This is a genomic window from Methylobacterium sp. ARG-1, assembly GCF_001262595.1.
Taxonomy (GTDB): Bacteria; Pseudomonadota; Alphaproteobacteria; order Rhizobiales; family Beijerinckiaceae; genus Methylobacterium; species Methylobacterium brachiatum.
Genome location: NZ_LHCD01000002.1, coordinates 57,672 through 167,170, shown reverse-complemented (window position 1 = coordinate 167,170; position 109,499 = coordinate 57,672). Strand labels below are relative to the sequence as shown.

Annotated in this window: 113 protein-coding genes, 2 tRNA genes and 1 other RNA gene (2 of these 116 cut by a window edge); 47 read left to right on the top strand and 69 right to left on the bottom strand. The window is 69.4% G+C overall.

Annotated elements, in window-relative coordinates:
• On the top strand, window positions 1-302 hold the end of the coding sequence (locus AKJ13_RS02590) for a LysR family transcriptional regulator (RefSeq protein WP_050731940.1). The gene continues 592 nt to the left of window position 1, outside the view; the window shows 302 of its 894 coding nt (coding positions 593-894); its start codon lies beyond the left edge, outside the window; it ends in the stop codon at window positions 300-302.
• Window positions 303-660: 358 nt separating this feature from the next.
• Here the strand turns inward: AKJ13_RS02590 and AKJ13_RS31250 are convergent, their stop codons facing one another.
• The gene (locus AKJ13_RS31250) at window positions 661-1,011 is read right to left on the bottom strand and encodes a hypothetical protein (RefSeq protein ID WP_144426164.1); all 351 of its coding nucleotides are present in this window, start codon (window positions 1,009-1,011) and stop codon (window positions 661-663) included.
• A 534-nt stretch (window positions 1,012-1,545) separates the two neighbouring features.
• Here AKJ13_RS31250 and AKJ13_RS02580 point away from each other — a divergent pair.
• The gene (locus AKJ13_RS02580; RefSeq protein ID WP_144426163.1) at window positions 1,546-1,809 is read left to right on the top strand and encodes a hypothetical protein; all 264 of its coding nucleotides are present in this window, start codon (window positions 1,546-1,548) and stop codon (window positions 1,807-1,809) included.
• On the opposite strand, the gene AKJ13_RS32530 is transcribed toward AKJ13_RS02580, so the two are convergent.
• The 5 genes from AKJ13_RS32530 to tsaE form a co-directional block, all read right to left on the bottom strand.
• A complete protein-coding gene (locus tag AKJ13_RS32530) occupies window positions 1,768-2,160 on the bottom strand; it encodes a hypothetical protein (RefSeq protein WP_244471490.1) in 393 nt (130 codons plus the stop codon). The genes AKJ13_RS02580 and AKJ13_RS32530 overlap by 42 nt on opposite strands.
• A gap of 318 nt (window positions 2,161-2,478) precedes the next feature.
• Window positions 2,479-2,928 carry a hypothetical protein gene (locus tag AKJ13_RS31245; protein ID WP_144426162.1) on the bottom strand — a complete coding sequence of 150 codons (450 nt, stop codon included), beginning with the start codon at window positions 2,926-2,928 and terminating at the stop codon, window positions 2,479-2,481.
• Between the two features lie 469 nt (window positions 2,929-3,397).
• Window positions 3,398-3,474, bottom strand: a tRNA-Arg gene (locus tag AKJ13_RS02570).
• Window positions 3,475-3,576: 102 nt separating this feature from the next.
• Window positions 3,577-4,317 (bottom strand): nucleotidyltransferase family protein, encoded by a 741-nt coding sequence (locus AKJ13_RS02565; protein ID WP_050731936.1) that lies wholly within the window; start codon window positions 4,315-4,317, stop codon window positions 3,577-3,579.
• 83 nt (window positions 4,318-4,400) lie between these two features.
• A complete protein-coding gene (gene tsaE, locus AKJ13_RS02560; RefSeq protein ID WP_050731935.1) occupies window positions 4,401-5,978 on the bottom strand; it encodes a tRNA (adenosine(37)-N6)-threonylcarbamoyltransferase complex ATPase subunit type 1 TsaE in 1,578 nt (525 codons plus the stop codon).
• A 289-nt stretch (window positions 5,979-6,267) separates the two neighbouring features.
• On the opposite strand from tsaE, the gene cynS reads away from it, so the two are divergent.
• Entirely contained in the window at window positions 6,268-6,756 is a 489-nt protein-coding gene (gene cynS, locus AKJ13_RS02555) for a cyanase (RefSeq protein WP_050731934.1), read from the top strand.
• A 222-nt stretch (window positions 6,757-6,978) separates the two neighbouring features.
• On the opposite strand, the gene AKJ13_RS02550 is transcribed toward cynS, so the two are convergent.
• The 6 genes from AKJ13_RS02550 to AKJ13_RS02525 all read right to left on the bottom strand — a co-directional run bounded on the left by AKJ13_RS02550 (window position 6,979) and on the right by AKJ13_RS02525 (window position 13,982).
• The gene (locus tag AKJ13_RS02550) at window positions 6,979-10,248 is read right to left on the bottom strand and encodes an efflux RND transporter permease subunit (RefSeq protein ID WP_050731933.1); all 3,270 of its coding nucleotides are present in this window, start codon (window positions 10,246-10,248) and stop codon (window positions 6,979-6,981) included.
• A gap of 228 nt (window positions 10,249-10,476) precedes the next feature.
• On the bottom strand, window positions 10,477-10,911 hold the full coding sequence (locus tag AKJ13_RS02545; RefSeq protein WP_007567585.1) for a tellurite resistance TerB family protein: 435 nt from the start codon (window positions 10,909-10,911) through the stop codon (window positions 10,477-10,479).
• A gap of 117 nt (window positions 10,912-11,028) precedes the next feature.
• Complete coding sequence (locus AKJ13_RS02540; RefSeq protein WP_050731932.1) at window positions 11,029-11,343, bottom strand: BrnA antitoxin family protein; 315 nt, start codon at window positions 11,341-11,343, stop codon at window positions 11,029-11,031.
• Window positions 11,336-11,608, bottom strand: coding sequence for a BrnT family toxin (locus AKJ13_RS02535; RefSeq protein WP_050731931.1), 273 nt, complete (start codon window positions 11,606-11,608; stop codon window positions 11,336-11,338). Before AKJ13_RS02535 ends, AKJ13_RS02540 begins: the two co-directional genes overlap by 8 nt.
• An 83-nt stretch (window positions 11,609-11,691) precedes the next feature.
• The gene (locus AKJ13_RS02530; RefSeq protein WP_050731930.1) at window positions 11,692-11,913 is read right to left on the bottom strand and encodes a YbdD/YjiX family protein; all 222 of its coding nucleotides are present in this window, start codon (window positions 11,911-11,913) and stop codon (window positions 11,692-11,694) included.
• Window positions 11,914-11,921: 8 nt separating this feature from the next.
• Window positions 11,922-13,982 carry a carbon starvation CstA family protein gene (locus AKJ13_RS02525; RefSeq protein WP_050731929.1) on the bottom strand — a complete coding sequence of 687 codons (2,061 nt, stop codon included), beginning with the start codon at window positions 13,980-13,982 and terminating at the stop codon, window positions 11,922-11,924.
• A gap of 285 nt (window positions 13,983-14,267) precedes the next feature.
• Between AKJ13_RS02525 and AKJ13_RS02520 the strand changes: the two genes are divergently transcribed.
• Entirely contained in the window at window positions 14,268-15,134 is an 867-nt protein-coding gene (locus AKJ13_RS02520; protein WP_050731928.1) for an NAD(P)-dependent oxidoreductase, read from the top strand.
• 97 nt (window positions 15,135-15,231) lie between these two features.
• Here the strand turns inward: AKJ13_RS02520 and miaA are convergent, their stop codons facing one another.
• Window positions 15,232-16,146, bottom strand: coding sequence for a tRNA (adenosine(37)-N6)-dimethylallyltransferase MiaA (gene miaA / locus AKJ13_RS02515; protein ID WP_050731927.1), 915 nt, complete (start codon window positions 16,144-16,146; stop codon window positions 15,232-15,234).
• A 14-nt stretch (window positions 16,147-16,160) separates the two neighbouring features.
• On the opposite strand from miaA, the gene serB reads away from it, so the two are divergent.
• Window positions 16,161-17,054 (top strand): phosphoserine phosphatase SerB, encoded by an 894-nt coding sequence (gene serB / locus AKJ13_RS02510; protein WP_050731926.1) that lies wholly within the window; start codon window positions 16,161-16,163, stop codon window positions 17,052-17,054.
• A gap of 4 nt (window positions 17,055-17,058) precedes the next feature.
• Here the strand turns inward: serB and AKJ13_RS02505 are convergent, their stop codons facing one another.
• The 7 genes from AKJ13_RS02505 to AKJ13_RS02475 form a co-directional block, all read right to left on the bottom strand.
• Window positions 17,059-17,433 carry a hypothetical protein gene (locus AKJ13_RS02505; RefSeq protein WP_050731925.1) on the bottom strand — a complete coding sequence of 125 codons (375 nt, stop codon included), beginning with the start codon at window positions 17,431-17,433 and terminating at the stop codon, window positions 17,059-17,061.
• Between the two features lie 143 nt (window positions 17,434-17,576).
• Complete coding sequence (locus tag AKJ13_RS02500; protein WP_050731924.1) at window positions 17,577-19,124, bottom strand: Do family serine endopeptidase; 1,548 nt, start codon at window positions 19,122-19,124, stop codon at window positions 17,577-17,579.
• Window positions 19,125-19,231: 107 nt separating this feature from the next.
• Window positions 19,232-20,185: a protease modulator HflC gene (gene hflC, locus AKJ13_RS02495; protein ID WP_007567593.1), complete on the bottom strand. Its 954-nt coding sequence runs from the start codon at window positions 20,183-20,185 to the stop codon at window positions 19,232-19,234.
• Window positions 20,182-21,378: an FtsH protease activity modulator HflK gene (gene hflK, locus AKJ13_RS02490; RefSeq protein WP_050731923.1), complete on the bottom strand. Its 1,197-nt coding sequence runs from the start codon at window positions 21,376-21,378 to the stop codon at window positions 20,182-20,184. The genes hflC and hflK overlap by 4 nt, the downstream gene beginning before the upstream one ends.
• 292 nt (window positions 21,379-21,670) lie before the next feature.
• Window positions 21,671-22,162, bottom strand: a complete 492-nt coding sequence (locus AKJ13_RS02485; protein ID WP_007567595.1) for a dihydrofolate reductase — start codon at window positions 22,160-22,162, stop codon at window positions 21,671-21,673.
• Window positions 22,159-22,953 (bottom strand): thymidylate synthase, encoded by a 795-nt coding sequence (locus AKJ13_RS02480; protein WP_050731922.1) that lies wholly within the window; start codon window positions 22,951-22,953, stop codon window positions 22,159-22,161. The genes AKJ13_RS02485 and AKJ13_RS02480 overlap by 4 nt, the downstream gene beginning before the upstream one ends.
• Before the next feature lie 98 nt (window positions 22,954-23,051).
• A complete protein-coding gene (locus AKJ13_RS02475; protein WP_050731921.1) occupies window positions 23,052-23,909 on the bottom strand; it encodes a CPBP family intramembrane glutamic endopeptidase in 858 nt (285 codons plus the stop codon).
• Between AKJ13_RS02475 and ssrA the strand changes: the two genes are divergently transcribed.
• Window positions 23,901-24,283, top strand: a transfer-messenger RNA (tmRNA) gene (ssrA, locus tag AKJ13_RS29970). The genes AKJ13_RS02475 and ssrA overlap by 9 nt on opposite strands.
• Before the next feature lie 66 nt (window positions 24,284-24,349).
• Window positions 24,350-24,976, top strand: a complete 627-nt coding sequence (locus AKJ13_RS02470; protein ID WP_007567598.1) for a ClpXP protease specificity-enhancing factor SspB — start codon at window positions 24,350-24,352, stop codon at window positions 24,974-24,976.
• Window positions 24,977-25,417: 441 nt separating this feature from the next.
• Here the strand turns inward: AKJ13_RS02470 and AKJ13_RS02465 are convergent, their stop codons facing one another.
• The gene (locus AKJ13_RS02465; protein WP_050731920.1) at window positions 25,418-25,669 is read right to left on the bottom strand and encodes a hypothetical protein; all 252 of its coding nucleotides are present in this window, start codon (window positions 25,667-25,669) and stop codon (window positions 25,418-25,420) included.
• Between the two features lie 57 nt (window positions 25,670-25,726).
• Entirely contained in the window at window positions 25,727-27,136 is a 1,410-nt protein-coding gene (locus AKJ13_RS02460) for a cytochrome P450 (protein WP_050731919.1), read from the bottom strand.
• 121 nt (window positions 27,137-27,257) lie between these two features.
• Here AKJ13_RS02460 and fumC point away from each other — a divergent pair, with 121 nt between their 5' ends.
• The 4 genes from fumC (at window position 27,258) to AKJ13_RS02440 (ending at window position 29,925) form a co-directional block, all read left to right on the top strand.
• Entirely contained in the window at window positions 27,258-28,673 is a 1,416-nt protein-coding gene (gene fumC, locus AKJ13_RS02455; protein ID WP_050731918.1) for a class II fumarate hydratase, read from the top strand.
• Between the two features lie 108 nt (window positions 28,674-28,781).
• Window positions 28,782-28,985, top strand: coding sequence for a DUF4169 family protein (locus AKJ13_RS02450; RefSeq protein ID WP_050731917.1), 204 nt, complete (start codon window positions 28,782-28,784; stop codon window positions 28,983-28,985).
• Window positions 28,986-28,995: 10 nt separating this feature from the next.
• Window positions 28,996-29,226 (top strand): ribbon-helix-helix domain-containing protein, encoded by a 231-nt coding sequence (locus AKJ13_RS02445; RefSeq protein WP_007567606.1) that lies wholly within the window; start codon window positions 28,996-28,998, stop codon window positions 29,224-29,226.
• A gap of 81 nt (window positions 29,227-29,307) precedes the next feature.
• Window positions 29,308-29,925 carry a ParB-like protein gene (locus tag AKJ13_RS02440; protein WP_050731916.1) on the top strand — a complete coding sequence of 206 codons (618 nt, stop codon included), beginning with the start codon at window positions 29,308-29,310 and terminating at the stop codon, window positions 29,923-29,925.
• Between the two features lie 12 nt (window positions 29,926-29,937).
• Here AKJ13_RS02440 and AKJ13_RS02435 read toward each other — a convergent pair whose 3' ends face one another.
• Entirely contained in the window at window positions 29,938-30,321 is a 384-nt protein-coding gene (locus AKJ13_RS02435) for a PRC-barrel domain-containing protein (RefSeq protein WP_050732143.1), read from the bottom strand.
• Window positions 30,322-30,439: 118 nt separating this feature from the next.
• Here AKJ13_RS02435 and mepA point away from each other — a divergent pair, with 118 nt between their 5' ends.
• The 3 genes from mepA to AKJ13_RS32135 all read left to right on the top strand — a co-directional run bounded on the left by mepA (window position 30,440) and on the right by AKJ13_RS32135 (window position 31,980).
• Window positions 30,440-31,375 carry a penicillin-insensitive murein endopeptidase gene (mepA, locus tag AKJ13_RS02430; RefSeq protein ID WP_050731915.1) on the top strand — a complete coding sequence of 312 codons (936 nt, stop codon included), beginning with the start codon at window positions 30,440-30,442 and terminating at the stop codon, window positions 31,373-31,375.
• Between the two features lie 19 nt (window positions 31,376-31,394).
• Window positions 31,395-31,751 (top strand): hypothetical protein, encoded by a 357-nt coding sequence (locus AKJ13_RS02425; protein ID WP_050731914.1) that lies wholly within the window; start codon window positions 31,395-31,397, stop codon window positions 31,749-31,751.
• 64 nt (window positions 31,752-31,815) lie between these two features.
• Window positions 31,816-31,980, top strand: a complete 165-nt coding sequence (locus AKJ13_RS32135) for a hypothetical protein (RefSeq protein ID WP_200905571.1) — start codon at window positions 31,816-31,818, stop codon at window positions 31,978-31,980.
• Between the two features lie 3 nt (window positions 31,981-31,983).
• Here the strand turns inward: AKJ13_RS32135 and msrA are convergent, their stop codons facing one another.
• Complete coding sequence (gene msrA, locus AKJ13_RS02420; RefSeq protein ID WP_050731913.1) at window positions 31,984-32,640, bottom strand: peptide-methionine (S)-S-oxide reductase MsrA; 657 nt, start codon at window positions 32,638-32,640, stop codon at window positions 31,984-31,986.
• Window positions 32,641-32,886: 246 nt separating this feature from the next.
• Here msrA and AKJ13_RS02415 point away from each other — a divergent pair, with 246 nt between their 5' ends.
• Window positions 32,887-33,351: a PAS domain-containing protein gene (locus AKJ13_RS02415; RefSeq protein ID WP_280137096.1), complete on the top strand. Its 465-nt coding sequence runs from the start codon at window positions 32,887-32,889 to the stop codon at window positions 33,349-33,351.
• 10 nt (window positions 33,352-33,361) lie between these two features.
• Here AKJ13_RS02415 and AKJ13_RS02410 read toward each other — a convergent pair whose 3' ends face one another.
• The gene (locus AKJ13_RS02410) at window positions 33,362-33,682 is read right to left on the bottom strand and encodes a hypothetical protein (RefSeq protein WP_007567618.1); all 321 of its coding nucleotides are present in this window, start codon (window positions 33,680-33,682) and stop codon (window positions 33,362-33,364) included.
• A gap of 207 nt (window positions 33,683-33,889) precedes the next feature.
• Here AKJ13_RS02410 and AKJ13_RS02405 point away from each other — a divergent pair, with 207 nt between their 5' ends.
• Window positions 33,890-34,567: an HAD family hydrolase gene (locus AKJ13_RS02405; RefSeq protein WP_050731912.1), complete on the top strand. Its 678-nt coding sequence runs from the start codon at window positions 33,890-33,892 to the stop codon at window positions 34,565-34,567.
• Window positions 34,568-35,161: 594 nt separating this feature from the next.
• Window positions 35,162-35,500 (top strand): hypothetical protein, encoded by a 339-nt coding sequence (locus AKJ13_RS31240; RefSeq protein ID WP_144426161.1) that lies wholly within the window; start codon window positions 35,162-35,164, stop codon window positions 35,498-35,500.
• A gap of 5 nt (window positions 35,501-35,505) precedes the next feature.
• Here the strand turns inward: AKJ13_RS31240 and AKJ13_RS02395 are convergent, their stop codons facing one another.
• The 3 genes from AKJ13_RS02395 to AKJ13_RS02385 all read right to left on the bottom strand — a co-directional run bounded on the left by AKJ13_RS02395 (window position 35,506) and on the right by AKJ13_RS02385 (window position 37,346).
• A complete protein-coding gene (locus tag AKJ13_RS02395; RefSeq protein ID WP_007567625.1) occupies window positions 35,506-36,225 on the bottom strand; it encodes a hypothetical protein in 720 nt (239 codons plus the stop codon).
• 138 nt (window positions 36,226-36,363) lie between these two features.
• Window positions 36,364-36,648 (bottom strand): hypothetical protein, encoded by a 285-nt coding sequence (locus tag AKJ13_RS02390; protein WP_244471489.1) that lies wholly within the window; start codon window positions 36,646-36,648, stop codon window positions 36,364-36,366.
• A 206-nt stretch (window positions 36,649-36,854) separates the two neighbouring features.
• On the bottom strand, window positions 36,855-37,346 hold the full coding sequence (locus AKJ13_RS02385; RefSeq protein WP_050731911.1) for an ATP-binding protein: 492 nt from the start codon (window positions 37,344-37,346) through the stop codon (window positions 36,855-36,857).
• Window positions 37,347-37,772: 426 nt separating this feature from the next.
• On the opposite strand from AKJ13_RS02385, the gene AKJ13_RS02380 reads away from it, so the two are divergent.
• The gene (locus AKJ13_RS02380) at window positions 37,773-38,681 is read left to right on the top strand and encodes a hypothetical protein (RefSeq protein WP_144426160.1); all 909 of its coding nucleotides are present in this window, start codon (window positions 37,773-37,775) and stop codon (window positions 38,679-38,681) included.
• A gap of 24 nt (window positions 38,682-38,705) precedes the next feature.
• On the opposite strand, the gene argH is transcribed toward AKJ13_RS02380, so the two are convergent.
• Window positions 38,706-40,085, bottom strand: coding sequence for an argininosuccinate lyase (gene argH, locus AKJ13_RS02375; protein ID WP_050731909.1), 1,380 nt, complete (start codon window positions 40,083-40,085; stop codon window positions 38,706-38,708).
• A gap of 42 nt (window positions 40,086-40,127) precedes the next feature.
• Here argH and AKJ13_RS02370 point away from each other — a divergent pair, with 42 nt between their 5' ends.
• On the top strand, window positions 40,128-40,769 hold the full coding sequence (locus AKJ13_RS02370) for a TlpA disulfide reductase family protein (RefSeq protein ID WP_050731908.1): 642 nt from the start codon (window positions 40,128-40,130) through the stop codon (window positions 40,767-40,769).
• A gap of 82 nt (window positions 40,770-40,851) precedes the next feature.
• Here AKJ13_RS02370 and AKJ13_RS02365 read toward each other — a convergent pair whose 3' ends face one another.
• A complete protein-coding gene (locus AKJ13_RS02365) occupies window positions 40,852-41,124 on the bottom strand; it encodes a DUF4926 domain-containing protein (protein WP_244471488.1) in 273 nt (90 codons plus the stop codon).
• Window positions 41,125-41,205: 81 nt separating this feature from the next.
• Here AKJ13_RS02365 and nhaA point away from each other — a divergent pair, with 81 nt between their 5' ends.
• Window positions 41,206-42,411, top strand: coding sequence for a Na+/H+ antiporter NhaA (nhaA, locus tag AKJ13_RS02360; protein WP_050731907.1), 1,206 nt, complete (start codon window positions 41,206-41,208; stop codon window positions 42,409-42,411).
• Window positions 42,412-42,460: 49 nt separating this feature from the next.
• Complete coding sequence (locus AKJ13_RS02355; RefSeq protein WP_050731906.1) at window positions 42,461-44,215, top strand: carbamoyltransferase C-terminal domain-containing protein; 1,755 nt, start codon at window positions 42,461-42,463, stop codon at window positions 44,213-44,215.
• A gap of 50 nt (window positions 44,216-44,265) precedes the next feature.
• Here AKJ13_RS02355 and AKJ13_RS02350 read toward each other — a convergent pair whose 3' ends face one another.
• The 4 genes from AKJ13_RS02350 to AKJ13_RS02335 form a co-directional block, all read right to left on the bottom strand.
• Window positions 44,266-44,613, bottom strand: coding sequence for a hypothetical protein (locus tag AKJ13_RS02350; protein ID WP_007567643.1), 348 nt, complete (start codon window positions 44,611-44,613; stop codon window positions 44,266-44,268).
• Between the two features lie 85 nt (window positions 44,614-44,698).
• On the bottom strand, window positions 44,699-45,376 hold the full coding sequence (locus tag AKJ13_RS02345; RefSeq protein ID WP_007567644.1) for a haloacid dehalogenase type II: 678 nt from the start codon (window positions 45,374-45,376) through the stop codon (window positions 44,699-44,701).
• A gap of 79 nt (window positions 45,377-45,455) precedes the next feature.
• Window positions 45,456-46,982, bottom strand: coding sequence for a murein biosynthesis integral membrane protein MurJ (gene murJ / locus AKJ13_RS02340; protein ID WP_050731905.1), 1,527 nt, complete (start codon window positions 46,980-46,982; stop codon window positions 45,456-45,458).
• A gap of 153 nt (window positions 46,983-47,135) precedes the next feature.
• The gene (locus tag AKJ13_RS02335) at window positions 47,136-47,735 is read right to left on the bottom strand and encodes a superoxide dismutase (protein WP_050732139.1); all 600 of its coding nucleotides are present in this window, start codon (window positions 47,733-47,735) and stop codon (window positions 47,136-47,138) included.
• 399 nt (window positions 47,736-48,134) lie between these two features.
• On the opposite strand from AKJ13_RS02335, the gene AKJ13_RS02330 reads away from it, so the two are divergent.
• Window positions 48,135-48,965: a hypothetical protein gene (locus AKJ13_RS02330; protein WP_050731904.1), complete on the top strand. Its 831-nt coding sequence runs from the start codon at window positions 48,135-48,137 to the stop codon at window positions 48,963-48,965.
• Window positions 48,966-48,977: 12 nt separating this feature from the next.
• Here AKJ13_RS02330 and AKJ13_RS02325 read toward each other — a convergent pair whose 3' ends face one another.
• The 4 genes from AKJ13_RS02325 to AKJ13_RS02310 form a co-directional block, all read right to left on the bottom strand.
• Window positions 48,978-50,693: an HWE histidine kinase domain-containing protein gene (locus tag AKJ13_RS02325; protein ID WP_050731903.1), complete on the bottom strand. Its 1,716-nt coding sequence runs from the start codon at window positions 50,691-50,693 to the stop codon at window positions 48,978-48,980.
• A 201-nt stretch (window positions 50,694-50,894) separates the two neighbouring features.
• On the bottom strand, window positions 50,895-51,629 hold the full coding sequence (locus AKJ13_RS02320; protein WP_050731902.1) for a tRNA (guanine(46)-N(7))-methyltransferase TrmB: 735 nt from the start codon (window positions 51,627-51,629) through the stop codon (window positions 50,895-50,897).
• Between the two features lie 195 nt (window positions 51,630-51,824).
• On the bottom strand, window positions 51,825-53,003 hold the full coding sequence (gene metK, locus AKJ13_RS02315) for a methionine adenosyltransferase (RefSeq protein ID WP_007567650.1): 1,179 nt from the start codon (window positions 53,001-53,003) through the stop codon (window positions 51,825-51,827).
• A gap of 169 nt (window positions 53,004-53,172) precedes the next feature.
• Window positions 53,173-53,583, bottom strand: a complete 411-nt coding sequence (locus tag AKJ13_RS02310) for a helix-turn-helix transcriptional regulator (RefSeq protein ID WP_007567652.1) — start codon at window positions 53,581-53,583, stop codon at window positions 53,173-53,175.
• A gap of 558 nt (window positions 53,584-54,141) precedes the next feature.
• Between AKJ13_RS02310 and AKJ13_RS02305 the strand changes: the two genes are divergently transcribed.
• The 3 genes from AKJ13_RS02305 (at window position 54,142) to AKJ13_RS02295 (ending at window position 57,336) form a co-directional block, all read left to right on the top strand.
• Window positions 54,142-54,990 (top strand): thermonuclease family protein, encoded by an 849-nt coding sequence (locus tag AKJ13_RS02305; RefSeq protein ID WP_050731901.1) that lies wholly within the window; start codon window positions 54,142-54,144, stop codon window positions 54,988-54,990.
• Between the two features lie 5 nt (window positions 54,991-54,995).
• Window positions 54,996-56,483 (top strand): M48 family metalloprotease, encoded by a 1,488-nt coding sequence (locus tag AKJ13_RS02300; RefSeq protein WP_050731900.1) that lies wholly within the window; start codon window positions 54,996-54,998, stop codon window positions 56,481-56,483.
• Window positions 56,484-56,655: 172 nt separating this feature from the next.
• Window positions 56,656-57,336, top strand: coding sequence for a glutathione S-transferase family protein (locus AKJ13_RS02295; protein WP_050731899.1), 681 nt, complete (start codon window positions 56,656-56,658; stop codon window positions 57,334-57,336).
• 11 nt (window positions 57,337-57,347) lie between these two features.
• Here the strand turns inward: AKJ13_RS02295 and AKJ13_RS32130 are convergent, their stop codons facing one another.
• The 4 genes from AKJ13_RS32130 to AKJ13_RS02280 form a co-directional block, all read right to left on the bottom strand.
• Window positions 57,348-57,503, bottom strand: coding sequence for a hypothetical protein (locus tag AKJ13_RS32130; protein WP_007567661.1), 156 nt, complete (start codon window positions 57,501-57,503; stop codon window positions 57,348-57,350).
• A 377-nt stretch (window positions 57,504-57,880) separates the two neighbouring features.
• On the bottom strand, window positions 57,881-60,133 hold the full coding sequence (locus AKJ13_RS02290) for a xanthine dehydrogenase family protein molybdopterin-binding subunit (protein WP_050731898.1): 2,253 nt from the start codon (window positions 60,131-60,133) through the stop codon (window positions 57,881-57,883).
• An 8-nt stretch (window positions 60,134-60,141) separates the two neighbouring features.
• Window positions 60,142-61,149 (bottom strand): xanthine dehydrogenase family protein subunit M, encoded by a 1,008-nt coding sequence (locus AKJ13_RS02285; RefSeq protein ID WP_050731897.1) that lies wholly within the window; start codon window positions 61,147-61,149, stop codon window positions 60,142-60,144.
• The gene (locus AKJ13_RS02280; RefSeq protein ID WP_050731896.1) at window positions 61,146-61,670 is read right to left on the bottom strand and encodes a (2Fe-2S)-binding protein; all 525 of its coding nucleotides are present in this window, start codon (window positions 61,668-61,670) and stop codon (window positions 61,146-61,148) included. The genes AKJ13_RS02285 and AKJ13_RS02280 overlap by 4 nt, the downstream gene beginning before the upstream one ends.
• A 231-nt stretch (window positions 61,671-61,901) precedes the next feature.
• Here AKJ13_RS02280 and AKJ13_RS02275 point away from each other — a divergent pair, with 231 nt between their 5' ends.
• On the top strand, window positions 61,902-63,287 hold the full coding sequence (locus tag AKJ13_RS02275) for a M20/M25/M40 family metallo-hydrolase (RefSeq protein WP_050731895.1): 1,386 nt from the start codon (window positions 61,902-61,904) through the stop codon (window positions 63,285-63,287).
• On the opposite strand, the gene AKJ13_RS02270 is transcribed toward AKJ13_RS02275, so the two are convergent.
• Entirely contained in the window at window positions 63,278-63,988 is a 711-nt protein-coding gene (locus AKJ13_RS02270) for a ParA family protein (RefSeq protein WP_050731894.1), read from the bottom strand. The genes AKJ13_RS02275 and AKJ13_RS02270 overlap by 10 nt on opposite strands.
• A 615-nt stretch (window positions 63,989-64,603) precedes the next feature.
• On the opposite strand from AKJ13_RS02270, the gene AKJ13_RS02265 reads away from it, so the two are divergent.
• From AKJ13_RS02265 to AKJ13_RS02250, 4 genes are all read left to right on the top strand, one after another.
• A complete protein-coding gene (locus AKJ13_RS02265) occupies window positions 64,604-65,797 on the top strand; it encodes an L-dopachrome tautomerase-related protein (protein WP_050732138.1) in 1,194 nt (397 codons plus the stop codon).
• 80 nt (window positions 65,798-65,877) lie between these two features.
• Window positions 65,878-66,318, top strand: a complete 441-nt coding sequence (locus tag AKJ13_RS02260; RefSeq protein WP_064774598.1) for an MEKHLA domain-containing protein — start codon at window positions 65,878-65,880, stop codon at window positions 66,316-66,318.
• Between the two features lie 341 nt (window positions 66,319-66,659).
• Window positions 66,660-67,523: a flagellar motor stator protein MotA gene (motA, locus tag AKJ13_RS02255; RefSeq protein ID WP_007567682.1), complete on the top strand. Its 864-nt coding sequence runs from the start codon at window positions 66,660-66,662 to the stop codon at window positions 67,521-67,523.
• A 22-nt stretch (window positions 67,524-67,545) separates the two neighbouring features.
• Complete coding sequence (locus AKJ13_RS02250) at window positions 67,546-68,406, top strand: flagellar motor protein MotB (protein ID WP_050731892.1); 861 nt, start codon at window positions 67,546-67,548, stop codon at window positions 68,404-68,406.
• A gap of 308 nt (window positions 68,407-68,714) precedes the next feature.
• Here AKJ13_RS02250 and AKJ13_RS02245 read toward each other — a convergent pair whose 3' ends face one another.
• The 8 genes from AKJ13_RS02245 to AKJ13_RS02210 form a co-directional block, all read right to left on the bottom strand.
• A complete protein-coding gene (locus tag AKJ13_RS02245; RefSeq protein WP_050731891.1) occupies window positions 68,715-69,695 on the bottom strand; it encodes an oligopeptide/dipeptide ABC transporter ATP-binding protein in 981 nt (326 codons plus the stop codon).
• On the bottom strand, window positions 69,692-70,672 hold the full coding sequence (locus AKJ13_RS02240; RefSeq protein ID WP_050731890.1) for an ABC transporter ATP-binding protein: 981 nt from the start codon (window positions 70,670-70,672) through the stop codon (window positions 69,692-69,694). Before AKJ13_RS02240 ends, AKJ13_RS02245 begins: the two co-directional genes overlap by 4 nt.
• Window positions 70,673-70,868: 196 nt before the next feature.
• Window positions 70,869-71,840, bottom strand: coding sequence for an ABC transporter permease (locus tag AKJ13_RS02235; RefSeq protein ID WP_050731889.1), 972 nt, complete (start codon window positions 71,838-71,840; stop codon window positions 70,869-70,871).
• 10 nt (window positions 71,841-71,850) lie between these two features.
• The gene (locus tag AKJ13_RS02230) at window positions 71,851-72,828 is read right to left on the bottom strand and encodes an ABC transporter permease (RefSeq protein ID WP_050731888.1); all 978 of its coding nucleotides are present in this window, start codon (window positions 72,826-72,828) and stop codon (window positions 71,851-71,853) included.
• Between the two features lie 9 nt (window positions 72,829-72,837).
• Window positions 72,838-74,454 carry an ABC transporter substrate-binding protein gene (locus AKJ13_RS02225; protein ID WP_050732137.1) on the bottom strand — a complete coding sequence of 539 codons (1,617 nt, stop codon included), beginning with the start codon at window positions 74,452-74,454 and terminating at the stop codon, window positions 72,838-72,840.
• Between the two features lie 394 nt (window positions 74,455-74,848).
• Entirely contained in the window at window positions 74,849-78,016 is a 3,168-nt protein-coding gene (locus AKJ13_RS02220; protein ID WP_050731887.1) for a multidrug efflux RND transporter permease subunit, read from the bottom strand.
• An 18-nt stretch (window positions 78,017-78,034) separates the two neighbouring features.
• Window positions 78,035-79,315, bottom strand: coding sequence for an efflux RND transporter periplasmic adaptor subunit (locus AKJ13_RS02215; protein WP_050731886.1), 1,281 nt, complete (start codon window positions 79,313-79,315; stop codon window positions 78,035-78,037).
• 235 nt (window positions 79,316-79,550) lie between these two features.
• Window positions 79,551-80,018 carry a hypothetical protein gene (locus tag AKJ13_RS02210; protein ID WP_050731885.1) on the bottom strand — a complete coding sequence of 156 codons (468 nt, stop codon included), beginning with the start codon at window positions 80,016-80,018 and terminating at the stop codon, window positions 79,551-79,553.
• Between the two features lie 181 nt (window positions 80,019-80,199).
• On the opposite strand from AKJ13_RS02210, the gene AKJ13_RS02205 reads away from it, so the two are divergent.
• The 10 genes from AKJ13_RS02205 to AKJ13_RS32520 all read left to right on the top strand — a co-directional run bounded on the left by AKJ13_RS02205 (window position 80,200) and on the right by AKJ13_RS32520 (window position 88,881).
• Window positions 80,200-80,760 (top strand): L,D-transpeptidase, encoded by a 561-nt coding sequence (locus AKJ13_RS02205; RefSeq protein WP_050732136.1) that lies wholly within the window; start codon window positions 80,200-80,202, stop codon window positions 80,758-80,760.
• Window positions 80,761-81,811: 1,051 nt separating this feature from the next.
• Window positions 81,812-82,858, top strand: a complete 1,047-nt coding sequence (locus AKJ13_RS02200) for a substrate-binding domain-containing protein (protein ID WP_050731884.1) — start codon at window positions 81,812-81,814, stop codon at window positions 82,856-82,858.
• Entirely contained in the window at window positions 82,858-83,868 is a 1,011-nt protein-coding gene (locus AKJ13_RS02195) for an ABC transporter substrate-binding protein (protein WP_200905579.1), read from the top strand. The genes AKJ13_RS02200 and AKJ13_RS02195 overlap by 1 nt, the downstream gene beginning before the upstream one ends.
• 139 nt (window positions 83,869-84,007) lie before the next feature.
• On the top strand, window positions 84,008-84,808 hold the full coding sequence (locus AKJ13_RS02190; protein ID WP_050731882.1) for an ABC transporter permease subunit: 801 nt from the start codon (window positions 84,008-84,010) through the stop codon (window positions 84,806-84,808).
• Between the two features lies 1 nt (window position 84,809).
• Entirely contained in the window at window positions 84,810-85,604 is a 795-nt protein-coding gene (locus AKJ13_RS02185; RefSeq protein ID WP_050731881.1) for an ABC transporter permease subunit, read from the top strand.
• Window positions 85,601-86,677, top strand: a complete 1,077-nt coding sequence (locus AKJ13_RS02180) for an ABC transporter ATP-binding protein (protein WP_050731880.1) — start codon at window positions 85,601-85,603, stop codon at window positions 86,675-86,677. The genes AKJ13_RS02185 and AKJ13_RS02180 overlap by 4 nt, the downstream gene beginning before the upstream one ends.
• A 2-nt stretch (window positions 86,678-86,679) precedes the next feature.
• Window positions 86,680-87,531, top strand: coding sequence for a phosphodiesterase (locus AKJ13_RS02175; RefSeq protein ID WP_050731879.1), 852 nt, complete (start codon window positions 86,680-86,682; stop codon window positions 87,529-87,531).
• A gap of 451 nt (window positions 87,532-87,982) precedes the next feature.
• A complete protein-coding gene (locus AKJ13_RS02170) occupies window positions 87,983-88,228 on the top strand; it encodes a hypothetical protein (protein WP_007567703.1) in 246 nt (81 codons plus the stop codon).
• 38 nt (window positions 88,229-88,266) lie between these two features.
• Window positions 88,267-88,428 (top strand): hypothetical protein, encoded by a 162-nt coding sequence (locus AKJ13_RS32525; RefSeq protein ID WP_244471487.1) that lies wholly within the window; start codon window positions 88,267-88,269, stop codon window positions 88,426-88,428.
• A gap of 99 nt (window positions 88,429-88,527) precedes the next feature.
• Window positions 88,528-88,881 carry a hypothetical protein gene (locus tag AKJ13_RS32520; protein WP_244471486.1) on the top strand — a complete coding sequence of 118 codons (354 nt, stop codon included), beginning with the start codon at window positions 88,528-88,530 and terminating at the stop codon, window positions 88,879-88,881.
• Between the two features lie 46 nt (window positions 88,882-88,927).
• Here the strand turns inward: AKJ13_RS32520 and AKJ13_RS02160 are convergent, their stop codons facing one another.
• The 3 genes from AKJ13_RS02160 to AKJ13_RS02150 all read right to left on the bottom strand — a co-directional run bounded on the left by AKJ13_RS02160 (window position 88,928) and on the right by AKJ13_RS02150 (window position 91,026).
• The gene (locus tag AKJ13_RS02160; protein WP_050731878.1) at window positions 88,928-89,500 is read right to left on the bottom strand and encodes a GNAT family N-acetyltransferase; all 573 of its coding nucleotides are present in this window, start codon (window positions 89,498-89,500) and stop codon (window positions 88,928-88,930) included.
• Window positions 89,501-89,667: 167 nt separating this feature from the next.
• Window positions 89,668-90,711: a MaoC family dehydratase gene (locus AKJ13_RS02155; protein WP_050732135.1), complete on the bottom strand. Its 1,044-nt coding sequence runs from the start codon at window positions 90,709-90,711 to the stop codon at window positions 89,668-89,670.
• A gap of 12 nt (window positions 90,712-90,723) precedes the next feature.
• Complete coding sequence (locus AKJ13_RS02150) at window positions 90,724-91,026, bottom strand: YggT family protein (RefSeq protein WP_007567711.1); 303 nt, start codon at window positions 91,024-91,026, stop codon at window positions 90,724-90,726.
• 123 nt (window positions 91,027-91,149) lie between these two features.
• On the opposite strand from AKJ13_RS02150, the gene AKJ13_RS02145 reads away from it, so the two are divergent.
• Window positions 91,150-91,225 (top strand) — tRNA-Ala (locus AKJ13_RS02145).
• Between the two features lie 294 nt (window positions 91,226-91,519).
• On the opposite strand, the gene AKJ13_RS02140 is transcribed toward AKJ13_RS02145, so the two are convergent.
• From AKJ13_RS02140 to AKJ13_RS02110, 7 genes are all read right to left on the bottom strand, one after another.
• Window positions 91,520-92,149, bottom strand: coding sequence for an FRG domain-containing protein (locus AKJ13_RS02140; protein WP_003604313.1), 630 nt, complete (start codon window positions 92,147-92,149; stop codon window positions 91,520-91,522).
• A 172-nt stretch (window positions 92,150-92,321) separates the two neighbouring features.
• On the bottom strand, window positions 92,322-93,509 hold the full coding sequence (locus AKJ13_RS02135) for a carbohydrate kinase family protein (protein ID WP_012455858.1): 1,188 nt from the start codon (window positions 93,507-93,509) through the stop codon (window positions 92,322-92,324).
• Window positions 93,506-93,826, bottom strand: a complete 321-nt coding sequence (locus AKJ13_RS02130) for a hypothetical protein (RefSeq protein ID WP_017484369.1) — start codon at window positions 93,824-93,826, stop codon at window positions 93,506-93,508. Before AKJ13_RS02130 ends, AKJ13_RS02135 begins: the two co-directional genes overlap by 4 nt.
• Window positions 93,827-93,862: 36 nt before the next feature.
• Complete coding sequence (locus AKJ13_RS02125; protein WP_003604316.1) at window positions 93,863-94,507, bottom strand: 7-cyano-7-deazaguanine synthase; 645 nt, start codon at window positions 94,505-94,507, stop codon at window positions 93,863-93,865.
• Window positions 94,504-95,688, bottom strand: a complete 1,185-nt coding sequence (locus AKJ13_RS02120; protein WP_003604317.1) for a PfkB family carbohydrate kinase — start codon at window positions 95,686-95,688, stop codon at window positions 94,504-94,506. Before AKJ13_RS02120 ends, AKJ13_RS02125 begins: the two co-directional genes overlap by 4 nt.
• Complete coding sequence (locus tag AKJ13_RS02115) at window positions 95,685-96,086, bottom strand: hypothetical protein (protein WP_003604318.1); 402 nt, start codon at window positions 96,084-96,086, stop codon at window positions 95,685-95,687. The genes AKJ13_RS02120 and AKJ13_RS02115 overlap by 4 nt, the downstream gene beginning before the upstream one ends.
• Window positions 96,087-96,147: 61 nt before the next feature.
• Window positions 96,148-96,813, bottom strand: coding sequence for a hypothetical protein (locus AKJ13_RS02110; RefSeq protein ID WP_012455859.1), 666 nt, complete (start codon window positions 96,811-96,813; stop codon window positions 96,148-96,150).
• A gap of 114 nt (window positions 96,814-96,927) precedes the next feature.
• Here AKJ13_RS02110 and AKJ13_RS02105 point away from each other — a divergent pair, with 114 nt between their 5' ends.
• Complete coding sequence (locus AKJ13_RS02105; protein ID WP_003604320.1) at window positions 96,928-97,260, top strand: helix-turn-helix transcriptional regulator; 333 nt, start codon at window positions 96,928-96,930, stop codon at window positions 97,258-97,260.
• A gap of 377 nt (window positions 97,261-97,637) precedes the next feature.
• The gene (locus tag AKJ13_RS02100; RefSeq protein WP_003596782.1) at window positions 97,638-98,372 is read left to right on the top strand and encodes a type II toxin-antitoxin system PemK/MazF family toxin; all 735 of its coding nucleotides are present in this window, start codon (window positions 97,638-97,640) and stop codon (window positions 98,370-98,372) included.
• A 300-nt stretch (window positions 98,373-98,672) separates the two neighbouring features.
• Here the strand turns inward: AKJ13_RS02100 and AKJ13_RS02095 are convergent, their stop codons facing one another.
• Window positions 98,673-99,419, bottom strand: coding sequence for a hypothetical protein (locus AKJ13_RS02095; protein ID WP_003596783.1), 747 nt, complete (start codon window positions 99,417-99,419; stop codon window positions 98,673-98,675).
• A 147-nt stretch (window positions 99,420-99,566) separates the two neighbouring features.
• Window positions 99,567-100,100, bottom strand: coding sequence for a hypothetical protein (locus AKJ13_RS02090; RefSeq protein ID WP_003596784.1), 534 nt, complete (start codon window positions 100,098-100,100; stop codon window positions 99,567-99,569).
• 402 nt (window positions 100,101-100,502) lie between these two features.
• Between AKJ13_RS02090 and AKJ13_RS30135 the strand changes: the two genes are divergently transcribed.
• Entirely contained in the window at window positions 100,503-101,015 is a 513-nt protein-coding gene (locus AKJ13_RS30135; protein ID WP_003596786.1) for a hypothetical protein, read from the top strand.
• 965 nt (window positions 101,016-101,980) lie between these two features.
• On the opposite strand, the gene AKJ13_RS02085 is transcribed toward AKJ13_RS30135, so the two are convergent.
• From AKJ13_RS02085 to AKJ13_RS02065, 5 genes are read right to left on the bottom strand one after another with little or no spacing between them, the layout of a single operon-like run.
• The gene (locus AKJ13_RS02085) at window positions 101,981-103,261 is read right to left on the bottom strand and encodes an MFS transporter (protein WP_003596788.1); all 1,281 of its coding nucleotides are present in this window, start codon (window positions 103,259-103,261) and stop codon (window positions 101,981-101,983) included.
• The gene (gene arsB / locus AKJ13_RS02080; protein ID WP_003596790.1) at window positions 103,251-104,318 is read right to left on the bottom strand and encodes an ACR3 family arsenite efflux transporter; all 1,068 of its coding nucleotides are present in this window, start codon (window positions 104,316-104,318) and stop codon (window positions 103,251-103,253) included. The genes AKJ13_RS02085 and arsB overlap by 11 nt, the downstream gene beginning before the upstream one ends.
• A gap of 7 nt (window positions 104,319-104,325) precedes the next feature.
• The gene (gene arsC / locus AKJ13_RS02075) at window positions 104,326-104,751 is read right to left on the bottom strand and encodes an arsenate reductase (glutaredoxin) (RefSeq protein WP_003596791.1); all 426 of its coding nucleotides are present in this window, start codon (window positions 104,749-104,751) and stop codon (window positions 104,326-104,328) included.
• Complete coding sequence (locus tag AKJ13_RS02070; RefSeq protein WP_003596792.1) at window positions 104,751-105,278, bottom strand: arsenate reductase ArsC; 528 nt, start codon at window positions 105,276-105,278, stop codon at window positions 104,751-104,753. The genes arsC and AKJ13_RS02070 overlap by 1 nt, the downstream gene beginning before the upstream one ends.
• On the bottom strand, window positions 105,271-105,630 hold the full coding sequence (locus AKJ13_RS02065) for a metalloregulator ArsR/SmtB family transcription factor (protein WP_003596793.1): 360 nt from the start codon (window positions 105,628-105,630) through the stop codon (window positions 105,271-105,273). The genes AKJ13_RS02070 and AKJ13_RS02065 overlap by 8 nt, the downstream gene beginning before the upstream one ends.
• Before the next feature lie 50 nt (window positions 105,631-105,680).
• On the opposite strand from AKJ13_RS02065, the gene arsH reads away from it, so the two are divergent.
• From arsH to AKJ13_RS02050, 3 genes are all read left to right on the top strand, one after another.
• Complete coding sequence (arsH, locus tag AKJ13_RS02060; protein ID WP_017484361.1) at window positions 105,681-106,427, top strand: arsenical resistance protein ArsH; 747 nt, start codon at window positions 105,681-105,683, stop codon at window positions 106,425-106,427.
• A 262-nt stretch (window positions 106,428-106,689) separates the two neighbouring features.
• Window positions 106,690-108,030: an anti-phage deoxyguanosine triphosphatase gene (locus AKJ13_RS02055; RefSeq protein ID WP_003596795.1), complete on the top strand. Its 1,341-nt coding sequence runs from the start codon at window positions 106,690-106,692 to the stop codon at window positions 108,028-108,030.
• 305 nt (window positions 108,031-108,335) lie between these two features.
• Window positions 108,336-108,773 carry an EamA family transporter gene (locus AKJ13_RS02050; protein ID WP_003596796.1) on the top strand — a complete coding sequence of 146 codons (438 nt, stop codon included), beginning with the start codon at window positions 108,336-108,338 and terminating at the stop codon, window positions 108,771-108,773.
• Between the two features lie 167 nt (window positions 108,774-108,940).
• Here the strand turns inward: AKJ13_RS02050 and AKJ13_RS02045 are convergent, their stop codons facing one another.
• On the bottom strand, window positions 108,941-109,499 hold the 3' end of the coding sequence (locus AKJ13_RS02045; protein WP_050731877.1) for a recombinase family protein. It continues 2,030 nt past the right edge of the window; only the last 559 of its 2,589 coding nucleotides appear in the window; the start codon falls outside the window, past its right edge — the gene reads right to left on this strand; the stop codon is at window positions 108,941-108,943.

The window sequence follows — 109,499 nt, the reverse complement described above, 5'->3', positions numbered from 1 at the left end:
TGACACGCGGGGGATACCATCCGTGGGAGTTCGAGAAGAGCGGACGCGAGATCAATGTCCGGGTCGAGGGGCAACTGGCCGTTAACAGCCTGGAGATGGGATGCAACGCCGCATTGGAAGGGTTAGGCCTCGCTTATCTGCCGGACGACCTTGTGCAAGACCACATCGCAAAAAAGCGCCTGGTGCGCGTTCTCGAAGATTGGTGCGAACCATTCCCCGGCTATCACCTGTACTATCCAAGCAGTCGGCAGCACGCACCCGCCTTCGCGGTTGTACTAGAAGCACTGCGCTACCGAGACTAATTGGTGCCAGGGCACTGTTATCGCGAGGTTAACCGGCGATGGGATCGGATAAGTTAGAAGGTTGGGACGTGGTCCCCTGCTTAAGGTCAGCACCGAATTTGTCTGCGGTCATGGCGGGGGCCGATAAAAGTCGAGAATGCGCACCTTCTCGTCCCAATGGCGGGTTATGAAGGCGCGTATTTGGCCCTCCCATTGGTCGGCCACTCCTGCATGATACGCCGCCTTGTGGTCGCTCTCGGCTTCCCCCGCGGCCGTGCGGTGCGCCGCCATCCGCCGTTTCACGAATGCGAGTGAAAAGCCATACGGCAGGAGTCGGCCATCATCTAGGTACTTCTTTCCGTTCGCCCAGAACCCCTCATTAGAATGGAATATCGTCATCCTGCGGCCCCTCTGGTGGAACATAAGGAACGGCAATAGAAAAAGTGCAGTTACGCGCCTTCACGATATAGGGGCTGTTTTCCGGTATCAGGTCCGTTTTCTCGACAATCCAGAAGGCATGACGGGAATTTATGTCATAGGCCAGCACATTCCCGATTTTTGCTTGGTCTGCCGCCTGTTTGAACCATGCGGCCCGAACCTCGTCGGCCGCTTGCCTAGATGCGCTTATGGCTTGCCCGAAATGGCGCTGCCCGGTCCGGTACTGATAGAAGTTGACCCATTGGCCGTGCCATTCGTCGGCGTCGGTATGAAGGTCCGGCTGCGCGGTCATTCTGGCCGCTCCTGTTCGTCCGATGCGGATTCTAACGCGCAAAGCCGTCGTTCGTGAATCCCCTCCTCGACGATAGGCCGCCGGAGGCCCGCGCCCCACAGCGCTGTAGGGCCGTAGGCGGCCGGCCAGGATTGGGCGCTGCGCGAACCGAGCCCCAAAGCGTCAGTGTGGCTCCTGGGGGGCGGCGCTTCATTCATTTCGCGCGCGATTTGGACTTGCCTCTTTTCGGCGAGGGACCACTATTGAGAGCAGCATGGGGCCTTGTGATGAGAGTGCTTCCAAAGGCGGCGTGAGAGCGCATGTGAAGGCTTATTAGCTTCGTAATCTGAAAGGATTGCATTTGACTAGCTTCGGGTGAACGCCCGCAGCGAACTCTCCTTTGCGGTCTTCGCACATCGTAAATCGGAGGTGCAACGTATTGCTCTGAGCAAGGTCTCAGCTTCGATGGACTAATAGGAATATATTCTTGCAATAATCGGTCTTGTGGCGTACGATGCACTTCTTCCCGCCCAGCAACGAAGAAGGAGGACGGCCATGACAATGGACGACGAACACCGCTTTTCTGAGCGGATCACAAAGGAAGCGACATCGGTCTCAATGGCCGATTTCCACCTGGACGCTTATCGTCCCTATCTCGATGGCATCGACCTCGACGAAGCCCAGGAAGCCGAGCTGTTACGCACGCTCTGGGATATCATGCGCTGCTTCGTCGAACTCGACATACCTCCAGAAAGCTGGGGGCAGATTGTCGCCAATCTAACCGAAGGCATCGAAGATGATTCGGCTCCGGTAGAATAACGAACCCACACAGGAGACCACGTTCAACGCAAGGGAGACCGGCATATGACAACACGAACAACAAGAAGGGCAACGAGCCAGCAGACTCTTGCCGTTATTTACTGCCGGATTTCTAGCAAGAAGCAGGACCGTGAGGGCGATGGGCTTGCTTCTCAAGAGACACGCCTTCGCGAATATGCCGCGCGCTGCGGCTACCAGATTGTAAAAGTGTTCCGCGATAAGCTGACGGGCAGCGAGAGCCAGCGCCCCGGCCTTCGCGATATGATCGCCTTCGTAGCTGGCGATAAGAAAAACAGCTACCGCATCCTCTTCGATCACCTCGACCGCTTCACGCGCGATTTCTATCTCCATGCGGACCTGCGCCGCGCAGTCGCCAAGACCGGCGCGCTGCTGGAGACGCCTGCGGGCGTTCTTGATGGCCGGTCGTCGTCACGGCTCATGGAGAATGTGACGGTCGCGTTTGCGGACTATCACCGGGTCAATAGCGCCGAGCAGACGCTCAACCGCATGAAGTCGCGGCTCCAGAATGGCTTTGCCGTGTTCTGCGCGCCGAGCGGCTATCGCTTTGGGCGCGTCTCCGGCTTGAACGGCAAGGTGCTGGTGCGCCAGGAGCCAGCAGCGTCCATCGTCGTCGAAGCGCTTGAAGGCTACGCCTCAGGCCGGTTTGAATCACAGGCCGATGTCGTTCGCTTCCTGGAGGAGCATCCCTCCTACCCCAAGCCTAAGACCGGCAAGCTTCCGCACCAGCGCGTGGGCGACATGCTCCGCAACCCGATTTACGCGGGCTACGTCGAAGCGCCCAAGTGGGACATTCCGCGCCGCAAGGGTCACCACGAAGCGCTCATCAGCCTGGAGACGCATCAACGCATCCAGGACCGGCTCAACGGCCTGCGCTCGACCTACCGGACCGACCTCAGCGTCGATTTCCCGCTGCGTGGTTTCGTGGTCTGCGATGACTGCGACGGCACCCTCACCTCCTGTTGGTCCACGAGCGGCAGCAGCCAGCGCAAGCGCCATCCTTACTACCAATGCTTCCACAAAGGCTGCGCGAGCTACGGCAGGACGATCCGGCGCGATCTGATCGAGGGAGAGTTCGAGGCGATCCTGAAAAGCGCTCAACCCCGCCCACAGCTCTTCCAGGCCGCCACGGCGATGATGAAGGAGCTATGGGCGCGCAAGCAGAAGAACGTGGCAGCCGAAACGAAGGCGCTTCAGGCAGGCCTTGCCCAGATCGACAAGCAAGTCGATCAACTCGTGGACCGCATCGTCGAAACGAGCGTCCCGGCGGTGGTCCGCGCGCTCGAAGAAAAGCTGCAACGCCTGGAGAACGAGAAGCTGCTCCTGCGCGAAAAGATTGCCTCCGGCGTCGTTCCGCAGGGTAGCTTCGATCTGCGACTTAGAACCGCCTTGGCGTTCGTCGCAAGTCCTTGGAATCTTTGGAGTACAGGCCGGATCGAGGACCGCCGCGCGGTGCTCAAACTCACCTTCGCCGACCGGCTTCGTTACAAGCGCGGCGAAGGATTTAGAACCGCAAATTTGACCTTGCCGTTCAAGGTCTTAGCGGATGTTTTTAGCGGTGAAATGGGAATGGCGCGCCCGAAAGGATTCGAACCTCTGACCCCCAGATTCGTAGTCTGGTGCTCTATCCAGCTGAGCTACGGGCGCCTGTCACGGCGGCGGGGGCTTGGCCCGCCGGTGTGAAGGGGCTTCTAGAGGGTCGGATCGGGCTTGGCAAGACCGATTGTGCCGCGCCCGAAACGACCGGCTTTACGGGGCCCGGGCGCTCGCCTGCACGCGCTCCTCGGCAGCGCGGATCGCGTCCGGGGTGCCGACATGGAGCCACTGGCCGTCGAGGCGCATGCCGGACAGGCGTCCGGCCGCGATCGCCCGGTCGAACAGCAGGTTGAGCGAGAAGGCGCCCTCCGGCGTGTCGGCGAACAGGCCGGGCTGCAGGATCGCCACGCCCGCATAGATGAACGGGGCGACCTCGCGCTCGCCGCGGCGCTCCAGGCGGCCGTCCGCGTCCATCACGAAATCCCCCGCGCCGTCGTAGCCGAGGCTGGTGGCGGTGGGCGCCACCAGCAGCAGGGCGTCCATGCGCTCCGGGTCCCAGGCGTCGATCAGCCGGCGGAGATTGGGGGCCGGGCCCTCGAGCCAGAACGAATCCGAGTTCAGCACTACGAAGGGCGCGTCGCCGAGCAGCGGCAGCGCCTTGCGGATGCCGCCGCCGGTCTCGAGCAGCGCGGCGCGCTCGTCCGAGACCTGGATGGCGGGCCCGCCCGTCCGGCGGGCGAGATGCCCCTCGATCAGGTCGGGCAGGTAGTGGACGTTGACGATCGCGGTCTCGATCCCGGCCTCGGCGGCCCGGTCGAGGGCGTGGTCGAGGAGCGCCTTGCCGGCCACCTCCACCAGGGGTTTCGGCACCGTGGCGGTCACCGGCCGCATGCGCTTGCCCAGGCCCGCGGCCAGCACGAACGCACGGGTGACGGCGGGGGCGGGCTCGCTCATGCGGGGATCCGGATCAGGCGTTGCACGTCATGGTTTCAAAAGGTCTTGGACCTTTTGCGGGTGCAGGGCGGAGCCCTGCGGGCTCAGGCCTCCTCCGCAGGGGCGACCAGGCCCGGCAGATGCGCCGCGTGCCAGGCCCGCAGCTCGGCCAGCGCCGGATGGGCGAGGTTGCGGGCGAGATAGCCCTCGATCCGCGGCAGGTGGGCGAGATAGCCGGGCTTGCCGTCGCGCCGGTCGAGCCGGGCGAAGATCCCTAAGATCTTGGTGGCCCGCTGGGCGGCCAGCAGGGCGTAGGCGGTGGCGAAGGCGCCGACATCGAAGGCCGGGTCCCGGCTCCGGCGCTCGCGGGCGTAGAGGCCGAGCAGCCGCAGCTCGAACTCGGCGCTGGTATCGACCCGGGCATCCTGCAGCAGCGAGGCGACGTCGTAGGCCGGGTGGCCCATCACGGCGTCCTGGAAATCGATCAGCCCGACCCGCTCCAGCCCGTCGCGCTCGGGCAGCCAGATCAGGTTCGGCGAGTGGTAGTCGCGCAGGGTCCAGGTGGCACGGTCGGGGATCGCGTTCTGCAGGGCCGCGCGCCACAGGGCCACGAACTCGGCCCGGGTGTCCGCCGACAGGGTGACGTTCCGGATCGCCGGCGCGTACCATTCGGGCATCAGCTCCGCCTCGAACAGCAGAGCCGCCTCGTCGTAGGTCGGCAGGACGTGCTCGATGCCGTCCGCCACCGGCAGCACCGCCGGCAGAGGCGTGGCGTGGAGCTTGGCGAGGAGGCGCACCGCCTCGGTGTAGCGCTCGGGCCGGGGCGCGCCGCCCTCGACCACGGGCTCGCTGCCCAGATCCTCGAGGATCAGCAGGCCCTCGGGCAGATCCTCGCCGTAGATCCTGGGGGCCGAGAAGCTCAGCGCCCGCAGGCCGCGGTCGAGGGCCACGAAGGCGTGGACGCTCTCGGCCAGGTGCACGATGGCGCTGTAGGGTTTTCCGTCGCGGACCGCCGGGCCGTCGGGCCGGGGCGGGGCGATCATCAGCACGGCGCTGGTGCCGTCGGGCTTGGTCAGGCGCTCGTAGGCGCGGGACGAGGCGTCGCCCTGCATCAGGATGCGCTCGGCGATGTCCCAGCCGCTGCGCTCGAGCAGGCGGCGCACCGCCCGGGCCCGGTCGAGCCGGGCGCGCATGCCGCCGGTGCCGTCGATCCGGGCGAGGCGCGCCTCGGCGCCGAACTCCGCCCGCAGGGACAGGTCGATCGTGAGCACCGGGCCGTCGCGGGGCGGCATCCGGTCCGGCCACTCGACCAGGGTGATGGCGTCCTCGGCCATCTCCTCGAAGCCGAGCTCCACCAATTCGTCGGGGTCGCGCAGGCGGTAGAGGTCGGCGTGGACGATCGCCCGGCCGTCGCGGGCCGTATAGGGCTGGATCAGCGTGAAGGTCGGGCTCGGCACCTCAAGGCGCGGATCACCGGCGAGCTCGCGGATCACCGCCCGCGCCAGGGTGGTCTTGCCGCCGCCGAGGCCGCCCGAGAGCGCCACGACGTCGCCCGGGAGCAGGAATTCGGACAGGAACAGGCCGAGATCCTCCGTGGCCGTCTCCTCCGGCAGCACGAATTCCCAGGGTACCGGCGGCGCGGATGCGCCCGCCGTCTGTTCGTCCCGATCGTCCCCGTCCAAAGCCCGCCTCCGAGACCCGAGGGCGCATGGTCTTAAAATGGGCCGCGGATGCAAGCGTTTCCGGCCCCGGCGGCGCGCTTCCCGCCCCTCCGGTGCATCGAAACCACGCTTCGAAGCGTCAACCGCCGGTTGGCCGCGCTTGGTCACCCTTGGCCATCCCCGCGGAGAATTGGCTGGCGTATCCCTTGCTTCGGCGCGGATCCCGCGCGTTTCGGCCCAGCCGAGGCCGCAGGCCGCGTACCGCCCGCGGCCCTACCCCAACCCGCCTGATCCCCACACGGAGCCCCGCATGAAGCGCGCCGACCTGACCGAAAAGCTGCTCGACATCAAACGCGAGAAGGGCTGGAGCTGGGCCCATATCCACGAGGCGATCGGCGGCCTCTCGCCGTTCCTCATCACCGCGGCCTGCATGGGCCAGATGAAGCTGCCCAAGGCGCAGGCGCGGCGGGCGGCGGAGCTGTTCGGCCTGACGGCCGCCGAGGAGCGGATGCTCAACGAGGCGCCCTATCGCGGCTCGATCCCGGCGATGCCGCCCACCGACCCGCTGATCTACCGGTTCTACGAGCTGGTGATGGTCTACGGCACGACCTTCAAGGAGCTGATCCAGGAGGAATTCGGCGACGGCATCATGTCGGCGATCGACTTCAACATGGAGATGGCCCGGGAGGCCAACAACAAGGGCGACCGGGTGAAGCTGACCATGTCGGGCAAGTTCCTGCCGTACAAGTATTACGGCAACGACGACGACACGCCGGAATACGGCTTCAAGGAGGGGTAGGGGCGACGCCCCGGCGCGTCCCCGTCACCCCGATCGCGGCGACGGGGACGCACCAGCCGACACGACGGACAGTCCGAACGATCTCCCCTCATCCCGAGGCGACGAAGCCCAGCTGAGGCCTCCAGGGAACGCGCGGCCGGCTCGAGGCCTCCTTTGAGGCGCGCTCCGCTCACACATCAGGATGAGGCACATCAGGATGAGGGCGCGGGTGGGACATCGCCCTCACGCCGCCGCGTGGCCCTCAACCTCCAGATAATCCTGCACGGGCTGCGCGGGCCCGCTGCGCAGCAGGACGTAGAGGAACGGCACCAGCAGCAGGGTCGCCGGAGTGGCGAAGGCGATGCCGCCCATCACGGCGCGGGCCAGCGCGGCGTTCTGCTCGCCGCCTTCGCCGGTGCCGAGCGCCATCGGGATCAGGCCGAAGAACATCGCCGAGGCGGTCATCAGCACCGGCCGCAGGCGGGTCTCGCCGGCGGTGATCGCCGCCTCCAGGGCGCTGCAGCCGGTGGCCTCCCGGTGCTCCTTGGCGAAGGTGACGAGCAGGATCGAGTTCGCCGAAGCAATGCCCACCGACATGATCGCCCCGAAGATCGACGGGATCGAGAAGGCCGTGCCGGTGATGAACAGGGCGAAGGTGATGCCGCAGAACGCCATCGGCAGGGCGGCGATCACCACGAACGGGTCGCCCCAGCTCTGGTAGTTCACCGCCATCAGCAGGTAGACGGCGATCAGCGCGATGCCGAGCCCGATCTCCAGGCGGAAGAACGCGCTGCGCATATTCTCGATCTGGCCACGCACCGTGATCTTGTCGGGCGCCTGCAGGTTCTTCTGCTCGTCCTGCACGATCGCGTCGATGTCGCGGGCGACCGAGCCGAGGTCCCGGTCCTGGACCGAGGCGAAGATGTCGAAGGTCGGCTGGATGTTGACGTGGTTGATCACCGTCTGGGTCGGTACCCGGCGCAGCTCGGCCAGGCTCGACAGCAGGGTCAGCACGCCGGGGCCGGTACCGGCGGTGGCGGCCGCGCGCACGAACATCGGCGTGTTGCGCAGGTCGGTGAGCGAGGCGTTGCGGTATTCCGGCGTCTGCACCCAGAGCTGGTAGGGGATGCCGGTCTTGGGGTCGGGCCAGAAGTTCGGCGTCACCTGGTAGCTGCCCGACAGCGAGATGTTCATGTTCTGCGCCACCTGCTGCTCGGTGAGCCCGAGCTCGGAGGCCAGGCGCCGGTCGACGTCGACGTAGAATTGCGGCTCGTTGACGATCTGCTGCAGGTGGACGTCGACCAAGCCCTTGGTGTGCTTGAGCCGCTGGACGATGCGCTGGGCGACCTCCAGGTCCTTCTCCTTGTGCCGGCCGGAGACCTGCACGTCGATCGGCGTGATGACGCCGAAATTCAGGATCTGGGTGATCATGTCGGCGGGCTGGAAATAGGCGATCAGGTCGGGGAAGCGCTTCATCAGCACCGCGCGCAGGCGCTTCTTGTAGAGCGCCACCGAGCCATGGCCCTCCTTGAGGCTGATCAGCATCTGGCCGTCGTTGTAGGAGACGAACGAGCCGTCCGAGAAGGCGAAGTTGTAGTTGGTCGAGGGCAGGCCGATATTGTCGAGGATCTGCTCGATCTCGCCCGGCGGGATCACCTCCCGGACCGTATCCTCGACCTCGGCGAAGACCTGCTGGGTGGTCTCGATGCGCATGCCCGTGCGGGTGCGCAGGTGCAGGGTCATCTGGCTCGCCTCGATCTCGGGGAAGTAATCCTCCCCGACGAAGACGAACAGCACGCCGGTCATCCCGAACACGCAGCCGACCACCGCCAGGGTGGCGATCCGGCGGGCCAGCACCGCGTGGAGCAGCCCGACATAGCCCCGGTGGAACCGGGTGAAGCCGCGCTCGAACGCCCCGTGGGCGCGCCCGGCGAGGCGGAACGCCGGGGCGGAGATGAGGCCGAAGGCCCGGGCGATGCGGCCCTGGCGGGGCGGGGCGCGCTCGTCCCGGTCTTTGGCGTGCTTCTGGGCGTATTCCGGCGCTACGATCACGTCGATCATGAGCGGCACCAGGGTGCGCGACAGCAGGTAGGAGGTCAGCATCGCGAACACGACCGCGAGCGCCTGCGGGGTGAACAGGTATTTCGGCGTGTCGGTGAGCGCGAACACCGCCGTGAAGGCCGCGCAGATCGACAGGGTCGAGATCAAAGCCGGCTTGGCGATGCCGGCGGCGCCATGGACCACGCTCTCGCGGAACTCCTCGCCCTCCTCGAACAGCCGGTAGGTGTTCTCGATCGCCACCGTGGCGTCGTCCACCAGGATGCCGACCGCGAGCGCCAGGCCGCCCAGGGTCATGACGTTGATGGTCTCACCCAGCGCGGCCAGCACGGCCAGGGAGGTCATCACGCAGAGCGGGATCGAGATCAGCACGATCAGGGTCGAGCGCCACGACCCCAGGAACAGCAGGATCGCCAGTCCCGTGAGCGCCGCCGCGATGGCGGCCTCGTGCAGCACGCCCTCGATGGCGTTCGAGACGAAGACCGACTGGTCGAACAGCGGCTTGATCGTCAGCCCCTCGGGGGCGGCGGCCCGGATCGTCGGCATCGCCGCTTTGACGTTGTTGACGACGTTGAGGGTCGAGGCGGTGCCGTTCTTGATCACCTGCATCAGCACGGCCTGGCCGCCATCGGCCCGGACCACGTTGATCTGCGGCGGCCCGCCGTCGCGGACATAGGCGACGTCGCGCATCAGCACCGGCTGGCCGGCCACGACCTTGATCGGCGCGAGGTTGAGGGTCTCGATCGAGGGCGGCGTGGCGTTGAGCTGGATCGGGTATTGCTGCTCGCCGATCTTGGCGAGGCCCGACGGCACCGTGAGGTTCTGGGCCGTCATGGCGTTGGTGACGTCGAGCGGCGTCAGGCCGAGCGCCTGGAGGGCGTTGAGGTCGAGATCGACCATGATCTGGCGCGGCGCCCCGCCGAAGGGCGACGGCAGGGTCGAGCCCGGCACCTGCGCGAGCGTCTGGCGGATCCGGTATTGTGCGTAGTCGTAGACCTGGTTCAGCCCATCCTTGGCCGAGGTCAGGGCCAGCTGGATCACCGGGACCGAGGAGGCCGAGTAGCGCACGATGATCGGCGGCTGGGTGCCGGCCGGCATCGCGGCCCGGATCGAGTTGGTCGAGGACACCACCTGGGCGATGGCCAGATCGATGCTGACCGCGGGATCGAAATAGACGCGCTGGACCGCCGTGCCCTGGAGCGTGGTCGACTCCATGCGGCGGATGTTGTTGACGTTGTTCGAGATGCCGTACTCGGCATAGGTCGTGATGCGCTGTTCCATCTCCGGCGTGGACAGGCCGGTATAGGTCCAGACCACGACGACGACCGGGATGTCGACGACCGGCAGCACGTCCTTGGGCATGACCACGATCGCGCCGACACCGCCGAGCATCATCAGCACGGCGAGCACGTAGGTCGTGATCCGGAACTTGAGAGCGTAGAGGACGAGGCCCATGCGGTCTCCGCCGGCCGGCGCCAGGCCAGCCCCTTCGCGTCGCGTGCCGGCGCACCGGACGCCAAGCCTGTTTCGCTATCATGTTCGATAGAGCAAGGGACGGGCCGCGACGCCGCAGGGCGGGCGCTATGGGCGGCGATGGCTATGCGGCTCGACAGGTAGGCGGCCAAACAGGCGGGTCCTTCCCTCCCCCTTTGCGGGGGAGGGAAGGCGCACGTCACGCCCGCCTCAGCGTAGCAGCGCCGACTTGTCGACCTGCAGCGCCGCGCCGATCTCATCGAGCGCCTTGTGCTCGACCTCGCTGATGCCGCCGAAATCGGCCACGTCAGCGCCGATCAGGAAGACGTCCTGGCGCTGGTCGATCGGCCGCTCGACGATGGCGCCCACCAGGCGCAGGTTCTCCAGGCGGCCGGCCCGGGTCTTGGCCCGGGCGATGGCCTCGTAGAGCTCCTGCTCGACCCGCAGCGTGTCGTAGGACTTCTCGAGGATCGGGTTGGCGCGGATGCCGCTGATCGCCGATTCGATCTCCTCCTCGGCGACGTCGCCGTCGGCCACGATGACGTTGGCCGCGGCCGAGACCGCGGCCTGGAGGAAGACGGCATCGCCCGCATACGACATGATCGTGCGGCCGAACCGAAGGATGGCGTCCTGGAAAATGCTCATGCCGACCTCCCGTGCGGTCGGAGATGGCGGATATTGTGGCGGCCGAGTCAAGATCCGGCCGCGCTTGTGCCGGGGACTGACATTCTGTGCGCAATTTATGGTTTCGCGGGCCGGTCTCTACACGGGCCCGAGGTCGCGGGCCGCCGCTCGCAGCGCGTCGTTCATCCGGGTCTGCCAGCCGGGCCCGGTCGCCTTGAACGCCTTTACGACCTCCGAATCGAGACGCAGGCTCACGAGCTGCTTGGTCGGCGCCTTCTGGGGGCCGCGGGACCGGCGCAGGGTCGCCGCCAAGTCCGGAAATGCTTCGGCGAAGGGACGCGCCTGGCGCGCCTGGGCATCGCTGATCTCGGGATTGTCCGGATCGTCCGCGATCCCGGCCTGCATGCGTGCCTCGTCGGCGTCGGTGATGGGCGGGAGACCGAGCTTAGGCATCCTCGTAGATCCTCCGTTCCCTGCGGCTCGCCGGACGCAGGCTGACGAGGGACAGGGCCTCGGTACCAAGCGGCGCAATCACGGTCGCGACGAGACATCCGTCCAGGAGGCCGATCGCCACAAAGAACGGGCGGCCATCCGGCCCCGGATGGAACGGCACGACCACCGAATCCTCGAATGGGAACCGGTCCCGCGCGTCTGCGAAGTCCATGCCGTGCTTGGCGCGGTCGCTCGCCCGCCGCGGCACATCCCAGACCACGCGCATGGCCCTATCTACGATCCGAGCCCGAGCCGGTCAATCAGATCGTAGATACACTTTGCACGACGAGGTCGGGATTGGGTTCCCCGTCAGCAGCAGCGAAAGCCCGAGGTGTTCCCCACGCCGAAGCGGGCGTTCTCGCGGTTGCGGAAGAACTCCAGCTCCGACATCGGCGCCTGATCGGGATGGGTGCGGCGGATATGGGCGGCATAGGCCGCGTAATCCCCCTGCCCCACCATCAGCCGGGCGCCGTCGCAGACGCATTTGGACAGCGTCTGGAGGCGGCGGCGCAGGCTCTGTTGTGGCTCCATGGCGCGCCCTACTCCGCCGCGGCCAGGCGCGGCTCGGTCTCGAGCGCGGTCCAGCGGTCGGCCCGCCACGCCTTCAGGCAGGCGGCGATGCCAAAGCCCGCGATGGCGACCACGAGCCCGATGAACAGGGCCGCCAGCACCGCGTCGATCCGGTCGTTGAGGATGATCTGGTCCATCTGGGCAGCGTTCTTGGCCGGGGCCAGGAGCTTGCCCTCGGCCGCGGCCGTCGCGTAGCGCTCGGCATGGGCCAGGAACCCGATCTTCGGGTCGGCGGAGAACAGCTTCTGCCAGCCGGCCGTGAGGGTGCACAGGCACAGCCACGCGGTCGGGATGATGGTCACGAACGCGTAGCGCTCGCGCTTCATCTTGAAGATCACCACCGTGCAGAGCGTCAGCGCCACCGCGGCCAGCATCTGGTTGGAGATGCCGAACAGCGGCCACAGGGTGTTGATGCCGCCGAGCGGGTCGGTCACGCCCTGGTACAGGAAGTAGCCCCAGGCGCCGACCGCGATGGCGGTGGCCGCGATGCTCGGCCCCCAGGAGGTGGTGTTCTTGAACGAGGGCACCGCCAGAGCGACGAGATCCTGGACCATGAACCGGCAGGCGCGCGTGCCTGCATCCACGGCCGTGAGGATGAACAGGGCCTCGAACAGGATGGCGAAGTGGTACCAGAACGCCATCATCGCCTTGCCGCCGATGGCCGAGGAGATGATGTGGGCCATGCCCACCGCCAGGGTCGGGGCGCCGCCGGCGCGCGAGATGATCGTGTGCTCGCCAACATCCGCGGCGGTCTGAGTAATCACCTCGGGGGTGGTGGCGAAGCCGAGCTTGGTCACGGCGGCGGCGGCGGTCTCGGGGGTGGTGCCGAGCAGCGCCGCGGGCGAGTTCATGGTGAAGTAGACGCCCGGGTCGATCACGCAGGCCGAGACCAGCGCCATGATCGCCACGAACGATTCCATCAGCATGCCGCCGTAGCCGATGAAGCGGGCATCCGCCTCGTTGGCGATGAGCTTCGGCGTGGTGCCGGACGAGATCAGGGCGTGGAAGCCCGAGACCGCGCCGCACGCGATGGTGATGAACAGGAACGGGAACAGGCCGCCCGCCCAGACCGGGCCGGTGCCGTCGACGAACTTCGTCATCGCGGGCATCTGCAGGTGCGGGGCGACGACGGCGATGCCGAGGGCCAGCCCGACGATGGTGCCGATCTTGAGGAAGGTCGAAAGGTAGTCCCGCGGCGCCAGCAGCAGCCAGACCGGCAGGATCGAGGCCACGAAGCCGTAGCCGATCAGCATCCAGCACAGCTGCGGGCCCGTGAAGGTGAAGGCCGGGCCCCAGACCGGGCTCGCGGCCACCGAGCCGCCGCCCACGATGGCCAGCATCAGCAGGACGAAGCCGAGGATCGAGACCTCGCCGATCCGGCCGGGGCGGATGTAGCGCGAGTAGACGCCCATCAGCATGGCGATCGGGATCGTCGACATCACCGTGAAGGTGCCCCACGGGCTCTCGGCCAGCGCCTTGACCACGATCAGCGCCAGCACGGCCAGCAGGATCACCATGATCAGGAAGGTGCCGAACAGCGCGATGATGCCCGGCACGGTGCCGAGTTCGGCCCGGATCAGCTCGCCGAGCGACCGGCCGTCCCGGCGCATCGACACGAACAGGACCATGAAGTCCTGGACTGCGCCGGCCAGCACCACGCCGGCCAGGATCCACAGCATGCCGGGCAGGTAGCCCATCTGCGCCGCCAGGACCGGGCCGACCAGCGGGCCCGCGCCCGCGATCGCCGCGAAATGGTGGCCGAACAGGACGCCGCGATTGGTGGGCACGTAGTCGAGCCCGTCATTGTGGCGCACCGCCGGCGTGAGGCGCTTCGCGTCGAGGCGCATCACCTTCTCGGCGATGAACTTGGAATAGTAGCGGTAGGCGATCATGTAGACGCAGACCGCCGCGACCACGATCCAGAGGGCGTTGATCGTCTCGCCGCGCTGGCTGGCCACGATCGCCAGAGCCGCGGCGCCGAGCGCTCCCACGAGGGCCCATGGCCCGTGCCTGCCGATCGCCGTACCCATCTCGCGTTCCCTTCGATCGCCTCGCGCTCGGGGCCGCTCAAGGCCGACGGCTGGGACTCGCGGGTCCCGGGCTACACCGGCGGTTTATCCTATTCGTCCGGCGTTGACGCAAGCGATCCGAGCTGTGATGCAGCTTCGCGGGCGGCATGACGCCCCAATCTGTCACATCGGGTCATCGGCACGGCCCCGACCGCCTTCACGGGCCGGCCTGTGGACCCCGTCGCCGCCTGTCGTGAGCGAAGGAAGGGCGCCGGCGCGGTCCGGCCCTCGGAGGAGCGGACAACCATGGCGAAGGTCGCATTCCTGGGTCTCGGCGTGATGGGCGGCCCGATGGCCGGGCACCTGGCCAAGAAGGGCCACGACGTCACCGTCTACAACCGGACCACGCCCAAGGCCGAGGCCTGGGTGCAGGCCCATGGCGGTGCCTTCGCGGCCACGCCCCGGGAGGCGGTCGCGGGCGCCGAGATCGTGTTCGCCTGCGTCGGCAACGACGACGACCTGCGCAGCGTCGTGCTGGGCGATGACGGCGCGCTCGCCGGCATGGCGGCCGGTTCGGTGTTCGTCGATCACACCACCGCGTCGGCCGAGGTCGCCCGGGAACTCGCCGAGGTGGCCAAGGCCAAGGGGCTCGGCTTCATCGACGCGCCGGTCTCCGGCGGCCAGGCCGGCGCCGAGAACGGCGTGCTCACCGTGATGTGCGGCGGCGAGCCGGAGACCTACGCCAAGGTCGAGGCTGCGATCGGCGCCTTCGCCCGCGCCTGCCGGCTGATGGGCCCGGTGGGCTCCGGCCAGCTGACCAAGATGGTCAACCAGATCTGCATCGCCGGCCTGGTCCAGGGCCTGTCCGAGGGCGTCCACTTTGCCAAGCGCGCCGGCCTCGACGTGGAGGCGGTGCTCGACGTGATCTCCAAGGGCGCCGCCGGCTCCTGGCAGATGGAGAACCGCGGCAAGACCATGAACCAGGGCAAGTTCGATTTCGGCTTCGCGGTCGATTGGATGCGCAAGGATCTCGGCATCCTGCTGGACGAGGCCCGCCGCAACGGCGCCAAGCTCCCGGTCTCGGCGCTGGTCGACCAATTCTACGCCGAGGTGCAGGCCATGGGCGGCAACCGCTGGGACACGTCGAGCCTGGTGGCCCGGCTGGAGCGCTGAGGCTGGCACATCTCCCCTCGCCCCGCTTGCGGGGAGAGGGGAGCCTACGCCTCGCTGAGAAAGCTGCGCGACTGCAGTTTCAGTTGAGACATCGTCCTCACAACCCAGCCGCCTCGTCCGGATCGAGCCAGCGCCAATCCGTGCCCATCTGGTGGCGGAACCATGTGAATTGCCGCTTGGCGTAGGCCCTCGTATCGGCCTGGCCGCGGGCGATCGCCGCCTCGAGATCCAGCGCCCCGTCGAGATGGGCGATCAGGCCCGGCACACCGTGGGCGCGCATCACCGGCAGCATCGGGTCGAGACGCCGCGCGCGCAAGCCAAACACTTCGTCCAGGGCGCCCTCGGCGATCATCGTGTGAAAGCGGGCGTCGATGCGGGCGCGCAGCAGCGCGCGGTCGGGCGCCAGGAACAGTTTCTGGAGGTTCAGGCCAGCAAGCGGCCCGGGCACGGGGTCGCCATAAAAACTCGCGATCGGCCGGCCGGTGGCCAGAAAGATCTCCAGGGCGCGCATCACCCGCATGCGGTCGCTCGGGCGCAGGCGGGCGGCGCCCTCCGGGTCATGCCGGGCGAGGTCGGCGTGCAGCGCCTCGGTCGGGCGACCCTCGGCCGCCTCCCGTACCTGCGCGCGCACCGCGTCGGGGACCGGCGGCAACTCGGAAAACCCCTGTTCCAGGGCCCGGAAATACAGGCCGGTGCCGCCGACGAAGATCGGCAGGCAGCCATCGAGCTCCGCCAGCAGCGCGGTCGCGTCCCGGGAGAACTGCCCCACGGAATAGTTCACCGCCCCGTCAACATGGCCGTAGAGCCGGTGGGGCACCCGCGCCTCATCCTCGAGGTCGGGCCGGGCGGTGAGGCGGCGCAGGTCGCGATAGACCTGCATGGAATCGGTGTTGATCACCACGCCGCGGTGGCGCAGCGCCAGACGGGCGGCCAGCGCCGACTTGCCCGAGGCGGTGGGCCCTGCGATGAGGATCGCCGCCGGGCGCCCCCCGGTCTCCTCCCGGTCTGGCAAGGCGAAACTCCACGATGCTGGTCGCGGTCCTGATAGCAAACCCGGCTCGGCCGTCCATCACCGGTGCGGTGCTGGCCGAGGCGTGCGCCGTGCTCGGGACGGAGCACCCGCCCCGGATCCTGCACGGGGAGGTCGCCGCCGAGATCCTGGTGCCGGGCGATCCCGCTGACGCGGGTGCGATGACGGAGCGGCTGCGGACCGCGCTGTCCGGCGAGCCAATCGACCTCGCCGTGCTGCCGGCCGACGCGCATCGGCGCAAGCGGCTGTTCCTGGCTGACATGGATTCGACCATGATCGAGCAGGAATGCATCGACGAACTCGCCGGGACGCTGGGCCTCAAGGACCATGTCGCGGCGATCACCGAGCGGGCGATGCGCGGCGAGATCGCGTTCGAGCCGGCCCTGCGCGAGCGCGTGGCGCTCCTCAAGGATATTCCCGTGACGGCGGTGGACAGGCTGATCGTCGATCAGCTCAGCCTCACCCCGGGCGGGCCGACGTTGGTGCGGACGATGCGCGCGCACGGCGCCCGGACCTGCCTGGTCTCCGGGGGCTTCACCCTGTTCACCGGCCCGATCGCCGGGATGGTCGGTTTCCACGAGCACCGGTCCAACGTGCTGGGCGTGGCGGACGGCCGTCTTGACGGCACCGTGGAGGATCCGATCGTCGGCAAGGCAGAGAAGCGTGCCACGCTGATCGAGCTCCGCGAAACGCTCGGCCTCGACCCGGCGGACACGCTCGCGGTGGGCGATGGCGCCAACGACCTCGACATGCTGGCTGAGGCCGGCCTCGGCGTGGCGTTCCGGGCCAAGCCCGCAGTGGCAGCCGCGGCGCAGGTCCGCGTCGAGCACGGCGACCTCACCGCGCTCCTCTATCTCCAGGGCTACGCGGCGGCGGAGTTCGTGGGGTGAGCGCTCAGTGCAGAGTCCGGGTCAGAGCCACCACGACGCCCAGCACGGCCAGCGTCTGAAAGCCGATCGCGCCGACGAGCCAGCGCACCGTCTCGACCTTCGCGGCGGCGATGGCGCCCTCGACAGCTTCGACATCGGCTTTGGTCGTAAGCCGCAGCGCCTCGATATCGGCCCGGGTTTGGACCTTCAGCGACTCCACCTCACTGCGAACGAGCTGGATATTCGCCTGCACGTCGTGGATATCGGCCTTCGTGGCGAGATTTCCGTCGAAGACATCGACCAGCGCATCGGCCAAGCCCTCCGCCTGCTCCGGCGACAGCTTCGCCTTATCCCGCAGCGCCCGCGCGAACTTCAGCGTATCGAAGGCGACGGCAGTCATGGGTCCAGGATCGTCCGAGTCGCACCGACTCGCCGCTTTAGTGTGCCGCCCCGCAGCCCTACGTTAATGCGGATGCTCCGAACGTAAGAGGCCGCCGCTCCTGGCGAAGCGGCGGCCCGAAATCGTTCGTCCGATGAAGCCGCTCAGTCCAGCCCAAGCGCCACGAAGCGCACGTCGCCGGTGGCGCTCGCCACCAGCAGCAGGACCGACTTACGCCCGTCCTTCTTGAGCGCCTCGACCCGCTTGGTCACGTCGGCAGGGGTGTTCACCGCCTCCTGGCCGACCTCGACGATCACCTCGCCAGGCTGGATCCGCTTGTCGGCGGCGGTCGAGTTCGGATCTACCCGGGTGACGACCACGCCCTTCACGGTGTCCTTGATCCCAAACTTCTTGCGCAGCTCGTCGGTGATGCCGGAGAGGTTGAGCCCGAGCGCCTGACGGGTCGCGCTCTCGGGCTCGGGCTGGCGCAGGTTAGCGAGCTGCGGCTTGTCGGTATCCTCGAGCCGGCCGAGCGTGACCGGCTTGGTCAGCTCCTCACCCTTGCGGACGACGACCACGTCGACCTTCTGGCCGACCGGGGTCGAGGCGACGATCCGGGGCAGGTCGCCCGAGGCCTTCACGGGGGCGCCGTTGAACTTCACGATGACGTCACCGACATCGATCCCGGCGGTCTTGGCCGGGCCCTTCTCGTCGACGCCGGCCACCAGGGCGCCGCGGGCACCGCCCTTGAGGTTGAGCGCCTCGGCGGTGGCGTCGTCGACGTTCTGGATGCGCACGCCGAGCCAGCCGCGGCGGACCTCGCCGAAGTCGCGCAGCTGGTCGATCACGGGCTTGGCCGTGTCCGAGGGCACCGCGAAGCCGATGCCCACCGAGCCGCCGGTGGGCGACAGGATCGCCGTGTTGATGCCGATCACCTCGCCGTCCATGTTGAACAGCGGGCCGCCGGAATTGCCCTTGTTGATGGCCGCGTCGGTCTGGATGTAGTTGTCGTAGGGTCCGGACTCGATGTTCCGGCCGCGCGCCGAGACGATGCCGGCCGAGACCGAGCCGCCCAGCCCGAACGGGTTGCCGATGGCAATCACCCAGTCTCCCGGGCGCATGGTGTCGGACTTGCCGAACGGCACCGCCTTCAGCGGGCGCTCGGCGGTGGGCTTCACCCGCAGCACGGCCAGGTCGATCTTCGAATCCTTGCCGATGATCTCGGCCTTCAGCTTGGTGCCGTCGTGCAGGATCACCTGGATGTCGTTGGCGTCGCCGATGACGTGGTTGTTGGTCACCACGATCCCGGAGGCGTCGATGATGAAGCCGGAGCCGAGGGAGTTCGACTTGCGCTGCTGGCGGGGCGTGTCGTTGTCGCCGCGCTCGCCACCCTTGCCGCCACCGCCGCCGCGGCGGTTGAAGAACTCCTCGAACAGGTCCTCGAAGGGCGTGCCCGGGGGCAGCTGCGGCATGGTGCGGCTGTTGCGCGCCTCGACCGTGGTGGAGGCGGAGATGTTCACCACCGCGTCGGTGACCTGATCAGCGAGATCCGCGAGGGAGGCTGGGCCCTTGGCGAAGGCCGGAACCGGCAGGGACGCGGTCGCGAACGAGGCGCCGACCAGGATCGCCGCCATGAAGGAGCGGGCGCGGGAACGGGGCTGCGCCTGCGCGCGGCCGAAGGGCGCCCGGCGGGCGCTCGCGACGGGGTGCATGGTCGACCTCTTCAAGAACGCGTTTCCGGTTGCGCGGGCCCCCGACCGGGATCGGCCGCCCGCGGATTGTCTCGCATCGTAATCCGCTGGCGCCGGGGCGCCAGCGGTCAGCGCGTCGCGCCGGTGGAGGCGGTCGGGTCCGTGGGCCCGCGGGGCGTGCGCGGCGCCGAGGCCGTCGCCCGACCCTGCGGGTCGCTGAAGTAGCGGAAGAAGTCCGAGCTGGGGCTGATCACCAGCCGCGTATCGGAACCCTTCAGCCCGGTCTCGTAGGCCTGCATCGAGCGGTAGAAGCTGAAGAAGTCCGGGTCCTTGCTGAACGCCTCGGCGAGGATCCGGTTCTTCTCGGCGTCGCCCTGGCCGCGCAGCTGCTCGGATTTCTGCGTCGCCTCGGCGAGGATCACGGTGACCTCGCGGTCGGCCTTGGCCCGGATCGTGGCGGCGCTCTGGTCGCCGTTGGCGCGGATGTCGGCAGCCTCGCGCTCGCGCTCGGTCTTCATCCGCTTGTAGACGGCGGCGGAGTTCTGCGCCGGGAGATCGACCCGGGTCATGCGCAGGTCGACGATCTCGATGCCGAGCGCCTTGGCCTGACGGTTCACGTCCTCCTGGATCTGGTGCATCAGCTGGCCGCGCTCGGTCTTGACGATGGCGTCGCGGGTCGAGCGGGCGAGCACGTTGCGCAGGCCGGAATTGGTGAAGCTGGCGAGCCGCTGGTTGGCGAGCCCGATATTGCCCACCGCCTGGTAGAAGCGCAGCGGATCGAGGATGCGGTAGCGCGCGAAGGCGTCCACCTCCAGGTTCTGCCGGTCGGCGGTGAGGACCGTCTGCACCGGCAGGTCGAGGTCGAGCACGCGCTTGTCGAAGATCACGACGTTCTCGACGAAGGGCACCTTGAAGTAGAGGCCGGGCTTTTCCTCGCCGGTGGCGTTGAGCACCGCGCGGACGCGGCCGAATTGCAGGACGAGGGCCTGCTGCATCTGGCCGACGGTGAAGATCGAGGCGTAGAGCCCGATCGCGACGATCGCCGCGATGGCGATCAGGCCGGTGCGGAGAGCCTGTTTCATCGGGCGGCTCCCGTGGCGGCCGGGGACTGGGCGCGGGCGCCGAACTCGGTGAGCGGCAGAACCGGCAGGACGCCCGCCGCGGCGGTGCCCGAGCCCGGCTGCGCGCCGTTCTGGTCGATGATCACCTTGTTCACGGAGCCCAGAACCTTCTCCATCGTCTCCAGGAAGAGCCGCTCGCGGCTGATGGCCGGGGCGGCCTTGTAGGAGGCGTAGACCTCGCTGAAGCGCGCGGCCTGACCGGTGGCGTCGGCAGTCGCCTTTGTCCGGTAGGCCTCGGCCTGCTGGAAGATCTGCGACGCCCGGCCCCGAGCCTGCGGTACCTCACGGCTGGCGTAGGTCTTGGCCTCGTTCTGCGCCGTGTCGGCGTCCTGCTGGGCGGCGTTCACGTCGATGAAGGCCGGCCGGACTTCCGGCGGCGGGTTCACCGAGACGAGCTGCACCACCTCGATGCGCACGCCGGCGCCGTACTCGTCCAGAGCCTTCTGGACCATCTCCTTGACCTCCTGGGCGATGCTCGATTGCTCGTTGGTCAGGATCGCCTGGATGTTGCGGCGGCCGATCACCTCGCGCATCGCGCTCTCGGAGATCGCCTTGATGGTGCCCTCGGGGTTCTGGAGGTTGAACACGAAGTCGGAGGCCTTGAGCGGGTTGATCCGCCACTGCACCTCGAAGTCGAGATCGACGATGTTCTCGTCACCGGTGAGGATCAGGCTCTCGTCCGGGACGTCGCGGTTGCGGCCCTGGCCGCCGGGGCCGGCGCGGAAGCCGATCTGGATGGAGTTCTGGGAGCCGACATCCGGCTTGACCACGCCGCCGATCGGATAGGGGAAGTTGTAGCGCAGGCCCTCGCCCTTGGTGCCGACGTAGCGGCCGAAGATCGTCTCGATGCCGACCTGGCGCGGGTAGACGGTGTAGAAGCCGGTGGCGAGCCAGACCGCAACCGCGAGCGCCCCGATCACCGCGGCGCTGCGTCCGCCGCCGATGCCGCTCGGGCTGCCGCCGCCATAGCCACCGCCGGTGTTGCCACCGCCCGGGATCAGACCGCGCAGGCGGTCCTGCCCGCGCCGGAGCAGGTCCTCAAGGTTGGGCGGGGTCTTGCCGCCGCCGCCGCCACCCCATGGGCCGCCGCCGTTGCCGCCGGGCCGACCCCACGGGCCGCCGCCGCCACCGCCGCTCTGATTGCTCCAAAGCATCCTAGCCGTCGTCTCCTGCCTGCCCGCGCCCGGTCCGCACGCTGAGCGTGCTCCCCGGGCTGCGTCTCCCTGCCTGAACGGCCACGCTCACCCGCCTAGTCCCGCCCACCGGCCCGCTCGCGGGGCGGGCGGGTTGGTTTGGCGGCTAAACGCCTGCGCGGGCGTCTCTTCTCGCGAGGCGCGGAGCCCCATGAGAACGCATGCCCGACAGGCACCTGCGGGTGTGCGCCCCATGCTGTCAAGGCTGGCAGGTGGGCACGCACAGGCCGGAAGACAACCGCGGCGGCGCGCCTCAGCGGATGCGCGCCCAATCGACGAACGCGAAGGCGTGCTCGTCGCGCGGACCGGCCGGGTGCGCCTCGCGGAACGTCTCCCGGAACGCGGCGCGATCGAAGGCGGGAAAGCGCACGTCGCCCTCCGGCTCCGCCTCGACCTCGGTGAGGTGGAGCCGGTCGGCATGCGGCAGGGCCAGGGCGTAGATCTCGGCCCCGCCCACCACCATCAGCTCCGGTGCGGCCGCGGCCGCGACGGCAGCGTCCCAGTCGTGGACGATCTCGGCGCCCTCGGCGTGGAAGCCGCGGTCGCGGGTAAGCACCAGGGTGCGGCGGCCCGGAAGCGGGCGTCCGATCGAGGCCCAGGTCCGCCGGCCCATCAGCATCGGCTTGCCCATCGTCAGCGCCTTGAACCGCTTCAGGTCGCTGGACAGGTGCCAGGCGAGCCCGTTGTCGCGGCCGATTACGCCGTTGCGGGCGACAGCCACGACCAGCGCGATGGCGGGGCTCATACCGCCACCGGGGCCGAGATGGCCGGGTGCGGGTCGTAATTCTCGATGACGATGTCCGCATACCGGAAGGCGAAGAGGTCGCGGACCTCCGGGTTGAGCCGCAAGTGCGGCAGCGGGCGCGGCGCCCGGTCCAGCAGGGTCCGGGTCTGTTCCAGGTGGTTCCGGTAGAGATGCGCGTCGCCGAACGTGTGCACGAAGTCGCCGACCCCGAGCCCGGTCACCTGGGCGATCATGTGGGTCAGGAGCGCGTAGCTGGCGATGTTGAACGGCACGCCCAGGAAGGCGTCGGCCGAGCGCTGGTAGAGCTGGCAGGAAAGGCGCCCGTCGCTCACGTAGAACTGGAACAGGCAATGGCAGGGGGCCAGCGCCATCCGGTCAAGATCCGCCGGGTTCCAGGCCGAGACAATCAGGCGACGGGAATCGGGATTGCGCCGGATCTCGCCGAGCAGCCACGCGATCTGATCGACGCTGCCGCCGTCGGGCTTGGCCCATGAGCGCCATTGCTTGCCGTAGACCGGGCCGAGATCGCCGTGCTCGTCCGCCCACTCGTCCCAGATCGTCACGCCGTTGGCCCGCAGGGCGGCGACGTTGGTGTCGCCCGCCAGGAACCAGAGCAGCTCGTGGATGATCGAGCGTAGATGCAGCCGCTTCGTGGTGACCAGGGGGAAGCCCGCGGACAAGTCGAAGCGCATCTGGTGGCCAAATACCGAGAGGGTCCCGGTTCCGGTCCGATCGTCCTTGGCTACGCCCTCGTCGAGGATGCGCCGCAGCAGGCTGTGATAGGCGTCCATCGGATAGTCCTGCGCGTGAGAGGGGCCGCGGGCAAGCGCGCGTCCCGTCTATCCACCAACATCACCGGTAACGAAGACGCCTGAGCGTCGTCCCGCGCTCAGGTCGGCCAGAGCACGTAGGTCACCAGAGCGAGGTTCGACCAGCCATGCAGGGCGATGCCGGGCCAGAGCCGGCCGGTGCGCCAGCGCAGCCAGCCGAGCACCAGCGCCAGGGGCAGCAGCGAGACCGGCCGGGCGAGCCCCCAGGACGAGACATGGGCGGCGGCGAAGATCACGGCCGTGACCAGGATCGCGCCGACGGGCCCGACCGCGTCCCGGGCGCGGGCGAAGGCCTCGCCGCGCAGCAGCAGCTCCTCGGCCACGGGGGCCAGCACCGCGAGATAGAGCAGCCAGGCCACGACCGCGCTCTGGCTCATGAACGGCGACAGCGTCACCTTCCGGCCGAAGCTCGCGCCGAACAACTCGGCCGTGCCGGTGACCCAGGCGATGTGCAGCACCGGCCAGACCAAGAGGAGCGCCAGCAGCGCGACGGGCCGCATCCCGTTCGGGCGCTCGCGATCGAGCGCCAGGCGCCGGCGCCAGCCGGCCCGGTCGCGCCACCACGCCCCGCCGAGCACCAGGGCGGCGAGGTAGACCTGGCGCAGGGCGTCGACCGCGAAGGCGCGGTGGGCGAGGTCCACCGCGCCGAGGAACGGGCGCCGCTCCGGCGGCAGGAACGGGTCGATCCCGGCCCAGAGGTCGAAGCCGACCCGGACGCTGGCGAGCGACAGCAGGCTCGCGGCGCCGAGATAGACCAGCACGAGGGCGACGAGCGCGCCGAGGCGCCAGGTCGCCCTCCAGATCCGGTCGAGCCGGCCCGACTCGTCGGTCGCGGAACCGCGCGACTGCGCATTTCCGGCAACAGCCGCATCAAGAGGTTCGCCCTGAGACAGTGGCGCGACACGATCGGGCTTCAAAACCGGACCGATCCCCTCTATATCTTGGGAGCCGGTCGCGAGGCCGGCTATGGCGATAAACGGTCTTCGAAATAAACCTATCGGACCCGGGGGCGGTACCCGGCGCCTCCACCTGAGCCCAGGACCGATGGCCGCAAGGCCGACGGAGCTGGACTGGTCTCAGGCGGGGGCGAAGCTAGGATCGACGAAGGCGTAAAGGTAGATCTTTCGCTCGGCATGGTTCCGCCGTTATCGGGCCTCTGCAAGAGTTGCCAACGACAACTTTGCTCCGGTGGCGGTGGCCGCGTAAGCGGTCTCCAAGATCGGTCTCAAGTCCTAGCGGTTAGCATCGCGTAGGCGGGGCAGGAAGGCGCCCGGCACCAGAAGCCTTCACTCATTTCCTCGGTCCGGCCATCCGCGGCGGGGCGCCGGGCGCAGACCGGGCTAGAGCGCGACCGCAGATGGCAGACGACCTGATTCGCTACGATCTCCTGGTGCAGGACGCCCTTCGCGGGGTGGTCCGCAAGGTGTTGACCGACGCCGCCCGGGACGGCTTGATGGGGGACCATCACTTCTACGTCTCGTTCCGGACGGAGGCGCCCGGCGTGCGGATGTCGCAGGCCCTGCGCGAGAAATACCCGCAGGACATGACCATCGTCCTGCAGCACCAGTTCTGGGATCTCAGCGTCAACGAGCACACCTTCGAGGTCGGCCTGTCCTTCTCGGGCGTGCCGGAGCGGCTGCTGGTGCCGTTCGACGCCCTGTCGGGCTTCTTCGACCCCTCCGTGCAGTTCGGCCTGAAGTTCGACCTCACCGAGGCCGGCGAGGTGCCCGAGGAGGCCAACGCCGCCCCGGCCAAGACCGGCCCGCGCGGGGCCGGCTCCGAGCCGAGCGAGGTCCGGCCGAAGGGCTCCGGGCTCGCCACGATCGGCTCGGCCGCCCCGAAGGTCCTGCCGGCGCCGGCCGCCCAGGGCGACAAGCCCGGCGCCAAGCCGGACGAGAAGGCCCCCCGCCCCGCCGCCAAGAAGGACGGCGAGGAGGGCAGCGCCGAGGTCGTGAGCCTGGACGCGTTCCGGAAGAAGAGCTGAACGCGCCGGGCCGAAACGTCGGCCCGGGGATTCATCGGTGAACCAGACTGTCGCGCCGCCGTCCTGTCGACGGCGGAGCGCGCGCATCGCGCGAAACGCTTCAACGAAGATGTGAAGCTCGCCGCGACGTTCTTCAACGCCACGGCCATTCTCGCGATCGGAACAGCCTTCAGCATCCCGTGGATGTGTTCACCAACGACGGCTGGGCTTTCCCACACGCGTCCCTCATCCGACATCTGATCGGACAGATCGCGACTCAGTTGTTCCTGGGCGCCGAGGCGCTTTGATCGCCCTCCGAAAGATCACCTCAAAATCGCGGCGCGCCTGCGCCAGTCCGTCGTCGGCGTGGCTTCATGGGGCCAAGCCGGCGTTTCGAGCTAGATGACGGCGCTCACCAGCACCTCTACGATCCCTGTCGCCCATCGCCTTAAAGGGTGGTCGTCACGGGCCGAGCAGTTTGACGAAAGCCGCACCGGCCCCGAAGAACGCGGCGGCCATGCCGGTGAAGCCGATGGAGAGCGGGGCGAGCAGGCGATCCCGACCAATCTTCAGGGCCTCGGCCTGAAGCTTCGACTGCTCCGCGATCAGCTTACGCTGCTCCGCCACGAACGTTTCCGTCTCGGCGTTCGAGCGCAGGACGCGAGCGACCTGCTCGGCGTAGTCCAGCGTGGCGGGCGCAGCGGTATCGGACATCAGGGAGGCTCCGTCCGGTCCACAAGGTGCGAACCGGTGGGGACCGCGTCAACCCGCTCAGCCCCGCAACTCCGCCTCCATGCGCAAGCCGTGCTCCGGTCGGAGCGTCACTCGGTGGAGGGGCGTGACCGGCGGGTGATCCGGCGGCAGGTGGAAGCGCACCGCCCGGATCACGTGGGCCAGCACGATCACCGCCTCCTGGATGGAGAAACTCTGGCCGATGCAGACCCGCGGGCCGGCGCCGAAGGGCAGGTAGGCGAAGCGCGGGATCGCGTCCCGGTTCTCCGGCAGGAAGCGCTCCGGCATGAACGCCTCCGGATCCTGCCACAGCGTCCGATGGCGGTGGAGCACCCAGGGCGCCACCATCACCAGGGAGCCGCGCGGCACCTTGATCCGGCCGAGCCGGTCGTCCCGGGTCGCCTGCCGGCTGAGGAACGGCACCGGCGGGAACAGGCGCATCGCCTCCTCGATCACCGCCCGCGTGTAGGGCAGCTGCTCGACGGCGAAATCGCCCTGCCCCGCCGCGTCGACCTCGGCCTCGACCCGCGCCTGCGCGGCGGGATCCTGCGACAGGCAATAGAGCGCCCAGGTCAGGGAATTGGCCGTGGTCTCGTGCCCGGCCGCGATGAACGTGACGATGTTAGCCTTGACCGCGAGGTCCGAGAGCCCGTTGCCGGTCTCGGGATCCTGGGCGGCGAGCAGCAGGGTCAGCAGGTCGCGGGGCGCCTCGCCGCGCGCCATCGCCGCCTTGCGCCGGGCGATGAGCTCGTCGACCACCTCGGCGAAGAACCGGCCGGCCGGTCGCGCCCGCAGGCGGCCGATGCGCGGCACGAAATCGGGCACCCCGAACACGTCGAGGGGGTCGATCGGCCCCACGGCCTCCAGGAATCGGGTGATGGCGCGCCCCAAAGCGTCCGGATCGCCCGGTAGCCCCTGGGTAAAAATCGTCCGCTCCAGCACGTCGAGGGTGACGCGGGTCATCTCCAGGGCGACGTCGACGGGCTTGCCGCCCCGGCGGGCGAGGCGGCGCCCGAGTTTGGCCCCGGCGGCGTTCATCGCGTCGGAAAAGCCCTGGACCGTGCGGGCGTTGAAGATCGGCGCGAGGGTCCGGCGCTGGAGCCGCCACTCGTCGCCCTCGGCGCTGAGCAGGCCGTTGCCCAGGCCCGGCGCCAGCACGCGCCGCTGCAGGTCGTCCTTCCGGTAGCCCTCGACATTCTCGACCAGGAGATAGCGAATCAGCGCCGGGTCGCTGACCACGGTGATCCGGCCCATGGCGCCCTCGGCGGCCACGACCGGCTCCTTGAAGTGGACGTCCATCCAGGTGGTGATCGGGTTCTTGCGGGCGGCCCGGAGGAAATCGAACAGGCCCAGCGGCTCGTGCAGCGGACGAGGCACGGGCGGGCGGAACCGGGCGGCGGGCGCCCCCTCGGCCAGATCGCGGTCGGTTCGGTCGATCGTCGCGCTCATCGGCTCCTTGTCCGGCGGGAACAGAGCCCCGCTCTTGTCCGGCGCCGGGGAAAACCGGCATCGCGATTCACCCGCGCCTCATTTAAGTAGGCACCGCACTGCACCAAACGTAGAGGCCACGATGTCGCCCACCGAGACCGGAACCGCCACCCGCACCGAGTCCGACACCTTCGGGCCGATCGAGGTCCCGGCCCACCGGTACTGGGGGGCGCAGACCCAGCGCTCGATCCAGAACTTCAAGATCGGCACCGAGCGCATGCCGGCGCCGCTGGTCCATGCGCTGGGCCTGGTGAAGCAGGCCGCCGCCCTGGTGAACAAGGATCTCGGCGCGCTGGAGCCCAAGCTCGCCGACGCCATCGCGGCCGCGGCCGCCGAGGTCGTGGCCGGCAAGCACGACGAGGAATTCCCGCTCGTGGTCTGGCAGACCGGCTCGGGTACGCAGTCGAACATGAACGCCAACGAGGTGATCGCGAGCCTCGCCAACGAGGCCCTGGGCGGCAAGCGCGGCGGCAAGTCGCCGATCCACCCGAACGACCACGTCAACCGCGGCCAGTCCTCGAACGACACCTTCCCGACCGCCATGCACATCGCCGTGGCCCGGGAGATCAGCGGCCGGCTGATGCCGGCGCTGACCCATCTGCACACGGCGCTCGACGCCAAGGCCAAGGCGTTCGAATCGATCGTCAAGATTGGCCGGACCCACCTGCAGGACGCGACCCCGGTCTCCCTCGGCCAGGAATTCTCCGGCTACGCCGCCCAGGTGGCACTCGGCGGCTCGCGCGTCGCCGCGACGCTGCCTGGCGTGCTTGCGCTCGCCCAGGGCGGCACCGCGGTCGGCACCGGCCTCAACGCGCATCCCGACTTCGCGAACCAGTTCGCCGCCAAGGTCGCGGAGCTGACCGGCCTGGAATTCACCAGCGCCGCCAACAAGTTCGAGGCGCTCGCGACCCATGACGCGCTGGTGTTCACGCAGGGTGCGCTGTCGGCGCTCGCCGCCGGCCTGTTCAAGATCGCCCAGGACATCCGCCTGCTCGGCTCCGGCCCGCGCTCGGGCCTCGGCGAGCTGTCGCTGCCCGAGAACGAGCCGGGCTCCTCGATCATGCCCGGCAAGGTCAACCCGACCCAGTGCGAGGCGCTGACCATGGTGTGCTGCCAGGTGGTCGGCAACGCGACCACGGTGAGCTTCGCCGGCTCGCAGGGCAATTTCGAGCTGAACGTGTTCAAGCCGGTGATCGCCAACGCGGTGCTGCAATCGATCCGGCTGCTCGCCGACGCGGCGGTGAGCTTCACCGACAATTGCGTGGTCGGCATCAAGGCCAACGAGGACAAGATCGCCGACCTGATGAGCCGTTCGCTCATGCTGGTGACCGCGCTCGCCCCCTCGATCGGCTACGACAAGGCTGCCGAGATCGCCAAGACCGCGCACAAGAACGGCACGACCCTCAAGGAGGAGGCGCTGCGCCTCGGCTACGTCACCGAGGAGGAGTTCGAGCGCGTGGTCCGACCGGAGACGATGCTGGCTCCCAGCGCCGAGTAGCCTGCCCGAAAGTCCCGGATTCACAAGGTCCGGGACCTTGTGCGGGTCCAGGGTGGAGCCCTGGTATCCCGGGGGCTCCGCCCTCAACCGAGAGCCGGGAGGCGATCCGTGGCCGAGATCATCAACCTGCGACAGGTCCGCAAGGCCAAGGCCCGTGCGGCCGAGGATGCCAAGGCCGAGGAGAACCGGATCGCCTTCGGGCGTCCGAAGAAGGCCAAGACCCTGCAGCAGCGGCGCAAGGCCCTGGAGATCGAGCGCCACGAGGGCCACCGGCTCGAGCGCAGCGAACCGGAGCGCGATCCGTCCCTATGACGCGCGCATCGTGAGCGCGGGACTCAGCAAGCGCTCGGTGGTGATCGCGGGCCATCGCACCAGCGTGTCCCTGGAGGACCCGTTCTGGGCGGCGCTCCGGGAGGTCGCGGAGACGCGCGGCCAGTCGGTCCAGGCGCTGATCGGCGCGATCGATGCCGGCCGGGGCGGCCAGAACCTGTCCTCGGCGATCCGGGTGTTCGTGCTGGACGCGGTACGGGCCGGGCCAATCGGCAAATCGTGAGCACGGTCCGGTCGGGTCGGTCTTCCGATCCAGTGCCGCGTATGGAATCTGCGCGACACAACCACGCAGGACGCTCGAGTCATGACTAACCGCGAACCGCTGCTCAAGCCGATCCCGATCACCGAGCTGCGCCCAACCCAGATGACGGTGGGCTACCGGGAGGTCGCCGAGAAGCGTCGGCGGTGGCGCAGCTACGACGGCGAGAAGAAGAAGGCGTTCCTCGGGGCGCACATGATCCCGACCGTGCTCGGGCCGAAGAAGCGCCATTACGTGGTCGACCACCACCACCTGTCCCGCGCCCTGCAGGAAGAGGGCGTCGAGAGCGTGCTAGTCACGGTGCTGGCCGACCTGCACCACCTGGAGAAGGATGCGTTCTGGACGGTCTGCGACCACAAATCCTGGGTCTATCCCTACGATGCCGAGGGCGTGCGGCAAGACTTCAAGGACATCCCCAAGGCGATCGCCGACCTCGCCGACGATCCATACCGCAGCCTCGCGGGCGAGCTGCGCCGGGCCGGCGGCTTCGCCAAGGACACGACCCCGTTCAGCGAGTTCCTCTGGGCGGACTTTCTACGCCGCAACATCAAGGAGAAGCGCGTCGAGAACGATTTCTCGGAGGCGCTGGAGAAGGCGATGGCGCTCGCCAAGTCCAAGGAGGCCGGCTACCTGCCCGGCTGGTGCGGCCCTTCGGAGGGCTGAACGGCCGCCGGGTCAGATCCCCCAATAGGGCGCGGCGTCGTAATACCGGTGGATCTGCTCCTCCCAGGCGCCGTCCTCGGCCGGGTCGGTGCCCTCGGGGGTGCGGGCGGGGGCGGCGCGCAGTTGCTCCTCGGTGATGTCGAGCACGTAGGCGTCCTGCTCGGGCTCGAAGTGCAGCACCGACCAGGGCAGCGTGTAGAACTCTTCGCCGAGGCCCAGGAAGCCGCCGAAGCTCATCACCGCGTAGGCGACCCGGCCGGAGATCTTGTCGAGCATCAGCCGCTCGATCCGGCCGACCTTGCCGCCGTCCGGCCGGCGCACATCCGTGCCGATGACCCGATCGCTGGCGATCAGGCTGCGCGGCTGCCGCGCCGCGGGTTGAGGATTGGCCGCCATGCTCGCCTCCCGGATCACGCGTCGCCTTTCGATCGCTGCCTGAAAAACGCCCCGGCGATGCCCCACGTTCCGGTCCGGGCCTGTGCCCGCCCTCTCAGCCGGACGAACAGCTCCCCGCATGCCGATCCCGCGTCACACTCCCAAACACGCCGCGTGCCTCGCGCTGGCCGCCCTGATCCTGTCGGCCGCGGCTTCGCAGGCCCAGGACCGAGGCAGCGTCAACCCGAAGCCGCTGCCGCCGCTCGAGCATCCGGACGCGCCCTCGACCCCGGCCAAGGCGCTGTTCGGACGCGTCACCCGGGCCTCCAGCGGGCCGGCTCATATCTACGGATTCTACGCCAAGGGCTGCTTTTCCGGCGGGCAGGCGCTGCCCCTCGACGGGCCGAACTGGCAGGTCATGCGCCCGTCCCGCAACCGGATGTGGGGCACGCCCTACCTGATCGATTTCGTCGAGCGCCTGTCGCAGAAGGCCGCCCGGGTCGGCTGGCCGGGCCTGCTCGTCGGCGACATGGCCCAGCCCCGCGGCGGCCCGATGATCACCGGCCACGCGTCGCACCAGATTGGCATCGACGCCGACATCTGGCTGACCCCGATGCCGGACCACCGCATGAGCCGGGCGGAGCGCGAGGAGACCTCGGCCACCGACATGGTCCGCCCCGACCGCCTCGACATCGACCCGCAGGTCTGGACGCCGACCCATCTGCAATTGATCAAGGTCACCGCCGAGCAGCCGGAGGTGGAGCGCATCTTCGTCAACGCGGCGATCAAGAAGGCCCTGTGCCGGGAGGCCTCGGGCCGAAGCTGGATGTCCAAGGTGCGCCCGATGTACGGGCACAATTACCATTACCATATTCGGCTCGCCTGCCCGGCCGGCCAGGACGATTGCCAGCCCCAGGGCGCACCCGCCGCCGGGGATGGCTGTGACGACCTCAGCTACTGGTTCTCGGACGCGGTGCTGCACCCGAAGCCGCCCAAGGTGCCGCCGAAGCCGAAGCCCGCTATGACCATGTCGGCCCTGCCCGCCGCCTGCCGCGCTGTGCTGAAGGCGCCGTAGCCCGATGGAGTGTCACCGAATGCGGATCCGCAGCCTCCTGCCGATGGCGCTCGTCCTAACCCTCACCGGGGGGCAGGCGTTCGGCGAGACGCCGCCGGAGCCGCCGGCCAACGCCCTCAAGGCGGCCAAGCTCGCCGGGCTGGCCGGCTTCGTGAACACCCATTGCGAGACGCTGCGGACCGACGGCGACCGCTTCAAAAGCGTCGTCCAGGCCATGGGCGTCGATCCCGCGGATCTCGAGCGCGATGCCCTGCTGCTGCACGCCCGGTCCTACCTGGCCGTGTACGAGAAGGACGTGCCGGCGAGCTGCACCCGCGCCGACGCGATGTTCGGCCGGACGGGCACGGTGGTCCCGGGCGTGTTCGTCCCGCGCTGAGGCGTTCCGACACGCGGCGCGCGGATCGTTCGCCGAACCGGGCGCGACGTGCTAACGCCACCGGATGCCCCGCTGGCTTTTCCTCATCCTCGTCACCGCCCTCGCCCTCTCGGTCGTGGGCGGTGTGCTCATCGTCCTGCGCAGCCCGAGGAGCAGCACGCCGCATCCCGACCCGGCCGCGGTTACCGCGCCGGCTGCGCCGGTACCGCGGCCGGGCGGCAATCCGTAAGGGTCAGGCGGCGATCCCGGTCCCGACCGGGCAGCTCACCCCGGTGCCGCCGAGCCCGCAATAGCCTGCCGGGTTCTTGGCGAGGTATTGCTGGTGGTAGGCCTCTGCGAAGTAGAAGGTCTCCAGCGGCACGATCTCGGTGGTAATGTCGGGGAAGTCGCGCGCCTGCAGCGCCCCGGCATAGGCCGCGCGCACGGCCTTGGCGGTGGCCTCCTGCTCCGGGCCGTTGGTGTAGATGCCCGAGCGGTACTGCGTGCCGACATCGTTGCCCTGGCGCATGCCCTGGGTCGGGTTGTGACTCTCGAAGAAGGTCCGCAGCAGCGCGTCGAGCGGCAGCACCGCGGGGTCGAAGGCTACCAGCACGACCTCGTTGTGGCCGGTCTGGCCGGTGCAGACCTCCTCGTAGGTCGGGTTCGGCGTGAAGCCCCCGGCATAGCCGACCGCGGTGACGAACACGCCCTTTGGCAATTGCCAGAACCGGCGCTCGGCGCCCCAGAAGCAGCCAAGCCCGAGCACGATCGTCTCGGTTCCCGGGGGATAGGGCCCCTTGAGAGGGTTGCCGTTGACGAAATGGGTCTCGGCGGTCGGGATCGGGTTCGGGCGGCCCGGCAGGGCGTCGGCGGGGCTCGGCATCTCGGGGCGCTTGCGGAACGGGAACATCGTCTCTAGCCTTCCGGGTCTTCAGGGCGTGATCCGAATATGGGCACGACCGGCCCGGCGAGAAAGCTTTGGGCTTCCGTCCCGACCGTACAGACCGCGCGAAAACCCGCCGCGCCGTTCAAATCGCAGCCGGAGCACTGGACCGCAGCCGCAATTTCCGGCTTGTAAGCGCGCGAAGCCGCGACCCGCAGGTTGAGGCGTGAAGGGCTGAGCCGGATGGATGCGGGCTGGACCGCTACGAGCCACGTGCTGGACAACCTCCGGGCGGAGTCGAACCGGGGCGACCCGTTCGCCGCGGCCGTGCGGGCAACCCGGATGCCGACGATCGTCACCGATCCGCGGCAATACGACAACCCGATCGTCTTCGCGAACGACGCCTTCCTCAACCTCACCGGCTACACCCGGCTGGAGGTGACCGGGCGCAATTGCCGCTTCCTGCAGGGGCCCGGGACCGAGGCGGCCGCGGTGGACCGCCTGCGGGCCGCGATCCGGCAGGGAGTCGACATCAAGATCGACCTGCTCAACTACCGCAAGGACGGTTCGGTCTTCCAGAACGCGCTCTATGTCGGGCCGGTACGGGACGCGACCGGGACGGTCGTCTACTACTTCGCGTCCCAGATCGACGTGAGCGAACACTACGCGCTCACCGCCGAGATCGCGCGGCTGAAGGCCGAGCTCGCCGAGGCCCGCGCCCAGCTCGCGGCGCGGTAGGGCCGCTTCCTCAGGGCTTCGTCAGGAACCCGATCGGCTCCCGGCCCGGCTGGCCGAGCCAGAGCAGGACCGCGCCGAGCCCCAGCCCGATCAGCGAGGCCGGGGCGAGGGTCAACGGCAAGCCCAGCAGGTGCCAGAGCCAGGGCGCCGCCCCTTCGAGGCTGCCCTGCAGGGTGCCGGACTTGTCCTTGGACAGGGTGGCGATCACGTCCGAGAGCGGCGTCACCCGCAGGCCGTTATTGGCGATCGAGCGGGCGCCGTCATAGACCAGCGCGACGAAGCCGCCGGCCATCAGCAGGAAGCCCAGGACGCGGGCCAGGAAGCGGAACATCGCGGGGTCTTCTGAGCCATGCCTGCGCGCCCGGGCGGGCGCCCGCCCCGGGAGTATGGGGCCGGGCCGCCCGGTGCAAGCCGCGGCACGCATGGAGTCGCCCGCGGCACGCACAAGGTGCGCTGCGGCATACGCGCGGTTGCCGCCCCAAGGGGGGCCATGCCACAGGGACGCCCGGCGGCGCAGGGCCGTCAAGGACCATCGACCTTGGACGCGCACGCCCAGAAGCCCGGCCTGGTGATCTTCGATTGCGACGGCGTCCTGGTCGACAGCGAGCCCCTGAGCCTCGCCTGCCTGACGGCCGGCCTCAACCGGATCGGCGTTGCCATCGATTTCGAGACCGTGCGGGGGCGCTTCACTGGCACCTCCATGGTGTCGATCATGGAACACATCGCGCGCGATTACGGCGTCATAGCCCCCCCGGGCTTCGTCGAGGCGGTCAAGGCGGAGACGCTCGCCCTGTTCGATGCCGAGCTGCGGGCGATGCGCGGCGTCGCGGAGGCGGTCGCGGCCCTGGGCCTGCCGTCCTGCGTCGCGTCGAGCAGCGACCCGGTGCGGCTGCGCCATTCCTTGGGCCTGACCGGGCTGCTGCCGCTGTTTGGCGAGAATATCTTCTCCTCGGCGCAGGTCGCCCGGGGCAAGCCCTTCCCCGACCTGTTCCTGTTCGCTGCCGCGCGCATGGGCGCGGCGCCGAATTCCTGCCTGGTGATCGAGGACAGCGTGCCCGGCGTCACCGCGGCGAGGAGCGCCGGCATGCGGGTCGCTGGCTTCACCGGTGGCGGCCATTGGGGTCACGACCCGGCGGGGGCCGACTTGCTGCGGGCCGGCGCCGGCGGGGTTTTCTCGGATTTCGCGGACCTCGCCGCGGTGATCGCCGGGGCCTGAACCATCGCGTCTCCCAGGCGGCCGGGCGGGACCGGTTTCCTGCCAAGCTGACGCCGAAAATCGGAAGCGCGTTCCGTTGACGGGCCGGCGCCCCGGGCCCATCTTTGCCCTCGCCGAACGGGACGGACGTCCTGGCCCGCCCCCTCGGCCGCGGTGATTTGAGAAGCGTAGCTTGCGCCGCGTCATCAAACGCTAAAGCACTGCGACGGCGCACGCGCCGCGCGGTCCTTCAGTCTGGAGGACATTGGATGTCGATCCGAACTGGCTCCTTTCGCCACCTGCTCCATGATGCGCACGGTGCCCCGGCCTCCTGGCGGCGCTGTCGACTCCGAGCGGCTGACACGCCGACGGCCTGCGGTTTCGCGTCGAAACCGGGTCTGCGTGCCAAAGCCTGAGCGGGCCGCGATCCGGCCCGACACGGCAGGTCCGCCGGGCGCACGCGCTGCCTGATCGGCGATAGCGCGTTCGTCACATCAAGGGGCTAGAGACCCGCACGATCGACGTGATCGGCGAGACCTGAGCCGCACCGAACCTTCGCAGCACTTCCCGCATTCCGGCACGGCCCTGGCGCCGGCCAAGGCAGGATTCCGTCCCATGCACAGTCTCGATGTCGGGCTTCCGCCGACAAACCGTCCCGACCCCTTCACCGACGACCTCGCCGCCGAAGACGTCACGCTTTCCAACCGGGCTTCGGCGGATCGGGTTGAACCGCCGCGGGTGATCGAGATCGGCGAGGTCACCGCCGGCATCGCCGTGCCCGAGGGGCGCGGCGTGCGGTTCTTCTCCTCATCGCGGGATTTCGACGGCCTCGACGGCGCCGTGTTCCGCAACGCCGAGCAGGCGGCCCGCGCCGCGCGCGAGCGGGCTGCAGCCCGGGGACGTGCGAACGCCCGCGGCGGCCAGGCAGCGCAGATCCGGCGCCGCCTGGCCTGAGGCGGTTACTTGGCGCACTCGTCCCGGGTGCGCTTCATCGCCTCCGCGAACCCGGCGAGCGCGTATTCGTCGCTCGTCGGGTTGCCGCGCAGCGAGGTGGTCTTGATCACGAGCTTCGGGTTGCGCGCGCTCATCTCGGAGACCACCCGGGCCTCCTCGGCCGGGTTCTGCAGCCAGGCATTGCCGTCCTTCACGACGAGGCCGTAGCGTCCGGTGCCCAGGTTGAGGGTCGGGTCGGTCGGCGCGGCCGCCGAGCCCGGCTTGATCTGGGAGGCCGCGGGCTTCGACGGGAAGCCCAGCATCACCGCGACCTCGTTCTGGACGTTCTCGCCCTTGCGCACGCTCACGAACAGGTAGGCGGTGTCGCGCTTGAGGGTCTTGGGCGAGCGTGCCTGCGGCTGGGCGATGGCGTAGCAGAGCTTGGCGCGGCCATCGCCGTTCACGAACACGTTCCAGTCGCCGAAGATCGCCACCGGGGTGGCCTGCTGCATCCCGGGGGGCGTCGCCGCCTTCCTCTCGGCCCGCGGCGCGCGTTCACGACGCGACCGCCGCCCGCGCTTCGCCGGCTCAGCATCCGAGAAGCCGTCCGGCTCCGCCTGCTGGGCCTGAACCGCCGTCGCCGATAAGGCCGCTGCGCCGACCGTGGCCCCGACGAGGCCCGTGACGAGACCGGAGGCGAGCAGGGCGAGGGCTCCGACCGGGAGCAGGCGGGGGACGCGGACCATCTTCACTTCCTGACGACGGGCGGCCCCATAAGGGGCCGAACCGGGGATCTGGATGAGTGAAGCCCGCGCAAAAAGTCGGCAAGATGGCAGCCAAGCTCGATGGCGGCCAAGATGGGGCGACCCGGCCGGCGCGGCGGTTCAGACCGCCCGCACCTCTGCGGCCAGGGCGGCGATCACCGCCGGCGGGACCGAGACGGGTTCGGGCGTGGCCACGCTGGACGCGACCGCGTTCGGCTGGGCCGGCGGCAGCGGGCGCTTGCGAGGCGGGTCGTTATAGGGGGTGTTGTAGCCCTTGCGGACGGCCGACCAGTAGGTTTCGCGGGTCAGGCCGGAACCGGTCAGGGCAGCATCGATCATGGCGGTCGCCCGTGCCGCGAGTTCGGGCACGTCTTCCGGCTTCAGCCAACTCTCGACAGGCATCATGCGATCTCCGATCCACACAGCCGAGCTTCATAACGGGCCGGACTTAGCCAGACGGTGAACGCGCAGCCCCCCGGATGGTTGCGATGCACAAATTCGTGCCGAGGCTGTGGGTTGGTGTGGGTAGCCGTGCTCATCGGACGAGGTGCGGCCCCTGAACCTGCGGATGGCAGAATCCCCGACATATCGGCCGACGCCGGCAAGGCGCGCTACGGTCGATGAACGATGCCCTGAAATCCCTCCTCCGGGCGCGGCGCCACGAAGTACCGGGTGAAGAGGCCGAACTGCGCATCCGTGACCGTGAAATCGTGCGTTCCGGACGCATTCCGCGCCCGTAGGCGGGCCCTGCACATGTCATCGGCGACATCGAGGTAGTGGAGCCGATGGGCGACGCCCGCTTCCTCGAACAGCGTGCGCATCCAGGCCCGGCTGGCGAGGGTATTGGCGGGGAAATCCAGCACCACCGAGAGCCCGGCGCGGAGCAGGTCCACCACGTGCGGCCCCATCACGCTCCGCAGGCGGGTCGAATGCCGCACGTAGTCGGTCAGGTCGGCCTGTTCGTCGGGATAGAGCCGAGCGAGCCAGCGATCCTCGGCCACCACGATGGTGCCGGGCGTCGCGCCGAGGCTGGCGGTCAGCGTCGATTTTCCGGCGGCTATCTTGCCGCAGACGAGATGCAGCGTCGGTTCCTGGGCAGGCATGGGGTTCGACCTCGGGGACGGCGCATCGGGCGCCGAGACGTTCACGGGCGGGGGGACCCGGCCTGACGGATCAGGCCGGGTCGTGAATTCGGCTGCGGATCGCAGCGCTCGCGCGGTGAATCGACAAGGTCATGGACGATCAATGCCAGGTCTCGAATTTTGTGACCAGGGGGCCGATGGCGGCCTGAGAACGCGCTGCGGCAACCGATCGAGGCCGCCCGGGCTCCGAAGCGAGGGGCGGCGATGACGACATCGGCGGAATGCACAGCCGGTGGAGAAGCTTTGCGAAACATCGGAGGCCAGCGTCCAAGATCGAATCCACAAACTCAAAGTTGAATTTGCCAAGGCCGCAAGCACAACCTATGTATTTCCTGTCGGCATCGTCCGAATCCGTCGGCGAACGACAGTTCCGCGCGGCAGGTGGCCATGGTTGGATCCGTGAACCGGGTGGCGGCACCAGAGGGGCCTCAGCGCCCGGCCGCGCACAAGGTGACGATTCCGGGCGTCGCGGCCGACGCCCGCGAGACAACGGGCGGAAGCGCACAGGAGGGCGGGGCCGACGCACAGCCGGATGAAGAGGCGGTGCTGCCGCCTCCGGAGCGGCTGGGCTACGCCAAACTGTCCCAGCTCAGCAGCGTCCTGACCACCCTGGCCTCGGCCCGGACCAGCCAGCGGGACCGCGCCGCCTTCGCTCTCCAGGAAGCCGAGCGGAAGCTCCGGCGGCTCAAGGCCGAAGCCCTGGCGGCGGGGGCCTCCGGGGACAGGAAGGCGGCGGCCCGGATCGTCCAGGATCTGGCCCAGGTCGCCCATGAGATCGCTGACGCCGCCCGGGACTATGCCGCCGCCGGCGGTGAGCCGGGCCTCATGGAAGCCAGCCTCACCGAGGTCGCGGCGGGGATCGATCCCGGCGCGACACGCGAGCCGGATGCGCCGAGCTCCGAGGGGCCGGAAACCGCTGCCGGCGCCTGCGCGGACGAGCCGGGCATGGCCGAAGCCCCCAGCGATGCGGCGGATGATCCGAGCAAGGCATCCCCCGATCCGACAACCGACGAGCTCGACCCATCCCGCACCCTGCCGGAGGATGAAGCCTATCCCGGCGCGCTGCTGCGGCACGAGCCGGACGATCACGGCGACGATTCGGTCGAGGCCCACGCACACGAACTGCTGGATGAGGCTGTGGTGCTGAAACAGGCGATGGCGCGGGTGCTGCGCAGCCCACCGGCCGACGCGGAGACGACCGTTCCGACGATCCCGCCCAACCCGCCCGTCGAGACCGGCCCGGCCCCCCGGACCGGACTGGCAGCCCTGGTCACCCGGCCCGGCGCGCGGGCCTGAAGGCCGGTCCGGCGGTCGCCGCGCTCAGCCGAGCCGCTCGATCCACCCTTGCGCCTGCGCCCGGACATTGTCCGGCGCGGTGCCGCCATAGCTGGTGCGGCTGGCCACCGAGTTCTCGACCCCGAGCACGGCGTAGACCGCGTCGGTGATGCGCGGCTCGGCCTCCTGCATCTCGGGCAAGGACAACGCCTCCAGCCCGATGCCCTTGGCCGAGGCGGCGCCGACCAGACGGCCGGTGACGTGGTGGGCCTGGCGGAACGGCAGGCCGAGCTCGCGCACCAGCCAGTCGGCGAGGTCGGTGGCGGTGGCGTAGCCGGAGCCGGCGGCCTGGCTGAGCACCTCGGCGTTGGGCTCCAGATCCTTCACCATGCCGGTCATGGCGGCCAGGCACAGGGACAGGGCCTGGAGGGCGTCGAACGTGCCCTCCTTGTCCTCCTGCATGTCCTTGGAATAGGCGAGCGGCAGCCCCTTCATCACCACCAGCAGGCCGGTGAGCGCGCCGATGATCCGGCCGGACTTGGCCCGCACCAGCTCGGCCGCGTCGGGGTTGCGCTTCTGCGGCATGATCGACGAGCCGGTGGTGTAGCCGTCCGATAGCTTGACGAAGTTGAACTGCGCCGAAGTCCAGACCACCAGCTCCTCGGCGAAGCGCGAGAGGTGCACCGCGCAGATCGAGGCGGCGGCGAGCGATTCCAGGGCGAAGTCGCGGTCGGCCACCGAATCCAAGGAGTTCGCGGTCGGCCGGTCGAAGCCGAGCGCTGAGGCGGTGGCGTGGCGGTCGATCGGGAAGGAGGTGCCGGCGAGCGCCGCAGCGCCGAGGGGGCATTCGTTGAGCCGGGCCCGGGCGTCGCGGAACCGGCTGCGGTCCCGGGCCAGCATCTCGACATAGGCTAGGCAATGATGCCCGAAGGTGACCGGCTGGGCCGACTGGAGATGGGTGAAGCCGGGCATCACTGTGCCGGCATGCTTGAGCGCGGTCTCGGCCAGGGCCCGCTGCAGGTCGGCGGCCTGCTGGTCGAGGGAATCGAGGGTGTCGCGCACCCAGAGCTTCATATCGGTGGCGACCTGGTCGTTGCGCGAGCGGGCGGTGTGCAGGCGCCCGGCGGCCGGCCCGACGATTTCTGTGAGCCGGCTCTCCACCGACATGTGGATGTCCTCGAGCTCGCGCTTGAAGATGAAGCGCCCGGCCTCGATCTCGTCGCGCACGGACTTGAGCCCGGCCTCGATCGCGGCCACATCCTCTGCCGGAAGGATGCCGGCCGCGCCGAGCATCGCCACATGCGCCAGCGAGCCGCGGATATCCTGGGGCGCGAGGCGCTTGTCGAATCCGATGGAGGCGTTGATCTCCTCCATGATCTCCGCCGGGCCGCTGGCAAAGCGGCCGCCCCACATCCGGTTGCTCATGTCGATCCTTCCGCGCCCTGAACGTCCCGGCAGGCAAACCTGATGCCCGGCCGCACCACTCTGATGGCCGGCGCGGGCCTCGCCGCGCTCGCCGTCCTCGGGACCGCCCTATACGGGAGCGGTCTCCTGCCCGGCAACACGGGCGGGGCGCTCCAGCCCTGCGCGGGCGCGACGCCCGCCCTCGCCCGGGTCGAGGCCGCCGCCAAGGGTGAGGTCGCGGGCATGCAGGCGCTGAAGCAGGCGCGGCCCGCGCCGGAGATCCGGTTCAAGGGGCCGGACGGCGCCGAGACCGGGCTCTCCGACCTCAAGGGCCGGCTGCTGCTGGTCAACCTCTGGGCGACCTGGTGCGCCCCCTGTAAGGCCGAGATGCCGGCGCTCGACCGCCTCCAGACGGAACTCGGCGGGCCGGATTTCGCCGTGGTCGCGATCAACGTCGACACCCGCAACCTCGACAAGCCGCCGGAATGGCTCAAGCAGGCCGGCATCCACGCCCTGCCGTTCTACGCCGATCCGGGCGGGCGCGTGCTGCCCGCGATCCAGCGCGACACTCAATCCCCCGGGCTGCCGACAACGATGCTGATCGACGCGCAGGGCTGCACGATCGGCGTGATGAAGGGCCCGGCCGCCTGGTCGAGCCCGGACGGGCTGGGGTTGATCCGCGCGGTTTTGGGAAAGGTGTCGTGAGGGGGCGGCGCGTTACGGATCGCGTGGCGCTTTCCGAAGCGGCTTCAGGGTAAAGAAGCGGGCAGGATGCAACCCGGGCCGATCAAGCGCCGGCGCGCTGCACCAGGACCAGGGTCGCGGGCGCGATGGCGGCGAGTGCCTCGACCGGCTGCATGAACTCGACATCGAAGGCGGCGCCCGCGCCCCAAACGGCGACGATCGTCCCGGTACTGGCCGCGGGCACGCGCTCGCCGTCCTCACCGATCACCTCGGCGAGGGTCCGAACGCGGTCGAGTTCCGGGAAGGCGGTCCCAGTCGGGGCCCGATCCGCAGGGGAACGACTGTCGACCACCAGCCAGAGCAGCCGGTCTGACATAGTGTGACGATACGGGACGGCCGCCCCGCGATGCAAGGTGCGGCTTGCCCCCGCCCCCAAACCAAGCCAAGCCTGCCGACGATGAAGCCGCCTCCGATTATCGGCCGCGCCCCGCAGGATCGGGGCCGGCGCCCGCTCTCGGCCATCCGCACGATGCTGGCGAGCGAGGCGGCGGGCGGGTTGATCCTGATGGCCGCGGCGGCGCTGGCTCTCGTGGTCGCCAACGGACCGTTCGCCGAGACCTACGCGCACGGGCTCCACGCCGCGCTCGGGCCGATGAGCCTGCAGCACTGGATCAACGACGGCCTAATGGCCGGGTTCTTCCTGCTGGTCGGGCTGGAGATCAAGCGCGAGGCCCTGGACGGGCGGCTGCGCACCTGGCCGGACCGGGTTCTGCCCGGCTTCGCGGCCTTGGGCGGCATGGCGGTGCCCGCCCTGGTCTACGCGGCGGCCAATCTCGGCGCCGGGACCGTGCGCGGCTGGGCGATCCCGGCGGCCACCGACATCGCCTTCGCGCTCGGCGTCCTGGCGCTGCTCGGCAAGCGGGTGCCGGTCTCGCTGAAGATCTTCCTGAGCGCCGTGGCCATCGTCGACGATCTCGGCGCCGTGGTGGTGATCGCGCTGTTCTACGGCTCCGGCCTCGATGCCGGGATGCTGGGGCTGGCCGGGCTGGTGCTGGCCACCCTCTACGGCCTCAACCGGGCCGGCGTAACCTGGCTGTCGGCCTATCTGCTGCTCGGCCTCGTCCTGTGGGTGCTGGTGCTGCGCTCCGGGATCCACGCCACGGTGGCGGGCGTGCTCCTGGCCTTCACCATCCCGATCCGGGTGAGTCCCGGCCGACCGGAGGCCGCCGATTCGCCGCTCCACCGGCTGGAGCACGGTCTGGCGCCCTGGATCGCCTACCTCGTGGTTCCCGTCTTCGGCTTCGCCAATGCCGGCGTCGACCTGACCGGACTGACGCGCGACGCCTTCCTGGAGCCCGTGACGCTCGGCATCGCCGCGGGGCTGTTCCTGGGCAAGCAGGTCGGGGTGTTCGCCAGCCTGCGGCTCGCCGTCGCGCTCGGGCTGGCGCAGCGCCCGGCCGGGGCCGGGTGGGGGCAGGTCTACGGCGTCGCGGTCCTGTGCGGCATCGGCTTCACCATGAGCCTGTTCATCGGCGGCTTGGCCTTCGCGGACCCGCAGCATGAGACCGCCGTGAAGCTCGGCGTGCTCGCCGGCTCGGCCCTGTCGGGGCTCGCGGGGGCGGCGATTCTCCTGCTGGTGCAGCGCCCCGCGGCTACCCGGTAGGCGCCGCCCCAGGCTCCGTTGCGCGCGAAAATGCGCTACCCGCCTATCCATGCGGTTCTATCTCGGCCTCGCCACCACCTTCCACGATCCGGCGCTCGCCCTCGTCGGGCCCGACGGCACGGTGCTGTTCGCCGAGGCCACGGAGCGGTTCCTCCAGTACAAGCGCGCCCCGAACTGCGAGCCCGACATCCCGGCCCGGGTGATCGCCCTGGTCCAGGAATACGTGCCGGCCGGCTCGGAGATCGTGGTCGCCTCGTCCTGGGGGGCGCAATTCACTGACTTCCTGCGCGGGCAGGCCGGGGCCGGCGCCTTCGACCTGATGGCGCTCGCCGCCCACAGCACGGCGCTCAACCGCTCCTTCGTGCCCGAGCAGGCCGAGCGGGTGTTCATCGCCGACCTACACGGCGCGCAGGAGCGGGTCGGCCACGGCACCCTGCTGGCCCTCAACCAGGGCGCGCGGGCCACCGGGACGCCGCGCGCGACGATCGCCGGGCAGCGGCGCTACCCGCACCATCTCTGCCACGCCGCCTACGGGCTCTGGGGCAGCCCGTTCGACGCGGCCACCGCCCTGGTGGTCGACGGCATGGGCGAGACCGGCGCGGCGGCGATCTACCGGTTGCAGGACGGCCGGATCACGGAGCTGCGCCGCCACCGCGGGCGCGGGTCACTCGGCTTCCTGTACGGGCTGATCACCGATCTCGCCGGCTTCGACCAGGTGAAGGGTGAGGAATGGAAGATCATGGGGCTCGCGCCCTACGGACGCCCCGATCCGGAGCTCGCCGCCCTCCTGGCACGGCTCTGCACCATCGAGGGCGGGCGCCTGCGCTTCGCCGAGGCCGCGACCATCCAGGCCGTCGCCGCGGAGATCCGGGCGCGCCGCCCGGCGGACGCCCTGGAGACCGGCTGGGCCGACCTCGCCCGCTGCGGCCAGGATTTGTTTGGGACTTTGATGGATGTGCTGGTGGCTGAGGCGGCGACCCTCGCCCCCGCCGACAACCTCGTGATCGCCGGCGGTTGCGGGCTCAACTCTTCCTATAACGGCCGGGTGCTCGACCGCTCCGGCTTCACCCGGCTGCACGTCCCCTCGGCCCCGGCCGATGACGGCAACGCGGTGGGCGCCGCCTGGCTCGCCTACGCGGAGGACCATCCGGATTGGGCCGGGCCGCCCCCCGGGGAGTGCCCGCTGACGCCCTATCTCGGCGCCCGGGTCTCCACCACCGCCATGGAGCGGCTGGCCGAGCAGGAACCCCGGGCCAAGCGCGTCGGCCACGACGCCGCGACCAGCGCGGCGGCCCGGATCCTGGCCGACGGCAAGCTGGTCGGCTGGGTGCAGGGCCGGGCCGAGTTCGGGCCCCGGGCGCTCGGCAACCGCTCGATCCTGGCCGATCCGCGGCCGGAGGGTGCCAAGGACGCGCTCAACGCCAAGGTGAAGTACCGCGAGGCGTTCCGGCCCTTCGCGCCCTCGATCCTGGCCGAGGCCGGACCGGACTGGTTCGAGGCTTACGCCGACAGCCCCTACATGGAGCGCACCCTCGTCTGGCGTGAGCACGTCCGCGCCCGGGTGCCGGCGGTGGTCCACCAGGACGGCACCGGACGGCTCCAGAGCGTCACGGCCGCGCGCAACCCGGCCTACGCGGCCCTGATCCGCGCCTTCGCGGACATCACCGGGGTGCCGATCCTGCTCAACACCAGCTTCAACGTGATGGGCAAGCCGATCCTCGACAGTGCGGAGGACGCGATCCTGATGTTCTACACGACCGGCCTCGACGCCCTCGTGGTCGAGGATTGGCTGGTGGTGAAATGACGAACGCCGCGCCCCGGGGGACGCGGCGCCGACGAGATGACCCGAACAGATTACTCGCAGACTTCGACGCGGCGGTAGGTGAACTCGCCGTCGCCGAGCCACTCCTTGCGGCGCTCGTAGTGGCAGATCGGGCCGCGGCGCTCGCGGACCACGACGGTCTCGGGCTCCTCGACCAGGACACGGCGCGGGCGGTATTCCGGCGGCGGGGGCGGCGGCTGGTTGGCGCCGTTCACCAGGGCGCCACCGACCACGCCGCCGACCACGCCGGCCGCGAGGCCGCCGATGATCGCGCCGGTCTGGTCGCGGGCGGTGGCCGGGGCGACGGCCCCGAGCACCAGGGTCGCCGCGAGGGCTGCGGCCCCGGCGCGGATCGTCGTGAAGGAACCGTTCGTGGCCACGCGCAACTTCTCCCGTTCGTGTTGAGGATGATCCAACACCGGGACGATTAAAAATCTCCGAAGCGGCGCACGCCGATGCGCGGGTTCAAAGCAGTCCGTCGAGGGACCCAATCACGCTTGTGGGAGCGAGGTCCGCGTACTCGTCCGGCAGCCCCCGGCGGTTCACCCAGGCGGTCCGGAACCCGAACGCGTGGGCGCCGGCCACGTCCCAGCGGTTGGAGGAGCAGAACAGCACGTCCGCCTCCCCGACCGCGAGCCGGAGCAGCGCGATCCGGTAGGCGTCGGGATGGGTCTTGAACACCTGCGCGTCGTCCACCGAGAGCACGGCGTCGAGATGGTCGGCGAGCCCCGCCGAGGCCACGGCCCGGTCGACCATCGCGGCGTTGCCGTTGGTCAGCACCGCCGTGCGCAGGCCGCGCTTGCGCAGGGACGCCAGCACCTCCGGCACCTCCGGATAGGCATCGAGGTCGCGATAGGCGTCGAGCAGCCGTTCGCGCAGGGCCGGGTCCACGCCCGGATGGACCGCCAGGGCATAATCGAGGGCGCGCACGGTGAGGTCCCAGAAGGCGGCGTAGCGGCCCATCAGCGACAGGGTCCAGCTGTATTCCAGCTGCTTGTTGCGCCAGACCTCGGAGAGGTGGTCGGCATCCGGCCCGACTGCGTCGGCGTAGCGCTGGACCGCGGCATTCACGTCGAACAGCGTGCCGTAGGCGTCGAAGACAACGGCCCTCACGCCCGCGAGCAGATCCTTGGCGTCGGTCATGGCGTTCCTCATTGGCCTTCACGAGCGATCTGGGACTCGAAGGGGCGGCGGCGAGCCCGGCTCGAGGGGACGGTGTTTGTCAGGCCCGGCGCAGGCGCAGGCCGAACAGGTGCAGCAGGCCGGCCAGCAGCCCGCCATAGATCGCGGCCCCGGCGAGGCCCAGCACCGCCAGGATGGCGATCTCGCGCCCGTGCGACAGGGCCGGGACCAGCGCCTCGGCGACCCCCTGGCCGTAGACGGCCACGCCCGCCAGCGCGAGGCAGGCGAGGCCGACGCCGAGGACGGTGAGGCCGAGGGTGCGGCCCGGCGCCGTCCAGCCGCGGCGCTTGGCCAGGACGACGAGGATCAGCAGGTTCACCCACTGGCTGACCGCCGTCGCCAGCGCCAAGCCGGTGACGCCGTAGGGCCCGGTGAGCCAGAGCTTCAGCGCGACGTTGACGCCGATCGCGGTCAGCGAGGCCCAGAGCGGGGTCTTGGTGTCCTGCCGGGCATAGAAGCTCGCCACCGCGCTGCGCACCAGCACCACGGCCGGCAGGGCGAGCCCGTAGGCGGCCAGCACCGAGGCGGCCCGGGACGCGTCCTCGGCGCTGAAGGCGCCGCGCTGGAACAGGGCCGCCATGATCAGGCCCGGGATGGTCAGGAACGCCACCGTGAACGGCGCCGACAGGGCGAGAGAGAACCCCGCCGCCCGGTTCTGTGCCGCATGCGCGCCGGCCACGTCGCCGGAGGCGATCCGCCGGCTCATCTCCGGCAGGAGCACGGTGCCGGCCGCGATGGCGATCACCCCGAAGGGCAGCTGGTAGAGTCGGTCGGCATAGTACAGGGCTGAGACCGCCCCGGTGGGCAGCCAGCTGGCGATGATCGTGTCGGCGAAAGTAGCGATCTGGAACCCGGCCGCCCCGATCACCGCGGGCCCGAGCACCACGAAGAACCGCTTCAGCGCCGGATCCGAGCGCGGCACGGCGAGGTCGGGCATCACCCGGGCCCGGCGGCAGCCCCACCACAGCAGGCCGAATTGCAGCACGCCCGAGACCGCGACGCCCCAGGCGGCCGCGTAGGCGGCGTTGGGGAACAGGAAGCTCAAGCCCAGGGCCGCCAGCATGGCGACGTTGAGCAGCACCGGTGCTCCGGCCGCGACGGCGAAATGCCGGTGGGCGTTCAGGATGCCCGACAGCAGCGTCACCAGGGTCATGAACAGCAGGTACGGGAAGGTGATCCGGGTCAGCGCCACCGCGAGCTGGAAGCGCTCGCCATCCTCGGCGAAGCCCGGCGCCAGGGCATGCACCACCCAGGGCATCGCCGGCAGGGCGAGGTTCAGCAGCACAAGCTGCACGATCAGCATCAGGGTGAAGACGCGATCGGCGAAGTGGTGCGCCTCGCCGGAGCTGCCCGTCTCGGCGAGCCCGGCATAGGCCGGCACGAAGGCGGTGTTGAACGCGCCCTCGCCGAAGATCGCGCGAAAATGGTTCGGCAGCCGGAATGCGACCACGAAGGCGTCGGCCATGGGCCCCGCGCCCATCACGGCGGCCATCACCACGTCCCGGGCGAAGCCGGTGACGCGGGAGACCAGGGTCCAGCCGCCCACCGAGAGGATGGAGCGGATCATGGATCCGCCCGCTGCGGGATCATGGGGTCGGGAAACGAGGAAAGAATGGCGGCCTGCCCTGCTGAGCCCGGGGGCCGCATCAAGAGCGGCTTTTGTCCGGCATCTCAAGGGCGCCGCGGACACGATCGGCCCGCAACGCCCCTTATATCCGGATCAGGCGGTCGCTTCGCCGTACATCTTCTCGACGTGCTCCCAGTTCACCAGGTTCTCGATGAACGCCTTGAGGTAGTCGGGGCGACGGTTGCGGTAATCGATGTAGTAGGAGTGCTCCCACACGTCGACGCCCAGGATCGGCTTGGCGCCGTGGACCAGCGGGTTCTCGCCGTTGGGGGTCTTCAGGATCGCGAGCTTGCCGTCCTTCACGGCGAGCCAGGCCCAGCCCGAGCCGAACTGGCTGACGCCCGCCTGGATGAAGTCCGCCTTGAACTTCTCGGCGCCGCCGAGGTCCTCGTCGATCTTCTTGGCGAGCGCGCCGGGGATGGCGCCGCCGCCATTGGGCTTCATCCACTGCCAGAAATGGATGTGGTTGTAGTGCTGGCCGGCATTGTTGAAGAGCGGCTGATTCGTGTTGTAGGCCGCCTTGACGATCTCCTCGACGCTCTTGCCCTGGAGATCCGTGCCCTCGAGCAGCTTGTTACCGGTATCGACATAGGCCTTGTGGTGCTTGTCGTGGTGAAACTCGAGGGTTTCCTTCGACATGTACGGCCCGAGCGCGTCGTAGGCGTAGGGCAGTTCCGGCAGGGTGAAGGTCATTGGCTCTGTCTCCGCTTTGAGCACGATGCGGACAAGCCGGATCCGGCTTTCCGGGATCATCATGCGATAACAAGGGGCTGGAGCAGACCGTGTTTCACGGGAAACAGCGGCGCGCTTCAACCTTGGGCGGCCTCGTCCCCGGCGGGGGCGTCCGGGTCACGACCCGCTAGGTAAGTCGATGCCCGCGCGACGGCAACGCCGTTCCGGCCAGGCTTGGTGCAAACTTCCGGGGACGGCCCGCGGCCGGGCGAGGAAGCCCCGGGCGCCCGGCCCGACAACCTGCAAGAACCGGTATTCCCGGGTAATCTCACCACCGGGTTTTGCAATATGACGGCAAGGCCTTACTGTGCGGCACGCCTTAAGCGCCGGCGGTTAGCCGGCCCGTGTCTAGAGAGTAACATGATCGCTGCGCTGTTCGCGCTCGCTGCCGCCATGGCCATCGGGGGCTGCGCCGCCGTGATCCAGGGCTTCCCCTATGTGCGTCTGGAGAGCGGCCTCGCGATGGTGATCGCGGGTTCGGTCGCGGCCTCGTCGGGCGCCGTGCTGTTCGGGATCGGCGTCCTCGCCCTCGTGTTCCGCCGGCTGGAGCGGACGATCGGCCAGCGCCCGGCGCTGGCCCCGGCTGAGGCCGGCCCCGCCACCGAGAGCGCACCGCGGCTGCCGCCGGTGCTGCCGGCCGCCCCCGCCTTCATCGTGCCGCCGATCGTCGAGCCGCCCTTCGACCCCGAGCGGCCGCGGATCGAACCCAATCTGCGCCTCCTCGACGACACCCCGGCGGTCCCGGCCGAGCCCCCCAAGGCGGCCGAGCCGCAGAGGCCGACCCCGGTCGAATCGGACTTCCCGATCCAGGCCTTTCCCGCCGCCCCGATCGTGGAGCCGGAGCCGCCCCATCGGCCCGCCCCGGAGGCGGTCCCGACCCCCGCGGCCGAGCGCAGCCCGGAGGACGACCTGTTCGCCGCCCCCGAAGCGCCCCCGCAGCCGGCCCCGCCCTCGGAGCATCCTGCCCTGCGCCCGAGTCTCGACGCGGCGCCGGAACCCGAGCCCGAACCGAAGCCGGACACCCGTACCGTGGTCGGGCGCTACGCCTCCGGCGGCAACACCTACGTGATGTTCGAGGACGGCTCGATCGAGGCGGAGACCCCGCAGGGCCGGTTCACCTTCGCGTCGCTGGACGAGCTGAAGGCGTTCGTCGACGGCGGCGGCGAATCCGGGACGCGCGGCGCCGCCTGACGGGGCGCCGCGTCAGGCCAGCGGATTGAGGCTGTCGTTGCGCGGCGGGATCGGCGCCCGCATGGTCAGCGAGAACCCCTCGGGATCGTAATCGGTCTCGACCTCGGCCTGGACCTGGGTGATGAGCACCCGCTGGAGCAGGCGCGAGCCGAAGCCCTGGCGGCTCGGCGGCCTGACCGGTGGGCCGCCCGATTCGCGCCAGTGGAAGCGCAGGATCCCGGCCGCGCCCCCAGTCTCCAGGGACCAGGTCACCGCGACCCGCCCGGTGCGGTTCGAGAGCGCCCCGTATTTCGCCGCGTTGGTGGTGAGCTCGTGGATCGCCATGCCGATCGGCACCGCGATCTCGGAGGGCAGGTCGATCGGCGGCCCTTCGAGGCTGATCCGCCCTTCGGCGCCGCCCTCGACCGAGACCTCCGCGTAGGGCCTCAGCTCGCTGAGCAGGAGGTTGGCCAGCGAGGCGGTCTGCCAGGTATCCTCGGTGAGCACCGCATGGGTGTGGGCAAGGGATTTGATCCGCCCGACGAAGGCCTCGTAGAAATCCTCGATGCTGGAGGCCGTGCGGGCCGTGGAGCCCACGATCGCCTGCACGGTGGCGAGCGTGTTCTTCACCCGGTGGTGCAGCTCGCGGATCAGCAGGCTCTGCCGCTCCTCGGCGATCCGCCGGTCGGTCACGTCGGCGACCACGCCGATCAGGCGGCGCGGCAGGCGGCTGGGCGCGTCCCGCTCGAACCGGCCGGCCATGTCGATGGTGCGCCAGGCCCCGTCGGATTTCCGCCGGATCCGGCCGCCGATCTGCAGGATCCCGTCCTCGCGCAGCGCCTTCGAGATCGCGTGGCGGACCGCGGCGCGGTCGTCCGGGTGGAGGATGTCGTTGAGGAACTCGTTCTTGCCGATGGTACCGTCCTCGGGGGCATGCCCGAAGATCTCGTACATGTGCTCGTTTTCCCAGATCGCCTGGTCCTCGAGCATGTGCCACTCGAAGATGCCGAGCTTGGCGATGGTGGTCGCCACCCGCAGGCGCTGATCCCGCGACAGAATCTCGTCCCGGGCCTCGACCCGCGTCGTGATGTCCTGGACGACGCCGACCATGCTGGCGGGCTCGCCGTCGCGGCCCGGCACGGCTTGGCCCCGCACCCGCAGGATCACGGTGCGCCCGGCGACGGTCACCGGCGTATCGAAATGGTAGGACTGGCCGGCCCGGCGCGCCTCGGTGACGGTCGCGGCCAGGCGAGCGAGCTCGGGGTCGGACAGGCTGCTCTTGAGCTCGTCCCACGGCACGGAGTGCCCGGGCTGGCGCCCCAGGATCCGGGCGGCCCGGCGCGACAGGGTCAGGAGACCGGTCGCCCGGTCCCAGCGCCACTCGCCGAGGCCGGCGGTCTCCAGGGCCTCGCGGTTGGCCTCGGAATGGGCGGCCGCGTCCGCATCCACGGCCTCGACCACCAGGGTCCGGCCGGAGCGCCGCACCCGCACATCCAGCACGGTTCCGTCCGCCCGGCGCCAGGCCTGGATGCCGTCGCCGAGCCCCTCGGGCCGGTCAGCCAGGAGATCCGCGGTCGCGCGTCCGGCCAGCAGGCCCGGCGCCCAACCGAGCAGGTCGTGCAGGACCTGGTTGGCGGCCACGATCGCCGCCTCGTCCGCCGACAGCACGACGAGGCCGATCGCGGCATCGTCGAAGCCCGCGCGATACGGGTCGTCCGCCGCCGGGTCTTGACCCACGCTCTCGTCCACTCGGAAAAACCCTCGAACGCGCCGCGGCGCGCTCCCGCACGAGATGCCCCCCTGCCGCGGTCCGGACCGCGAAGGCAACTCAGGATGGCGCCCGAGCGTGACTGTTGCAAGGCGTCCCGTTCCGATGCGGCGACCCGTCCGTGCGAAACCGAACGGGATGCGGGTGCGCTCGGACCGCGCCGGTGCCCCGGCGGCGGCCGCTCAGCGCGGCCGGCGCACGAACTCGAGATACGTCGGGCGCCGGCCCGCTGCCAGCGCCTTCGCCTCGTAGCGGGTCCCGGGCCAGCCCGGGAATGGTTGGGTCCAGTCGCCGGCCTGCCGCGCCGTCCAGGTCAGGACCGGGCAGCGGGCGGCCCGGACCAGGGTCCAGCCGGCATAATCGTCGATGTCGCTGGCGAAGCGGAACAGGCCGCCATCCTTGAGGACCCGGCCGATCTCCGCGAGCGCGGCATCCGAGACGAAGCGGCGCTTGCGCTGCCGGCGCTTCGGCCAGGGATCGGGATAGAGCAGGTAGACCCGGTCCAGGCAGGCATCCGGCAGCCGCGCCAGCAGGGCGGTCACGTCCTCGTCGCGGATGCGGATGTTGCGCAGGCCCCGCGCCTCGATCGCGGCCAGCAGCTTGACCACGCCGTTGACGAACGGCTCGGCCCCGATGATCCCGATCCCGGGATGGGCCTCGGCCTGGGCGGCGAGGTGCTCGCCGCCGCCGAACCCGATCTCCAGCCAGACCGCCTCCGGCGCGCCGTCGAGCGCCGGGAACAGCGTGCGCGGATCGAGCGGCCGGTCGTCCGGCGGGAGATCGACGCGGAGCACCGGGAGCAATTCGGTGAGGCGCCGCTCCTGCAGGCCGCGCAGGCGCTTGCCCTTGCGCCGTCCGAAGAAGGCGCGCTCCGGCTCCTCGGCCTCGCGACCGGGTCGTCCGTTCAGGTCAGACATCGGCTACCAACGCGTCGTCCGCGCACGGGCAAGGACGGGTTTCCAGAGGGCTCGCGGCCCCGAAGCAGGGCTCTGCCCCGCTCCCGCAAAAGGTCCAAGACTTTTTGAAACCGGGACTCATAAAAACGCCAGCACGCCGTCCCGAATCGGGGACGACGCGCTGGCGGGTCGTTCAGCGCTGGAGCGCGGGCCGCCTTACGACAGGGCCGACTTCAGCTTCTGGGCGAGGTCGGTCCGCTCCCAGGAGAAGCCGCCATCGGCCTCCGGCGCGCGGCCGAAATGGCCGTAGGCGGCGGTGCGCGCGTAGATCGGCTTGTTCAGGCCGAGCGCCGTGCGGATGCCGCGGGGCGACAGGTCCATCGCGTCCATCAGGACGGCCTCGAGCTTGGCCTCGTCGACCTGGCCGGTGCCGTGCAGATCCACGTAGATCGAGAGCGGCTTCGAGACGCCGATCGCGTAGGCGAGCTGGATCGTGGCGCGATGGGCCAGCCCGGCCGCGACGACGTTCTTGGCGAGATAGCGGGCGGCATAGGCCGCCGAGCGGTCGACCTTCGTCGGATCCTTGCCCGAGAAGGCGCCGCCGCCATGGGGGGCCGCGCCGCCGTAGGTGTCGACGATGATCTTGCGGCCGGTCAGGCCGCAATCGCCGTCGGGGCCGCCGATCACGAACTTGCCGGTCGGGTTGACGTGCCAGACGGTGCCCTCGTTGATCCAGCCCTGCGGCAGGGCGGCCCGGATGTAGGGCTCGACGATGGCGCGCACGTCGGCCGAGTCCAGGGACTCGTCGAGGTGCTGGGTGGAGAGCACGATCTGGGTCGCCTCGACCGGGCGGCCGTTCTCGTAGCGGACCGTGACCTGGCTCTTGGCGTCGGGGCCGAGCTTGCCGGCATCGCCCTCACCCTTCTTGCGGGCGTCGGCGAGGTCCTTGAGGATCTTGTGCGCGTAGAACAGCGGCGCCGGCATCAGCTCCGGGGTCTCGTCGGCGGCGTAGCCGAACATGATGCCCTGGTCGCCCGCGCCCTCGTCCTTGTTGCCGGCGGCGTCCACGCCCTGCGCGATGTCGGCGGACTGGGCGTGCAGGTAGATCGCGACCTCGTTGTTCTTCCAGTGGAAGCCGTCCTGCTCGTAGCCGATCTCCTTCACGGCCTGGCGGGTCAGCTCCTCGAGATCCTTGAAGGTCACGGAATCCGGACCGCGCACCTCGCCCGCGATGACGACGCGGTTCGTGGTGGTGAGGGTCTCGACCCCGAGCCGCGCCTCCGGCATCGCCGCGATATAGGCATCCACCACCGTATCGGAGATCCGGTCGCTGACCTTGTCGGGATGGCCTTCGGACACCGACTCGCTGGTGAACAGGTAGTTGGAACGCGGCATGTGGACGGATCCCGAGCACGGGTACGCCGTCGCGATCGCGGCGTTCGACCCTCTATGGGGTCGGGGTTCTCGCACCGGGCCGGATGACGGTCAACCCGGACCGCCGAACGGATCCGCTATAACGTACGAAACGGGTGAAAAAACGCCCGTCCTCGGCTCAACTCAGCATTCAGCCGTTGAGCTTGTGGTCCAGGGCCCGGATCGCGGCGGCGACGTCCCGTCGGGCTTCCTCGGAGAAATGCTCGGTGATGTGGCGGCCCACGACCTCGGCCAGGCCCTGAAGCCCGTCCTCCGCCGACAGGGGCGTCTGATCCGGCTCGGAGAAGCCCGGCGCGGTGAAGTCGTCGTTCCGCGGCATGCCCTTGAAGAAGTAATCCATCGGCACCCCGGTCATCCGGGAGAAGATGTCGAGATGGACGGCACTGATCCGGTTGGTGCCCTTCTCGTACTTCTGCAGCTGCGCCGCCGACATCCCGAAGCTCTGCGCGACGCGACGCTGCGTCAGCGATGCCTTCCGGCGCTGCTCGGCGATGCGTTGACCGACATACACGTCACGCTGATCGGTTTTCTGACCCGCCATGTAGAACTTGCCCACTCCTGCCGCGATTTTCGGGCGGCGAAGCTTAACCGCATAGCGAGGCCGTGTCACCGGCGGGTGACCATCGCGGTAAATGTTTTGCCGCGGCGCCGATTCCCGTCGACGGACTGCGTTCTGGTGTCCCCGGCAGGGCTCGAACCTGCGACCCCAGGTTTCATACCACTTCGGCTTTCGCCGCCGCCGCCCCTGCGGGCCGCGTTCGTGGCCTGGACTATCCCTTCACCATGGGCCCGGCTTGCGCCCGGCCGTTAGGTGCCGCCCGTCTAGTCTCTACACCTTCCCGCTGGCGCTGACGCGTCGGACGGGCTTGGCTCGGGATCGGCAGGACGCCAGCATGCCGGCGCCGGGAGCTTTCCCCGACTTTGAGCGGATCCGCCGCGCAGTTTCCCGACGCGACGCCCAATTGTGACCGTTTAGGAAACCTGTGCTCTGTCCAGCTGAGCTACGGAGACGACCGGAATCCCCATAGCATCAACCCCCGGACAGGCCAACCGCGCGGTGCGCGCGCGCGATCCGGGGCATGATCGGCCGGGGGGTTCGATGATCCGGACAGGCAACGGGCCGGCGGGCGGGCGACGGGGCCGGGCGGCCCGCGCGATGGCGGTGCAGATCCTCGCGGCCGCTGGCTTTGCCGTGCCGTGTCTCGCCGCGCCGGCGGAGTGTCGGCCGGGACCGGCGCGGACCGAGATCCTCGACGGGATCGGGCCGCGCGGCGAGATCCGTCTCGCCTCGGGCGGCCGTGCCGTGCTCGAGTCCCTGCACTGGCCGGACACCCCGGAGATCGCCGAGGCTGCGCGCGCCTGGCTCGATACGCGGCGCGGCAACAGCCTGGTCGTGGTCCCGCGCGGGCAGCCCGACCGCTGGGGCCGGGAGCGGGCCGACATCCAAGCGGCCGATACCGACATCGACCTCGCGGGCGGCCTGATCGCGGCCGGGCTGGCTTTCGCGGATGCCGGTGAGCGCGATTCGCTCTGCCGCCCGGCCCTGCGCGCGGTGGAAGCGTCCGCCCGCGACAGGCGACTCGGCCTGTGGCGCGATCCGGTCCCTCAGGCTGCCGACGGGCCGGCGCTCCGGGCGCGGGAGGGGCGCTTCGCCGTCGTGGAGGGCCGCATCCGCCATGTCGGCGAGCGCAGCGCGCGCACCTATCTCGACTTCGTGGCCCGCGGCGAGGACGGGCTCACGGTCACGGTATCGAAACGCACTTGGCGAATGATGCTCGCCCGTGGTTTGAGTGCGCCTTCGCTCGAAGGCCGGCGCGTGCGGGTCCGCGGCATCCTGGAAGTCTGGCGCGGCCCGACCCTGGAGGCCAACGCCGACGCGGTCGAGATCCTGGGTGAGCCGGATCGGCGCGAGGCCGAGCCGGCGGGGGAACAAGGGCTGCGGCGCTGATCGCGATGGGCGGGATCACGGAGCGAATGCGAGTGGTGGGGCGGCGCTTGCGCGGCCTGGCTTCGGCCTGTTCCGGGGCGACGCTTCTGGCTGTCGGCCTGGGCGCATGCGTGGTCGACCAGGCGACCGGTCCGGTGACGCCGGCCGTGGTCCAGGTGCCGGCCGACGCGCCGCGCACCACCGGCCGCGAGCGCGCCGCCGATGCCGATCACCTCAAGCTCGTGGCCTCGTTCGGGGGCGAGGCCCGGGCACCCAACGTGATGCGGATGCTCACGGAGGTCACCGACCGGTTGGTGAAGGCCAGCGAGCGGCCGGACCAGGCCTACGCGGTGACGCTGCTCGATTCGCCCGTGGTCAACGCCTTCGCGCTGCCCAACGGGCGGCTCTACGTCACCCGCGGGCTAGTGGCGCTGGCGAGCGACACCTCCGAGGTCGCGGCCGTGCTCGCCCACGAGATGGCGCACGTCACCCTCAACCACGCCACCGCTCGGAGCGAGCTGGAGCTGCGCTCGGCCCTGGTCAGCCGGGTCGTGGCCGACGTGCTGAACGATCCCGATACGGGCGCGCAGCTGCAGCACCAGTCGCGCTTCGCGCTGGCCCGGTTCTCCCGGGAGCAGGAGCTGGAGGCGGACGCCACCGGGGTCCGCACCCTCGCCAAGGCCGGCTACGACCCGTTCGCCGCCGGCCGCTTCCTCACGGCCCTCAACCGCTCGACCAACCTGAAGGCCGGCAGCGGCACCGCGGGCGAGCCCGACATGCTGGCGACCCATCCGGGCACCGCCGAGCGCGTCACCCAGGTCACCCGGGCGGCGCGCCGGATCGGGGCGCCGGGCATCGGGGCCGACGACCGGGCGCATTACCTCGCGGCTGTGGACGGGCTCCCGTATGGTGACAACCCGCGCGACGGCGCGGTGCGCGGCCACCGCTTCGTCCATCCCGGGCTCGGCATCGCCTTCGACGTGCCGGACGGGTTCGTCCTGGAGAACACCCGCTCGGCGGTGCTCGGCACCACCCCGGACGGCAACCGGCGGCTGCTGTTCGACCAGATCGAGGCCAGGGAGGGCCAGCCCCTCGACGTCGCGCTCAGGGGCAGCTGGAACGACGCCCTCGACCCGGCCGGGTTCGAGACCCGCGAGGTCGGCGGCCACCCGGCGGCCTTCGCGCTGTCGCGTGGCAAGGACTGGACCTTCCGGCTCGGGGCGATCCGGATCGGCGACACGGCCTTCCGGATGATCATGGCGGCCAAGGGCGCCACCGACCCCGACCCGGCCTTCCGCCCCTGGGTCGCGAGCCTGCGGGCGATCACGCCCGAGGAGGCGGTGCTGCGGCCGCTGCGGCTGCAGGTGGTGCAGGCCGGATCGACCAGCGCCGAGGAGCTGACCCGCCGCATGGCGGTGCCGGACCGGGCGCTCGACCGGTTTCTCGTCCTCAACGGGCTGGAGCGCGGCGCCGCGCTGGTGCCGGGCCGCAGCTACAAGATCGTGGTGGAATAGCCGCCCCGCTCTGCCGCGTCTTGCGCGCGCCCGCGCCCCGGACGACCGTCCGGTGGCGCTCGACCGTCGTCCCGGGTCAGGTCTCCGAGGCGACGCGCGAAGCGCTTGATGAGCATCACCTTTTTCCGAGAGCCGGTCGCCCCGCGCGGGGCGATGCATCAGGGAGAGCGCCGTGATTCGATTCTTCTACAATCTCAGTCCCAACCCGATGAAGGTCGCCCTCTGCCTGGAGGAGACGGGCCTGCCCTACGAGCCGGTTCCGGTGGATCCGCGCAAGGGCGAGCAATTCGACCCGGCCTACACGGCCCTCAACCCAAACGCGAAAGTGCCGACCATCGTCGACGGCGACGTGACGGTGTTCGATTCGAACGCGATCCTGCTCTACCTCGCCGGCAAGACCGGCCGGTTCCTGCCGGAAGGCGAGCCGGCGCGGGGCGAGATGCTATCCTGGCTGATGTTCGTGGCCACCGGCATCGGGCCGTTCTCCGGCCAATGCGTCCATTTCCGCCACTTCGCCCCCAACGGCGGCGCCTACGCCACCGAGCGGTACGCCTTCGAGGCGCGCCGCCACTGGGACATTCTGAACGCGCGCCTCGCGGACCGCGCCTACGTGTTGGGCGAGACTTACACGATCGTCGACATGGCCGTGTGGGGCTGGGCCCGGATGGTGCCGTTCGTGCTGGGCGAGGACGCCTTCGCGACCCTGCCCCACGTCAAGCGCCACCTCGACGCGATCAACGCCCGCCCGGCCGCGCAGGCCGCCGAGGCGCTGAAGGGCCGCCACACCTTCAAGTCGGAGATGGACGACGAGGCGCGCACCTTCATGTTCCGCGCACCTCAGAGCGCCGCGTAACGCTGCCCGGCTCAGGGCCCGGTGAGCGTCACGGAGAGCATCGGCAGGGTGACGGCGAACCCGTCGCCCGACGCCGGCGGCGTACCGAGCGTGAGGCAGGCGCCCAGGCCGAGACAGAAAGCGAGACCGAGCAGCGAGGTCTCGAAGCCGCGATAGACCGATTCCATGGCAGGTCTCCTTCGCAAGAGACCTGCAGGATGCGCCCCACCGGTAAACGGATCGGTGCGCTGGCGCTCATCCATGGTGAGTAGGCGGCGGCAGGCGCCGAATATCCGTCTCGGTCAAACCAGCCGATGCCACCTTCTCTGTCATCCCGGGGACGCGAAGCGGAAACAGGGATCCGGACATGCGATTGCGGCAGGGATCAGTGCCGTCAGCATTTCCGGATCCCGGGCTTGCCTGCAATGCTCGCGAATGACACCGCGGTTTGCACGGCAGCCAAGCAGCCAGCAGGCCTGCAGCACTCTCGTGCGGCGGGCCTTCCGATGGGACTCGCGGAGGTTAAAAAAGCAGCCAATGTTTCACGGGAAACATCGGCCGCCGGTCACAACAGCTTGTCGATCGTGATCGGCAGGTCGCGGACGCGCTTGCCGGTGGCGTGGAACACCGCATTGGTGATCGCCGCCGCGGTGCCGACGATGCCGATCTCGCCGAGGCCCTTCACGCCCAGCGGATTGGCCTTGTCCTCCTCGTCCACGAAGATCACGTCGATGTCGTAGATGTCGGCATGGACCGGTACATGATACTCGCCGAGATTGTGGTTCATGAACCGGCCGAAGCGGTGGTCGAGCATCGACTCCTCTTCCAGCGCCGAGCCGATCCCCATCACGACGCCGCCGAGGATCTGGCTGCGCGCGGTCTTCGGGTTGAGGATCTTGCCGGCCGCGATCGCCGAGACCACCCGGGTGAGCCGGACCTGGCCCAGCTCCTCGTCGACCTTCACCTCTACGAAGATCGCCCCGTGGGTGTAGGCCTGGTAGGTCTCGTTGAAGTCCTTGTCCGGCCCGGCCTGCTCCACCGCCTCGACCTTGTCGACGCCGGCGGCCCGCATCACCTCGACCATCGAGACGCTGCGGCTGGGATCGCCCGCCACCGAGATACGTCCGTCCGCGAAGACGGCGCGGTCGACATCGACATTGGCGAGCGGCGAGTTCTCCAGGCCACGGGCCAGCTTGAACACCTGCTCGCCGACATTGCGGCAGGCCTTCATCACGGCGGTGCCGGATGAGGCCGCGGTCCAGGACCCGCCGGCGACCGGTGCCTCGGGCAGGCGCGTGTCGCCGAGCTTGGTCGTGACCGATTCCATAGGCAGGCCCAGGGTGTCGGCGGCGATCTGCGTCAGGATCGTGTAGGTGCCGGTGCCGATATCGCCGGTGGAGTTGCCGACCACCAGACGGCCATCCGCGGTGAGCGTCGCGATGGCGCTCGACTGCATCATCATCGATTCCCAGACGCCCGTGGCGACGCCCCAGCCGACGAGTTCCCGACCCTCGCGCATCGAGCGCGGCTCGGGGCTGCGCTTGGACCAGCCGAAGCGCTCGGCGCCTTGGGTGAAGCAGGCCTTCAGCTCCTTGGAGCCGAACGGCTTGCCCTGGGCGGTGGCGTCCGACTCCGCGTAGTTCTTCAGCCGCAGCGCGATCGGGTCCATTCCGGTCGCGTAGGCGAGCTCGTCCATCGCGGTCTCGATGGCGAAGACGCCGGTGACGGCGCCGGGGGCGCGCATGTCGCCCGGGGTGGCGGTGTCGAGCTTGGCGATCCGGTAGGTCAGGGCGACGTTATCGCAGCGGTAGAGCACCCCCGACCAGTTGACGATGACCTCCTGGTAATCCTCGAATTGGGAGGTGCCCTGCACGGCGTCGTGCCGGAGCGCCGTCAGGGTGCCGTCCGCCTCGGCCCCGAGGGAGACCGTCTGCAGAGCCTCGCCGCGGTAGGTGAAGGACCACATCTGGTCGCGGGTTAGGGTCACCCGGACCGAGCGCTTCAGCTCCTGGGCGGCCAGCATCGCCAGGAAGGCCTGGTATTGCGGGCGCAGGCCCGACCCGAAGCCACCGCCGAGATAGGGGTTGAGCACCCGCACCTGATCGGGCTTCAGCCCGAACACGTTGGCGAGATACTGGTGGCTGTTCGAGACGCCCTGGATCTTGTCGTAGACCGTGTAGGTCCCGTCCTCCTCGACCACCACAGTCGTGGCGTGCGGCTCCATCGGGTTGTGGTGCTCGTTGGCCAGCGTGTAGGCGCCCTGCACGCGGATCGGCGCGCTGCCGAAGGCCTGGTCGGCGTCGCCCCACGGCGCCGGCGGCGGCTTGATGCCCTCGCGCTTGTAGGGCGGATCGTAGGCGTCGCCGCGCACGGCGTGGAGGTCGGTCTCGGGCTCCTGCGCCTCGTACCGGACCTGGATCAGCGAGGCGGCGTAGCGCGCGGTCTCGAAATCCTCGGCCACCACCAGGGCGACCGGCTGGCCGCTATAGACGATCAGGTCGTCGTAGAGGGCCCGGAACGGCGAGCCGGGGGGCGCCACCGCGTCCTGGAAGTTCTTGTCGCGCCACGCAGTGCGCGGCCGGTTCTCGTGGGTGATCACCTTGAGGACGCCCGGCACCGCTTCGGCGGCGGCGGAGTCGATCGCCGCGATCCGACCCTTGGCAATGGCGCTCGAGACGACATAGCCGTAGGTGAGATCCGGGGCGGCGAACTCGCCCGCGTATTTGGCCAGGCCGGTGACCTTGGCGGGTCCGTCGATGCGGCTGCGCGGGCTGCCGACGAAGGTGTCGTGGCCGGTGGAGCTGAAGGTCTGGGTCATCGGGATGCCTACTGGATGCGCTTGTCGCTGAGCGACTGGGGCGTGCCGGCAGCGGCCTGTTCGAGGCCGCGCACGATGGCCCGCCGGGCGAGGTCGATCTTGAAGCCGTTGGCCGATTGCGGCTTGGCCTCGGAGACGATGAGGTCGGCCGCCTGCTGGAAGCTCTCGCGGGTCGCGGGCTTGCCTTCCAGCAGCGCCTCGGCCTCACGGTTGCGCCAGGGCTTGTGGGCGACACCGCCAAGCGCCAGCCGGGCGGTCTTGATCGTGTCGCCGTCGAGCTCGACGCCCGCCGCCACCGACACCAGCGCGAAGGCGTAGGACAGCCGGTCACGCAGCTTCAGATAGGTGTAGTGCTGCGGGAACTTGCTCTCCGGCAGGTCCACCGACACGATGATCTCGCCGGGGGCGAGGTTGGTGTCGATCTCAGGGCTATCGCCCGGCAGCCGGTGGAAATCCGAGAACGGGATCGTCCGCTCACCCTGCGGCCCGCTCACCCGGACCGTGGCCTCAAGCGCCGCCAGGGCGATGCACATGTCGGACGGGTGGGTGGCGATGCAGGATTCGCTCGCCCCGAAGATCGCGTGGATGCGGTTGACGCCGCCGATCGCCGAGCAGCCGGTGCCGGGCTCGCGCTTGTTGCAGGGCGTCGCCGTGTCGTAAAAATAGTAGCAGCGGGTCCGCTGCAGAAGGTTGCCGCCCGTGGAGGCAGCGTTGCGCAGCTGCGCCGAGGCCCCGGCCAGGATGGCGTTGCGCAGCAGCGGGTATTGCGTGGCGACCCGGTCGTCGTAGGCGACCTTGGCGTTGGTCGCGAGCGCCCCGAGCCGCAGGCCGCCCTCATGCGCCTCGATGCCATCGAGGGGCAGGCGGGTAATATCGATCAGCCGGCCGGGCTTCTCGACGTCGTACTTCATCAGGTCGATCAGGTTGGTGCCGCCCGCGATGAAGCGTGCGCCCGCCCCGTAGGCCTGGACCGCCTCCGCCACCGTGCCGGCGCGGACATAATCGAAGCGGTTCATCGGGTGGCTCCCTGCATCACGTCCTCAATCGCGTCGACGATGTTGGTGTAGGCACCGCAGCGGCAGAGGTTGCCGCTCATCGCCTCGCGGATCTCCTCGCGGCTATGGGCGTGGCCCTCGTTCATCAAACCGACCGAGGAGCAGAGCTGGCCCGGCGTGCAGTAGCCGCACTGGAAGGCGTCGTGCTCGATGAACGCCTCCTGGATCGGATGGAGCGCGTTACTGCCACCCCGGTCGCCGAGGCCGGCAAGACCCTCGACCGTGGTGATCTCGGCCCCGTCCTTCATGACCGCCAGCGTCAGGCAGGCATTCACCCGGGTGCCGTTCACCAGCACCGTGCAGGCGCCGCACTGGCCGTGGTCGCAGCCCTTCTTCGTGCCGGTGAGGTCGAGCTTTTCGCGCAGGAGATCGAGCAGCGTGGTCCAGGGCGTGACCTTGAGCGCCCGGCGCTGCCCGTTGATCGTCAGGGTGATGTCGAGCGCGGTATCGGCCCGCACCGGCGGACTGTTTTCGAGGAGCATGCTGTCGTCCACGATCTGGGCCGGCCGCGGGGCCGGACGGGGAACGGAAGATCGGTCTGGGGCGGCGAGGAGCCGGCGCCCACGGGGCCAGTCGGTTGATAACCATTCCAAACTACGCCTGTTCCGCAGACGATCGGTCTCAGGGTCGGACATCCGGCCGTTGCCGGGCCCGCCTCGCCTCGGCTAACCCTGTCGTCGCGAAAAAATCCCCGCCGCATCCCGGAGCTCCCGATGGCCGCGCTCGACGCGATCCTCAACGACATCGACACGGACCTTGAGAACGCCCTGGAGCGGCTGTTCGCCTTCCTGCGGATCCCGTCGATCTCGACCGAGCCGGCCCATGCCGGCGATTGCCGCGCCGCCGCCACGTGGCTCGCCCAGGACCTCACGGCGCTCGGCTTCGAGACCTCCGTGGAGGACACCTCGCTGCACCCGGTGGTGCTCGCGACCAAGCCGAAGCCCGGCGCGCCGCATGTCCTGTTCTACGGCCATTACGACGTGCAGCCGGTCGACCCGCTCGACCTGTGGACGACGCCGCCCTTCGAGCCGCGCATCGCGTCGGATGCGGAGGGCCGCAAGACCATCGTCGGGCGCGGGTCTTCCGACGACAAGGGCCAGGTCATGACCTTCGTGGAAGCGTGCCGGGCCCATATCGCCATGAGCGGCGAGCTGCCCTGCGGCGTCACGATCCTGATCGAGGGCGCCGAGGAGAGCGGCTCGCAGGGCCTGCCCGAATGGGTCGCGGCCAACCACGACCGCCTCGGCTGCGACGTGGTGCTCGTGTGCGACACCGGCATGTGGGACCGGACCACGCCGGCCATCACCTCGTCGCTGCGCGGGCTCGCGTATTTCGAGGTGAAGGTCACCTGCGCCGACCGCGACCTGCATTCGGGCTTCTTCGGCGGCGCCGCCCGCAACCCGATCCACGTGCTCGCCAAGATCATCGCCGACCTGCACGATGAGGACGGGCGGGTCACGATCCCGGGCTTCTACGACGGCGTGCACGAGCGCCCGCCCGAGGTGCTGGAGCAGTGGCGCGGCCTAGGGCTGACGCCCGAGACCCTGCTCGGGCCGATCGGCCTGAAGGAGCCGGCCGGCGAGCGCGGGCGGATGCCGATCGAGCTGGTGCAGTCGCGCCCGTCCTGCGACGCCAACGGCATCATCGGCGGCTATACCGGCGAGGGCACCAAGACGGTGATCGCCTCGACCGCCTCGGCCAAGATCTCGTTCCGCCTCGTGGACGACCAGGACCCGAAGGTTCTGGCCGAACGGTTCGAGGCCTTCGTGCGCGAACGGGTGCCGTCGGACTGCACGGTCGATGTCATCACCTACAAGGGCTCGCGGGCGATCAGCCTGCCCTTCGACATGCCGCAGCTCGGGGCCGCCAAGGCGGCGCTCGCCGAGGAATGGGGCGTGCCGGCCGTGACCGTGGGCGCCGGCGGCTCGATTCCGATCGTGGGCGACTTCAAGCGGCTCCTGAACCGCGACACGCTGCTGATCGGATTCGGCCTGGACGACGACCGAATCCACTCGCCCAACGAGAAGTACGACCTGACGAGCTTCCACAAGGGCACGCGCTCCTGGGCGCGGATCCTCGCGGCGCTCGGTCAGGGCTGATCGTCGGGGCGGGACCCCCGCATCTTCGCGTCGATCCAGGCCCACAGGGCCCGGATCTCCTCGGCGGCGGGGCTCGCGGGCGCGTATTCCGTGACGCCGAGTCCGGTCGCCAGGGCGTCCTGATGGTCGACCCGGTGGATGATGCCGGGCTCGGCCAGCACCCCCAGCGCCCGCAATTGCGCGGCATAGGCACTGGTGCGCGGCGAGGGCGGCGGCGGGCACTGGTTCAGCACCAGGGCGAACCGGCCGCGCAGGCCGAGATTCATCAGGGCCTGGAGGGTCGGGCGCGCCGCCACGATGTCGAGGCGCGAGGGCCGCACCGGCATCAGCACGAAATCCGCCCCCTTCAGGGCCGGCGCCAGTCCGGCGGAGCTGCCGGCGGTGTCGAGCACCACGAGGGTCGTGCCCTGCTGGCCGAGGATGTCCAGGATCTCGGGGAGCTGGCCGATCTCCCAGGGCTGGATCCGGTCGACCGCCACTGCGTTGCGCTCGCGCAGCGCCCCCCAGCCGGCCAGGGAGCCTTGCGGGTCGAGGTCGAGCGCGGTCACGCGCTCGCCGGCCTGCGCCGCCGCAACGGCGAGCGAGGCGGCCAGCGTGGTCTTGCCGGTGCCGCCCTTCTGCACCGCCACTGCGAGGATCCGCGGCTGGGTGCTCTGGCGCGGGGGGCGCTCCGATACCTGTTCGGATCCTTGGGGATCCATGCCTCTCCTGCCTGTCGGTCTCGGGCCCGGTCCCCGCGATCGTCGCAGCGCCGGAAGACGGCCGTCCGTACCCGTGCTGCGCGTGCGATCACCGCACCGGCGACCGTAGCCCAGCTACCATGACGATGTGATCATGAACACCGGAGGCTTAAACCCAGCTCATCCGGACACGATGCGAACATCTGACGACGAGCCGGCCTCGTGCCGACCGCGCCTGATCTCCGGCCCCACGCTGAACTACGCGATGACTGGCCGCCCTGCATTCAGATGCGCGGTGCCTGATCCGCATCATGATTGATACTGATCGGGCCATAGCTTAGCCGCAATCGAAATGTCAAGAAATTTATCAATACATAAATACCGTAGTATTTTAGATCATCACTTCATATTCGCTTCCAAAGGTCTTGCCGAAAAGGATCTTGCCATCCGGATACAGGACGACATGTCGTTCTTCGCTGCTGGATACGCCGGATCGCCTGGTCGTGTCGGGATCCCACGATGGCCGGGTCGCGCGGCGATCCGGGGCGGGATCGGATCGCACCCTGCTCGGATCCGGGATCACCCGCCGCCGCCGCGCGTTGGGCCGCCGACCCGCTCGCCTGCTGCAGGAACCGCATGCTCCTCGACCGCCGCCGCCTGATCGGATCGGGCCTCGTCGCCCTCGCGGCCGGATCGGCCCAGGCGGGACCAGCGCCCGCACCGTCCGCCACGCCGCCCGCAGGCCGTGAGCCTCCCACCAGCCGCCCCGCCGGCACGCTGGACCTGGCGATGGCGGCCAACGCTCCGTCGACGCCCACCGGCCTGGCGATCGCCCGGGGCGGCCGGATGTTCGTGATGATGCCGCGCTTCACCGGGTCCGAGCCGGTGACCTTGGGCGAGGTGCTGCCCGACGGTTCCGTGAAGCCCTATCCGGATGCCCGGGCCAATACGCCGGACCCAAAGGATCCGCAGGCGACGCTCTTCCACGTCCCCAACGGCGTGTTCGACCGCAACGACACGTTCTGGATCCTCGATTCCGGCCTGCCGCAGGGCAAGGGCAAGCCGGTGCCGGGGGCCGCCAAGCTCCTGGAGATCGACATCACGCAGGACCGGGTCCGCCGGGTGATCCCGCTCGATGCCGGCGTGGTGGCCGAGTCCTCTCTCAACGACCTGCGGGTCGACGTCCGGGCCGACCGCGCGCTCGCCTACATCACCGACCAGGGCCAGGGCGGCCAGGGGGCGATCCTGGCGGTCGATCTCGCCAGCGGGCGGGTGACCCGGCGCCTCACCGACCACCGCAGCACCGCAACCGAGGAGGGCTTGGTCAAGTTCGTGGAGCTGCGCCCGGTGATGGAGCAGAAGGGCGATGCTCCCGCGAAACACCCGAAGGGCGGGGCCAACGGCATCGCGATCAGCCCGGACGGCAGCCGCCTGTATTACGCGCCGCTGATGAGCCGGCGCCTCTACGCGGTGGAGACCGCCGCGCTCCTCGACCCGAACGTGTCGGACGCGGCTCTGGCCGCCAAGGTCCAGGATCTCGGCGAGAAGGGCATGACCGGCGGCCTGACCACGGATTCGAAGGACCGGGTCTATCTCAGCCTGCAGGAGCACAACGCCGTCGGCCGGCGCCTGCCGGACGGGACCGTGGAGTTGCTCGCCGCCGACGATCGGCTGATCTGGGCCGACACGTTCTGGATCACGCCGGACAGGTGGCTCTACATCTCGAGCGCCCAGGTCAACCGGCGGCCGGAATTCAACCGCGGCCAGGACCTGCAGCAGCCGCCCTACGCGATCCTGCGGATGCGCATCGACGCGGACCCGGTCCTGTAGGGTGGGATTCGGCACCGCGCGGGCGGTACGGCCTCGGCTATGTGCCGCTCTCCTGGTGCAGCCGATTCCGGACCGCCGTGATGGACCTCTCGCACGACCCCGACTTCTTTGCCGTCCTCACCGACAGCTACAGGCGGCGCCTCGGCGCGGCTTTGGTCCCCGACGGGGCGGATGCGGCCTGGCTCTACGAGCAGGCGCCCTTCGTGGTGCTGGCCCATGACGGCGCCGCCGACCCGCGCTTCGTCTACGCCAACCGGGCCGCGCAGGCCTGTTTCGGCTATGCGCGGGACGAGCTGGTCGGCCTGCCCTCGCGGTTCTCGGCCGAGGCGCCCGCGCGCGCCGAGCGGCAGCACCTCCTCGACGCGGTGGCCCGGGACGGGTTCACCCGGGGCTACCGGGGCCTGCGGATCGCCAAGGGCGGCCGACGGTTCTGGATCGAGCAGGCGGTGGTCTGGCAGCTCGACCGCAACGGCGTGACGGTGGGCCAGGCGGCAACGTTCTCGGAGTGGCGCGACGCGTGAGGGATCGGACGCGTCGTCACGCGTCGTATCCGCGGGTGGACGCCCATCGACGCGCGCCTCGCGCTTCAGCGCGAGGGGAAGCGTTGAGGATCGGGGGCCGGCTCCAGGGATGGAGCGACAGGCCCGGCTAGCCTGACGAGTTGTGAAAGCCCGCGTGGTCGCGTTTACGGCACGCCCGCGCCCGCCCGTGAGGTCGAACCCGCACCCCGAACGCCGGAACCAAATATCTGCCAATCCTTTGGCCGCGGCTCGAAACGCACCGTTAACCTTAATCAGTGATTTGCCAGATCATTAGTGGCTTCGCGCGGGCTGAATCGGCCGCCGCGCAAGGATGGCAAATCATGCGGCTGATCGTCGGCACCTTGGTCGTCTTCGCCTGCGTCTTCGGCAGCTACGCCGCAATGGGTGGCCACCTGCTCGTCCTCTGGCAGCCGTTCGAGTTTGTCATCATCCTCGGTGCGGCGATCGGGGCCTTCATCATCGGCAATACCGGTCCGGTGCTCAAGGCCGTGCCCGCTATGCTGGGCACGCTCGTGAAGGGCCCCAAATACACGCAGAACAGCTATGTCGAGCTGCTGGGAATGCAGTATTCGCTGTTCAAGCTTGCCAAGCAGAAGGGTTCGATGGCGCTCGAGCCGCACATTGAAAATCCGAGCGAGTCGACGCTGTTCAACGCCTTCCCGTCCTTTGCAGCGAACCACCACGCGGTCGAGTTCGTCTGCGATTACATGCGGATGGTGACGCTGGGCGCCAACAACGTCTACGAGATCGACGCCCTGATGGACGAGGAACTGGAGACGCACCACCAGGAGCAGGAGCGTGTCGTGTCGGCCATGCAGTCGCTGGCCGACGGAACGCCGGCGCTCGGCATCGTGGCGGCCGTGCTCGGCGTGATCAAGACGATGGGGGCGATCAAGGAGCCGCCGGAGGTGCTGGGCCATCTGATCGGCGGCGCGCTCGTCGGCACCTTCTTCGGCGTCTTCGTCGCCTATGGCTTCTTCGGGCCCATGGCGCAGTCGCTCAAGAGCCTCTTCGAGGCCGAGTCGAAATACTACCTTTCCCTCAAGGCGGGTCTCCTCGCCCATATCGGCGGCCAGCCGCCGGTGATGGCGGTCGAATTTGCCCGCAAGTCTCTGATGAGCGACGTCCGCCCGACCTTCAGCGAGGTGGAAGCGGCAACCGCCGCTCTGCCCGCCCAGAACTGACCCGGTATCCGGCAGGGATTCGATGAGCACGATCATCATCAAGAAGGTCAAGAAGGCCGCTCACGCGCATCACGGCGGGGCCTGGAAGATCGCTTATGCGGACTTCGTGACCGCCATGATGGCGTTCTTCCTGCTGATGTGGCTGATCAGCATGACGACGCAGGAGCAGAAGGTCGGTTTGGCGGAATATTTCGCGCCGGCGGCATCGAGCCCGGCAACCAGTGGCGCGGGCGGAATGCTGTACGGCACCGCCCTGGACACGTCGGGCAACAAGGCGTCCACGCCCCGGGACGCGCAGAGGGGCTCTGACGAGCAGGTGGACAGACCGCGCCAGTCCCGTCCGGGCCGCGCCAACGATCTCGATACCAGCCACCCGGCCGCCAGCGTGCAGGCCGATTACAGTGCCATCGCCAGCCTCCGGCAGGCGCTCGAGACGATGCCCGACATCGCCGAACTGTCGAAGAACATCGTGATCGAGCCGACCAAGGAGGGCGTGAACGTGTCCCTCGTGGATCAGGACGGCCGCGCCATGTTCCGCGAGGGCTCCGTCGAGCCCTACGAGCGCACCCGTCGCGTGCTGGAGGCGCTCGCGCCCGCCATGCGCCGGCTGCCCAATCGCCTGTCGATAACCGGCCACACGTCTGCCGCGCGCCCGGGCTCGGCGCGGGCCGGCGAACCCTGGAACCTCACCGCCGGGCGTGCGCTCGCCGTGCGCGACATCCTGTCGGGTGCCGGGGTTCCCAACGACAACTTCATGTCCGTGGTGGGACGCGCCGACACCGAGCCGGTTTTCCCCGACAATCCCTACATCGCGCCGAATCGACGGGTGACGATCACGCTGCTCCACGCGAACCCGCCGGTGCCGCCGAACCTGTTCCGCTGACGACAAAGCGCCTCGCGGCCTGAGCCCCCCGAAACGCCCTCTGCGTTGCCTCGCGCAGAGGGGCGCCCGGTCATCGGGCGTCTGGGGGGAGGCTCTCGAAGGCCGCTCGAGATCGAGATCAGGGCGCGCGGCTCGACGCGGCATCGATGCTCGCCGCTGCCGCGGCTCTGCCGTTCAGCCGCGCATGGTGACGGCCGTCCCGCCGACCAAAGCACCCGCGCCGGGGAGCACGGTCGGACCCGCCATTCTCCCCGCATTGCCTGTCGGCACGGCATGATGCGTCGCTGTGGGTCCGGCCCACCCAAACATCAGGCCCGGCCCTCCTGCACCGCGTGGCAGGCGACCCCGTCCAGCAGGGCCGGGACCTCGGTGCGGCAGCGGTCGTTCGCCAGGGGGCAGCGCGGGTTGAAGGTGCAGCCGGGGGGCGGGTCGATCGGGTTCGGGATCTCGCCGGAGACCGGCACCCGGGCGCGGCCGACATGGGCGAGGTCGGGCACCGCGTCGAGCAGCATCCGCGTGTAGGGGTGGCGCGGCCGGGCGAACAGGTCGCGGGCGGCGGCCACCTCGACCAGGCGGCCGAGATACATCACCCCCACCCGGGTCGCCATGTGGCGGACCACGGCGAGGTTGTGGGAGATGAACAGGTAGGTCAGGCCCAGCCGGTCCTGCAGGTCGCGCATCAGGTTGAGGATCTGCGCCTGCACCGAGACGTCGAGCGCCGAGGTCGGCTCGTCGCCCACCAGGAACTCCGCCTGGCTGGCCAGCGCCCGGGCGATGGCGACGCGCTGCCGCTGCCCGCCGGAGAATTCGTGCGGGTATTTCCTGGCATCGTCCGCGTGAAGGCCGACGAGGCCGAGCAGCTCGCTGACCCGGGCGCGGATCGCCCCCTCCCCCTGGATCAGGTTGAACGCCCGGATCGGCTCCGCGATGATCTTGCCCACGCGCCAGCGCGGGTTCATCGACGCGTAGGGGTCCTGGAAGATCATCTGGATCCGCGAGCGCAGGCGCCGCCGCGCCGCCGCCTCCCGGGGATCGGTCATCGAGACCCCGGTGATCCGGACCTCGCCGGCCGAGGGCGGCAGCAGGCCGACCACCATCCGGGCGACCGTGGACTTGCCGGAGCCGGATTCGCCGACGATCGCGAAGGTCTCGCCCTTGGCGATGGTGAAGCCGACCCGGTCCACCGCCGTGAGGAACCGGCGGGGCTCGCGCTCGATCACCCGGTTGAGCCAGGGCTTCGAGACATCGAACAGGCGGCGCAGGTCGGTGACCTCGACATAGGCGCTCACGCCGCCTTCTCCGTCACATCGTACAGGTGGCAGGCGACGCGGCTCGCGCCCACGAGGATCGGCTCGGGCCGCTCGACACGGCAGCGGGCAAAGACCTTCGGGCAGCGCGGGTTGAAGGCGCAGCCCTTCGGGATGGCGGTGAGCCGGGGCATCGAGCCGGGGATCTGGCTGAGGCGGTCGGCCTCCTGCGACAGGGTCGGGATCGCCCCCATCAGGCCGACCGCGTAGGGGTGATGCGGCTCCCGCACCACGGCGGCGACCGGGCCGATCTCGGCCACCCGCCCGGCATACATCACGGCGACCCGGTCGGCGGCCTCGGCGATCACGCCCATGTCGTGGGTCACCAGCATCACCGCGGTGCCGTGCTCGCGGCAGAGGCGCTTGAGCAGGGTGATGATCTGGGCTTGGACCGAGACGTCCAGCGCCGTGGTCGGCTCGTCGGCGATGATCAGCTCCGGCTCGGCGGCGAGCGCGAGCGCGATCACCACGCGCTGGCGCATGCCGCCGGAGAATTCATGCGGATAGCCGTCGATCCGCCGCTCGGGGGCCGGGATGCCGACCTCGGCGAGCAGGTCGATCGCCCGGGTGCGGGCCGCCTTGGCCGAGAGCTCGGTATGGGCGCGCAGGGTCTCGACGATTTGGTCGCCGACCCGGAACAGCGGGTCCAGGGAGGTCAGCGGATCCTGGAAGATCATGCCGATCCGCCTGCCCCGCACCCGCCGCATCGCCTCGGGGGGCAGGTTGTCGATGCGCTCGCCGCGCAAGGAGATCTCGCCGCCGCTGATCCGGCCGGGGCGGTCGATCAACCCGATCACCGCCGATCCGGTGACCGACTTGCCGGCCCCGGACTCGCCGACGACGCCCAAAATCTCGCCGCGGCCGATGTCGAACGAGACCCGGTCGATGGCGGTGAGCGGCCCGCGGCGCGTGTCGAACGTGACCGTGAGGTCGCGCACGGAGAGGATGGTTTCGCTCATCGCGCGCGGGCTCCGACAACGACGCGTGCGCCCGCCCGCACCCTCATCCTGAGGTGCGGGCGCAGCGAGCCTCGAAAGAGGCCTCCAGATGACGCGTGATCCCTGGAGGGCTCCTTCGAGGCCTCCGCTTCGCTACGGCACCTCAGGATGAGGGCGCGGGCGGGATGAGCCCGGGAAACGCCGTGGTCCAACAACATCATTGCAGCTTCGGATTGAGGGCGTCGCGCAGCCAATCCCCCAGGAGGTTGATGGCGATGACGAGGCCGGCCAGCGCCAGGCCCGGGAAGGCGACGATCCACCACTCGCCGGAGAACAGGAACCGGTTGCCGGTGCGGATCAGGGTGCCGAGCGACGGCATGGTCTCGGGTAGGCCGGTGCCGAGGAACGACAGGGTCGCCTCGGTGATGATCGCCAGCGCCAGGTTGATCGTGGCGATGACGAAGACCGGGCCGGTGACGTTGGGCAGCACGTGGCGCACCAGGATCACCGGGGGCGTCAGGCCGATCAGCCTGGCGGCCTGGACGTAGTCCTTGCCCTTCTCGACCATCACGGAGGAGCGCACCGTCCGGGCGTATTGGACCCAGAACGACAGGCCGATCGAGATCACGATCAGCCCGATCAGCGGCCCGACATCGAGGGCGCCGCCGAAGCTCGCCCGGGCGACGCCGTCCACCACCAGGGCGATCAGGATCGCCGGGAAGGTGAGCTGCACGTCGGCGACCCGCATGATCAGCGTGTCGAGGGCGCCGCCCGCGTAGCCGGCAACCAATCCCAGGGCGATGCCGATGATGCCCGAGGTGATCACGCCGAGCACCCCGACGATCAGCGACAGGCGCAGGCCGTACAGCACCGCCGAGAGCACATCGCGCCCCTGGTCGTCGGTGCCGAGGTAGAACGGCGCCTGGCCGTCCGCCTGCCAGATCGGCGGCAGGTTGGAGTTGATCAGGTCGAGCTGGGCCGGGTCGTAGGGGTTCTGGGGCGAGATCAGCGGCGCGGCGACCGCGAGCCCGACCATCAGGATGGTGGCCAGAAGCGCCACGATCGCGGTCTTCGACCTCAGAAAACTCGCCAGCAGGTCGGAATCGCGCCAGCGCGCGAGCCGGCCGGGCGTCGCCGCCTGCAGCGGGACCGGCGGGGCGCCGCCGGCGTCGATATCGCGTCCGCTCATCAACCGGCCCTCATGCCGTCGCCGAGGACAGCCGCAGGCGCGGATCGACCACGGTGTAGAGGATGTCGACCACCAGATTGATGGTCACGAAGATCAGCGCGACGAGCAGCAGGTAGGCGGACATGATCGGGATATCGACGTTCTGCACGGCCTGGACGAACAGCAGGCCCATGCCGGGCCACTGGAACACCGTCTCGGTGATGATCGAGAAGGCGATGACCGAGCCGAGCTGGAGCCCGGCGATGGTGATCACCGGCACGAGGGTGTTCTTCAGGGCGTGGCGCAGGTGGACGGCGCGGGTGGAGAGGCCCCGCGCCCGGGCGAAGCGGATGTAGTCGGTGCGCAGCACCTCCAGCATCTCGGCGCGGACCAGCCGCATGATCAGCGTCATCTGGAACAGGCCGAGCGTGATGGAGGGCAGGATCAGCGCCTTGAGGCCGGACCAGGTGAGGAAACCGGTGGTCCACCAGCCGAGCCGCACCGTGTCGCCGCGCCCGTAGGAGGGCAGCCAGCCGAGCGTCACCGAGAACAGGTAGATCAGCAGGATGCCGATCAGGAAGGTCGGCAGGCTGATCCCGATGAGCGAGACAGCCTGGAACAGGCCGGCGAGCCAGGAATCCCGGCGCAGCGCGCAGAAAACCCCCATCAACACGCCGACCACCAGGGCGAAGACCGTGGCGCAGAAGGCGAGCTCCAGGGTCGCCGGCATGCGCTCGGCCAGGAGCTGCGAGACCGGCTGGCGGAACTGGTACGAGATCCCGAGCCGGCCCTGCACCACGTCGCCGGCATAGCGGGCGAACTGAATCAGGACCGGATCGTCGAGGCCGAGGCTCTTGCGGATCTCGGCCCGCTCGGAGGCAGGCGTATCGGGCCCGACGATCTGGTTCACGGGGTCGCCCGCGAACCGGAACATCGAGAACGCGATGAGCCCGACGACCGCGAGCACCGCGGTCGCCTGGATCACCCGGCGTAGCAGGAAGGCGAGCACGCCCGGCCCCTACTGGGGGTCTTTCGAGACCCAGTAGAGCAGCAGCATGTTGTCCGGCCGCTGCACAAGATGGACCTTCTTGGACACGCCCCAAGCGAGCGCCTGCTGGTGCAGCGGGATGTAACCCCAATCGGCCTGGATCGTGTCGAAGCCCTCCTTGATCAGGGCGTCGCGCTTGGTCTTGTCGGTCTCGGCCTCGACCTGGTCGGCGAGGGTGTCGATCTTCGGGTTGCAATAGCCGCCGAGGTTCCAGCCGCCGCGGCCGGACTTGTCGCCGGGTTTCCGGCAGCCGGCGATCTCGAACAGGATGTTGTGGCTGTCCTGCGAGGACGGGGTCCAGCCCACGAGGTAGAACGAGGTGTCGAAGCCCGGCGACAGAACCTTGGCAAAGTACTTGGCCTTGGGCTGGGCGTTGAGGTTCACCTTGACGTTGATGCGGGCGAGCATCGAGACCACGGCCTGGCAGATCGCCTCGTCGTTGACGTAGCGGTCGTTGGGGCAATCCATGGTGAGCGAGAACCCGTCTGGATATCCCGCCTCGACCATCAGCTCCTTGGCCCGCTTCAGGTCGGTGGCCGGGCGCTTGATCTCGTTGGCGCGGTCGAACAGCGTCGGGGCGATCAGCAGGGCCGAGGGCGTGGCCTGGCCGCGCATGACCCGCTTGGCGATCGTGTCCTCGTCGATGGCGCGATAGAACGCTTCGCGCACCTTGGGGTCCTTGAACGGGTTCTTGCCCTTGACGCTCGAATCCTTCAGCTCGTCCCGCCACTGGTCCATGCCGAGGAAGACCGTGCGCAGCTCTGGCCCGGCCATCACGGTGGCGGTACCGCTGCTATTCACCCGCTGCTGATCCTGCAGCGACACAGGATCGACCCAGTCGACCTCGCCCGACAGAAGGGCGGCGACCCGGGTGGCGTCGTTGCCGATGGTGGTGAACACCGCCTCGTCGAGGTTCGACTCGACCTTGCCCCAGTAGCCGTCGAACTTCTTGAAGACCGTCTTCACGCCGGGCTGATGCTCGGTGATCACGAACGGGCCGGTGCCGTTCTCGTGCAGGGTGGCGTAGCTCGGGGCGGCTGCGGTGGGCGGCGTCGGCTGGGTGGCGTTGTTCTTCTCCGACCAGCTCTTCGACATGATGTACCAGCCGGAGAACTGGTACACCGCGATGGGGTTGGGCTTCTTCAGCAGCATGTCGACGGTGTAGTCGTCGACCTTCACGAATTCGGCGTCGCCCGGCACGTTGGTCTGGAAGTTCGAGCCCGGGGCACGGACGCGCTGCGCCGAGAAGATGACGTCGTCGGCCGTGAACGGCGAGCCGTCATGAAACTTCACGCCCTTGCGCAGATGGAAGCGCCAGCGGGTCGGCTCGGGCGTCTCCCAGGATTCGGCGAGCTGGGGGGCGAGCTTGAGGTCCTTGTCGCGGGTGATCAGGGACTCGTAGACGGCGCCGTGCATGCCGATCGTGAAGCTCTCCTTGAGGGAGTAGGGATCGAGCGACTTGATGTCCCCCTGGAAGGCGAAGCGGAACACGTTGGCGGCCTGGGCGGGCAAAGCCGTCAGCGCGAAGGCCGCGACCGCGCCTGCGGCCACGCCACGGGCGAGGATCTTCAGGGTCGAACGGGACAAGCGGATCTCCGGAACCATGGAAGTTGATGGCAGGCGGCCATCACCAGCGCAGGGGTTGAGCCTAGGCCGAGTGAAGCGCGCGGGCAAACCGCACCGGCCACACACCCACAGCAAGGTTCGGACCATCCGTATGCAAAATGCGGGGCCGAGGGGGTGCGGTGTTCACGGATCTCAGGACGAAGCGCGGGTTCCCCTTTCCCCGTGTGCGGGAAGAGAGAGGCGAAGCCGGAGCGGCCGTGAGGGGGCGTGACCGATGAGTCTCCTCCGGGGCAGCCCCCTCACCCTCGGCTGCCGCCTCGCTCCGGCGACGACAAGGTCGCCGGAGCCCTCACCCCGCAAGCGGGGCGAGGGCTCCGACCGCGCAGGCCGGAGACGAACCCAAAGCCGGCAGCCCCTACTCGGCCGCCACGTGATGCGGTCGGTGGGCGGGCGCCGCGTCCGCGCCCTCCCCCCGCTCGCCCTCCGCCACGGCTTTGCGCCGGAACAGGCGCATCACCACCACGAAGAAGACCGGGACGAAGAACACCGCCAGCACGGTCGCGGTGATCATGCCGCCCATCACGCCGGTGCCGATCGCCTGCTGGCTCTTGGAGGCGGCGCCGGTGGCGATGGCCAGCGGCACCACGCCGAAGATGAAGGCGAGCGAAGTCATCACGATCGGTCGGAACCGGAGCGTCGAGGCCTCGACCGCGGCCCGGATCACCGAGGTGCCGGGCCTCCAGAGGTCCTTGGCGAATTCCACGATCAGAATCGCGTTCTTGGCCGACAGGCCGATGATCGTGATCAGCCCGATCTTGAAGTACACGTCGTTGGGCATGCCGCGGAAATGGACAGCGGCCACCGCGCCGATCACGCCGAGCGGGATCACCAGCAGCACCGAGACCGGGATCGCCCAACTCTCGTAGAGCGCGGCCAGGCACAGGAACACGATCAGCACCGAGAGCGCCAGCAGCAGGCTGGCTTGGCTGCCGGCCTGCTTCTCCTGGAACGACTGGCCGGTCCAGGCATAGCCGAAACCCTTGGGCAGCTGCAGCATCAGCCGCTCCATCTCGGCGATCGCGTCGCCCGACGTGTAGCCGGGATTGGGCTCGCCGGTGATGCGGACCGACTGGTAGCCGTTGAAGCCGACGATCTGGCTCGGCCCCATGCCCCATTTCAGCTCGGCGAAGGACGACATCGGCACCATAGTGCCGGTGGCGTTCTTCACCGCGTAGTTGAGGATGTCCGACGCGTTCATGCGCTGGAGTTGCTCGGCCTGGACGTAGACGCGCTGCATCTTGCCCCGGTTGGGGAAGTCGTTGGTGTAGACCGAGCCGAGGTTGAGCTGGATCGTGGCGTTGATGTCCTCGAACTTGACGCCCAGAGCGGCCGCCTTCTCGCGATCGACGATCAGCTCCGCCTGCGGGGTCGGCGGCAGGCCCTCGATCTTGACCTTCTGCAGAATTGGGCTGCCTTGCGCGAGCTTGAGCAGCTGGTCCTGGGCCGAGAGCAGAGCCGCATAGCCGCGGTTCGCCCGGTCCTGGAGGCGGAACGAGAAGCCGGCGGCGTTGCCGAGATTGTCCACCGGCGGCGGTTCCTGGGCGTCCACGGTGGCGTCGCGGTAGCTGGCGAGCGCCGCGTTGGTGCCGGCCACCAGGGCGGCGGCCGAGTTCTTCGCGTCGCGCTCGCTCCAGGGCTTGAGGGTGACGAAGGCCTGGCTGGTGCTCGGGGCCTGGCCGGAGAACGAGAAGCCGTTCAGCATGGTCACGGTGGCGACGCCGGGCTGAGCTAGCAGGTGCTCCTCGACCTTGCGGTTGGCTTCCTGGGTGCGGTTGTAGGAGGCGCCGGGCGGCGTCTGGATGTCGACCGTGAAGAAGCCCTGATCCTCCACCGGCAGGAAGCCCTCCGGCAGGTTGATGAAGGCGTAGGCTGTGCCCGCCACCAGGGCGAGGTAGATCAGCATCACCCGGCCGGATTTACGGATGAGACCCGCGACGCCGCGGCCGTAGCGGGCGGTCTCGCGGTCGACGAAGCGGTTGAACATCCCGAACACGCCGCCCTTGGCGTGGCCGTGCCCCTTCTCCACCGGCTTCAGGAAGGTCGCGCAGAGCGCCGGCGTCAGCGACAGGGCCAGCAGCGCCGAGAACGCGATGGAGGTCACCATGGCGATCGAGAATTGCCGGTAGATGATGCCCACCGAGCCGGGGAAGAACGCCATCGGGATGAACACCGCCATCAGCACCAGGGTGATGCCGATGATCGCCCCGGTGATCTGCTCCATGGCCTTCTTGGTGGCCTCCTTGGGCGGCAGCCCCTCCTCGTTCATGATCCGCTCGACGTTCTCCACCACCACGATGGCGTCGTCGACCAGGATGCCGATGGCCAGCACCATGCCGAACATGGTGAGCACGTTCACCGAGAAGCCGGAGATCCACATCACCGTCACGGTGCCCATCAGGGCGATCGGCACGACGATGGTGGGGATCAGGGTGTAGCGGATGTTCTGCAGGAACAGGAACATCACGAGGAACACCAGCACCACCGCCTCGACCAGGGTGTGCAGCACCTTCTCGATCGAGGCCTCGACGGCCGGGGTGATGTCGTACGGGATGTCCCACTTCAGGTCCGGCGGGAAGAACTGCGACAGCTCCACCATCTTGGCGCGGATCGCCTTGGCGGTCTCGAGCGCGTTGCCGTCGGGGGCCAGCGTCACCGAGATGCCGGCCGCCGGGCCGCCGTTCAGCCGGGTGGAGAACTGGTAGGCGTCGCCGCCGAGCTCGATCCGGGCGACGTCGCGCAGGCGCACGTTCGAGCCGTCCGGGTTGGCCCGCAGCACGATCGCGCCGAAATCCTCGATGGTGCCGAGCTGGCCCTTCACGATGATCGGCACCGTGACCGCCTGCTTGGTAGGGCTCGGTTGGGCGCCGACCGAGCCGGAGGCGACCTGGATGTTCTGGTTGCGGATCGCCCCGGTCACGTCCTCGGCGCTGAGCGACAGGCCGCGCAGCTTGTCCGGATCGACCCAGACCCGGAGCGAGCGCTCGGTGGAGTAGAGCGTCGCGCGCCCGACGCCCGGGATGCGGCGGATCTCGTTGATGACGTTGCGGATCAGGAAGTCGCCCAGGCCCACCTCGTCCATCGACCCGTCCTTGGAGATCAGGGTGATGATGTTGAGGGTCGCGGCCGAGGCCTCCTCGACCAGGATGCCCTGCTGGCGGACTTCCGCGGGCAGGCGGGCCTCCACGCGCTTCAACCGGTTCTGCACCTCGACGGAGGCGAGCGCCGGCTCGGTGCCGGGCAGGAAGGTCGCGGTGATGTTGACCGAGCCGAACGAGTCGGTGGTCGACTCGAAGTTCATGATGTTGGCCGCGCCGTTCAGCTCATCCTCGATGAGCCGGGTCGTGCCGACATAGAGGCTGTCCACCGAGGCGCCGGGATAGGCCGTGGACAGGGCGATCTGCGGCGGGGCGATCACCGGATACTGCGCGATCGGCAGGTTCGGGATCGCCAGGGCGCCGCCCAGGCAGATGAACAGAGCCACCACCCAGGCGAAGACCGGGCGGTCGATGAAGAAGCGTGCCATGCGCGAGGTCCCCCGGACTCAGTGGCGGTTGACCGCGGCGGCGCGCGGGGCGGCCTCCGCCTTGTCGCCGGGGGCGTCGGGAGCCTCGTCGGCGTCGTGCTTCGGACCCGCCTCGCCGTGGAGCGGCGTCTGGTCCACAGGCTTCACCTTCACGCCCGCGGTGATCTTCTGGACGCCGTCGACGATTACCCGCTCGCCGGCCTTGAGGCCGTCGCGGATCAGCCAGTTCTGCCCGACCACCGGCCCGACCTCGACGGGCTGGCGCATCACGGTGTCGTCGGCCCGGACCAGCCAGACCTCGGCGCGGCCGTCCTCGGTGCGCTGGATCGCCTGCTGGGGCACCGCGATCGCGTCGGAATCGATGCCCTGCTTGATCCGGGCGCGGACATACATGCCCGGGAACAGCTCGTCGTGCGGGTTGGGGAACTGCACCCGCAGGGTCACCTGGCCGGTGCTCGGATCGGCGGTGACGTCCGAGAATAGCAGGCGGCCGGCCAGCGGGTAGAGGGAGTTGTCGTCCATGATCAGGTGGACGTTGGCGGTGTTGTCCTCCAGCCGGGCGAGCTCGCCGCTGGCGAGATCCCGGCGCAGGCGGTTCAGCTCGCCCACCGACTGGGTGATGTCGACGTAGATCGGGTCGAGCTGCTGGATCGTGGCGAGCGCGCCCGTGGAGCCCGGCTCGATCAGGGTTCCCTCGGTGAGCAGCGCCCGGCCGATCCGGCCGGTGATCGGCGCGCGCACGTCGGTCCAGCCGAGGTTGAGCTGCGCCCGGTCCCGGGCCGCCTTGGCACCGGCGACTTCGGCCTCCGCCTGCTTCTTGGCCGCGAAGGCGGCGTCGTACTGCGCCTGGCTGGCGGTCGCCCGGGTCAGCAGGGTCTCGAGCCGGTCAGCCTGCTGGCGGGCCAGCACCAGCGCGGCCTCCTGGCGGGCCAGCACGGCCTCCGCGCTCGCCAGCTCGACCTCGAAGGGGGCCGGGTCGATCTTGTAGAGGATGTCGCCTTCCTTGACCTGGCTGCCCTGCTCGAACAGGCGCTTGACCACGAGGCCCGAGACCCGCGACCGGACCTCGGCGATGCGCATCGGCGCCACCCGGCCGGGCAGGTCGCGCAGGTAGGGGATCGCCTGCGGCGTCACCGTGACGAAGCCGACCTCCGGCACCGGCGGCGTCGGCGCGGCCGTCTGCTTCGGGTTGCAGGCCCCCAGCGCGAGGGCCAGCAGGGCGGCCGATCCCAGGACGGTCACGCGCGGCGCGGCGCGCCGGACGGGGGACGGGGAAAGGGCGGACGAAGTGCGGGTCACGGGTTCCGACGCTCCTGGAGATACATGCGTCTGCAAAGGCCGGCGCGGAGCAAGGGCCGCGCGTCGTCGAGGCGGATCGCGCATCCTCCCGAACGGGGTTTCCCGGCTCTCGGAAAGGCGATGCGGCGCGATCGGGACTTCAGGTTACCAGGCCGGATCCGGGATCCGGGACGATGGCCTGCGCCGATACGGCGAAGATCGGTCGCCCGGCCGGTGGACGAACCGGCGGCGCGGATCAGGCCGTCCGGGGCGGCCGGCGCAGGGCCTCGTCCGGTCCGAAGGCCGGCGCGACGGTCGGAGCATAACCATAGGATGCGGCGGAGGCGTGACGCGGCCGCGGGGCCTCGACCGGGCGGCGCGGGAGCCCGAGCTCGCCGCCGATCTCGAGATCGGCCGGGCATAAGTCGGTCCCGTCGAACAGAGCCCGACGGGCCTCGGGGGCGCTCTTGCGCGTCTCGACCTTGCGGGCGCCCGACAGGACGGCGACTTTCTGGCTGACCACCCAGCAGGCCGGACCCGCCACCGGCGCGGCCCGGGCCGGACGGGGCGCAGCCGTCAGCGCAGCCGCCGCGACGACGAGCACCGCCAGCACGGCGAGGCTCCGGACGAGGCGGTCCGGCGAGCCCGCGACGCGGCGGGCCAGAAGGGCGACGGATCGGATCACGCCCCGGAGATAAGCATGGCCGTCCTCCGGCGCAATCACCCACGGCGTCGCGCCTTTTTTCAGTGTTGCCCGGAGCCCACAGGGCCGACCGGATTCGCGCGCGTCACCCCGCCGGCCTCAACCTTGCCGCGAAGTCGGGGCCGGCTCGCCGGAGGATCGCGGCGCACCCGCGACGACCGACGCCCTTGGCAAGAACCGGCACGTGATGAGGATGAAGACCATGTCGAGACGGATCGCGATGCTCGCGCTGGCGGGCGCCCTGCTGGGGAGCGCGCCCGCTTCCGCCGGCCCGCTGGACAGCGGGCCGCTCGCGGATTTCATGAATGTCTTCCGCAGCCAGGCGATCCCGCGCGAGACGATCGGCTGGAACAGCACCGAGAAGCCCGGCACCATCGTGATCTCGACCCGCCAGCGCCGGCTCTACTACATCCTTGGGAACAGCGAGGCGATCCGCTACGGCGTCGGCGTCGGCCGGCAGGGCTTCTCCTGGTCCGGCACCAAGACGGTGACGATGAAGAAGGAATGGCCGGCCTGGCGCCCGCCGCAGCAGATGCTGGCCCGCCGCCCCGACCTGCCCCGCTACATGGCCGGCGGCCAGGACAACCCGCTCGGCGCCCGTGCGCTCTATCTCGGCTCCTCGCTCTACCGGATCCACGGCTCGAACGAGCCCGAGACCATGGGCGCCGCGGTCTCCTCGGGCTGCATCCGGATGACCAACAAGGATGTGGTCGATCTCTACGACCGGGTCCGGGTCGGCACCAAGGTGGTCGTGCGCGACTGAGTTTGCGAGCGCAGGAAGTTTGTCGGCAGGCGCGGGTTGTGTGTCGGCCTGGGCGCGCGAAGTTTGTCGGCGCGCGTCCAGGCCTGCTCGATCACCGAGCCAACCCGAATGCGTGAGGGTGCTTCCTGGCACTCGAGGCATCGAGCCAGCGCTGGGCAAGCGTGACGTTGACGCGATTGTCTACGACTGGGCCGCCGTCGCGGCGTTCGAGGGTTTACGGCATGAGAGCCTGTTTGCCTGGCTTACGTGCTTGAGCGTTGGCTTCCGGAGGAGCTGATATGGACCCGGGCGGGCCCCCGCGGGGGGGACCGAGGCCGTCATAGGGCAGAGTCAGCGGACTTTAAAATCGGCTTCTTCAGGATCTCGGCGCGACGTTGCGTTTCTCGGCGTGCGACTATTCGAGGTTGTGCCTAGGGCGGGGATCCGCAAATCGCCGTCGCCCAGTCAAGCTTCGTAGGTCCCCGATGCCAGCCCCCCTCGGACACCATCCCGGCGCGGTTTGGGTCAAACGCGACGTTCAATGACACACGCCGCGGGACCCGTGGGCGGTGGCCTCTCGACGGCCCTGTCCTAACGCCTCACCTGCGGAACGTGGCCTTCTGAGGCTCTGCCGAACTTGCATACGATGATGAAGGTCGTCTCGCATCCAGCCCATGAGGGCAGAGATCAGGCTCGACCGAGGGCTCGCGGCGCTGGACAGGTCGGGTGCAGCCGAAGCGGAAGTCGCGGCGCCCGCAGCGTTGAGGATGGAAGGGTTCCTGAGGCCCGTCGACAATCCTGTCGGATATGTTCGCGAGCCGTGCGGCCCGCCCGGTGAAACGGTGCGCGGTCCATCGACAATAACCTCCGACACTGCTCGGTTATTGGAGTAACGCCGGAGCTTCCAGTCGCACTTCAAGTTTGCGGCCGTCCGGCGTTCTCAAGTGCCCGTGATCGAAACGCCGGCATCTCATCACGGCCGCTGAAAACGGCTGAAACACCGTCATCCAGTCATCAAGATGGCCGATCCATAAAGCCCCGCCGCAACGTCGCGGGCTGGGATTCGAGGGTGATGGACGGCGGGACCCCAACGGTCAGGGAGGTGGCGGCGAAGGCCGGCTGCTCCATCGCCACGGTCAGCCGCGTCGCGACGGGCAACGGCCCTGTGAGCGGGCCGATGCAGAAGCGCGTGGTGCAGGCGGCGCTGCAACTCGGCTTTCCCCTGTCGCCCGCCCGCGACAACCAGCGCGCCGTCCTCGGCGTTCTTGTGCCGAGCCTCACGAATCCCGTCTTTGCAGGCGTCCTCGCCGGCGTGGAGCAGGCGGCTCAGGCGAACGGCCTGTCGGTGATCCTGGCGCAGACGCATTACGACACCGCCCGGGAGGTCGGCATCGTGGCGGCCCTCATGGCGGAATACCCGGTCGGGCTCGTCATGACGGTCTGTGATCCGGCCACGAGCGAGGCCCTAGCGCAGGTCGCCCGTCAGCGGCTTCCCGCCGCCACCGTCTACAACGAGAACGTCCCGGCCGGGCTCGGCGCCGTCTCCGTCGACAACAGGGCGGCGATGCGGCGCCTCACCGGGGAGCTGATCAGGCTCGGTCACAGGTCGATCCTGTTTCTCGGCGGGCGCTTCGCCTCCTCCGACCGCGCGGCCTGCCGCCACGCAGGCTATCGCGACGCGATGGCGGCCGCGGGACTCCCCGCCCTTCCCGCCCAGGAGGTCGACTTCGTCGACGCGGCCGAGGATGTCGACCTGACGCCGGTCTTCCAGGCGCATGCGCCGAGCGCCATCGTCGTCTCGAACGATCTTCTGGCCGTGACCGTCATCGCGTCGCTCCGGCGGATGGGCCTGCGGGTGCCGGACGATGTCTCGGTGACAGGCTTCGACGGCATCGACATCGCCCGGCACATGTCACCCCGGCTCACCACCATCGTCCAGCCCTCGCGGACCATGGGCGTGCTCGCCGCCTCGATGGTGCTCGGCATCGCCCAAGCCGGGCGCGCGCCCTGCCACCTACGCGCGGATTTCACCTTCATCCCCGGCGAGACCATCGCGCCGTTCCGATCGGATCGACGCTCCTTCTCCCCCATCAACGCAACGGGACCGATCCAGCCATGATGCTCAAAGGCACCCTCGCCAGCCTCGCGATCTTCGCCGGGCTCGCACTGGCCCCCGCCCAAACGGCCAAGGCCGCAGACGTGATCTGCTACAATTGCCCTCCGGAATGGGCCAATTGGGGCCAGATGCTGAAGGACATCAAGACCGATCTCGGCATCGACATCCCGGCCGACAACAAGAATTCCGGCCAGGCGATCGCGCAGATCATCGCCGAGAAGGCGAGCCCCATCGCCGATATCGCTTATCTCGGCGTCAATGCCGGCATCGCCGCCGCCGGCCAGGACCTCGTGCAGCCCTGGAAGCCCGCGCGCTTCGATGCGATTCCCGAGGGGCTGAAGGATCCGCAGGGCCGGTGGTGGACGGTTCACCAGGGTACCCTGGGGCTCTTCGTCAACGTCGATGCGCTGAACGGCGCCCCCGTTCCCGCCTGCTGGGCCGACCTGAAGAAGCCGGCCTATGACGGCCTCGTCGGCTATCTCGATCCGACCTCGGCCGCCGTCGGCTACGTCTCCTCGGTCGCGGTGAATCTCAGCCTCGGCGGCAGCCTCGACGATTTCAGCCCGGCCATCGCGTTCTTCAAGGCGCTGGCCAAGAACAACGCCATCGTCACCAAGCAGACATCCTATGCCCGCGTCGTCTCCGGCGAGATCCCGATCCTGCTCGATTACGATTTCAATGCCTACCGGGCGAAGTACACCGAGAAGGGCCGGTTTGCCTTCGTGCTTCCCTGCGAGGGCAGCGTGAGCTTCCCCTACGTCATGACCCTGGTGAAGAACGCACCGCACACAGAGAAAGCGCAGACGGTGCTCGACTATCTCCTCTCCGAAAAGGGGCAGGCTTTCTGGGCGCGGGCCTATCTGCGACCGGCCCTGCCGATCGCCATGCCGCAGGACATCGCCGACAAGTTCCTGCCCGCGAGCGACTATGCCCGCGCCAAGGCCGTCGATTGGGGCAAGGCTCAAGGCGCGCAGAAGGCCTATTCCGAGCGCTACCTCGCCGAAGTCCGATAACGACGTCCCGAGCCTTTCCATCTTCGCGCGCAAGGCGAACCGATCCAGGGCCGCGGACACCGCGAGGCGTTCCATGTCCCTGGCGCGACCTCCTTCGCGATGACGGCATCGCCCTTCCCACCTTGCCCCGAGAGACCCCGTGCGCACCCGGCGCTTCGACCTGCTCCTGATCCTGCCGCTCGCGATCTTCACGCTCGCGTTCCTCATTCTGCCGCTGGCGCGGCTGGGGGCGACGGCGGCCGGGGGCGAGCGGGGGGCGATGGCCTTCCTCGCCATCCTCACCGAGCCCCGCTATCGCACGAGCCTGATCGCAACGCTCCTGCTCGCGCTGGCGACCACCGCCGCCACGCTGGCTATCGCGACCGTTGCCGCGCAGACTCTCGCGAACCGGCGCTTCCCCGGCCGGGGGCTGCTCCTGTCGCTCCTGACCTTCCCGCTCGCCTTTCCCGGCGTCGTCGTCGGCTTCATGGTGATCCTGCTTGGGGGACGGCTCGGCCTCGTCGGCAGCGTCACGAAGGCGGTGGCCGGCACGAACGTCGTTTTCGCCTATTCCCTGATCGGGCTGTTCCTCGGCTACCTGTACTTCTCGGTGCCGCGGGTCCTGCTGACGATCCTGGCGGCGGCGGAGACGCTCGATCCGGCCCTCGTGGAGGCCGCGCGCTCCCTCGGAGCCGGGCCACTGGCGATCCAGCGGGACGTGGTGCTGCCCGCCCTGTTTCCGGCGCTCTACACAGGCGGCGCCCTCTGCTTCGCCACCGCGATGGGGGCCTTCGGAACCGCCTTCACCCTGGCGACGAACGTCGATGTGGTGCCGATGCTGATCTACACCGAGTTCACCCTGGCCACGAACGCCGCGATGGCGGCGGCGCTGTCCATCGCGCTGGGCGTCGTCACTTGGCTCGCCCTGGTGCTCGCCCGCCTGCGCGCGCCGGGGGCTTGAGATGGGCCGCCGCTGGACGACCTGGACGGGGATCGGGCTCACGGCCCTCCTGATCCTGTTCCTGACTTTGCCGGTGCTCCTGTCGATCGTGGCGGGCCTCAGCGTGAACTATGCACGGGGCCTCTCCGCCGGCCTGACCCTCACCTGGGTCCTTCAAGTCTGGGACCTCTACGCCGACACGATCCTGCGCAGCCTGATCGTCGCGGCGGCGACGCTGGTGCTGACGCTGCTGATCGGGGTTCCGGGGGCCTATGCTCTGGTCCGGCGGGGTGGGCGCGTCGCCCGCCTTGTCGAGGAGCTCGTCACCCTGCCGGTGGCCATTCCCGGCCTCGCCTTGGCGCTGGGGCTGATCATCACCTACGGCGGGTTCGGGACCTTCCGCCAATCGACCCTGTTCATCGCCGTCGGCCACGTCCTGTTCACGCTGCCCTTCATGCTCCGCGCGGTGATAGCCGTGCTGGAGACCATCGACTGGCGGGTGCTGGATGAGGGGGCTGCGAGCCTGGGCGCCCCGATCTGGCGGCGGTTCGTGGACGTGATCCTGCCGAATGTCCGCGAGGGTATCCTCGCCGGATCGCTCACCGTGGTGACGCTCTCCGTCGGCGAGTTCAACCTCACCTGGATGATGCACACCCCGACGACCAAGACCCTGCCGGTCGGTCTCGCGGATGCCTACGCTTCGATGCGCCTGGAGATCGCCTCCGCCTACACCCTCGTCTTCCTCGTGATGATCGTCCCCCCGCTCGTCGGCCTGCAGATGGTCGCGGGCCCCAGACGCGAGCGCCTCGGACCATGACTCTCTCGGCGAACGCCGCCCCCCCGCGCGGCGCGGCGATCACGGCGCGCGGCCTCAGCAAGTCCTTCCACGGCACCACCGTCCTGCACCCGACGGACCTGCACGTCCCGGCCGGCGAGATCCTGGTGCTGCTCGGGCCCTCCGGCTGCGGGAAGACCACGCTCCTCCGCCTGATCGCCGGGCTCGAGCGGCCGAACGGGCCGGACATGATCCGGTTCGACGGGGAAGACGTGACCCAGGTGCCGATCGAACGGCGCAACGTCGGGATGGTGTTCCAGTCCTACGCCCTGTTCCCGAATATGACGGTCGCCGAGAACGTGGCCTACGGGCTGAGGGTGCGCGGGATGCCCGCGGCCGAGCGGAGGGCGGAGGCCGCGCGTCTGCTCGCTTTGGTCGGCCTCGACGAGCACGCTGGCAAGCGGATCACGGCGATCTCCGGCGGGCAGCGCCAGCGTTGCGCGCTCGCCCGCGCGCTGGCGATCAAGCCGCGCGTCCTTCTCCTCGACGAGCCCCTGGCGGCCCTCGACGCCGTGCTGCGGGAGCGGCTGCGGACCGAGATCGGCTTGCTGCTGCGGGAATTCGGCATCACCGCGGTCTACGTCACGCACGATCAGGCCGAGGCCATGGCCATCGGCGACCGGATCGCCGTCATGCAGGCGGGGCGGATTGTGCAGATCGACCGGCCGGAGGTCATCTACCACCGGCCCTCGAGCGACTTCGTGGCCGATTTCGTCGGCACGATGAACCGTCTCGCCGGCCCGGTCCGCGAGGGCCGGCTCATCCTCGACGGGGGTGAGACACGGGCCGACCTGCCGGCTGGTGGGCCGGACCGGCAGGCCACCCTCTGCTTCCGTCCCGAGGCGGCGCGCCTCCGCGACGCGCCGGGCGACGGGGCCATCCTCGCCCGTATCACCGCCACCACCTTCTTCGGCGCGACCCAGCGACTTCTCGTGGAGGTGGCCGGGCAGGTCTTACGCCTCGATTTGCCATCCGGGCTGGCCTTCAGCCCCGGCCAACTCGCCGCCTTCACCATCGAGGGCCGCGCGCTCCTGGAATTTCCGAGGGACGCCTGACCATGCTCATCGCCCAGATCTCCGACCTCCACATCCGGCCGCGCGGGGCGCTCGCCTACGGCGTCTCGGCGACGAACCTGTTCGCCGAGCACGCGATCCACGCGCTGCTGCGCCTTGCGCCCCGGCCGGATTGTGTGCTCGTCAGCGGCGACCTCACCGATTGCGGCCTGGACGAGGAATACACCCTCCTTCAGGAACTGTTCGCCCGGCTTCCGATGCCGGTCTTCGCCGTGCCCGGCAATCACGATCGGCGGGAGCCCTTCCGCCGCGCCTTCGCCGGCGGTGGCTACCTGCCGGCGGCGGGCTACCTCAACTTCACGGTGGACCGGGGGCCCGTCCGGATCGTCGGCCTCGACAGTCTCGTGGCGGGCGAGAGCCATGGGGCGCTCGCCCCCGAGACGCTGGATTTTCTCGCTGCTTCCCTCGCGGCCCGGCCGGAGGCGCCGACTCTGGTGATGCTGCACCACCCGCCCTTCGAGACCGGCATCGGCCACATGGATGCCGTGCGCCTTTTCGACGGCGTCGCCGAACTCGGGGCCATCGTCGCACGGCATCCCCAGGTCGCTCGGATCCTGTGCGGCCACGTCCACCGCTCGATCCAGACCGTGTTCGGCGGTCGCGCCTGCCAGATCGCCCCCTCGGTTGCCCACCAGGTCGCCCTGGACCTGCAGCCCGACGCCCCCTCGTGCTTCGTCCTGGAGCCGCCGGGCTTCCTGCTCCACGCCGTGACGGATGGCGCCGTCGTCACCCATGCCGCGACGACCGATCGCGCTCCGGGGCCGTTCCCCTTCATCTTGCCGGCCGATTACCCTGGCAAGGCTCGGCGAGCCGAGCCGGACGCAGGGGCGATCTGACCCTGATCCTTCGGCCCATCCGCACGGTAGACGGAAGGACTAGGTATTGCGATCAGGTCAACGCTAAGACTTAGAAGCGGAGCAAAAAGGTCAGCGGGAGCTTTGCATCGGCTTGACCGACAAACATCGTACTCATTGGCCGACACACTCGCTGCACACCCGAGATCCGCGGTGAGCGATATCACGGGTTTATAAGGGCGGGCGCCGACAAGCTTCGGTCACCGGCACACTGAGCACGAAGCCCGGCGGCCGGCGCGGATTGCCGGACCGTCGGGCGTGGGGCGTGGGGCGTGGGGCGCGCATCTCGGTTCCGATCGTGCGCGAGCCGGCGGCCGGTCCCGGGCCGATCCATACGAACCTGCGGCCGATCGTACCTGGGGGATGTTCCATCGACGTAGGAACATATATAGAACATCGAGACGGCATCGCGTAGGATGCGACAGGAGCCCCGATGGCCCGCTACCGGTTCCACTGCACCAATGGCCTCGAATGCGTGTTCGACGCGCGCGGCGCGGATATCCGCGCAGCCGGGCGGCTTCCCCTGCGGGCGCGCCGGGTCGCCGTCGATGTGATGCGGGCGCTGTCCGACCGGACGGACTGGTCCGAATGGCAGGTCAGCGTGCATGATCTCACCGGCCGGCGCGTGATGGTGCAGCCGTTCCGGCAGCTGGTCGGCGATCGGCCCCTCGCGGCCTGATCTGGTCCACCGCCGGCGCGTTCGGCTATCATGCCGGCATGATCAGATCCGCCGGTTTCCGTCCGCGCCGATTCGCTGCCTGCCTCGGCCTCTGCCTGCTGCCGGCCGGCCCCGCCGCCGCCCAGGCGTTCCTGCCGCTCGTAGGTTTCGCGCCGCTGCCGTCCTTCGCCCTGGACCCGGTCGAGGATGCCGGCTGCTAGACCGGTTCCTATGCCCGCCTGTCGGCCGGCTACGCCGTCGGCACGTCCCGGCATGTCGGGAGCTATTCCGGCCCGACCCTCGGGTTCGAGGGCGGCCGGATGTGGCAGGAGGGGCCGCTCCTTTACGGGATCAGCGGCGGCCTGGATTATCTCGCCGGCCTCGACGGGACTCTCACCCCGGGCTTCGGGCGCCTAGCCTACAGCCGTGACTTCGCCGGCGCGCTCGAAGTGAAGGTCGGGACGCTGCTGACGCCGGACGTGCTGCTCTACGCCAAGGTGGGAGCGGGCGCCGTGCACGACACCCTGCGAGTCGGGCCGACCCCGTTCAGCCCGCCCCTCACCCGGGAGGATATCGCGATCCTGCCGAACGCCCGCGCCGGCGTCGAATGGGCGGCCACGGACCGCCTCACGGTGGCGGTGGAAGCCGGCGTGGTGCGCAACGGGCTGCGCTGATTTTTTGTTCTTGGGTCGCCCGACCAGAACCATCCTTGCGAGCCCGTCAGCCGGAAATCGGACCCCGCCGAAGCGCCGCAAGATCACGCCAGCCATAGGCGACCTCCACGAGCGTGGCCTGCTCCCGCCGCTCCGCCCGCTCGCCGACCACGACACCGCCGAGGCGCTCGTAGAACCGCCGGGCCGTCGCAGTGTCGCGCAGCACCCAGAGGCTGGCGGCACGATGACCGCTCCGTCGCAGGTGGGCCGCCAGCGCCGCCATCAGGGTGCTCCCGGTCCCGCGCCGCTGCGCGGCGCTCAGGACGTAGATCGCACTGACCTCCGCGTCGAAGCCGTCCGCCACTAGCTCGGCCGAGCGCTGGGCGCCGCAGGACCCGAAGCCGACGAAACCCGCAGGCCCCTCGGCAACCTCGACCGCCGTGCCGGATTCCGGATCGCCGAGGATGCGCGTCCAGACCGCGAGGCGGCGCTCCACCGTCTGGGCCGCGATCATTTCAGAGGGCAGGAGCCCGGCATAGGTTTCCTGCCAGGCGGCGACATGGATCGCCGCGATGGCCGGCGCATCGTCCAGGCCTGCCGGCCGGATCGTCACGGCCTCCATCGATGGGACAGGATGCATCCGGCGCTCCTGTGAGGGTCGGACATCGCGCCCGCTGCCGGGCGAGCGATAGCGTTCCGATACATCGGCGCCGGACGCGGGCCGCGGAGACCAACACATCTGCGCGCGCCCCCTGCGGGGAGGGAAAGCCCGCCCTATCGAGACCGATCCGCCTATCGAGCCCAGCCCTACTTCGGCACGAACGCCCAGTAATCCAGGTCGAGGATCACGGCCGGGTCGTAGCCCTCGCCCGCCCGATCCGGAAAGGCGCCGCAGGGCTGGTTCTTGGTGGCCACCGTGCGCAGGCGCAGGAGGCCGACATCGTCGCGACCGACATCGGCGGCGGCCAGGACCTCGCTCCAGGCATAGACCGTGTCGCCGGCAAAGAGCGGCGCCACGTGACGGCCGGCATTGATGCCCGCCAGCGCGAAGGCGTTGCCCAGGCCGTTGAAGCTGAGCGCCCGGGCCAGCGAGATCACGTGCCCGCCATAGATCAGCCGCCGGCCGAACCGTGTGTCCTTGGCGGCCAGCCCGTCGAAATGGACCTTGGCGGTGTTCTGGAACAGGCGCGTGGCGATCTGGTGCTCAGCCTCCTCGACGGTCATGCCGTCGACATGGTCGATCTTCTCGCCGACCGCGTAGTCGGCGAAGCGGTGCGGGCTGCCGGCGAGCTCCGAATCGTAGGCCGCGGCGGACAGCTTCGGCAGGGCGCCCGCGAGGTCCTGCGGGTCGACCACCTTGGCCAGCGTCGGCACGTGCTCCTCGGCGATGGCCGCCTCGGGGTCGCGCTTGCGCACCAGCACCCAGCGGCAATAGCTCAGCACGGTCTCGCCGGCCTCGTCGGAGCCCACCGAGCGGACATAGACCACGCCGGTCTGCCGGTTCGAGCTCTCCTTGAGGCCGATCACTTCGGAGACGGTCGACAGGGTCTCGCCCGGATAGACCGGCCGCCGGAACCCGCCCTCGGCGTAGCCGAGATTGGCGAGCGCGTTGAGCGAGACGTCCGGCACGGTCTTGCCGAACACCATGTGGAAGGTCAGCAGGTCGTCGAGCGGGCTCTTCGGGTAGCCGAGGGCCCGGGCGAAGGCGTCCGACGATTGCACGGCGAAGCGCGGGCCGTAGAGGCCGGTGTAGAGCGCCGCGTCGCCCACCGTGACGGTGCGGGGGGTGGCGTGGCGGATGGTCTCGCCGAGGCGGAAATCCTCGAAGAACCGGCCTGGATTTGTCTTCACGGTCACTCGATCCTACTGCGCGTAGATATACGCCTGGGGCACGGCATATTCGTGCAGAAGGCGGCTGATGAACAGCAGCAGCAGGATCAGGATGATCGGCGAGATGTCGACGCCGCCGAGATTGGGCAGCAGGTTGCGGATCGGCCGCAGCACCGGCTCGGTGATGCGGTAGAGCACCTCGCCGATCTGGGCGACGATCGGGTTGCGGACATTCACCACGTTGAACGCCACCAGCCAGCTCAGGACCGCGCTGGCGATGAGGACGTAGATGAAGAGCTGGACGACCGTGTCGAAGAGCCAGATCAGGGCGTTCATGCAGGTCCGCGCGCTATCCTCGGGGCGCCCGCGCGGCAGCACCGGGAGCGGTGTGCGGCAGGCGGCGGTGAAACAGGAATTGACAGGCTGAGCCGCCCGCGCCTACAAGGCCGGCGCCTCGACGGGGCTGTAGCTCAGATGGGAGAGCGCCGCAATCGCACTGCGGAGGTCAGGGGTTCGATTCCCCTCAGCTCCACCACCGACTTTCGCTTGAAAATTGGTGTGTGGCATCAAGGACTTGGGGAGTGGCAGCTCCCGGATAAATCCCAATTCCTCCCACGCTTCCGGTTCGCTAAATCCCAGGCGTGGTCCGGTTTTCGACAGGATATCCACACCACCCCCGCGCAGCTACGGGGGCAACCCTTGCTGTGCCTGACCCACGCCGTGCGCGTTGGTAGAGGGCGCGCCGGCCGGTGAATATCGAAGCCTGCACCGGCTTGGCGGGACCGCCGTCGTCCGGACCGGATGATCCAGGGATTCCGAGCGGCGGGGGCTACAAGGCCGCGCCGAGCCCGATTCGGAGGCGGTACTGCCACGTCAGCGAGAGGCAGACGCCTTCGAGGCTGGCCCAGATGTGGGCCGCATCCACGCCGAGCTGGAACAGGTTGCGCTGGAAGACCGCGCGGGTGTCCCGCGGGATCTCGAAGCTGTTCTCCGCCATGCCGGGCGGCGTCCACGCCGAGGCCGGATCGGGGTGGGCCGAGAACAGGCCCTTCTGGCTCGCGATGCGGGGCGCCAGGGCGGAGGGCAGCAGGAAGCCGACCTCGGCGATCTCGAAGGGGCCGGGACCCCGCTCGGGGTCGATCATGGAACTGCCGCCGAGCGGATGCGCGTACACGATGGCGTCCTCGTTCGCGGGCTGGCTGGCAACGGCGAAGAAGCAGGCGATGAGCGGATTGGTCGTCCAGTCGAGCAAGCGGGTCGGGAGACCGTAATGCTGACCCAGCGCCAGCCAGTCCCAATCCGTCGCCCCGGGCATCGCGACGTGCAGCCTGGCCTCGCGCTTGAAATCCTGGAACAGTTGCCGTTCGTGGCGCGGGTCGAACTCGGCGCCCCGGCCGGCGCTGGGCTTGCACTCGAAGGCCTTCGACGCGCAGCCGCGGAACACCCATCGTGAGTTCATGCGTGCCGCCAGGAAGGCGTGGAACGCCTGCCAGCGCTCCTGCGCCGGCCCGCCCTCTCCATCGCCGGACCCCGATGGTCCGGACGGGGACGGCGTGCGATCAGGCGCCCGCAGGCGCGCCGGAGCGGGTGGAAACCGTGGCGGCCTCAACGGGTGCCCTCCCGGCCGCCGATCACCGCAGGCATGCCACACACGTCCGGTAGAGCGCCGTGGCGAGATCGTGCGTCACCTCGCAGCCGCTTCCCGAGAACATCGTCAAATCCCCGCCGGAGGCCGTCTCGGCGAGCAGCACCACCGGCATGCCGTTGGCTTGCGCGTAGCCGACGTGAAGGTTCGTCCCGAGGTCGGCGACGTCGCCCAGGGCTAGGAGGGCTGAATGGGGCACGCGAGGCCGGGGCGGCCAATTCGCTCGCGTGGGTGAGCGGGGGCCGTCGTCCGCAAACGCCGTCTCCGTCCTGAACCCGAGCGCGTCGAGGTAAGCGGCCGCCTCGTCGAAGAGCCATCTTTGGGCCATGGTCCGGCGCGGTCCGGACAGGTAGACCCGGCAACCCGACGCGGGGCGCCCGGGCACCGCCTCCATCCCTTCGAGCTCGTCCGGCGGAGGCAGCGGCAACCGAGCCCCGTCGTTGAACCACGCCACGCAGCGGGACGCGAGGTCGGCCGCCCCCACGGCGTCGAAGCCACGCTCGCCCCAATAATGCGCGAAGGCCGCGCAGAAGACGTCGCCGGCCCCGATCCTGAACCAGCGGCGGGCGGCGTACGCCGGCACCGGGATGCCGGGGGCGTCGCCCCGGTACACCGTGGCACCGCCGAATGCGTGGCGCGACACGACGAGCGTGGCGCCCTCGCGGGCCATGACGCCGGTCGCGGCGTCGCGCGGGTCCGGGAGCGGCCCGAGCCGGACCAAGTCGGCATCCTGCACCACGTAGGCGAGTTGCTCCGTCGCCCGCGAGCCGGAACGCACGAAGGAGGACGCGGGGTCGGCGGAGCGCGGGTCGTAGACCGCCCGGCCGGCCGTGAGCCGGGCCGTGCCCTCCAGCATGCCGAACCCGAGCACGACGTCGCCGGTGACGGCCAGGTCGGCGTAGCGCCGGCCGGCCTCGGGAACCCAGCTCTTGCGAAGGGGATGCCAATACTCGAATTCGAGCCGCTCCCCGATGGCGACGATGTCCGTCTCGACCTCGAAGGCGGCCATGGTCGCCCGGAGGTCGCCGGCCGACTCGGCGTAAGCATACGTGCTCAGGCGGGTGCCCGGGGACAGCGCGCTCACCGCCATGGCGGCGCGCGCGCCCGAACCGAACAGGCCGGCCCAGGCGGGGAACGCGCAGCTCTCGAAATATGTGCCGCCGACGACGTTCACGCCTCGGCCCTCGTGACCGTAACGGTGCAGCGCGTCGCGCCGACATCCTCGATGAGGGCCTCGAACCGCACCCCCTGGTCGAGGCAGCCGAGCAGGCTCACGAGGCCGCGGAACGCGGCGAGGGCGCCGACGGTCGCCCCGTCGGCGGTGCGGCAGACTGCGGTGCTGGCGCCCGCGCCGGCCACGAGGTCCACCTCCAACACGTCTCCGGCCTGCAGGCCGCGCGTGGCGTCGCGGCGGACACCGATCAGGTCGACCGTGAAGGTCAGGTCGCACTCGTCGGACCCTGTCCGGACCTGTCCCATGCCGTACGGCATGCGGCGGCGTTTGGGTGGGAGCCCTCCGCCCATTCGTCAACCCTCCGCCCGCGCCGCGTCCGGTCGGTCCGGGGCCGCGCGGGATGCCTTCACGTCGGACCGCAGGCCGAACGACCGCAAGGTCTCGCGATGCTTCTCGCATCCGCGGCACTGCCCGCAGGCATATTCCATGACGTGACAGGAGAATGTCGCACCGAGCGCCGAGGCGGGAAGGCCGGACGCCGCGAGAAGGGCCGGCCCGCTCAGGTGCCGTGCGGGCGCCACGACGCGCACCCCACCCTCCTGGAGCCGCATCAGTCGGTCGAGCGTCCGCAGGAATGGGGCGCGTCCGTCGGCGTGGACATCGGTCGCCACCGTTCCGATGAGGATCTCCGACAGGCCTTCCGCGACGAAGCGCATGCCTGCGAGGGTGACCAGGATCTGGTTGCGGTAGGGCCACCATTCGGGGGCACGCGCGAGCGCGGCGGGCTCCCCGCCGGCCAGGGGCCCGAGGCCAAGCCCGGACAGGTCGACCTGAAGCGTTTCGAGCCGCAGCCCGAACTCGGCCGCGATGGACGTCGCAGCCGCCCTTTCGCCCGCCGCCGGCCGCTGGCCGTAATCGACGAACAGGCAGGCGTCCGGCCTCTGCCACCAAGCGAGGGCGGTCGAATCGAGGCCGCCGGAAAACAGCAGAACCCTCATCGCAGCGAGGCCCACACGACCCGATAGAGGGCGGAGGCGAAATCGTCGACGACCTCGCAGCCGGTGCCGGCCAGCATGGTCAGGTGATGCTCGTCGAGGCGTTCGGCCAGCACGACCACTGGGATGCCGCGCGCCCGCGCATGTCCAACCTCGAAGATCGAGCCCGGGTCCGCCCCGTCGAGCAGGGCGAGCACGGCTTGGCAGCCGTCGAGCCCCGCGAGGTCGGCGGTGGCGAGGGCGACGGCGCCGCCCCCCGTGCCCACGTCGTGCAACGGCGAGAAGACAGACGCGCCGAGGGCGTGCAGCCGGTCCCGTGCCTCCTCGACGAGCCAGCGTTGGGCGATGTGGAAGAACGGGGCCGCGAGGTAGACGCGGCCGGGCTCCCCGCCCACGGGTGCGAGCGCCTGGTCGGCGAGGTCGGCGGCCGCGGGCAGCGGCAGCGAGCGCGTGTCGACGAAATGGTGGACCGCGCGCGACGCCAGGTCGGCCGCCGCCGCGGCGTCGAGGCCGCGCTCGCCCCAGTGATGCGCGAAGGCGGCGCTGAAGACGTCGCCCGAGCCGATCTTGAACACGCGGGCGGATCGATAAGCGGGCACCGCGACGGGGTCGCGACCAGGCCGGTGGACGGTCGCGCCCGAGCAGCCACGCTTGACCACGACCACGTCGGCCGCGTGCAGGGCGAGAACGGCCTCGCCTGCGGCCGGCCCCTCCTCGCCCGTCGCCCCCTCCGCCTCCCCCTCGTTCAGGACTACGGCCAGGGCCTCGGCCCGGGACCCGTTGGCGCGGAACGGGACAACGTCGTCGCCCTGCGGGTCGTGGACCGCCCGCTCCGCGGACACGACCGCGTCGCCCTCCACGAAGCCGAAACGCAGCACGACCCGCCCGTCGACCGAGAGGGCCGGGTGTCGCGTCGGCACGCCGGGCCGCAGCGTGGCCGGCGACAGGGCATGGAAGTAGCCGAAGCTGATCTCCTCGGCGATGGGCATTACCGTCGCCGTCACCCCGCAGGCGTGCATCGAGCTCTCGACGTCGCGGGCCCAGCCTGCGAAGGCATAGGTGTGAAGGCTGCTGCCCGGCGAGAGCTGCCCGACCGCCGCGGCGGCACGGCCGCCCGAACCGAACAGCCGGCGCCAGCGCGGGATCTCGCAGATCTCCAGGTAGGACCCTCCGGCGACGATCAACCCAGCACCGGTGCGATGGCGACGCGACAGAGGAGGCGGCCGACCTGCGTCACGGTCGCCGCGTAGCGGTGGTGGGTGCGCAGGCAACCGAGAAGTTCGTCGAGGCCTTCGACGTTCGCCAGCGTGCCGACCACCTGCCCGGCGGGGCGGGTACGGCACACGGCGGTCTCGAACGCACCCGCCCTGTGCAGCGCGACGTCCAGGACGTCGCCGATGCGCACGACGGCGACGACGTCGGCCCGGACCCCGGTCAGTTCGACGTCGTAACTGAGGTCGCAGGGCGAGCCCGTCGGCGCATTCCCGCCCTCCGATCCGGCGGTCGAGCTCGGCGCGCCCGGCCCTGCACCGGCCGGCGCGACCAGGCGACGGCCCGAACTTTTCTTGCTGCCCCCCGACATCCCGCTTGCCCGGCCACTGGTGAAGGAGACCTGATTTCTTATCGGCCTCCGCCGTCGCCGGTCAAACCGGTCCCCGGCCGATGTTGCGCATCGCCCGCCACATGACGGCATCGACCAGCGACGGCTTCGCGTCCAGGGCCACGCAGAACTGCAGGAAGCGCCGTTCGAGCGCCTCGTAGTCCCGCGGGAGGCGGATCGGCCGCTCGAACAGGCCGATCAGGAGGCCTGCACGGATGATGTGAATGTCGAGGATGGCGACCTCGTCCGAGCCCAGCCAGTTCCGGGTGACCCACGAGGCGGTCTTCGGACCGACGCCGGGCAGGCGCATCAGGTGGCGTCGGAAGGCCAGGGCGTCGCTCGACGGCGGAGGATCGGTCTCGATGAGCGTCAGCGCGTCGGCGAGCCTGCCCGCCCTCTGCTTCGGGAAGCGGTAGCGCACCGACCTTTCGCCGATGCGGACCGGCCTGCGCAGGAGGGCCTCGATCTCATCGGCCCCGGGACGACGGCCCGGCTCGAAGATCCCATCCGCGGCGAGCGCGCGATGGACCGCGTGGTTGACCTCGGCCGTGATGCCGTAGCCCCCGAGCAGACAGAAGCCGATCTCGTGGGCCAGGCTGACCTCCCGCCCCACGAACCCGTCGACCGGCTCGCTGGCCCGACCGACCATGAAAGCCCAGAACGCGGCACTCGGCACCCATTCCGGGCGCCCCCACCGCACCCCCGGCATCAATTCGGCCTCCGGGTCCGCGGGAATCGTCGCGACCGACCGCGTCCTCCCGGACGTCTGAGCCTGCATCCTGCGCGCCTTGATTATTCGTTATCATTCGATTTTATTGACTTCATGAGCGGAAGCAAGCGGGCGGCTGACGGCGGGGATGCGCATGCGCTGGCGATTGCCCTCGGTCGCGTGCGTCGAGAGCGCGGGCTTACGCAGGCTGCCCTTGCCAAGATCCTCGGCGCGAGCCAGGCGACCATATCGAAGCTATTGGCAGGGCAACATAAGCCTAGACCCGCGCTGCATCTCGCCGCGGTTCGGTTCATCGGTGCGCACCCGTCGGAGGATCCCGCGGCTTTCTCGAACCTGACGCTGCGCGTGGAGGCGGCTGCACGGCAGTCGGTCGCGTTCCGAGCGCTCCTGGAGGCCGCGGTGGCGCTCTTGAATGAAAACGAATAGCCGCGCCGGGCGGTGCGGCAAGGTCGGGAACCGTCGTTCTCGGCGCCGGATGGAACGTGCCCCGGGACCAGGCCGAGGCGGCGCGCCCGGGCGGCGGGACCCGGCGCCTCGATGACGAGCGCGGGTGCCGCCCCCCCCGGGCCTGGTCGCTCAAACGAATGCATCCACGGCGGGTAGGCCCCGGCATGATCGCGGCGCCCGGGCGCCGGCGGCGCTCGGCCCCTTCGGCGTGGGATGACAATGGTCCGGCGTGCGGATACGGCGTCGGCCGAGGTGTTTGCCGACTTCGAACGGATCGGCTCGCCCTCGGCCTGCCCGACGCGACGTCGCCCGGGCTACGCCATCGCCTTCCCATCGGCAGGAGCATTTGTCTCGGGGTGCCCCACGCCTTTCGCATGTTCAAGGCCATGACGGATCTCGGCTTCGCCCAGGGCGAGGCGCTCGCCGTCGGCGGATTGATGGAGATTTCCCGGCATCCCGATACCCGCTTCGACGGCGAGGCTTGCCTCGACCGGCTGTGCGAGGGAGGCTTCGCCGAAGAGGCCGCGGAGGCGGTGGCCAGCGCGTTGCGCCACTGCTTCCTGTCGGAGAAGGCCACCGCGCAGTACGAGCGGACCAAGCTGAAGACGGCGCTGGTTCGCGGCGGCATCGCCGCCGCGAAGGCGGACGCGTTCCTGACGACGCTGGAAGGTTCGGTCGTCACGCGCCGCACGGCCGAGGTCAGGCGGCCGGTTCCGCACGCTCCGAGCCCCGGCCGGGTCGTGATGTGCGATTTCACCTACCTCGTGAAGCCGGAGATGCAGAAGGAACGGCGGGCGATCGTCGTGTCCTCGCGCTCGGCCGGCGCCGCCGGGCGCTGCACGGTGGTGCCGGTGAGCAAGAGCCCGCCCCGGGAGAACAACACCCATCATTTCCGGTTCGAGCCGGGCACGTATCCCTTCTTCCACCAGACCGACCCGGTTTGGGCCGTCTGCGACCACATCTATACCGTTTCCCTGGTCCGGCTGTGGCAGGTCAACGTGAACCGCCGCCCGGCGCTGCCGTCCATCTCGCCCGCCGAGCTCGCCGGCATCCGAGCGCTCCTCGGAACCGTGCTGGGCCTCGATCATTGACCCGGCGAGGCGGATATGCGATATCCCTCTCACTCGCTGGAGGCGGGTCACACCGTCTTTTCAGCTGACCGAAGATGCTCGCCATCGGAGGTCGGGGTTTGCCCGCGGGTATTCCCCTCAAACGAAAGCTCCGCTCAGGCGGGGCTTTTTCGTTGGCGGTATGCGCCTCGAACGCACAAGGACCGCCGTACACCCACGCTGCGCTCCTTCCTGGCACACGTCACGGCCCGAGAGGCGAGAGCTTAAGCTTGGCGAGGGCCGGCCCTGCATCCGGGCGTCGGCGCCATCGGCCGACGCCGGCTAGGGCCGATCCGAGGCGGCACCCTGGCAGAACCGAACGAGGTCTGCAGGATCGACATCGTCGGATACGGCCCAGAACCAATCCAACAACTCGGGCAGCCACTGGCGACCGATGCAGCAGCGCGTGCGCCCGGGCCGACTCAGGTCGAGGCGCGACAGGGTGCCGGCCATGACCAAGCGCCGCTCTCGATGGACCAGGACGTGAAGTTCGGCACCGCTGCACGCGATCCGAACTCGGGTCTCCGGCGTGCCGACGACGAGGGCGATTTCATCGCCGCGCATCGAGTCCTTCGCTCCTAGGGAAGCGGTGCACTCGGCGAGGAACCGAACGAGCTTCGGGCCCGTGAGGCGGGCTTGGCGCGCCGGGAACCGTGCGACGAAGGGTGAGCGCTCGGAATGCGACCGGCGCGGCGGTACGAAGTTCCGCGGCGAGGTCTCGCCGGCGAACGCGCGCCATGGCGCAGCCAGTGCCTCCAGCACGGACAACCACTCTCCAACGAGGCAGTACCCGGTCGGCGGCGCCCCATCCCTCGCGGTCAAGGAGGCAACGAGCGTTCCCCGCACGATCAGGCGAAAGGCCCGCGCGCCCGCCGCGGTGACCAGGCCGCGGATGACCATGCCGGGAGCGATCTCGTGCTCGCTCATGGTTCCGTCGGCGGCCCGGCTGCGCGGCGGCGTCACGACCGAGAGCAGGGCGACGAGAGACAGGACGTGCAGGCGACGCGCGTCGCCGAACGAGGTGGTCATGTGCGCTCCGAGTCCATGTTTGCGTTGGATGGTCGAACGGGCGGTAGGCCGCGGGCTTGCCGGGTCTCGATCTCCGCCAGCGCCCTGCCTTCCTGCGCAGGGAGCCGATCTGCGAGGCGATGGATTCGCCTTGCCATGGGCGGGCGATCAGACCCGACCCGGCCCGGCGGGACCGGACCTGCCTTTGCTGCGGGGCCTCTTCGCCGACGGGCTGTAATGCGTCCCGTCGAAGTCGACCCAACCGGCCTTGCGAAGCCGCCGCATCGCGGCCAGGAGGGAATTGTCGCGCGCCTCGGTCCGCTCGCCCCCGTCCCAGTCCCTCAGCTGTCCGAGCAGCTCCCGGGATGTCAGGGGCTTGCCTGCGCGCTTGACGAGGTCGTACGCAGCGGCGCTCACCCCCTTGAGCGGGCGGGGGGACCTCTTGGGCCGAGGACCGGCTTGCGGTGCCGCGACCTCCTTGGCGCTTGGCGGCACCTGCTGCGCAGGCTCCGGGGATGGAGGCGGCGTGACAGCCTCGGCACCGCGCCCGATGGGCGCCGATGCCAGCCAGTTCGCCAAGGCAGGGGGCACGGCCGCCGTTCCGGACAGGAAGGCGTCGATGACGACGCGCTTGAGCACGGGTTCCGCGTGGAGCCGCCAGTATTCCTCAGCCCGCTCCGCCGCCCAATCCGAGTCGCCCATGGTGCCGCACCTCCGTTGCGCCACACTAACCTCCGACGGTTACACGTCCACATGGATATCTAAGCGGGGTTAGAGGCGACGCGATTTATCCACAGGGAGTTTCGCGTCACGGCGGAGGGATGGCCACGGCGGATTGCAGAGATCCTGGTGGACGTGGGTCGGCCGCCGACGTGGGGAAGGCGACAACGTACCCGACCGCTCCCGCGCTCGGCGACGGAACAGGCGCCCAGGTCGCGGACCAGGTCGCCGCCTGGGCGGCGGCGGTGAAGGGGCAAGGCGCCTTTCCAGCCGGACCTCGTCCTGGCCGGGGCGACCCGAAGCAGCTTCGGACGCGGCCTTGCCTTGACCGCTCCGTAGCGAGCTGAATCCATTGGCTCACCGTACGCAGTCCCATGGTCCGCGATGTTCCGCCCGTCCTCGATCTTCTTCGCAAACCGCAAGGTGCACGCCCTGCGCGCGCAACTCGCCAATGTCCGGCAGCCTATCGCCGAGGCGACCGCTCGACAGGTCGTCGCGCTGGCGTGGGGGTGGCAGTCCTGGAGCGAGTTGCTTTCGGCGCTTGAAACGCCCGGCACGCCCACGCCGCTCGACGAGGAACTCGTCGGCCCGGATGCCCGGGCCGGGGCCATGAGCCTCATCAACACGCGTATCGTGGGACAGCGCAGCAAGAGTTCAAGCTGCGCTCTCCAGACCGTCGTCGGCCTGCCGCCGCCAGTTTGCCTATCGCTGAGCGCCTTCCTACGCCTGACCGGACGTCATCCCGTCGGCACTTGGCTGACACCTGAAGCATACCGTGAATTGTACGAAGCATCCGTCGCGCCGAGGCCGGATTGGGCCCTGGATCTCCTGGACCATAAGCGACGGTCGCGGGAGGTGCCGCAGCGGTTTCCGCTTCCGCCGGATCGACCACGCTGATCGAAGGACTCCGACGTACAGGTCACGTCGCCCGGGGGGGCAGCGGTTTCGGGCGGATCGGTCACGACTTGGATCAGGTGACCGGGCCATCGCCAGCCTTCCCCGAGCCGCGGATCGTGGCAAGCTGCCGAGATGGCCGGCCGGTCTGCCGGGTTCCGCTCGCGACCGACCGTATGGGCACGGCTCATGCGCTGCTAGACCCGTATCGACGCCTCGCTGGCTTGAGACCTGCGCATGCGTCGCCGACGAGGACGACGGCATCATCAGCGAAGCCAATATCGCGCGTGAGCGGCGGCGTCGCTGGGTGCCCTCGGCCTGTCGCTGATCGGCTGCGGACAGGAGACGGGCGCTGGCGGGCCGGCCGTGCGGGCGGATGACCGAAGTCGCGGTGTTCCACGTCGTGTGCATGGACGTGCGTCGCGCCCGCGGGGCGATGGCCCACGAGGGCGCTCGGGATCACACGGATGCTGCGCACTGGCTAATTCCAGTAAGCGCTCGGCCGCGGTGCTCCGATTGCTGCGGTTAGCAGACTTGAACACCACTCTAGCGACAAGGCGGCGGCAGCCATGCATGGCACGAAACTGCCGAGATGCCGTTCTTCGTTTCGGTTTCCGGGCCCGGGCGTAGGAGGCCAGTTATCTACTACAGGATCCTGAGGACACGTAACCACCCAAAATCAAAAAAATCGCGCATGTACAGATAGATATCGCAGAGAGCAGACATTTGGGCGACCGGCCTCCGCTGGCTCCCAAGCGGAGGCTCGGGAGCCAGCGGAGACCAGTCGCCCAATTTAGAGATGTCTGCCACAAATTGTTGAAAGATCAATGACATCGGGTGCTTTGCGCGGCCGCCAGAGGCCGACGTGGACGGGCCACTGCCGCCTGGATGTGGTGCCGAACCGGCCACCTTATGATGCTCAACCCGGTATTCCGGTGCCGGGCACCATTGTTCTGCACTGAAGCAACCTAGAGCGAAGAAGGGGGGCCGTTTCGAAGGCGGCCTTTCGGCTTGGCTGCTGACGCGAAGCACCTGTTCTTCGAAACCGCCTCGGCCTCGCCAGGGATGCCGACCGCTTCCGGTCGTGTGCCCCACAAGGCGCCTGCCAAACCGACGTTCGCGAGCGCGAGCACCGCCAGAAGGGCATAGGCCAAATCGGGGCCGCCGTAGGTGAGGACCGTGGCCCCCAGCGACGGAGCAAGAGCCTGGGCGATCAGGCTCGGCCGGGCGAGCCGCCCCGCCAGAACCGGGTAGCGTTCCGACCCGAACAGGGCGAGCGGCACCGTGCCTCTCGCGATCGAGTAGATCCCGTTGCCGGCACCGTAGAGCACCAAGGCGATGCCGACCGCAGGAATGCCCAATGCCAGGATTGCCAGCCCGAACGCCACGAGGGCCATGGCCACGTTTAGCGTCCAGAGCGGGTGGTGCCGCCCCTTATTGGCCATCTCGACAACGCGGGCTCCGACCTGGGACGGCCCGATCAGGGCGCCGTAGGATACGGCGGCGGCAAAGGCCACGCCGCGTGCCTGCAGCAAGGTAATCAGGTGGACCGAGATCAACGTCATCACGGTGCCGCCGAAAACCAGCACGCCGGCCATCAGCGCGAAGGCGCGCCGTTCCCGCGAGGTGAGCGGCGCCTCGCCAAGGTGTTTTACGTCCCCGCCGTTAGCCAAGGCAGGCGCCTCAGGGATCAGACCGAGCACCAGGGGAAGCGTGACGAAGAGGTGCAGCCCGGCATAGGCAAGACATGTCGAGCGCCAGCCGACCTGCTCGACGAGAAGGGCCGAGAGCGGCCAGCAGACGGTGCTGGCGAACCCACCCCATAGGGTCAGGGTGGTGATGGCCGGGCGCGCCTCGTCGCCGTAGAGCCGGCCGAGGGTGGCGAAGGCCGGGTCGTAGAGGCCGCAGCCCATCCCGAGCCCAATGACCAGCCAGCCGGACAGGAACACCGGAAGGTTCGGTGCCAGGCCGATCACCAAGTGGCCACCCGCTAGCAGCAAGGCCGCAGATACAAGGACCGGCCGACCCCCGTGCCGGTGGATGGCGATCCCGACCCGGGGCGAGGCGATTGCCGCGACCAGCAGGCCGACGGACAGCCCCCCGACCACCCAGGCGAGCGGCCAACCCGTGTCGGCGGCGATGGGCCCCGCGAGCACCGCCGGCAAGTAGAAGGACGAGCCCCAGGCGAGGATCTCCACCACGCCCAGGGCCGAGATGACGACGAGGCGGTTGTGGACCTCAGACCTCACGGGAGGCAGGCTTCAGCGCCGCTGCCTTGCCGGCCGCTCCACGCTCGTACCAGCCCTGCGAGCGGTTCACGATCCATACGACGGAAAGCATGACCGGGACCTCGATGAGGACGCCGACCACGGTGGCCAGCGCCGCGCCCGAGTTGAAGCCGAACAGGCTGATCGCGGCCGCCACCGCGAGCTCGAAGAAGTTCGAGGCGCCAATCAGTGCCGAGGGCCCGGCCACGCAGTGCTGCTCGCCCGCGGCGCGGTTCAGGATGTAGGCCAGTCCCGAGTTCAGGTAGACCTGGATGAGGATAGGTACCGCCAGGAGCGCTATCACCGCGGGCTGCGCCAGGATCTGCTCGCCCTGGAAGCCGAACAGCAGCACCAGGGTCGCGAGGAGCGCCACGAGCGAGGCCGGCCCGAGCTTGGCGAGCAGCCGGTCGAGCGCCGGCTGCCCGCCCGAGGCGAGGAGGGCGCGGCGCACGACCTGGGCGATGATCACCGGAACGACGATGTAGAGCACCACCGACAGCACCAGCGTGCCCCAGGGCACGGTGATGGCCGACAGGCCGAGCAGCAGGCCGACGAGGGGCGCGAAGGCCACCACCATGATGGTGTCGTTGAGCGCCACCTGGCTCAAAGTGAAGTGCGGCTCGCCGCGGGTCAGGTTCGACCAGACGAACACCATCGCCGTGCACGGCGCCGCCGCCAGGATGATGAGCCCGGCAATGTAGCTATCGACCTGGTCGGCAGGCAGGTAGGGCCGGAACAGGTAGCCGATAAACAGCCAACCGAGCGCCGCCATCGAGAAGGGCTTCACGGCCCAGTTGATGAACAGCGTCACGCCGATGCCGCGCCAGTGCCGCCCGACGTGGCGCAGCGAGGCGAAGTCGATCTTGAGCAGCATGGGGATGACCATGAGCCAGATCAGGACGGCGACCGGCAGGTTCACCTTGGCGACCTCAGCGTCGCCGACGGCGTGGAAGAAGCCGGGCATGACGTGGCCGAGGGCGATGCCGGCCACGATGCAGAGGGCGACCCAGAGGGTCAGGTAGCGTTCGAAGGTGCTCATGGTGTCCTCAAGCGGTGGCGACGCGGCGGCCGCGCTCGTCGACCACGCGCTCGCCGTCCTCCTTCACGAACTCCCCCTGCTGGGCGGGGAGGAGGTCCAGCACCGCCTCGGATGGGCGGCACAGGCGCACACCCTTGGGGCTGACGACCAGCGGGCGGTTGAGCAGGACGGGGTGCGCCTCGACCGCGTCGAGGAGTTGCTCGTCGGTCAGCGCCGGGTCGGCGAGGCCGAGCTCGGCGTAGGGCGTGCCCTTCTCGCGCAGGACATCCCGGACCGAGAGGCCCGCGCGGGCGAGCATCTGCTTGAGGAGCGCCCGGTTCGGTGGCGTCTTCAGGTACTCGACCACGTGCGGCTCGATGCCGGCGTTGCGGATCATCGCCAGGGTGTTGCGGGACGTGCCGCAGGCGGGGTTGTGGTAGATGACGACGTCCATCACGCGACCTCCGGGCGGGCCGAGGTCGCGCCGGCCATCTGGCCGATCTCGCGGACCTTCGACGACAGGGCGACCTGGTCGAGGCTGCCGAGCGGCAGGGCGACGAAGGCCGCGATCCGATTCTTGAGGTAGCGCTGGGCGGTGACGAAGGCGCGCTTGCGCTCCATCTCCGAGCCCTCCGCCGCGGCGGGGTCCTCGATGCCCCAGTGGGCCGTCACCGGCTGGCCCGGCCAGTACGGGCACGTCTCGCCGGCGGCGTTGTCACAGACGGTGAAGACGAAATCCATGACGGGGACTTCGGGACCGGCGAACTCGTCCCACGACTTCGAGCGCAGGCCCTCCGTCGGGTAGTCGCTTTCCCGCAGGACCTGCAGCGCCAGCGAGTGCGGCTCGCCCTTCGGTCGGCTGCCGGCCGAGAAGGCGCGGAAGCGCCCGCCGCCCTCCTTTTTGAGCATGGCCTCGGCCAGGATCGAGCGGGCCGAGTTGCCGGTGCAGAGGAACAGGACGTTGTAGACTGGCTCAGGCATGGAGGGTGTCCCCGGTGGTGCAGTCGCAGGCGGCGAGCGCGGCGACGGCCGGGGCGCACACCTCGGGGTGGCCCTGGCAGCAGTCACGCATGAGGAACTGGACGAGGTCGGACAGGCCGGCGTAGGCGGCGCTGTAGATGACCGACTTGCCCTCGCGCCGGGAGGTGATCAGCCCGGCGTGCGAGAGCTCCTTCAGGTGGAAGGACAGGTTGTTGCCGGCGACGTTCACCGTCTCGGCGAGGACGCCCGCGGCGAGGCCGCCCGGACCGGCGGTGACCAGGGCGCGCACGACCCGGAGCCTATGCTCCTGGCCGAGGGCGGCGAAGGCGGCGAGGGCTTGCCGTTCGTCCATCGAATGACCTACATATCAACTATCGTTGAAACATAGAGGAGTTAAGCGCCTTGGACAAGCCCCAGCAGCCGTTCGCCGACGGGGTGCCGAACCTCTCCGAGGCGCATTTCGAGGTGCCGACCGAGGAACGGATGGCGCCGCCGACGCCGCTCGACCATGCGCCTCGATTCCTCGTCCTCTACGGGTCGCTCCGGGATCGGTCCTTCAGCCGGTTCCTGGCCTACGAGGCGGCACGGCTGCTGGAGGCGATGGGCGGGGAGGTCCGCATATTCCACGCGGACGGGCTACCGCTGCCCGACGACGCGCCCGTCGAACATCCGAAGGTGCAGGAACTCCGGCAGCTCTCGATCTGGTCGGAGGGGCAGGTCTGGGTCAGCCCGGAGCGGCACGGCAACATGACCGGGGTGATGAAGGCCCAGGTCGACTGGCTGCCGCTGAGCGAGGGCTCGGTGCGCCCGACGCAGGGGCGGACGCTTGCGGTGATGCAGGTCTCGGGCGGATCGCAGAGTTTCAATGCGGTCAACAGCCTGCGGGTGCTGGGGCGCTGGATGCGGATGATCACCATCCCGAACCAGTCGTCGGTGCCGATGGCCTACAAGGAGTTCGATGACGCCGGCCGAATGAAGCCCGGGCCGCTCTACGACCGGGTGGTGGACGTCTGCGAGGAGCTGATGAAGTTCACTCTCCTGATGCGTGGACGGGCCGACTACCTCGTCGACCGCTACTCCGAGCGTAAGGAGCGCGAGCCCGAGCGCCTCAAGGGCGTCGCCGCCGACATCGGGTTCGTGCAGCGGTAGACGGACCGTTCCCCCGTGGAGCGAGCCTCGGTCCCGGCCTGCGGATTGCGCTGTCAGCCTCCCTTACGGGCGTAGCGGCCCTTGTCCCGCGGCTCGAAACACCGACGGTGGAAGACCCGCACATCCAACTGCCAAGGCTCCTAAGAGGACGGAGGCGCCGTGTGCAAGGAACCGCGGCGGCATCGACGCTTTCCGTTGGTACCCAGCGCAGCCGAGAGGTACCGGCTGCCTGGATCGAGTTTAGCCGCGAAAGTGATTGCATATGGATTGGTACGACCGCCGCGAACCATGGCAGGCCCAGGCCGACGACGCCCGCGATGGGGCCGCCACCGATTACAGCCGGGTCATCCACTCCGCGTCGTTCCGGCGTTTGCAGGGCAAGACGCAAATCCTGAACCTCGGCGACAGCGACTTCTACCGGACGAGGCTCACCCATTCGCTTGAGGTCGCGCAGATCGCCGGCGGGATCGCGCGGCGGTTCGAGAAGGTTTATGCCGACCATTCCGCCCGGCAATACATCCCGGACCTCAGCATGATCCAGGCCGTGGGCATGACCCACGACCTCGGCCACCCCCCGTTCGGCCACGGCGGCGAGGTCGCCCTGAATTTCTGCATGCGCGGTGCCGGCGGTTTCGAGGGCAACGGCCAGACCCTGCGCATCCTGTCCAGGCTGGAAAAGTTCTCCAAGGCCGCCGGCGCGAACCTGATGCGGCGCACCCTGCTCGGGGTTCTGAAGTATCCCGTGCCCTTCAGCCTCGCGATGAACGCGGACATCCGCCCCGCCCTCCACGTCGGCCCGGAGTCGATCCGGATCATCGACCGCGAGGCCTCCAAGCCGCCCAAGTGCTACCTGGATTGCGAGCAAGACGTCGTCGACTGGATCCTCGCCCCACTCAGCGAAAAGGACCGCAACGCCTTCACCGAGGCCCGCGATCAAGAGGGCAAGCACCGCAAGCCCCTCCACAAGTCGTTCGATTGCAGCATCATGGACGTCGCCGACGACATCGGCTTCGGCATCCATGACCTGGAGGATGCCCTCGCCCTTGGCCTGGTAACGCAGGTGGATTTCGAAGCGCACGTGACCGAGGAGAAGAGCTCAAGTTTCCTCAACAGTCTCAAGGAGAAATACCCGGAGGAGTTCGGCAACAACGTCTATGAGGGATTCCTTGATCGGCTGTTCGGTGCCGGCGATACCCGGAAGAGGTGCATCGGCCGGATGGTCCATCACCTGATCACGAACTGCGTGATCGAGACCAGGGAGGAGTTCGACGAGCCCCTCGTTCGATATCGGGCTGCCATCGAAGCCGGAGCGAACACCTTCCTGGAAGCGCTGAAGGAACTGGTCCGGGAGGTCGTCATTCGCAGCCCGGGGGTCCAGCACCTCGAATTCAAGGGTCAGGGTATGGTCGTCGCGGTGTTCGAGGCCCTCGCCTCGGAGCCGAAGTCGTTCCTGCCGCGGTCGACCTACGAGGCGTACGAAAAGGCGCCTGACGGTCGGCGCGTAATCTGCGACCACGTGGCCGGCATGACCGACGCCTTCCTCATGCGCACTTACGAGCGCTTGTTCAGCCCGAGGATGGGTTCCGTGTTCGACCGCCTCTGACCGACCCGCCGCCCGGTTTAAGCGAGCAACCCGTGATTCCTTCCTGCTCCCGGCCCACGTCAACCCCAGATGCGTGAGGGCCTCACCGATGCCGAAGGGGCGGGCAGACCGGGACGACCTCCCTTCCGGCGCCGGCGGAATGCTGAGGCGGCAGCCTCGCCCCGCTCCATCTTGCCGGGGCGCGGCAGCGCTACGGCGCCGTGGATCATCGGCATCCGCATAAGACCGTCGAACAGCGTTGCATGTTGCTCGGTTCGGCGGCTGCTCGTCACGACCCCTTTCGTTTCCGACTTTCGGAGATGCCCATGAAAGCCGTGCTGGCCTCCTGGCAGTTCTGGGCGTTGTTCTCGGCGGCATTTGCCGCGCTGACGGCGATCTTTGCCAAGATCGGGATAGAGAACATCAACTCGGACTTCGCCACCTTCATCCGTACGGTGGTGATCCTGTGCGTCCTCGGCGCGCTTTTGGCCGGCACGGGCCAATGGCAACCACTCGATTCAGTTTCGGGACGAACATACCTGTTTCTTGTCCTATCGGGGCTCGCCACCGGTGGATCGTGGCTCTGTTACTTCCGCGCCCTGAAGCTCGGGGATGCCGCCCGCGTGGCGCCCATCGACAAGTTGAGCGTCGTCCTGGTGGCGGTCTTCGCGACCATCTTCCTCGGAGAACGCCTGACCGTCCCCAACTGGTTGGGCGTCGGTCTGATAGCGGCCGGCACGATCCTGGTCGCCTACAGGAGCTGAAGGCTGGCCGCGTGCCCTTTCGCCCGGAGGCGTACGCAGGATAGCGCCCGGGACGCCGCGACCAGCACGGGCGTTGGCCGATCGCCATCGAGCACTCTCTGCATTCGTTCCTGCGCCCAACGTCCAGACCCTTGACGCTCGCCGTCCAAGAACACGGCTGGCGGCGCCTAGGCCGCGTCCCTCTTCCGCCCGGCAGGCGACTTGCGTCGGCGCGCTCGATGGACGGCCGGGGCCACGCCGCCGTTCCTGGCGTAGCGCGAGCGCCTGGGTGACGGGCCCTGCCACTGCGCCGAACCCCGGAGCATATTGGCCAAGCGCCCGACATCCAAGTCATCGAGAAGCTCAGGGAAGCGCAGCGCCCATAGCTCCAGCAACCGGTCCCAACTTCCGCTGCGGACCAGCCGGCGCACGGAATTCGTGAGGTTCCGTTCGTCACCGAACCGCTCCGGCATCCTGCGCCATGAGAGGCCGGTCCGCAGCGCCAGGATCACCGCCTCCAGAAGCAGCCGGCCGGGAATGCCCGGGGTGCCCTTGAACGAGATCTCGATGGACGAATGCAACAGCGGCTTCGAGGCCAGCCATTGCTCGTCGGTGAGCGCATCCTGGCCATTCAGGGCGTGGAAGCGTGCGGCCGGCCCCCTGCGCTTGCGCCAATCATCACCGCCAACCTTCCAGCGCGCCCGCGCGGCCTCGACCGGACCGAGGTCCAGTCCGGCCACGAAGGAA

Bases quoted from the DNA above. Each gene is read 5' to 3' on its own strand.
- AKJ13_RS02530 (WP_050731930.1), bottom strand. From the start codon at position 11,913: ATGGAGCCACAACAGAGCCTGCGCCGCCGCCTCCAGACGCTGTCCAAA.
- AKJ13_RS31250 (WP_144426164.1), bottom strand. From the start codon at position 1,011: ATGACCGCGCAGCCGGACCTTCATACCGACGCCGACGAATGGCACGGC.
- AKJ13_RS02140 (WP_003604313.1), bottom strand. From the start codon at position 92,149: ATGAACTCACGATGGGTGTTCCGCGGCTGCGCGTCGAAGGCCTTCGAG.
- AKJ13_RS02335 (WP_050732139.1), bottom strand. From the start codon at position 47,735: ATGACCTTCACCCTGCCGGAACTGCCCTACGCCTACGACGCGCTCGGG.
- AKJ13_RS02540 (WP_050731932.1), bottom strand. From the start codon at position 11,343: ATGCCTAAGCTCGGTCTCCCGCCCATCACCGACGCCGACGAGGCACGC.
- AKJ13_RS02480 (WP_050731922.1), bottom strand. From the start codon at position 22,953: ATGGACGCCTATCACAGCCTGCTGCGGCGCATCCTCGACGAGGGCGTA.
- AKJ13_RS02130 (WP_017484369.1), bottom strand. From the start codon at position 93,826: ATGCCGTACGGCATGGGACAGGTCCGGACAGGGTCCGACGAGTGCGAC.
- AKJ13_RS31240 (WP_144426161.1), top strand. From the start codon at position 35,162: ATGCACAGTCTCGATGTCGGGCTTCCGCCGACAAACCGTCCCGACCCC.
- AKJ13_RS02240 (WP_050731890.1), bottom strand. From the start codon at position 70,672: ATGAGCGAAACCATCCTCTCCGTGCGCGACCTCACGGTCACGTTCGAC.
- AKJ13_RS32530 (WP_244471490.1), bottom strand. From the start codon at position 2,160: ATGGAGATAGAAATCGCGCGTGAAGCGGTCGAGGTGATCGAAGAGGAT.
- AKJ13_RS02175 (WP_050731879.1), top strand. From the start codon at position 86,680: ATGCTCATCGCCCAGATCTCCGACCTCCACATCCGGCCGCGCGGGGCG.
- AKJ13_RS02345 (WP_007567644.1), bottom strand. From the start codon at position 45,376: ATGACCGACGCCAAGGATCTGCTCGCGGGCGTGAGGGCCGTTGTCTTC.
- AKJ13_RS02505 (WP_050731925.1), bottom strand. From the start codon at position 17,433: ATGACTGCCGTCGCCTTCGATACGCTGAAGTTCGCGCGGGCGCTGCGG.
- AKJ13_RS02185 (WP_050731881.1), top strand. From the start codon at position 84,810: ATGGGCCGCCGCTGGACGACCTGGACGGGGATCGGGCTCACGGCCCTC.
- AKJ13_RS02150 (WP_007567711.1), bottom strand. From the start codon at position 91,026: ATGAACGCCCTGATCTGGCTCTTCGACACGGTCGTCCAGCTCTTCATC.
- AKJ13_RS02110 (WP_012455859.1), bottom strand. From the start codon at position 96,813: ATGCCGGGGGTGCGGTGGGGGCGCCCGGAATGGGTGCCGAGTGCCGCG.
- AKJ13_RS02050 (WP_003596796.1), top strand. From the start codon at position 108,336: ATGAAAGCCGTGCTGGCCTCCTGGCAGTTCTGGGCGTTGTTCTCGGCG.
- AKJ13_RS02470 (WP_007567598.1), top strand. From the start codon at position 24,350: ATGGCAGACGACCTGATTCGCTACGATCTCCTGGTGCAGGACGCCCTT.
- AKJ13_RS02170 (WP_007567703.1), top strand. From the start codon at position 87,983: ATGGCCCGCTACCGGTTCCACTGCACCAATGGCCTCGAATGCGTGTTC.
- AKJ13_RS02425 (WP_050731914.1), top strand. From the start codon at position 31,395: ATGCGGATCCGCAGCCTCCTGCCGATGGCGCTCGTCCTAACCCTCACC.
- AKJ13_RS02095 (WP_003596783.1), bottom strand. From the start codon at position 99,419: ATGACCACCTCGTTCGGCGACGCGCGTCGCCTGCACGTCCTGTCTCTC.
- AKJ13_RS02500 (WP_050731924.1), bottom strand. From the start codon at position 19,124: ATGCACCCCGTCGCGAGCGCCCGCCGGGCGCCCTTCGGCCGCGCGCAG.
- AKJ13_RS02385 (WP_050731911.1), bottom strand. From the start codon at position 37,346: ATGCCTGCCCAGGAACCGACGCTGCATCTCGTCTGCGGCAAGATAGCC.
- AKJ13_RS02275 (WP_050731895.1), top strand. From the start codon at position 61,902: ATGGCCGCGCTCGACGCGATCCTCAACGACATCGACACGGACCTTGAG.
- arsB (WP_003596790.1), bottom strand. From the start codon at position 104,318: ATGAGCACCTTCGAACGCTACCTGACCCTCTGGGTCGCCCTCTGCATC.
- AKJ13_RS02220 (WP_050731887.1), bottom strand. From the start codon at position 78,016: ATGGCACGCTTCTTCATCGACCGCCCGGTCTTCGCCTGGGTGGTGGCT.
- AKJ13_RS02440 (WP_050731916.1), top strand. From the start codon at position 29,308: ATGACTAACCGCGAACCGCTGCTCAAGCCGATCCCGATCACCGAGCTG.
- msrA (WP_050731913.1), bottom strand. From the start codon at position 32,640: ATGTTCCCGTTCCGCAAGCGCCCCGAGATGCCGAGCCCCGCCGACGCC.
- AKJ13_RS02550 (WP_050731933.1), bottom strand. From the start codon at position 10,248: ATGGGCCTCGTCCTCTACGCTCTCAAGTTCCGGATCACGACCTACGTG.
- AKJ13_RS32525 (WP_244471487.1), top strand. From the start codon at position 88,267: ATGATCAGATCCGCCGGTTTCCGTCCGCGCCGATTCGCTGCCTGCCTC.
- AKJ13_RS02410 (WP_007567618.1), bottom strand. From the start codon at position 33,682: ATGTTCCGCTTCCTGGCCCGCGTCCTGGGCTTCCTGCTGATGGCCGGC.
- AKJ13_RS02265 (WP_050732138.1), top strand. From the start codon at position 64,604: ATGCTCCTCGACCGCCGCCGCCTGATCGGATCGGGCCTCGTCGCCCTC.
- arsC (WP_003596791.1), bottom strand. From the start codon at position 104,751: ATGGACGTCGTCATCTACCACAACCCCGCCTGCGGCACGTCCCGCAAC.
- AKJ13_RS02290 (WP_050731898.1), bottom strand. From the start codon at position 60,133: ATGACCCAGACCTTCAGCTCCACCGGCCACGACACCTTCGTCGGCAGC.
- nhaA (WP_050731907.1), top strand. From the start codon at position 41,206: ATGAAGCCGCCTCCGATTATCGGCCGCGCCCCGCAGGATCGGGGCCGG.
- AKJ13_RS02525 (WP_050731929.1), bottom strand. From the start codon at position 13,982: ATGGGTACGGCGATCGGCAGGCACGGGCCATGGGCCCTCGTGGGAGCG.
- AKJ13_RS32520 (WP_244471486.1), top strand. From the start codon at position 88,528: ATGTGGCAGGAGGGGCCGCTCCTTTACGGGATCAGCGGCGGCCTGGAT.
- AKJ13_RS02460 (WP_050731919.1), bottom strand. From the start codon at position 27,136: ATGAGCGCGACGATCGACCGAACCGACCGCGATCTGGCCGAGGGGGCG.
- AKJ13_RS02330 (WP_050731904.1), top strand. From the start codon at position 48,135: ATGATCGCTGCGCTGTTCGCGCTCGCTGCCGCCATGGCCATCGGGGGC.
- AKJ13_RS02435 (WP_050732143.1), bottom strand. From the start codon at position 30,321: ATGGCGGCCAATCCTCAACCCGCGGCGCGGCAGCCGCGCAGCCTGATC.
- AKJ13_RS02205 (WP_050732136.1), top strand. From the start codon at position 80,200: ATGTCGAGACGGATCGCGATGCTCGCGCTGGCGGGCGCCCTGCTGGGG.
- AKJ13_RS02300 (WP_050731900.1), top strand. From the start codon at position 54,996: ATGGGCGGGATCACGGAGCGAATGCGAGTGGTGGGGCGGCGCTTGCGC.
- argH (WP_050731909.1), bottom strand. From the start codon at position 40,085: ATGAGCAACCGGATGTGGGGCGGCCGCTTTGCCAGCGGCCCGGCGGAG.
- AKJ13_RS02055 (WP_003596795.1), top strand. From the start codon at position 106,690: ATGGATTGGTACGACCGCCGCGAACCATGGCAGGCCCAGGCCGACGAC.
- AKJ13_RS02305 (WP_050731901.1), top strand. From the start codon at position 54,142: ATGATCCGGACAGGCAACGGGCCGGCGGGCGGGCGACGGGGCCGGGCG.
- murJ (WP_050731905.1), bottom strand. From the start codon at position 46,982: ATGATCCGCTCCATCCTCTCGGTGGGCGGCTGGACCCTGGTCTCCCGC.
- motA (WP_007567682.1), top strand. From the start codon at position 66,660: ATGCGGCTGATCGTCGGCACCTTGGTCGTCTTCGCCTGCGTCTTCGGC.
- fumC (WP_050731918.1), top strand. From the start codon at position 27,258: ATGTCGCCCACCGAGACCGGAACCGCCACCCGCACCGAGTCCGACACC.
- AKJ13_RS02535 (WP_050731931.1), bottom strand. From the start codon at position 11,608: ATGCGCGTGGTCTGGGATGTGCCGCGGCGGGCGAGCGACCGCGCCAAG.
- AKJ13_RS02320 (WP_050731902.1), bottom strand. From the start codon at position 51,629: ATGTCTGACCTGAACGGACGACCCGGTCGCGAGGCCGAGGAGCCGGAG.
- AKJ13_RS32135 (WP_200905571.1), top strand. From the start codon at position 31,816: ATGCCCCGCTGGCTTTTCCTCATCCTCGTCACCGCCCTCGCCCTCTCG.
- AKJ13_RS02465 (WP_050731920.1), bottom strand. From the start codon at position 25,669: ATGTCCGATACCGCTGCGCCCGCCACGCTGGACTACGCCGAGCAGGTC.
- AKJ13_RS02250 (WP_050731892.1), top strand. From the start codon at position 67,546: ATGAGCACGATCATCATCAAGAAGGTCAAGAAGGCCGCTCACGCGCAT.
- AKJ13_RS02280 (WP_050731896.1), bottom strand. From the start codon at position 61,670: ATGCTCCTCGAAAACAGTCCGCCGGTGCGGGCCGATACCGCGCTCGAC.
- hflC (WP_007567593.1), bottom strand. From the start codon at position 20,185: ATGAAACAGGCTCTCCGCACCGGCCTGATCGCCATCGCGGCGATCGTC.
- AKJ13_RS02070 (WP_003596792.1), bottom strand. From the start codon at position 105,278: ATGCCTGAGCCAGTCTACAACGTCCTGTTCCTCTGCACCGGCAACTCG.
- metK (WP_007567650.1), bottom strand. From the start codon at position 53,003: ATGCCGCGTTCCAACTACCTGTTCACCAGCGAGTCGGTGTCCGAAGGC.
- AKJ13_RS02125 (WP_003604316.1), bottom strand. From the start codon at position 94,507: ATGAGGGTTCTGCTGTTTTCCGGCGGCCTCGATTCGACCGCCCTCGCT.
- AKJ13_RS02395 (WP_007567625.1), bottom strand. From the start codon at position 36,225: ATGGTCCGCGTCCCCCGCCTGCTCCCGGTCGGAGCCCTCGCCCTGCTC.
- AKJ13_RS02270 (WP_050731894.1), bottom strand. From the start codon at position 63,988: ATGGATCCCCAAGGATCCGAACAGGTATCGGAGCGCCCCCCGCGCCAG.
- AKJ13_RS02370 (WP_050731908.1), top strand. From the start codon at position 40,128: ATGCCCGGCCGCACCACTCTGATGGCCGGCGCGGGCCTCGCCGCGCTC.
- AKJ13_RS30135 (WP_003596786.1), top strand. From the start codon at position 100,503: ATGTTCCGCCCGTCCTCGATCTTCTTCGCAAACCGCAAGGTGCACGCC.
- AKJ13_RS02520 (WP_050731928.1), top strand. From the start codon at position 14,268: ATGGCGAAGGTCGCATTCCTGGGTCTCGGCGTGATGGGCGGCCCGATG.
- AKJ13_RS02160 (WP_050731878.1), bottom strand. From the start codon at position 89,500: ATGCATCCTGTCCCATCGATGGAGGCCGTGACGATCCGGCCGGCAGGC.
- AKJ13_RS02105 (WP_003604320.1), top strand. From the start codon at position 96,928: ATGAGCGGAAGCAAGCGGGCGGCTGACGGCGGGGATGCGCATGCGCTG.
- AKJ13_RS02260 (WP_064774598.1), top strand. From the start codon at position 65,878: ATGGACCTCTCGCACGACCCCGACTTCTTTGCCGTCCTCACCGACAGC.
- AKJ13_RS02390 (WP_244471489.1), bottom strand. From the start codon at position 36,648: ATGATGCCTGTCGAGAGTTGGCTGAAGCCGGAAGACGTGCCCGAACTC.
- AKJ13_RS32130 (WP_007567661.1), bottom strand. From the start codon at position 57,503: ATGGAATCGGTCTATCGCGGCTTCGAGACCTCGCTGCTCGGTCTCGCT.
- AKJ13_RS02365 (WP_244471488.1), bottom strand. From the start codon at position 41,124: ATGTCAGACCGGCTGCTCTGGCTGGTGGTCGACAGTCGTTCCCCTGCG.
- AKJ13_RS02545 (WP_007567585.1), bottom strand. From the start codon at position 10,911: ATGAGCATTTTCCAGGACGCCATCCTTCGGTTCGGCCGCACGATCATG.
- AKJ13_RS02380 (WP_144426160.1), top strand. From the start codon at position 37,773: ATGGTTGGATCCGTGAACCGGGTGGCGGCACCAGAGGGGCCTCAGCGC.
- AKJ13_RS02310 (WP_007567652.1), bottom strand. From the start codon at position 53,583: ATGGCGGGTCAGAAAACCGATCAGCGTGACGTGTATGTCGGTCAACGC.
- AKJ13_RS02200 (WP_050731884.1), top strand. From the start codon at position 81,812: ATGGACGGCGGGACCCCAACGGTCAGGGAGGTGGCGGCGAAGGCCGGC.
- AKJ13_RS02065 (WP_003596793.1), bottom strand. From the start codon at position 105,630: ATGGACGAACGGCAAGCCCTCGCCGCCTTCGCCGCCCTCGGCCAGGAG.
- AKJ13_RS02580 (WP_144426163.1), top strand. From the start codon at position 1,546: ATGACAATGGACGACGAACACCGCTTTTCTGAGCGGATCACAAAGGAA.
- AKJ13_RS02180 (WP_050731880.1), top strand. From the start codon at position 85,601: ATGACTCTCTCGGCGAACGCCGCCCCCCCGCGCGGCGCGGCGATCACG.
- AKJ13_RS02485 (WP_007567595.1), bottom strand. From the start codon at position 22,162: ATGAGCCCCGCCATCGCGCTGGTCGTGGCTGTCGCCCGCAACGGCGTA.
- AKJ13_RS02195 (WP_200905579.1), top strand. From the start codon at position 82,858: ATGCTCAAAGGCACCCTCGCCAGCCTCGCGATCTTCGCCGGGCTCGCA.
- AKJ13_RS02115 (WP_003604318.1), bottom strand. From the start codon at position 96,086: ATGTCGGGGGGCAGCAAGAAAAGTTCGGGCCGTCGCCTGGTCGCGCCG.
- hflK (WP_050731923.1), bottom strand. From the start codon at position 21,378: ATGCTTTGGAGCAATCAGAGCGGCGGTGGCGGCGGCGGCCCGTGGGGT.
- cynS (WP_050731934.1), top strand. From the start codon at position 6,268: ATGAAGCGCGCCGACCTGACCGAAAAGCTGCTCGACATCAAACGCGAG.
- mepA (WP_050731915.1), top strand. From the start codon at position 30,440: ATGCCGATCCCGCGTCACACTCCCAAACACGCCGCGTGCCTCGCGCTG.
- AKJ13_RS02355 (WP_050731906.1), top strand. From the start codon at position 42,461: ATGCGGTTCTATCTCGGCCTCGCCACCACCTTCCACGATCCGGCGCTC.
- AKJ13_RS02235 (WP_050731889.1), bottom strand. From the start codon at position 71,840: ATGAGCGGACGCGATATCGACGCCGGCGGCGCCCCGCCGGTCCCGCTG.
- AKJ13_RS02090 (WP_003596784.1), bottom strand. From the start codon at position 100,100: ATGGGCGACTCGGATTGGGCGGCGGAGCGGGCTGAGGAATACTGGCGG.
- AKJ13_RS02565 (WP_050731936.1), bottom strand. From the start codon at position 4,317: ATGAGCGAGCCCGCCCCCGCCGTCACCCGTGCGTTCGTGCTGGCCGCG.
- serB (WP_050731926.1), top strand. From the start codon at position 16,161: ATGCTGGTCGCGGTCCTGATAGCAAACCCGGCTCGGCCGTCCATCACC.
- AKJ13_RS02285 (WP_050731897.1), bottom strand. From the start codon at position 61,149: ATGAACCGCTTCGATTATGTCCGCGCCGGCACGGTGGCGGAGGCGGTC.